The sequence below is a fragment of the Larkinella sp. genome (assembly GCF_965227735.1).
GTDB lineage: Bacteria > Bacteroidota > Bacteroidia > Cytophagales > Spirosomataceae > Larkinella.
The window spans coordinates 6,218,568-6,333,910 of record NZ_OZ245776.1; the positions used below are offsets into that span (position 1 = coordinate 6,218,568).

Sequence of the window (115,343 nt, forward strand, 5' to 3'; positions counted from 1 at the left end):
CCGGGGGCAGGGCGTTGACCATGACGGTGGTCGTCACCGTTTGCGCCGTTCCACCGGAAGGCGTCACCGTCAGCGAGTACGTCCCGGAAGCGGCTGTCCCGGCATTGGGGAGGGTCGGATTTGCCACCGTTGCGGTAAAACCGTTCGGGCCGCTCCACTGGAAAGTGGCCCCCGCTGGCGCGTTGGCCACGGCCAGACTGAGGGTTTGGCCGCTGCAAACCGGGCTATTGCTCGACGCTGAAATCACCGGTGGGGGCGTTGTTCCGCCCGGACTGGTAAAATACGACACCAGAAATGTGTACCCCGCCTGGTTGTAAATGGCCGGTTCCGTGATTTCCCACGAGGGTTCCGGGTAGCTGGTGTTCCAGTTGCGGTATGCCTTCATGGCCGGTTGGTTTTTCGGAGGAGCCGACGAACCGCCGTAATACACGTTGGGGCCACCCACCAGAAAACCGGGTGGTGGTCCGAACTGCGACGATGCACCGTCGTAGCGCGCCGAACCATCTCGAAACCAACTGTGGTAAAACTCATCGACGCTGTTTTCGGCCCCGGCATTCGCGCCCCGGCTGCCCATGTTGCTGAGGTAGGTCCAGGAGAGCGGGTTGCGTCCGTGGAAATAATGCAGATACTCTTCCGCAATTTCCTGGTAGAGCGCATTTTTAGCCGGATTGACGTTCAGATCGACCGCCAGAATGGGAAGAATCGCCCATAGCGCCTTCTGCAAATTGGAGCCCCAGGAGTAGTGGCCGGTCCACATGAAACCCAGGTACGGGTCGCTTTTCTGCATGTGGTACGTTTCAAGGGGCCAGTCCATCGTACTTTTGAACTTGTCCCTGATCGCCGTGACGACGGCGGGCGTCGCGCCGGAAGCCTTGGCGTAGACGTAGTAGGCCCGGTTGAGTTCCCAGCAGAGCGACGCATCCAGATTGCCGTTTGAGAACGGATGAAAACCGTTTTCACTTGTGCCGTTCACGTCATTGTAATGGGCATCGAAATACGATTTATATTTGGCGGTTCCGGTGGTGGCAAACAACTCGGCCGCTGCCGCAACCCGCCGACGTTTGTCGTCGTTGGCGTTGGAACCCGCATCGGCAGCCGCCGTTGAAGCACCGTCGGTCCCCGAAGCGGGTAGCATCGTCGGGTTGGCTTCCAGGTAGGTCCAGGCTTTTTCGGAAGCCGCGCGCAGGGTGTTGACGTAGCCCGGATACTGACCGCCGTAATTCCCGTAAAGCCGGGCCGCATGGGCAGTAATGGCGGCAAAAGTGGCTGTCGACCAGGTGGTTATCGCCGTATAATACCGGGGTTGAACGTCCGTCGCCGGATCGTCGGAACCGTTGTCGTAGCTCGTCACCGTAACCCGGCTGTGAACCCCGCCGTTGTCGGCCTGCATCCGCAGCATCCAGTCCAGTTCCCACTTCAGCTCGTCCAGCAGGTCCGGAACGCCGTTGCCCGACTCCGGAATGTTGGTGTTGTCGGGAAAAGCCGCGGGCCGGAGTTCATAACCGACCATGAGATTCCACATCGTGCTGCTCAGAAAGGGGATGTACTTGTTGTAATCACCGGCATCGTACCAGCCCCCGGTCACGTTCCGTTGCGTTCCGGCCTGGGCCGAGGTGGTGTACAAAAGCGCGCTGGCATCCTGCGTGTGGGCCGGGCCGTGGGTCCAGTTGCCACCGTGCTGTGCCGGGATGGCCGTGCCGGATCGCTGGTAGTAAAACGTCCGGGTTGATGCCTTCAGGGCGGCTGCGTAAATGTCATCGCGCACCTCAAATTCATACGAACGCAAGTTGTTCGCCGGGTCGTAGACGTAATACAGGCCGGGCGTGGTGAGGCTCGAAAAATCGCCGTGCCACGCTTTGTCGCCCGAGTCGGTGTGGAGATTTCCGTTGTTCCAGATGGTTACGTTTCCCGTCAATACCGTTGAATTGTCAGACGAGCGACGAATCTGAAACTGACTGCCCGGTGTGTAGGGCGAGCCGTTGTTCTGGCCATTAACCGGGTTGGCAAACACGACGATTTTCTTCGCCGACGGTCGCCAGCCGAACTGGTCGACGATGATCTGTTTGCTGATGGACTGGGCTCCGGCCCCCGAAATGGCCAGCCATCCGGCAAAAAACCAGTGCAATGAATGCAGGAATCCGGTTCGAAAACGCTGATTTAGTTTCCTCATGCTTTTGTTGTTTGGTGAATAAAAAGATTGAATCTGTAAAGTAGATTCCAAAACAACCAGCACTATAGAGGAAGCACGCTGAAGTGCATAATTCAGGCATTCAATTGTCTATTTTACCGGCTCAGATCAATGGGGTGATTTTTAAATTGCCGGACAGAAAGGTTTGGACTGTGTATAATTGTTTCGCAGAGTTGAACGGAGGAAATCAGAGTTTATCAGAGAAAAAAGCTCTGCTTAACTCCTTGTTCCTCCGCTCAACTCTGCGAAACAACCTTTTTTCTTCTAAACTTAATCCACCGGCTTCACATTGTCGTCCGACACCCGGTCGATCAGCTTGTTGTACGGATCGATACCGGCTTTGGCGGGTTTGCCTTTCACGACGAATTCGAGTTTATGAACCCCCGGTGCCAACCACTGCTTTTTCAGGTAGAGCGGCACTTTTTCCGTCATGCCCTTCTTGTTTTTCGCATCAGCCGCAAAAATTCCGATCTCGATCAGGTCTTTGGCTTTGCCCACGCCGGTTTCCTTCCCCGCCTTGTCGTAATACAGTTTTTTGGTCTGCACGGTCATCGTCACTTTATACTGGTCGTTTTTCAATGGCTCGGCTTTGGCTTCCGTGATGCGGTTTTCGTAAAGAGAGATTTTTTCGAAATTATCGGTAAGGAAGTAGTGCAGGGAATCGGGCGTTGCGGCTTTGATGTAGCTATACCAGTCGCGGCTGGTCGTAAAAGGCGCTTTTTGCTGGAAGGCATCTTTTTCCACATAGTCCCGGAAAGCCCGGTTGAGCCGTTCTTCGCCGATGTAATCCTGCAGGGCAAACAGCACCACCGAGCCTTTGTCGTACCAGACGTAGGCCCGCGTATCGTTGTCGAGCAGCGTTTCCTCAAACTTGTCTTCCGACGACCGCCCGCGCAAATACCGGTCAAGGCTGTATTTCAGTCGCGACTGCATGATGTTGTCGCCGTAGGTCTTTTTCAGCACCATCAACGAGGCATATTCCGCCATCGACTCCGAAATCTGGTTGGCGCCCCGCGTGTTGCTCGGCATCACCTGATGGCCCCACCACTGGTGCGCCACTTCGTGCGCGGTCACGTAATAGGCATAGTCGGTTTTGTCGGGATCGCGGAAATCACCCACCCAGCCGAAACTCTCGGCATACGGCACGGTATTCGGAAACGACTGCGCAAAACTGGCGTAGCGCGGAAACTCCATGATCCGCATTTGCCGGAACTGATACGGGCTGAAATACTGGTTGTAATAATCCATCGATGCCTTCACCGAATTGACATACCGGTCGATGTTGCGGCCATGCGCCGGGTGGTGATACACTTCAATGTTGACGGTTTTTCCATCCGGACTTTTCCAGACATCGCGTTTGACGGCGTAGCGGGCCGAACTGACGTTCATGAAATAGGCGATGGGCGCATCCATTTTGTACTGGTAATACTTGCGTCCGTTGGCCGACCATTCCTTTTGCAGATACCCCGGCATGATCGCAATCTGGTCGGGCGCGGTGCTAACGGTGCCCTCAAACGTAATCCAGTCGCCGTCCTGCGTAAACAGAAAATTGCTGCGGCCCCAGGCGTCGGTGTAGGGCGGCTGCTGGTATTGCTTGATGGGCAAACCGAATTTTTTGCGGTATTTGTCGCTGGTCAGTTCGCCGTTGGGGTTGTAGCCAAAGGTTGGAAAAATGCCCGTATCGAAAAATGTGCCGTTGTAGACCAGTTCCCGGTTTAAACCGCTGTTGGTAAAGCCTTTGGGTTGTGCTGTAATCGTGATTTCCATGCGGGCTGTATCGCCGGGCTGGAGGGTTCGGGGCAGTTGGTAGATGTAATACCGAAAAACCGTGTCTTTCAGCAGGATTTTCGGGTCTTTGCCGTCGATCAGCAGCGTTTTGGTTCTCGGATGATTGTATTCCGGCGAACTGAACAGCAGGTGCAGCGAATCGAGCGGGCGGGCGGTTTTGTTGACGATCGTGAAAATACCGTTGGCCGTCACGCGCCTTTCTTCCGGCACGAGGTCGATTTTTACTTTTAAATCCGTGATTTTCGGGTGCGCGACGCGTTCGTAGCGGCTGTATTTTTTCTCGTAATCAGCCTGTAGTTTCCGGGTTTCGTCGGCGGTCTGGTACTTGTTCAGGACGCTCACGTTGTAGTAAATCCAGATGCCGGAGCCCACAAAGATGAGCAGGCAAACGGCCAGCGCCGTCAGCGGCAAGCGCGTGAACCGCAGTTTGGCTAATCGCCAGCGGGTTTTCAGGTCGCCTTCCGAACCCCGGTTCCAGAACAGATTGCCGACGATCAACAGCGCAAAACCAAACGCCAGCCAATAGAGGTTGAACCAGAGCAGCGGTTTCAGAAAATGCCCGAAACCGTTCATGTCCGAAATCCGGTAGCCGGGCGTGTAACTGTAAAAAAACAGGTTATAGTCCAGTTCCGCAAAATTCCGCAGCGCGATCAGCACCACCCAGATTCCGATCGTGATGATGTGGCCCGTAAACTTGCTGTTGACCATAATGTGGACGAAAAAAGCCAGCATCAGCAGTTGCAGGTATTCGGGAAATTCGATCAGGTAGAGATCGGTAAAGTACTGGGTAAAGTCATACTCGAAATACCCTTTAACGGTTTGGTTCAACACGCCACTGACAATCACCAGATTGACCAGCAGAAAACAGATGCCGGCCAGGGCCAGAAACTTCGATCCGTAGGTCACCCAGTTCGGGACGGGCAGCGCATCGGCAATGTTGTCGAAATGGACGGCTTTGTCGCGGTGGACGCTCTCGCCGGTGTAGAAAATGATGAGGATAAAGACAAACAGAATGTAATCGAAATCTTTTACCTCAATCATGTAATAGGTCGTCGGTAGCGAGCGCGTTCCCATAATCTGGTCGGCAAACCAGCCATCCAGAAACAGAAACAACACACCACCCATCAGAATGACCAGAAAATAAACGTCTTTGATGATGTTGCCGAATTCCAGTTTCGTCAACCGGAACAGGTGCGTGAGATAGGCATTGGTGGAATAGATTTTCTCGGCCACGGGCAGCGTAGCCAGCGGTTTTGCTTTTTCCGTAACCACGTCGGCTTTCGATTTCTTCCCCAGTTTGATGGCTAGAAACCGCTGAAAATCAAACCGAAAAACCGTATACAGCAGCGTCATCAGGCCAATTCCGCCCCACAGCAATCGGTTCAGCAGCACATTGCCTTCCAGCCCGGCGTGGAGTTCGTTCTGTTCGGCGGGTGTCCAGTATTTGGTTGCGTTTGTGAACGTATTGAGCGCAAACGGATCGAGCAGATCGACGATGTCCTTGTTTTCCAGATCCGACGCCAGCGTAATGCCCAGCAGATACCCGATGAACAGCAGCAGACTCCCGGCATAGGTCACAAACACATTGCGGGTCAGCGCCACCAGGCTGAAAAACAGACTTCCCGTGAAAAATACCGTCGGAATCACGAAAACCAGCATCGGCTGCACGTAATCCCACAGCCGGATCGGGCCGTAGCGTTCCACGTTGTCGGCCAGGTTCAATACCGGCCCCAGCAGCGACCCCAGCACAATACCGACGCAGGCACAGCTCATGATGGCAATCAGGATGAGAAATGAACCCAGATACCGCCCCAACAGGTAGCCGCGTTCGCTGATGGGGTAGGAGAAGAAGTAGGAGCGGGTGTTGTGTTCGATGTCGCGGTACACCGGCACGCCCATCACCGCCGAACTCATCATGGTGGCGAAAACACTCATGAGAATCAGCAGGTACGAAATGGCGTAGGGCGAGTTGACGTTCGCTTTTTCGGAAGCCGGGCCGTTGCCGTAAATCAGAATCAGAAAGGCGTATAAAAACAGGAGCAGGCCGTATAAATACGTGGCCGGACGCTTCAGCCGATAGGTCAGTTCAAACGTAAAGATATTCCAAAACATAAAGAGCAGTTTAGGGGGTTGTAGTTTACGGTTTACGGTTTACAGTTTACGGTGGCTGACGCATTCATGGTAGCTTGCGTCAGCCACCGTAAACTGTATACCGGTCAACTCATTACTGGCTGATGGCTGGTGATTTTGGAGAAGTAGACGTCTTCGAGGTCGGCTTCGACGGGTTCAAAACCGAGTTGCGGACTGTCGCTGTAAATGTGAATCTGGGTTCTGCCGCCTTTGAGTTGCGTCGAAATGACCTGGTGGTTGGCCTTGTAATTGTCCAGTTCGGGTTTTTCGATGATTTTGCGCCAGATTTTTCCCTGAATGGCCGCCACGAGGTCGGCGGGGTGGCCCTGGGCGATCACGTTGCCGAGGCTGATAATGGCCATGTCGGAGCAGAGGTTGGTGACGTCTTCCACGATGTGGGTGGAGAGAATGACGACGGTATTTTCACCGATTTCCGACAGCAGGTTGTGGAAGCGGTTGCGTTCGGCGGGGTCCAGACCAGCGGTGGGTTCATCGACAATGATCAGGCTGGGGTTGCCAATCAGGGCCTGGGCAATGCCAAACCGCTGTTTCATGCCGCCCGAAAACGTGCCTAAATTTTTCTTTTTGACGTGCGCCAGATTCACTTTTTCGAGCAGGGCTTCGACGATCAGTTTGCGTTCCCGGCTGTTGCTGATGCCCTTCAGGCTGGCGATGTGGTCGAGCATGGTTTCGGCCGACACTTTCGGATAGACGCCAAATTCCTGCGGCAGATACCCCAGCACCCGCCGGATGCTGTCTTTCTGGCGCAGCACATCGATAGTGCCCCCGGCGGTGTCTTCCAGCAGAATCTGGCCGCTGTCGGCTTCCTGCAGGGTGGCGATGGTGCGCATCAGCGAGGATTTGCCCGCGCCGTTGGGTCCTAACAGCCCAAACATGCCCTGCGGGATGGTCAGCGTAACGCCGTGCAGGGCTTTGACACCATTTGAATAGGTCTTATTCAAATCCTGAATCGTAAGTTTCATTCCGGAAAATTTTAGGTTGTGTAGCTGAAAACCGGGTCGGTGGATAGGCTTTTTGAGTAGGCGGTAAGTATATCAAATATTCGGCATTTTTCTGACTGCGGTACTAAATCTTTCTACGCACTTTTTTGGGGAAACTACGCATTTCAAGGTCCAAATAACCGATCTGCCAGAAGTTTGAAAATGAACTAAATTATGATGATTTTATAATTTTTATGTTAAAATAAGTTTGTTTTTGAAGTGGTTGATAGGAATAATTATAAAAAGAATATAAATCTACTTTCATTCAGAAAGCATTTTAGAAATTTTGACTATTTTTGAAATGACAAAATTGGATTTGGCTTTATTCGGAAATAATAAAATCTTATCGTAGTTTAGTACAAAAACTTACCAACTCTACGAAATCATGAATCACCCCATCACGCGCAGGAATTTGTTACGCACCGGTGCGCTGTTTACCGCCGGATTATCCCTGAGCCGGACCGCACTGGCGCGGGAGGTATGGAACCCGGTTGCTGCCAATGCCCTGCATGAACAAACCCTCATTGATGAGTTTGCTCAACTGGGCCGGGAAATGCCGAAATTGAAGGCCCGCATTGCGTTCAACGAAAACCCGCACGGGATTTCATCAAAAGCCAAAGAGGCCATTCTGAAGGCTGTCGAAAGCAGCAACCGGTATGCGATGTTCGAAGGTCAGGAATTGAAGCAACTGATTGCCGCCCGCGAAGGGGTTAAACCCGAAAACATCATGCTCTCGGCCGGTTCGTCGGAATTGTTGACGGCGATGGCGGTTTATTTTACCGGCAGCGCGGCCAAAGGCGCAGGCGGAACCATCCTGACCAGCCAGTTTACCTACGACGATTTTCTGGGATGCGCCAGGAAGTTCGGTGCCAAAATTGAAGCCGTTCCGCTGACGAAAGAATACCGCTACGACCTGGCGTCGATGAAGGCTAAAATTACGCCGGATACGAAGCTGGTCTACATCTGCAACCCCAATAATCCGACCGGCACGGTGGTTCCTGCGGCCGAACTGGTGGCTTTCTGCAAGGAGGTTTCGCCGAAACTTCCGGTCTTCATCGACGAAGCCTACATCGACTTTCTGAAGCCCGAAGACCGCCCGGCCCTGCCGAAACTCGTGGCCGAGGGACACAACGTATTCCTGACCCGGACGTTCTCCAAAATCCACGGTTTTGCCGGTTTGCGGTTGGGCTACGCCATCGGTCCCGAAAAATTCCTGACCGACCTCCAGAATTATTCCCGGGGCGAATGGAACCCGAGTGTCACCACCCTGAAAGCCGGTATTGCCAGCTACCAGGACCTGGAATGGCAGAACTTCTGCCGCACCGAAAACGACAAAGCCCGCGAATTGCTCTATAAAGGCCTGAAAGAGAAGGGCTACGAATACGTTCCCTCGTACGCCAATTTCGTGTTGTTCCCGATTCGGATGAAAACCAAAACCTTCGAAAAGGAGATGTTTGGCAACGGTATTCTGACCTCGACCCGCGAACACAACGCCCAGCCCTACTGCCGCGTCAGCATCGGCACGGTCGACGAAATGGGGATGTTTATGGATGTCTTCAAGAAAATTGCTTAGTTAATTATGAATGATGGACGATGAACGATGAATGGAATACCGTCAAGCATTCATCATCCATCGTTTATCATTCATCATTCATCAACTATGACCCGACGTAATTTTATTGAATCAACCGGAGCTACGTATGCCACCTTGCTGGCCTGGGGACTGCTGAAACCGGCCCCCGCCGAAGCTTTTAATTTGCCAGCCAATGGCTTGAAAGACGGAAAAGCCCGCAAAGTGGTCATTCTGGGGGCGGGCTTGGCGGGCCTCACCACAGCTTACGAACTCGGCAAACTGGGCTACGACTGCACGGTGCTCGAAGCCCGCAGCCGTTCCGGTGGCCGGGTCTGGACGGTACGCGGAGGAACAAAGGAGACGGAAATTGGTGGAGCCGAACAGATTTGTAAGTTTGTTGATGGTCAGTACTTTAACGGCGGAGCCGCCCGGATACCCCATAACCACCAACTGACGTTACACTATTGCCGCGAACTGGGTGTGCCGCTCGAAATCTTCAATGGCTCCAACGAATCGGCCTGGCTCTACAACGAGGGTGGAACGGGCGCGCTGGCCAACAAACGGATGCGCATCCGGGAATACCACAGTGATCTGCGCGGCTACACCAGCGAGTTGCTCGCAAAAGCCCTGGATCAATCGTCGCTCGACCAGCAGTTGACGAAAGAAGACGTTGAAAAGCTGATCGATTTTCTGAAAAATGAAGGCGATTTGAATACCGGTAAGCTCTACAAAGGCACCAACCGCCGGGGCTACAAAACGATGCCCGGCGCGGGTTCGATGCCCGGTGATCTCGAAGATCCGTACGGCCTGACGGAGTACCTGCGTTCGGGCTACATGCAGCCGGTTTTTTATAACAACGGCGATTACACCTTCGAGCAACACTCGACGCTGCTGCAACCCGTGGGCGGTATGGATGCTATTCCGAAGGCACTGGAGAAAAAGCTGGCCGGAAAAATCCAGTTCAATGCGCCGGTGAAAGAGTTACGAAAAACGGAGAACGGCGTTCGGGTGGTCTACAAGAAAGACGGCAAACCGACCGAACTGACGGCGGAGTTCTGCGTCTGTACGCTGCCACTGCCCATTCTGAAAAAGATTGAGTCCGATCTGTCACCGATGGTCAAACGGTCGGCGGATTTTATTCCCTATATGAAAACCGGCAAAATCGGCCTGCAATTCAAACGGCGGTTTTGGGAGGAAGACGACGCCATCTACGGCGGAATTTCCCGTACCAATATGGATATCAACCAGATCTGGTATCCGTCGTTCGGTCTGATGGGCAAGAAAGGCGTATTGATCGGGTATTATAATTTCTACAACCGGGCGGGTGCCGTAGGGGATATGTCGCTGGCCGCCCGCGAAAAAATGGCGCTGGAGCAGGGCTATAAACTTCATCCGCAGTACCCGCAGGAGTTTGAAAATTCGTTTTCACTGGCCTGGCAGAAAATCCCGTACAACGAAGGTGGCTGGGCGTTGTATGACGATGCCGTGCGGAAAAAATACTATCCGTCGCTGCTCGAACCGGATGGAAATATTTACTTTGCCGGGGAGCATACGACCTATCTGACGGCCTGGATGGCGGGAGCATTCACCTCCGCCCGGCGCGTGGTGGATTCACTGCACGCCCGCGTTGGCGAATACACGAAGAAATAACCTACACCTTCTGCCCCTAAATCCCCTGAAGGGGACTTGGACGCGGAATCCTTCGGATGCTAAAAGTCCGGCAGCGGCCGACCGTCCTTTAGGGGATTTAGGGGCAGAGGTCCTGAGAAATTAAGCAATATTGAATATCGAATAACGATCAACCATGAAAACTAACTTACTTCGTACCTGTCTGCTTGTCTGTTGTGTGATCGTCGCGCAACTGGTTTCTGCCCGCGTTTGGGCGCAAACCGCTTCCATGTCGCTGGACCAACTGAAAGCCGTCAAAGCCATTAAAATCGGGAATCTGGAAAAAGATACCTATTTCAAATCCGGCGATTTCATCCTGGATCGCTACGAAGAACGCCCCGCCTACGTCTTCAATTACAGCGACGGGATTCCCCGGAAAATCTATCTGTACAAGGTGTTTACGGCTGCCGATACCAAAGAACTGGGGTTACTGGCAATCTATGAAAATGGAAAAACCAAAGAAACCAAACCGTTTGTGATTCCCGGTGCCAGTGCCGACCGCAAGGCCTGGGATGCCTACATCGACGATCTGAAGTATGTGGGTGAAAAAGAAGCCGGACTGATGTCGGCCCTCGGTTTTGTACTCTCCCGCGAGATGTCGCTGCTCATGGGTGGCGGGTCGAAGGAAGAAGGCGGTGACAAGAAGAAGGAAGAATACAATTTCTGCTTCCCCGCCGACGCCGTGGTGACCCTGGCCGACCGCCAGACGAAAGCCATCGCGGAAGTAAAAGCCGGTGATGAAGTGGTGGCTTACGATGCCAAAACCCGTCTGCTGGTTCCGGCGCGGGTGCAGGAAGTGACCATCCATGCAAAACCCAATCTGGCCGTTGCAGGGGTTTGGCTGACGCCGGTTCAGGACCTTTCGGCCAGTAACACGGCCGCATTGACCAAGCCGGTTTTGCTGGAAGCCACCGCCAACCACCCCGTTCAAACCGCAACCGGGGCAAAAAAACTGGGTGACCTGCGCAACGGCGATGTGCTGTACCGCTTCGATGGCGCCACCCGCTCGGTGTCGGCCTGGAAAGTTGCCGCCGTTCAGAATGCGGTTCGCACGGTCGACAAAGTCTACAACCTGACGACGGACAAAGGAAGCTACCTCATCAACGACGTCGTTGTTCTGGATAAATAAAGTTTAGGGTCGTTTGTCCGGAAAGCGCGAAACCGGGCTACGTTACTTTGATGACAACCTTGCCCCTGGCCCGTCCGCTTTCGACGTAGGCCAGGGCTTCATTGGCCTCATCAAACGGAAATACCTTGTCCATCACCGGGCGTATGATCTGATCATCGATCAGCCTGGTGATTTTGGCAAGCTGGCTTCCCTCGGCTCGCATAAACAGGAATGAATAGGTCACGCCGAGGGCTTTTGCTTTGCGTTTGGTGGCGTAACTCAGGAAAAACATCACCGTTTTCAGCAGCCAGTTCAGGCCGATTTCTTTGGCAAATGCAGGATCGGGCGGGCCGGCGATGGAGATGAGTTTGCCGCCGGGCCGTAACACCCGCAGTGATTTCTCCAGTGTGGCGGCATCCTGGCTGTTGAGCACCAAATCATACTGGCTGAGGATGCTCTCGAAATCCTGTGTTTTATAGTCGATTACCACATCGGCCCCCAGGCTCTTTACCAGTTCAATGTTGGCTGCGCTGGTGGTGGTGGCTACGGTTGCGCCCAGGTGTTTGGCCAGTTGGATCGCAAAAGTGCCCACTCCTCCCGAACCGGCCTGAATGAACACCTTTTGACCTTTTTTCAGGTTCCCTTTTTCAACCAGGGCCTGCCAGGCTGTCAAGCCCACCAGTGGAATCGACGCAGCTTCTTCCATCGACAGCGATGTGGGCATGATGGCGATGTCGGCTTCGTTTATGGCGACGAATTCGGCAAACGTACCAATGCGGTAATCGGCGGGGCGGGCGTAGATTTTGTCGCCAACCTTGAAATTTTTCACCTGCACACCCACTTCGACAACCACACCTGCCACGTCATGGCCCATGATGAGCGGTAATTGGTAGGGGAGCAGGGCTTTGAACTCGCCCGCTTTGATTTTGGAATCCAGCAAATTGACTCCGGCGGCATGGATTTTAACCAATACGTCATTTTCCCGCAGTTTCGGCTCCGGCATCTCACCGAAGCGCATGGGCTCTTTTTTGTTATATCGATCAATGAAGAAGGCTTTCATGCTGTAGTAGGTTTTAGTATTGAAATGAGACGGCTTCTGGTTTACAGTTAATTCTGATTCTTTTTAGACTTTTTGGTCTATTTTACGGCAAATTTTTTTAGGAAGCATATCGCTCCAGTTCTGCTTTCAAACTTTTGATAAGACCGATCATCGGCTGAGCGGTATTCATTGCCCTGCACATGACAACCCCGCCTTCGACAGCAGCCACCATATTGAACGCATAAACAACCGGATCAAGCTGAGTCGAAAACTCCCCATTCTCAATGCCCTGTTTCAGGAAAGCAACCGCCAGCTCCTGCCCCCTGGTGATAACCGTCGCAACCTTTTTTTTAATAACCGGATGTGTATCATCCGACTCTACTGCCATGTTGAAAATGGGGCAACCGCCACGAATGTACGTATTCAGGGGGTCGGTGTACAAGTCAAGAAAAGCGAAGATTTTGGCCTTGGCGGTATCAGCTTGCCCAATCGTAGCCGCAATTTTTTCCGTCATTTTTGAGAGCAACAGGTCAATGACCTGAACTGAAAGGTCTTCCTTGTTCTCAAAATGGCCATACAAACACCCTTTGGCTACTTTGGTGGCAGCAAGCACGTCGTCAATGTGAACCCCGGCGACACCTCGTTCATTGAACAGTGGCGCTGCGGTTTCCAGAATAAATTGCTTGGTTCGTTCCGCTTTCGTAAGCATGGTGCAAAAATAGACTTTTTAGTCTATTTTTGCACCATGCTGGTATTGATTTATTTACTTCCCATCACTACATTCCCCAGACCGTCATTCCGCCATCCACCGCGATCGTCTGGCCGGTGATGTAGCCCGCTGCGGGCAGGCACAGGAAGGCGACGGTGGCGGCTACTTCTTCAACTTTTCCGACGCGACCCATTGGCGTCCGTTGCAGAATGCCTGCCAGTTTTTCGGGATTGTCCAGCACCGGTGCCGCCAGGGGCGTATAGATGTACCAGGGCGCGACCACGTTGGTTCGAATGCCGTCCGTGGCCCACTCGACGGCCAGGTTTTTTGCCAGTTGGTGTAGTGCCGCTTTGGTCATGCCGTAAATGGACCCGCTGCTGGTGTGCGTCAGGCCCGACACCGACGAAACAAACACAATGCTGCCTTTTCCGGACGACTTCAACAGCGGATAAACCGCCTTGCAGAGTTCGTAACTGGCCCGCAGGTTGGTGTTCAGCAGAAGATCGAATTCATCCGTTGTGTAGTCGATGGTGGGTTTTCGGATGTTCGTACCGGCATTGTTGATCAGAATATCCAGGCTTCCCCAGCGGTTTTGGACGGTTTCGGCCACCTGCTGAACCGCCCCCGGCTGGCTGATGTCGGCGGCCAGACCATCGACCAAAAAACCGTTTTGCCGGTATTCAGCCAGTTTTTGCTGCAATACATCATTGTCGCGGGCCACGATAAACACCTCTGCGCCCAGTTCCAGCAGTTGATTTACGATCGCTTCACCGATGCCTTTGGTGCCACCGGTCACCAGGGCGCGGGAGCCGGTAAGTTTCCAGAAAGAATTCATATTGCGTGTTTGATTACAGGTTGGTAGTCGTCCCTCTCCATTTGCAAGAAAAGGAACCTTCGCCGGTTTTTCCAGGGATGGGCCCTATTCTTTTCTACGTAACCCAAACAGAAAGTCATTGTAGTTTTCATTCATGAAGTAGCTGCGCCGTTTTTCGCCCCGTCAGGGGCACAACAGCGCAGCGTCGGTAGAAATAATGGTAGCATCCGCGTCGGCGTGCCGTGAGGTACGCGACCGAACGGTACCAGGAATCGTTGCGTACCTATCGGCACGCTGGAAAAACAACCATTACGGCGGGGGCTACCGACGCTGCGCTGTTGGGCCCCTGACGGGGCGAAAAACGGCGGGATTGTTGATGAAAACCCGATTGGATTTTTCCCGTGTACCATCCCCGAAACCGGGACAAAACGATTTTAAAATAAATTTTGCACAATCCTGAGTATTAGTTGAATTTTACCCCCTATTAACCACCAGTCGTATCCTTCGACCGCATACATGCTCTGACTGCCCATTCTGAATCCGGTAAATCGTAAGGACCATGCTGAAACCCGATATCCATGACAAACGTCAAAATGCCTGGGAAAAAACCGACGAAACGCTGCTGTGGCAGCAATTCCGGGAAGGGCCGCAGGAGGCTTTTCAGGCGTTGGTGCAGCATTTTTACCGGGAACTCCATTTTTACGGTGGCCGGTTTACCCGCGACTCCGACCTGCTGAAAGATTGTATGCAGGATCTGTTTCTGGATTTGTGGACGTACCGGGCCAAAATCGTGCAGACGCAATACATCCGGCCATACCTCTACAAGTCGCTCCGGCGTAAAATCCACCGGGAAATGATGCGCCATATGTCGGTGACCGGCGGAGACGGCTTTGTGTTCGACGACCTCAGTTCGGAAGACATTACGGCGGAACAGGCCCTGATCCGGACGGAATTGTCGGACTATCAGACGGCCCGGCTGAATGCTTTGCTGGAGCAACTTTCGGATCGCCAGCGGGAAGCGATTCACCTGAAATTTTACGGAGAACTGTCGAACGAGGAGATTGCCGACATTCTGGCCGTGAACAAGCAGTCGGTTGCGAACCTGCTTCACCGGGGTTTGCGACGGCTGCGGGAAAGCTGGCCTTCGCTGCTGTCGTTGATCGGCTGCGGGTTGCTGGAGTCTTGGCACAAATAAACCGGACGCCCTGAGTATGCCGCGCCAAAGCCTTCCTATTAACGACCGAAGCCCTTCCACAACACCATGATGAAAGCGTATCAACACTATACCGTCGAAGATTTCCTGCTGGATGCCCGGTTTCGGGCCTGGGTCAAACACGGCCAGCCCGAAGCCCGGCAGTTCTGGGAGCAGTGGCAACGGGACAATCCGCACCAGCGCGCGACGCTGCTGCTGGCGAAAGACATGGCCGAAGCGCTGAAAAACCGCCCGCATACCCTGGCTCCCGAGCAGGAACACCTGGAGGTGGAGCGCATTGTGAAACTGGCCCGCTACACTCCGGAGCCGTCGCGCTGGCAGAAGGTTCAGCGGTCGTTCAGCAACCGGTTTTGGCAGACAGCGGCTGCCCTTGTTGTGCTGGTCGGTGTGGGCTGGGGTGTGTATCAGTGGCAGGATAAGATAACGCCCGATTCAGAAACCGCAGCCTTTGCCGATTCGGAAAAACCGTCGGATGCGCCGTGGATCAATCAGGTCAATGGCACGTCACAACCCGTCCGGCTGACGTTGCCCGACGGTAGTAAAATGACGCTGATGCCCAACAGCGAAGCGCGGTATCCCCGCACGTTCGACGCCGGTCAGCGCGAAATCCAACTGAAAGGCGAGGCCACGTTTGCCGTGGTTCACGAAGGAAAACGACCGTTTCTGGTCTACAGCGGCCCGCTGGTGACCCGCGTACTGGGAACCCGGTTTCGGGTACAGGCCCGAACGGGCGACAAGCAAATGAAAGTGTCGGTGTTGTCGGGCAAGGTGTCGGTGATGGACCGGCGCGACTGGATGGCGTCCCGGCGACCGGACAAACGCGAAGTGCCGGGTGTGGTTTTGACTGCCAATCAGCAGGTTACGTACGATGCCAGCCAGAATCATTACCAGAAAGAACTCGTCACTCAACCGGCCTTGCTAGCGCCTGCGGAAAACCGGGAAAGCTTCAGCTTTGAGGATACTCACGCATCCGAAGTGTTTGAGCGACTGAAAAAAGCGTATGGTGTCGAAATTATCTATGATCCGACGGTGCTGCGGAACTGCACCCTGACGGCGTCGATGGCGGGTGTTCCGCTCCACGATCAACTCCGGCTGCTGTGTGCCTCCATCGGTGCCTCCTACGAGGTGGTCGATGCCCGGATCATTGTTTCCAGCCGGGGCTGTCCGTAAATCATCCAAAAAAAAAGCCCGCTATGGTGCGAACATAGCGGGGGAATTTGACCGATCCGGCGGCACTTTTCGGGCCACCGCGGACCGGTGTAGCTACTCCTTTGCCCGGAATAACTAAACCACCCCCAATTTATGTACAAGTTTACAAACCACGAAACGATTCGGATGCTTATGCGACTTTCGTTCCTCCAGGTAGTATTGACGGCGCTGCTGATCAACGGCGCGCTGGCCGCCCGGGCGCAGGAATTACTCGACCAGCGGGTGAGCGTTCGGCTGGACAACTATACCGTCCGGCAGGCCTTGCTGACGCTGGAAAAAACGGCGCACGTCAAGTTCGTATACAGCCGTCAGGTGGTTCAGATTGACCGGAAAGTGTCGCTGGCCGCTACCGACGAACGGCTGGTGGACATTCTCGACCGGTTGCTGAAACCGCTGCAATTGAGCTATGTCGTCACCGGAAGCCAGATCGCGCTCGTCCGTTCAACGATTCCCGACGGCATGGGAAGTGTTCAGCCGACGCTCAAATTCGAAGAAACGGCCCTGATTGCCGACCGGTCGGTGGGCGGAAAAGTAACCGACGAAAAAGGGGAGGGGTTGCCGGGCGTGAGTGTGGTGGTGAAGAATACGACCCGCGGCACCACCACCGACGGCACCGGCGCGTTTCGGCTGAGTGTTCCCGACGAAACCGCCGTGCTGATTTTTTCCTTTGTGGGTTATGTCAATCAGGAAGTTAGCGTTGGGAGTCGGACGGTTTTCGACATTCGGCTTGCCCCCGATCAGAAGGCGCTGGACGAGGTAGTAGTGGTGGGGTATGGAACCGTCAAAAAGAGTGATTTAACGGGTTCACTGTCGCAGGTCAAATCAAAAGACATTAATTCGTATCCGGCAACCAACGTGTTGCAGGCCCTGTCGGGCCGGGCGGCTGGTGTGCAGGTGTTGCAGAATACCGGAGCACCGGGCGGCAGCGTCAGCGTCCGGATCCGGGGCACCAACTCGATTCAGGGCAGCAACGAGCCGCTGTATGTGGTAGACGGTTTTCCGATGTCGGGCAGCAATCCGACGGTGTTGAACAACGCCGATATTGAAAACATCGAGATTTTGAAAGACGCTTCGGCCACGGCAATTTACGGGTCGCGGGGAGCGAATGGCGTGGTGCTGATTACGACAAAACGCGGGAAAGCCGGTAAAACCAGCGTCGACGTGGAGACCAGTTATAGCAGCCAGACGCTGCGGAAAAAACTGGATCTGATGAACGCGAAGGAATACGCAACGTTCTACAACGAACAGGCAACCAACGACGGCCTGAAACCGTATTTTTCGCAGGCCCAAATCGACGGGTTTGGGAACGGGTCCGACTGGCAGGATCTGGTGTTTCAGAAGGCTCCCATGAAAACGGTTGCGCTAAACATCAGTGGCGGCAACGAAAAAACGCAGTTTTCGCTGTCGGGCAGTACATTTAATCAGGACGGCATCATCCGGGGCAGCGACTACAACCGGTATTCGCTGCGGGCCAACATCAACCACGCCATCAGCCGGAAGCTCAGTGTCAACGTGGCCAGCACCCTCACCCGGATCAAATCGAGCGCCCAGAACAGCCAGGGGAGCAACCGGGGCGGTTCGCTGATTGCGGGGGCGGTTTCGGCCCCGCCGGTTCTGGGACCCTACAAGGCCGATGGAACCTACGAAATGTTCGGAACCACCTACGCGTTCATCAACACGCAACTGCGGAATCCGATCAACACCCTCAACGAACAAAGCAACGCCACCCGGGGAAACCGGGTCATGACGAATGCCGCCTTTGTGTACAACCCCATTCCGGAACTAACGATCAAGATTTCGGGCGGTATTGAAAATTCCGACGACCGGACGGATTCCTATACCACCAACAATTTTTTTGGTTCACAGGGCGGGGCCAGCGTCAGCACCAGCCAGTTTACGAGTCTGCTGAACGAGAACACGATCAGTTACGCCAAAACCATCCGGCAAAAGCACAGCGTTTCGGCGGTGGCCGGGTTCACCTACCAGGATTTTGTCAGCACGTCGTTGAGCGGCAGCGGCCAGGGCTACATCAGCAACACCAGCCAAACCTACGATCTGGCTGCGGCCAGTACACCGGGCATTCCCAGTTCGGGTTACTCCAAATCGTCGCTTCTGTCGTATCTGGGACGTATCAATTACGCTTTTGACAGCAAATACCTGGCGACGTTCAGCTTTCGGGCCGATGGCTCTTCCAAATACAGCGAAGGTGATAAATGGGGCTATTTTCCGTCCGGGGCGCTGGCCTGGCGGATTTCCAACGAGGATTTTCTGAAAAACAGCCGACTGGTTTCCGACCTGAAACTGCGGGTAAGCTGGGGACTGACGGGTAGCCAGGCGATTGGAGCCTACGCGACCCTGAATCAGCTTGTTTCGGCGAAAACCATTTTTGGCGACGCGCTTTATACGGCTTATGCGCCCGGCACCAACCTGCCCGGAAACCTGAAATGGGAAACCACCGAACAGAAAGACATCGGGATCGATTTCGGTGTTTTGGGAAACCGGATTCTGGTGACGGCCGATTATTACATCAAAAACACCCGCGATTTGCTCAATACCGTCCAACTGCCGTCCTCGCTGGGCTTTGTCACCACCATCCAGAACATCGGGGAAGTGCAGAACAAAGGGCTTGAACTGGGCATCAACGCCAATGTGCTGACCGGCGCTTTCAAATGGAACGTCAACACCAACGTGGCTTTCAACCGCAACAAGGTCATCAAACTACACGGCGGACAGGATATTCTGGGCGGTTTTGTCGATCTGTCGGCGATTACCGACACCCGGAACATCCTGCGGGAAGGCCAGCCGATGGGCCGTTTCTGGGGCTACCTCGAAGACGGTTACGACGAAAAAGGGAAGATCAAATACCGGGATCTGGACGGCGATAAGGCCATCACGGTGCGGGATAAAACCTACATCGGCGACCCGAACCCGAACTTTATCTACGGTTTTAATTCCAACATGTCGTACCGCAATTTCGACCTGACGATCTTTTTGCAGGGCACTCAGGGCAACGACATCTTCAACAGCAGCGCCATCAACAACACGGTCGATTACGGCTACGGCCTGAACATGCCCCGCGAGGTGCTGCGGGATCACTGGACCCCCACCAACACGACGGCCAAATACCCGGTCATCAGCAGCACCACGCGGACCAACGTCTCCGACCGGTTTGTGGAAGACGGTTCTTACCTGCGGTTGAAAAACATTGTGCTGGCCTATAACCTGCCGGTTCAGAAGTGGGGTGTCAACTGGATTCGCTCGGCGCAGTTCTACGCCAGCGGCCAGAACCTGCTGACGTTCACCAACTATTCCTGGTGGGACCCGGAAGTGAACTCCAACGGCGGTGCCAACTCCACCGCCCAGGGTTTCGACCAATATAGCTATCCAACTGCCAAATCGATCACCATCGGCCTGCGGGCGGGATTTTAAATTGAGTGATTGAGTGAATGAGCGATTGAGTGAAATACACCAATACTAAAACCTGTAAGTTCACTCAATTGCATCATCGCTCTTCGCTCAATTGCTCATTCACTCAATCACTCATTAGAAAGATGAAAACAATACGATTTCTTCTCCCCCTGCTCTTCCTGATGTCCTGCGAGGATGTTTTGAAAGAGGAGCCGAAAACGCTGGCGGTTGAAACCTTCTACAACACGAAAGTAGAGGTAGAAGCGGCTACCAACGCCATTTACACCCCATTGCGCAGTAGTTCGACCAACGGTATGGGCGTCTACATCGCCGTACTGGAAGGCCACATCGATTATGCCTATGGCCGGGGTAGTTATGCGGTTCTGAACAATTTTCAGGGGCTCGATAACGTCAACATCAGCCGGGTGGCTGGTGCCTGGGAAGCCTATTACCTGAGCATCCGGAATGCCAATCTGGTGATTAAAAATGCGCCCAACGGCAACGCGATCAGCAAGGCCGATGTCAGCGGTTTTGTGGCCGAAGCCAAATTCCTGCGGGCGTTCAGCTATTTTCACCTGGTGCGCAACTGGGGCGGTGTGCCGATCCGGACGGAAGCCAACATGACCGAAATCGATGCTAAACGGAATACCGTCGATGAAGTCTACGCCCTGATTCTGGCCGATCTGAAAGAAGCCGAAACCAACCTGCCCGACCAGGTGACGCAACCGGGACGGCCCACCCGCTGGGCTGCCAAAACCATGCTGGCGGATGTCTATTTGCAGTTGGCAAGATTCGCCGAAGCCCGTGACAAGGCCGATGAGGTAATCAAGTCGGGGAAGTTTTCGCTAATTCCGGTTGCCACGTCCGACGACTTTCAGAAGGTTTTTGGCCCGGATCTGATTTCTACGCCGGAAGAGATTTTCTACCTGAAATTCTCCCGACAGCCCGCGCAGGGCAACCTCTTTCCGACCTTGACCAACCACCCCGGAACCAAATTTCTGGGCGGTGGCGGTGGGGTTTTCGGGCTTCACGGCGACAGCACCAACCCGGTGTACAAAGCCTGGGATAACGCCGATTTGCGCAAAGGAATCTGGTATTCCTGGAACATCGGTATCGGGGCCACCTCCTTGTTGAGCAAGAAATTCATTGACCCCAATTCGCTCGAATTTGCCGGTGCCGGGAATGATGTGCCCTGGTATCGCTACGCTGATTTGCTCCTGATTTATGCCGAAGCTACGGGCCGGGCCGGAAGTGCGCCAACGGCAGCCGCGCTGGAAGCCCTCAATCAGGTTCACCGCCGGGCGTATGGCAAAAACCCAACCGCAGCTTCTCCGGTCGATTTCAAACTGGAAGACTATCCCACCACGGCGGCTTTCCTGAATCTGGTCGTCAAAGAGCGCGGTTACGAATTTCAGTACGAAGGCAAGCGGTGGCTGGAGCTGAAACGGACGGGAAAAGCCCAGGAGATTATTCTGGCGGCCAAAGGGAAGACCATCGCTGACAAACATTTCCTGTGGCCCATCCCGGTTTCCGAACTGAACTACAACAAGGCGATCGATCCGGTGAAAGACCAGAATCCGGGGTATTAGCCAACCCCTAAATCGCCGAATTACGCGTTTGGCTTATCAGCCCACTGCTTTAGCTGTGGGTGAAGCGAAAAGTAACCCCCTGCTAGCAAAACCGTTTTAACGGTTTAGTCGTCCAGCAAACCGTTAAAACGGTTTCGAAATGATTCGGTTTCGTTTCAATTTCCCACAGCTAAAGCAGTGGGCTGATAAGCCAAACGCGTGATTCGGCGATTTAGGGGCGAAGAGCGAAAATCTGAAATAGGAAAAAAATATTTTAATCAGTTAATCAGAAGCAAGACATGGATTCTAACCCTATCAATACTGATATTTCATCAATGTTTAACCTGAACCGCCGGAAATTCCTGCGGTCTGCGGCCCTGGGCACCACGGCTCTTTCCGGCCTTGGTCTGACCGAAAGTGCTGCCGAAGCAAAAGACGCGACCAAATTTTCGGAACCTTCCCGCGATCTGCTTATCAAAGGCGATGTCGATGTGATCGTTTGCGGGGGAGGGCCAGCCGGAATTGCGGCCGCCATCGCTGCCGCCCGCGCCGGGGCCCGAACGCAGTTGCTCGAAATCCACGGCTGTCTGGGGGGCGTCTGGACGGCGGGTTTATTGACTTATATCTTCGATTTCAACAAACCGGGTTTGACGAAAGAGATCATCCAAAAACTCGACGAACGCGACGCCCGGCGCAACAAAGTTCCGGATCAGTTTGTCTATGCGCCGGACGACATGAAGGTGCTGCTCGAAGAAATGTGCGCCGAAGCGGGCGTAAAATTCCTGCTGCACACCCGCGTGGCGGCCGCTTACAAAGACAAAAACCAGGTGACGACCGTCATCACCGAATCGAAATCGGGGCGGCAGGCGTGGAAAGCAAAAGTATTTATCGACGCCACCGGCGACGGTGACCTGGGCGCTCAGGCCGGCAATAGCTGGGAAATCGGCAGGGGCGGAGATACCTGCCCGTGTCAGCCGTTGACCCTCAATACGTTGGCGGTTGTGAAAGATGCCGCTGCGCTGAAACCGTACATTTCGTTTTACCAGGACGACAACGGCAAAGCCAACATGGACTGGCACGTCAAGGCGACGAAGGAGTTTATGAAAGAGATCAACCGCGCCGGAATTACGCCTTCGTACGGGATGCCCACGCTGTTCCTGATTCGCGACAATCTGGTGATGGTGATGGTTAATCACGAATACAACATCAAAGCCTTCGATGCCGATGAAATTACCGAAGCCACCGTCCGGGCGCGGGCGGAGGTGTACAGCATTGTCCGCGGACTGAACAAACTCGGCGGGCCGTGGGAGGGGATTCAGATTGTGGCAACGCCGGAGCAGATCGGGATTCGGGATGGTCGCCGGATTCACGGTCGGTATACGGTTACCAAAGAGGATCTGGCGATGGGTGCCCGGCACCAGGACGCCGTCGTTCGGCCCACGTTCGGCGTCGATATTCACGCTGCCGACCGCAAAACCAACGAGACCGAAACCATCTCGCGGGGCGGTATTAAAATGATTCCGTACGACATTCCGCTGCGGGCGTTGATTGCCAAAGATGTCGACGGACTGATGATGGCCGGTCGCTGCATCAGCGGTGATTTTACGGCCCACGCCAGCTACCGTGTCACCGGCAATGCCGTAGCGATGGGCGAAGCCGCCGGGGTGGTGGCCGCCCTGGCCGCCAAAAGCAAGCGGTTGCCCCACGAGGTGCAATGGAGCGAGGCCGTGGCGGTTTTGACCAAACTCGGCATGCGGAGCTGATGAAAACCGCCCTGCTGTTGTGGCTATTGCTCTTTTCGCGTGTGCAGGCCGAGGTGGTTTTACCTTCGATTCTGGCGTCGGACATGGTGTTGCAACAGGAAACCGACGTAGCAATCTGGGGTTGGGCGAATCCGACCGAAAAAATAACCGTCACGGCCAGTTGGGATACCCGGCCGGTGAGCGTCACCGGTGCGGCCGATGCGACCTGGAAAATCCGCCTGCGAACGCCGAAAAGCGGAGGGCCGTATGCCATTACGATCAAAGGAAACAATACGGTTTTGCTGACCAATATTCTGATCGGTGAAGTCTGGCTGTGTTCGGGGCAGTCGAACATGGCGTTGACTGCGGCTGGAGGGGTGAAGGATGCTCAGGCTGAATTGCCGACGGCATACAACCCCAACATCCGGTTTTTTAAGATGAACCGTCGGACAGCTCCTTCGCCCCAAACCGACGTGGGCGGAAACTGGTCGATTTGTGATTCGGTCAGTTTGAAGCGATTCAGTGCCGTCGGTTACTTTTTTGGGAAGAAACTGCAAGCTCAACTTGGCGTTCCGATTGGCCTGATTGATCTGTCGTGGGGCGGTTCCAAGATGGACACCTGGCTGCCCGAATCGCTCGTCAATCTGTATCCTGAAACTCGTTATTCCGGCCAGACGATGGTGAAAACGCCCTGGGCACCGAACGTTCCGGGTGTTTTGTTCAACGGCATGGTCGCGCCCATTACCTCTTTTGCCATGGCCGGGGTGATCTGGTACCAGGGCGAGTCGAACCGGCATTATGCGCCAGCCTATTACCAATTGACGCGTTTGCTCGTGGAAAGCTGGCGCGGATGCTGGCAGACCGATTTTCCGTTTTATTTCGTCCAACTGGCTCCGTACCGCTACGGCGGAACGTTTGAAACCGCGTTGATTCGGGAAAATCAGACGAGGGCGATGGCTATTCCGAAAACCGGCATGGTGGTCACGACCGATCTGGTCGATAATCTGGACGACATTCATCCGGCTTACAAAAAAGAAGTTGGGAATCGACTGGCGAACTGGGCGCTGGCCGAAACCTACCATCAAAGAATCGATTCGTACAAAAGTCCGCAATACCGCTCCCTCCGCATCCACGGAAACCGCATTGGGCTTTCCTTCGACCACGCGCCCAACGGCCTGATTGCCAGAAGCGGTGCGATAACGGAATTCGAGATCGCCGGAGCCGATCGGGTTTTCAGGAAAGCCCAGGCGCGGATTCAACACCACACCGTTGAAGTCTGGGCCGACGGTGTCGAGAATCCCGTCGCCGTCCGGTTTGCGTTTCGGGACGCACCCGAACCCACGTTATTCAGCGCCGAAGGCTTACCGGTCATTCCGTTTCGGACGGATGATTGGGATCTGGGGCTGGTTAAAAAGGAATGATAAATGTAAAATGATGAACGCCAAATGTAAATGTGCAAGCTGAGGACACTTTTACATTTGGCGTTCATCATTTTACATTTATCATTCCTTTTTCTTTTCTTCCTTTTTTGCAAAATTTTTTCTAAAAAAATCCCAACCGCCACTACGTATACTCGGCTTTGCTCCATTAGGGGTTCCACAGCGAAGCGTCGGTAGCCACAATCCGATTAGTCCGTACCCCGGCGTGCCGTTAGGCACGCGACCGAATATGATCACGAATTGTTGTGTGCCTGACGGCACACGGATTCATTGGTGTATTCGGCATTTCTACCGCTCCGGCGGCCCGGCGACGCTGCGCTGTGGAGCCCCTGACGGGGCTTCTGCTTTTCGCCAAACTTTTTCTAAAAAAATCCCAACCGCCACTACGTATATTCGGCTTTGAATTTGTCTTTCTTCCAAAGAGACTAAAAAACTCGGAAAACAGAAGTTTAAATCGTCGTGTATGCGGGCTGCTTTTACGCAAGAATCTTCGGAAGACACCGGTCGGAAAGACGGCAGTGAATCGATGGCAAACCGGCCCGGCGAGTCGGATGGGGCCGAAGCGGTGACCACGCTGGATTCCGAATTGTTCATTCGCCGGACGTTCGGAACCGACCCGAAAAAAGGCTGCGAATTGCTTTTTCGACTGTATTACAAACCGATGTGTACGCACGCCACCCGGTTTGTATATTCCCGCGAAATTGCGGAAGATCTGGTGGCCGATATTTTCTACAACTTCTGGAACACCCAGGCATTCAGTCAGGTACAGCACTCGTACCGGGCGTATCTGTTCCGCTCGGTACGCAACCGGGCCTACAATTACCTGATGAACGAGCTGAAAAAAAGCGACCCGCTGGAGTCGGCCCTGCAGCAGGAATCGGCGTCCTCCGATGCGCCGGAGCGCATGATGCAATTCGAGGAATTGTACCGGAAGGTGGACGAACTGGTGGGAACCTTGCCCCCGCAATGCCAGAAAGTGTTCATCATGAACCGGTTTGAGGGGAAGAAAAACCGGGAAATCGCCGACGAACTCCACCTGTCGATCCGTACCGTAGAAACGCACATCGGAAAAGCGCTGGCGACTTTGCGCAGTGGCCTGAAAGACAGTTGGATGTGGATGGTTTTGCTGGCAGGCATAACCGACTGGTTAATTTGAAATCCATCTTTTTGGCCCTTCCACTACGTGTAGACCCCGCCCTTTTTGTCTAGCTAGAAACGGCGTCAAAACAACAACTGCTTCCGACGAGCCAACCCATGAATCCAATGATTACGAAAGAACTGGTATTCGACCATTTTGCCGGGAAGACCACCCCCTTGCAGAAGCGGCAGATCGAACAGTGGCTGCACGACGAAACCAACCAGGAATCGTTCTACCAGTGGCTGGTGGAATGGGAACGCCAGGCGCCCCCGTATGTGCCGGAACTGGATCAGGCTCTGGAGCGGTATGTGCAACACATGCAGACCCATCCGTCGGTGGCAACCGTCGGCAGCGTGGAAACCTTGCAGGCAACCGGTCGGAGCCTCCGGTTTCCGATCCGCTGGCTGGCTGCCGCAGCCGTCCTGATCGGGCTGGTTTTTGCGGGCTGGCTGGGTCGGAACCGAATGTATAACCAGACTTACCGGACAGATTTCGGCCAAACCCGCTCACTGACGCTGTCGGATGGCAGCAAGGTGACGCTAAACGCCAATTCGGAATTGCAGGTCCCCCGGTTTGGGTTCGGAGCCGAAACCCGCGAGGTCGTGCTGTCCGGGGAAGCCTTCTTTTCGGTTACGCACCAGACTGGCCATCAGAAGTTTCTGGTGAAAACCCAAGGCGATTTCAACGTAACCGTTCTCGGAACCGAGTTCACCGTCTACTCCCGGACGCGGGGTGGCAAGGTGATGCTTCGCCGGGGAAAAGTGGAACTGAGTTACACCGAAAACCGCCAGCGTCGGCAGGTAATGCTGAAACCGGGCGATCTGGCGACCTTTAGCCGACACAACCAACTGCAACTGCGGAGTCAGGTGGAGCCCGAAAAATTCACGGCTTTTACGGAAAAACGCTTCGTTTTTGAAGACATGTCCCTGCGTGAGTTTGGCGATATGCTCACGGAAAATTACGGCTTGCAGGTCGAAATCAGCAGCGACCAGCTCGCCCGGCGCACGCTGGTGGGATCGTTCCGCGCCGACAATGTAGACGATTTGCTTGAAATCATTTCCGAAGTCTTTGGCATCCGGGTTGTCCGGCACGACGACACCGTCCGCTTTGTCGAAGATCACTAACCATTCCTAAACCCTTTTGTTGCCATGAAAAGACCCTTACGAAAAACGCTCTGGGGCGGCTGTTTGTTTGCCTTGTTTTGCCTGACGAGCTTCCCAAACCGGGCCCAGACATTGGCCCGCGCCCAGCAACCCACTGCCCGGCAGGAAAGCAACCCGGAAGTCCGCAAATTGCGCGACGTGCTGAAGGATTTGAAAAACCACTACGGCGTGGACATTCTCTTCGAAGGCGGTTTGCTGGAAGGCGTTACCGTTCCGGCGGGGCGGCTGAATTACAACCGGAAGCTGGAGGTCAATCTGGATAAACTGTTGAATGCGACCGGCTTGTATTACAAAAAAGCACAGAATGGCGCTTACCTGATTCTCGACAAAAAACAGGATCGCCGGAATGCCGACTCGCCGGAAGTGCTGCAACGCGTGAATGAAACCGCACCCGGTTTTTCCGCACCCTTGACGGCCACGATTCCGGCGGTTCAGGAACTGGTGGCATCCAGCCAGGCGAAAAATGCGAGCGATCAGACGATTGGCGGAACCGTCACCAGTGAAACCGGCGAGGGGCTGCCGGGCGTCAGCATCGTCATCAAAAACACGACGCGGGGAACCACGACGGATGCCGACGGAAAATTTAAACTCAGCATTCCAACCGGCGATGTGATTTTGATTTTTTCGTTCGTCGGGTATCTGAATCAGGAAGTTGCGGTCGGGAGCCGGACGGTTTTTGACGTTCAACTCGCTCCCGATACCAAGGCGTTGGGCGAAGTGGTCGTCGTCGGCTACGGCACCCGAACCAAAAGTTCGCTGACCGGGGCCATTGCTTCCGTCAAAGCCGAGGAGTTGAAAGCGACGCCGGTGGCCAATCTGGCGCAGGGGCTTCAGGGGCGCGTGAGCGGGCTGGACATGCGGCAAAATTCGGGAACGCCCGGCGGCAACATCAGCGTCCGCATCCGGGGGACGAACTCCATCAACGGCACATCGGAACCGCTGTATGTGATCGACGGGATTCAGATTTCGGCGTCGTCGGGCGTCAATGCGGCCAATCCGCTTTCCCAAATCAATCCCTCCGACATTGAATCGGTAGAAGTGTTGAAAGATGCGGCAGCCACGGCGATTTATGGAGCCAGAGCGGCCAATGGCGTGGTGTTGATTACGACCAAACGGGGCAAAGACGGGGTGACGAACGTTTCGTACGACGGCTACATCGGTCAGCAGGAAACCACCCGGAAGCTGGGCATTCTGAATGCGACGCAGTTTGCCCAGTTGGAAAATGCCACCTACAGCCCCACCGTCGTGTATCCCAATCCGGATGCCGTGGGTGCCGGAACCAATTACCTGGATTTGATTTTTCGCCAGGCGATGATTCAGAACCACCAACTCTCGGTGAACACCGGTACGAACAAAACCCAGATTGCGCTCGGAGCGAATTATTTCAGTCAGGAAGGCATCATCAAAAAGACGGATTATGAGCGGTATGCGCTCCGGGCCAACATCGACCACCGGATCAGTGAGCGGGTGAAGGTCGGCACCAGTCTGTATTACACCGCAACGGGCGAAAACCGGGTGAATGCGGGCGGAACGGGCGTAAACGTGACGAGTGCCCGCGAAGGCATTCTGGGCCGGGCGGTGGCGGCTCCGCCCACCTTGCGGCCCTTCCGACCCGATGGCAGCGTGTATTCCTTTGCCGATCAGTTTAGCGGACGCTACCGGGAAACCGTCAATCCGATGGGCGAACTGGCGAAGAAAAATTACACCAGCGGCAACCGGTTTCTGGGGAATCTGTATCTGGAAGTGACGCTCCTCAAAGGGTTGACCTACCGCGCCAGCCTCAACGCCGATCTGTCGTCCAGTTTGCAGGAACAGTATTCGCCCCGCTCCATTGTCGATTCGATTTCGCTGAACAATCCCAACGCCGTGAACGGGTCGGCCAGCAACAACAGCAGCTACGCCCGAACCTTGCTGCACGAAAGCATCCTGACCTACAAAACCCAGTTCGGTCAGAATCACACCCTTAACGCCACCGTGGTGTATGCGACGCAGTCGGATATTTTGCAGAATAATAACCAAACGGCATCCGGTTTTGGCAACGACTTCACCGAGAACTGGTCGACAGCGAATGCTACCGTGTATGCGCTGTCGAGCTTCCGGAATAAAAGCAGCCTAAGCTCGTGGCTGGGCCGGGTGGGATACGGTTTTAAGGACCGGTATTTTCTGGATCTGACGGGTCGGGTGGATGGCTCCAGCAAGTTTGGTGCGAACAACAAGTACGGTTTTTTCCCGGCGGTGTCGGCGGCTTGGCGGATCATCGAGGAGGAATTTATGAAACCCGTCAAGTTTGTCAGTGACCTGAAACTGCGGGCCAGTTACGGCGTTACCGGAAATGCGGGAGCCATCGGGCCGTACCAGTCGCTGGCGACGGTGAGCGGGCAGGGCTACAACTACAATTTCAACAACCTGACCCAAACCGGCATCAACCCGAGCGGGATTGCGAACCCGGATTTGAAGTGGGAGCAAGCCACCCAGCTCGACATTGGTCTGGATGCGTCTTTTCTGAATAACCGCCTGACTGTCGTGGCCGATTATTACCACAAACGGACGGATAATCTGCTATTTACCAAGGCGTTGCCGATGTCGTCGGGCTATACGACGATTACCGGAAACTACGGTTCGATCCAGAACAAGGGGCTGGAACTGGGCCTGAGCGGCAAGATTCTGACGGGCGCGGTCAAGTGGGAAGCGTCGGGGAACATTACGTTCAACAAAAACAAAGTGCTGGCGCTGGATGGCATCCAGAACGAAATTGCCCTGTCGAGCTACTCCATTTTGAAAGTCGGGCAACCGCTGGGTATCTACCGGACGTATATGCTGGACGGCATCAACCAAACCGGCGAAACATTTCTCCCCGGTTATGATGCCCGGACGGGCGGTTTTAAAATCAAGGACGTCAACGGCGACGGCAAAATCAGCACAGACGATCAGGTGATCGTCGGCAATGCGCAGCCCAAGTACTTTTTCGGATTTTCCTCGCTGGTGAAATACAAGAATTTTGAACTGAGCGGTTTTGTGCAGGGCGTGCAGGGAAGTCGCCTGTTCAATGGGTTCCGGTTTACGTTCGAAACGCCATCCGGGCAGGTGAATTTGCTCGAAGGAACGGCGAACCGCTGGTCGGCCACCAATCCCAACAACGAGTATGTCAAACCGGCGCAGGGCACGAACCTGCCGGTGGGCGATCGCTGGGTGGAAGATAATTCGTACATCCGGGTCAAAAATCTGACGCTGGCCTACAACCTTCCCCGCGTCAAGTTTACCAAAGGCATTCGGGCGTATGTGGCTGGTAACAACCTCTTTACGCTGACCAAATACCAGGGCTGGGACCCCGAATCCAATAATTACGGGAGTGCCAACGCGCTGTTTTACGACAACGGGACGTACCCGGCGGCCAAATCCTACGTAGTGGGTCTTCAGTGTACGTTCTGATCCTTAACTCCCTGACTTCCATGAAACGATCTTTTTCAACATCCATTCTGGTGGCGGTTTTGGCGGGCTTCTGCTCCAGTGCCTGCCAGGAATTAGACGAAACCGTGTATTCGTCGGTCATCACGACCAATTTTTACAAAAGTGCGCAGGACGCCGAAGCGGCTTTAACGGCGGCTTACGGGTCGATCAACGACCTGTTCGACCAGGCTCCCATTGTCTTTGCCGGTGATTTTGCCGGGGATCAGCTCTGGGTGAAACCGGTGGTTGGGCGCAACGTCTTTGCGGTTTATAGTTACGATACCGATTATTCGGGACCGAAAAGCTTTGGCCGAACCGCCGAAAGTCCCTACGGTTTGTGGCAATTCTGTTACAAAGGCATTGAAAACGCCAACTGGGTGATCGACCGGGTGCCGGCCATCGCGATGGAAACCAACCGCCGGAATGCCATTGTGGGCGAAGCCCTGTTCCTGCGGGCGTTCTATCATTTTACCCTGGCAAAAAACTTCGGAGACGTCGTCATCCGGACTGCATCCAGCCAGAGTGAATCGGACGCGCTGGTGGCCAAAAGTTCGAAAGCCGAGGTCTATAAACAGATTTTCAAGGACCTGGATGAAGCCATTGCCAGACTGCCGTCGTATGTGGCTTCCACCGTTAAAGGGCGGGCTTCCAAAGAAGTGGCCATCGGGCTGTACGCCAAAGCGGCTCTATATGCCGAAGACTGGACAACCGCCAAAACAAAATCAATCGAGGTCATTAGTTCCGGGAAATACACCCTGATGCCGAATGTCCTGGATGTGTTCGACGTCGAAAAAGAAGATGCGGCCCGGCAGGAAAACATGTTTGCCTTTGAAGGCGATAACGCCACCCGGGCGCGTGGTACGACGTTGATGGGATTCTGCGGACCTGCCAACAGCGCCAGCCGGGACTATGGAAACACGACGTTTGGCTCCATTTTTGCCTTCCAGGCGTTTTTCGATTCGTTTAGTCCCACCGACAAACGGCGGCAATTGCTGGACACCAGCTTCGTCAGCGTCGCGGGGAAAGTGGTTCCGCAGAAGGAAATTACGCCCTACACCGTGAAAGGTGTGCTGATCAAAAAATACATGGATCGAAACTCGGTCGGCGCAAAAGGCCGGAACAACGTACCGATGCTGCGGCTGGCGGATATGTACCTGATTGCGTCGGAAGCGGAAGCCCGGCTGAATGGCCCGACGGCAACGGCCTACCAATACCTCAACGCGATTCGAAACCGGGCGGGGCTAGCCAATCTCCAGCCTGGCCTGAGCAAAGATGACTTTATCAAGGCGGTTTTGCAGGAACGAAGCTGGGAGTTTTTTGCCGAAGGCGACCGCTGGTATGACCTGACCCGCACCAATACGTTTCTGACGGTGATTCCGAAAGCGGTCAACGAAGTGTATCCGACCCGCGCCCCCCAACCCAAACACCGGTATTACCCGATTCCGCTGGATGAAATCCGGGCGAATCCCAAACTGGAACAAAACCCGGACTGGAAATGAGGCAATTCCGGCAAAAAACGGTTTTTAGCTTTACGGGATTGATCCTGCTGGTATTCAGTTTATTTCAGCCAAAAACCGGTACGCTTTCCGAAGTAGAAAACCGACACTTGGAAGCGAACGACAGCCTGAACGTTGAAAAAGCGCACCAGGAAATCTGGCGACGGTTTATCGACGAACATGCCATTCTGATCGATTTTGCGGATTTCAACGGACACTTCGACCGTCCGACGGCGGCCGAGTTTCGGGCGAACAAACCCAATGCGCTGGGCTGGTGGACACCGACTGAAAACGGTTCGATGTTTAATGGCTTGTATCTGGACGGCATTTGCCAGCGCTGGATGCACCGGCGGAATGAAGCCGACCGGCAAAAGGCGAAACGACTGGCGCAGGGGCTTCTGTTTCTGGCTTCGATTGGCGACACCCCCGGTTTTATCGGACGCGGGGTTGCCACGGACGGCAAAACACCCCCGGCGATGGGATCGAACGACCAGACGTCACCCTGGTTTTACGGCCTCTGGCGTTACCTCGACACCGGTATGCCCGACCCGCCCGAACGCCGTCAGATCATTGCCAAAATGACGGAAGTCGCCAACGCTTTGGAAGTCAACAACTGGCGGTTGCCGACAATGTCGTATTCGCCGTCGAAATACCGCAACTCGTTTGCGACCTTCAATTGGGAAGGCGCGCCCCGCTTGTTGTTCATTCTGAAAGCGATGCATCAGTTGACCGGCGACGCCAAATGGGACCAGCTTTATCAGAAAGCAGCCCGTGAAGTGGGCGGTGACGCCCAACGCAGCCGACTCCAGATCTGTGCGGAAGGCATGAAATTCGACGTTCCCAAACAGTTTCGCTGGACGGGCGTGTCGAGCACCGTGGACGTTCGGGCGCTCTGGGAAATGGAACGCGACCCGGTTCTGCGAAAGGCCTACGAAGACGGGCTGAATGCCAGTGCGCGCAGTGCCGCCAGCGGAATCACACTTTGGCATCAGTTTGATCACAACGATCCGAAAACGTTCCTGCACGACTGGCGGACGCTGAACCGATGGTGGAAACCGCAACACAGCGAACAGGATGCGCTGGACGTTTCCCAAACGGAGTTAAATGAGCTGGTGAAATTGTCTCCGCGCCGGAATCAGGAACTCGGCTTCGTCCGCGAACCGCTGTGGATGGCGTGGATTGTCACGATGGCCCCCGACCGGAAGCTGGTGGAACAGCATCGGGCCGAAATCCGGGGTGCCCTGGCAAATGTCCGGGCTGACAAGCTCTATTATTCGCAATTTTTTCCTGCCGAAGCCGTCTGGTTTCGGCTTCAGCATCCCTAAACGGTTTATGATGAAAAATGGCATTCCGTCTTTTCAAATGGGTTTTACGACGGTTTTATCGGTGATCGGTATCTTGCTTTTCCGCCCCGCCTGTGCCCAAAATCGGTCGGTTTCGCCGTCCGATGATTCCCTCAGGCACCAGATTGAACGGGCGGGTCAGGAAATTGAAAAGCGGTTCATGAGTCCGCAAACCGGTATTTTGTACGATTACGCTGGTCGCGATGGAAACAATTTTATTCCAACACCGGAAGAATGTCAGTCTGATAAACCCAATGGGTTGTCGTGGTGGTCGCCCATCGAAAACGGAGCATTTTTCAATGGAATTTACCTCGACGGATTGTGCAACCGCTGGAAAATAACCCGAAAAAAAGAGGACGCTTTGGCAGCCCGCAAGGTGGCCGATGGCCTGGTTTTGCTGGCCACCGTTGGAAGCGTCCCCGGTTTCATTGCGCGGGGCATTTCGACCGACGGAAAGAGTCACCACGTCGCCGGTTCCGACGACCAGACCGGGCCGTGGTTCTACGGCATCTGGCGATACATCAAAAGTGGCATCCCCGACGCGACGGAACAAAAACGCCTGATCAATCGGATGGAAACGGTGGGCAATGCCCTGGAAAAGACAAACTGGCAGTTGCCATGCGACCGGGAGGGGTACGGTTTTCGTGGCAACCTGACTGATAAAGGCTGTCGGATTTCGGTCCGGCTGGTGTTTATTTACCGGGCGTTGTACGATGTGACGAAGAACAAGCACTGGCTGGACGGCTACCACCAGCGGTTGAACGAAATTCCCGAAGGCGATGTGATGAACCGGCTGGAATTGTGCGCCTTAGGTATTCCGTACGAAACCGTCAATCCGGAAAAAGGTAATAAAACCGAAAATGAATTCTGGATCACCGGGATTTCACAAGCCATGCTGAAGGCGTTGGTCGAGATGGAAGACAACTCAGAACGGCGCGAAAAATTCCGGCAAGGACTGAACGCGACTGCCGAACGGGCCGCTCTGCATTTGTCGCGCTACAAAAACTTCGACAACGCTCACGACCTGACCTTTACCGAAAACTGGCGGGTTTTGAATACGCTATGGAAACCGCAGCCCGACATTGCCACGACGCTCGACGTAGCGCTCAGGCAGGTTCGGGAGTGGAATACGCTGTCACCCGCCCGTGGCTACGAAGACAAACACATGCGCGAACCGTTGTTCGCCTGCTGGGTAGTGCTTTTGTCCGGCAATAAAGAATTAATTGAGCGCTATCGGCCGGAATTGAAAAGTGCGCTGATGCATTATGATTGGCAGCGGTTGTACACGTCCCGGTTTTTTGTGGTCCTTCCGGCGTATTACGAAGCGAAACTGAATCGGCTTTTTTAGTACATGTGCAATTGATTCGTTGCTTTTGATGAAGTAGCGACCCGGTTTTGAAAAATTAAAAACAGGCCGCGTTTTGAAATATTTGGAGATTTGTTACAACTTTGGTAATAAATCTCCAGCTCGATGTCCTGCCAAGCCCTGACCGATAGCGAATTGTTAGCCCTGCTCCGCGACGATGACGAGCAGGCTTTCAGGGCGTTGTATGAGCGGTATTGGTATAAAATGTACGTCGTGGCGCACCGAAAACTCCGGCGAAAGGAAGTAGCGGAAGAACTGGCGCAGGAATTGTTCGTGATGCTCTGGCAGAAGCGCGACTCCCTCCGCATCCTGAACTTGCCGGCTTTTCTGGGTATCACCCTCAAAAACCTGATGGTGGATTACATCCGCCGAAATATCCTGGAAGAACACTACCTCGACCAGCTCCGGTTGTTTTTTCCGGTCGAAACATTTACGACCACCGACACCGTCCAATTGAACGAGTTGACGGAAGCCATTCAGAATACGCTGGCGCAGCTTCCCGAGAAAACCCGCGAGGTCTTCATCCTTCGGCGGTTTGAACAACTGTCGATTCGTGAAATTGCCCAGCGGCTGGAACTGTCCGAAAAAGCCATCGAATACCACCTTTCCCGTTCCACGTCCTTCCTCCGCCAGAACCTGCGCGATTTCGTCGCGGTTTGGGTGGTGTTTTTTCTTTGCTCCTAAATCCCGAAACGTCGGCCCTGCTACAAAATGGGTCATCCCTACGGGATTGTTTTTGGTTTTTTGCGGGTGCGGTTTCTACAAAATGGACCATCCCTACGGGATTGTTTTTGGTTTTCCTGTGGATGTGGTTTCTACAAAATGGACCATTCCTACGGGATTGTTTTTGGTTTTTCGCGAGTGCGGTTTCTACAAAATGGGCCATCCCTACGGGATTTTTTTTGGTTTTTCGCGGGTGCGGATTCTACAAAATGGACCATCCCTGCGGGATTGTTTTTGGTTTTTCGCGGGTGCGGTTTCTACAAAATGGACCATCCCTACGGGATTGTTTTTGGTTTTTTGCGGGTGCGGTTTCTACAAAATGGACCATCCCTACGGGATTGTTTTTGGTTTTTCGCGGGTGCGGTTTCTACAAACTGGACCATCCCCACGGGATTGTTTTTGGTTTTTTGTGGGTGCCGGTTTCTACAAAATGGGTCATCCCTACGGGATTGTTTTTGGTTTTTTGTGGGTGCCGGTTTCTACAAAATGGACCATCCCTACGGGATTGTTTTTGGTTTTTTGTGGGTGCCGGTTTCTACAAAATGGACCATCCCTACGGGATTGTTTTTGGTTTTTCGCGGGTGCGGTTTCTACAAAATGGGTCATCTCTACGGGATTGTTTTGTTTTTTCTGCGGGTGCCGGTTTCTACAAAATGGGTCATCCCTACGGGATTGTTTTGGTTTTTTGTGGATGTGCTTGCGCCATCCGTCCCGTAGGGATGGTTCATTTTGTAGCAAAGGCGTCCGTTTGTAAAGCAATGAGTCCCGTAGGGACGGTTTATTTTGTAGAAACCATGTCCCTTCATAGGGAAATGAGTCCCGTAGGGATGACCCATTTTGTAGGGGCATTCCGGTTAACCCAAACCGCTTTTTAAGGGTATCAAAATTAAATCCTGCAAAAAAATCTAAAAAAATCGCGTTTGACCTTAGGGATTTTCCGGTGGTATCCGTCTATGCCTTTTGAACGAACCCCTCAGCCCGATGGATAGCGCAAAATACCAGGAATTGCTGGCCAAATACCTGAACGGCGACTGCTCCGACGAGGAGCGGGCGCTGATCGACCAGTGGTATGCGTCGCTGGATACGGAGGTGGAATTGCCCGCCACGGCTGATGAGAAGAAACAACTGCTGGCCCGAAACTGGCAGGGCCTGAGCCAGCGCACGCTGAAAACAAAACCGGTAAAGCAGATCAATTTCAGGCCATACTGGGCAGCCGCTGCGGTTCTGGCGGTAGTGATGGGCCTCGGCTGGTATTTCCGGGTTTGGAAAACCGCTACCGTACCGACACAACCGTTCGGAATTTCGGAGGCAAAACCGGCCTTTCTTGAAAAGACCAACACCTCGGCCCGTCCCGAGCGAATCACCCTGAGCGATCAGAGTATCGTGACACTGGAACCGGGCAGCAAAATCCGGTACCCGGCCACGTTCACCGGCCAAAACCGGGAGGTCACCCTAACGGGCGAAGCATTTTTCGAGGTACAGAAAAATCCGCATCAGCCGTTTCTGGTGTATTCAAACGATCTGATTACCAAAGTATTAGGGACAAGTTTTCGCGTCAAGGCCAACGCGGCCAATCGTAACATTACGGTTTCCGTTCGAACGGGGCGCGTATCGGTCTATTCTCCAACGCTGGCGACGACGGCCCGGCCCAAATCCGACCCCGAAACCATTGGCGTAGTTCTGACGCCCAATCAGCAGGTGACCTACCTCGATCTGGAGCACCGGCTGGTGAAAACGCTGGTGGAAAAACCAGCCGTGCTGGTTCAGAAAACCGAACTCCCCACCTTCACGTTTCAGAACGCGCCGATCTCGGTGCTGATGACGGCCATTGAAAAAACATACGGCGTCGATGTGGTGTATGATGAAGAGGTGATGGGCAACTGTTTCATTACGACCTCGCTGGAGCAGGAAGACCTGTACGACAAATTAAACATCATTTGTAAACTGCTGGGAGCCAGCTACAAAGTGATTGACGCCCAGATTGTCATTTCCGGGCCGGGTTGCCCCTAAATCCCCTAAAGGGGACTTGGACACAGCTTAAACCGGATGCTAAAAGTCCGGAAGCGGCCGACCGTCCTTTAGGGAATTTAGGGGCAAAAGCACAAGTCAATGAAATTTAATACAAGCCATTAGGCCTAACGATCATCCCAAAACGCTAAACCATAAACCCAAAACCGTAAACTAAAAACCAAAAAAGAAGGTCGGCGATGGGTCCAAGCATCACCGACCGGATCAAGCCCCAGCCGCCGGATCGTGTTCCGTCGCATCTTTTCAGATGTGCAGGGCTTCGTTGTCTTTGCCTAAATCCTCAAACAAAAACATCCAAAGGTATGAAATTACCTCGAATCTCTCACGCATTCGTCCTTACCCTTATGCGTATCACGTTTACCCAACTGATTTGCACGTTTCTGGTCGTGGGGGTTACCTACGCCAAAACCGTCAGCGCGCAGGCGTTGCTGGAACAACCCGTTACGCTGTCGATTGAGAATAAAGAAATTAGCGTTGTTTTATCCAGAATCGAAAAGGTGGCGAAGGTGACGTTTTCGTACATCCCGCAGCAGATTCAGGCCGACCGCCGGGTGTCGCTCAACGTCACCAACCAGCCTTTGTCCGCTGTGCTGGATCAGCTTTTCCGCAACGCAGCCGTTAGTTACGAAGTCGTGGGGCAGAAGCAGATTCTGCTCAGCAAACCGCCGGTTTCGCCCGCCATCAATCCCGGGTTTTCACCAAAAAGCACCCAGACCGAAATTGAAAAACCGCTGGATCGCGCCATTACCGGAAAAGTGACGGACGAAAAAGGTGAGGGCTTGCCGGGCGTAAGTGTGGTGGTCAAAAACACGACGCGCGGCACCAGCACCGACGCCGACGGTCGGTTTAAACTCAATGTCCCGGATGAGGCCACAACCCTGGTTTTTTCCTTTGTCGGTTATTTGAGCCAGGAAGTGGCGATTGGAAACCGCTCGGATCTGGCGGTTGATCTGAAAGTCGATACCAAAAGCCTGGAGGAAGTGGTTGTGGTGGGCTACGGAACCGTCAAAAAAAGCGATCTGACCGGTTCGTTATCGCAGGTCAAATCCAAAGAACTGAACGCTTTTCCAAACAGCAATGTGTTGCAGGCGTTGTCGGGCCGGGCGGCTGGCGTGCAGGTTTTACAAAATACCGGGGCACCCGGGGCCGGTGTCAGCGTTCGGATTCGGGGCACCAACTCCATTCAGGGCAGCAACGAACCGCTGTATGTCGTGGACGGTTTTCCGATTTCGGGCAGCAACCCGACGGCCCTCAACAACTCGGATATTGAAAGCATCGAGATTCTGAAAGATGCTTCAGCCACGGCCATTTACGGTTCGCGGGGCGCCAACGGCGTCGTGATCATCACCACCAAACGCGGAAAAACCGGCAAAACCAATGTCGATTTCGAGACCAGTTACACCAGCCAGAAGCTGATCAAAAAACTGGATCTGATGAACGCGAAAGAATACGCAACGTTTTACAACGAACAGGCGGTCAACGACAAACTTACACCCTATTTCACGCAGGCGCAGATCGACGGTTTTGGCGAGGGGTTCGACTGGCAGGATCTGGTGTTTCAGAAAGCACCCATGACCACGTCGGCCCTGAACATCAGCGGGGGCAATGAGAAAACCCAGTTTTCGGTGTCGGGGAGTGTGTTCAATCAGGCCGGTATTGTCAAAGGCAGTGACTACAAACGGTATTCACTGCGGGCCAATGTCAATCACGAAATCAGTAAGAAGTTCAGTGTCAACCTCTCCAGCACGCTGACCCGCCTGAACACGGGCCGCAAAGACAGTGGGGGAGGGAGCCGGGGAAACTCGATGATCTCAGCCGCGATTTCGGCCCCGCCGACGCTGACGCCCTTCAAAGATGACGGCACGTATCGCGTGTTGGCCACTTCGTATCCCTTTGTGGCGACGGATTTGATCAATCCGCTGAATTTTATCAACGAACAATCCGACCAGATCCGGGCAAATCTGGCACTGGTGAATGCGGCCCTGATTTTTCGCCCCATTCCCGATCTGACCATCAAGATTGCGGGCGGGATCGAAAACCGCGATGACCGCACGGATTCGTACCGCACCCGTAATTTTGTAAACTCGGCGGGTGTGGCCAGTGTTAGCACCAATCAGATTACCAGCCTGTTGAGCGAAAATACGATCAGCTATACCAAAAGCTTTCAGAAACATTCGGTGTCGGCCGTCGCCGGTTTTACCTACCAGGATTTTGTAAATACCTCCCTGTCTGCGGGCGGGAATGGTTTCCTGAGCGACATCTTTGGCACCTATGACCTGAGTGCTTCCATTACGCCGGGCATTCCCAATTCCGGTTATTCCAAGTCGGTTTTGCTCTCGTATCTGGCGCGCGTCAATTACGGTTTCGATGGAAAATATTTACTGACCGCGAGTTTTCGGCGCGATGGTTCGTCCAAATACAGCGAAGGCAACAAGTGGGGCTTTTTCCCGTCGGCGGCTTTTGCCTGGCGCGTCTCCAACGAAGATTTCCTGAAAGAAAACACTGTCATCTCGGACCTGAAATTCCGGGCGAGCTGGGGGCTGACGGGCAGCCAGGCCATTGGCGCGTATGCGACCTTGAACCAGCTTTCGTCGGGCAAAACCGTGTACGACAATGCGTTATACAATACGTTTGCGCCCGGAACGCGCCTGCCCGGCAATCTGAAATGGGAAACCACGGAACAGAAGGACGTCGGAATTGATCTGGGAATTCTGAAAAACCGGGTGACGTTTACGCTCGATTACTACATCAAAAATACCCGCGATCTGCTCAATACCGTTGTTCTGCCGTCGTCGCTGGGCTTTACGAGCACGATTCAGAACGTGGGACAGGTTCAGAATAAAGGCTTCGAACTGGGTGTCGATGCCCGGGTTTTTACCGGCGCTTTCAGGTGGGATCTGAATGCGAACCTCTCCCTGAACCGCAACAAAGTGGTGAAGTTGCAGGGGGGTGAGGACATTCTGGGTGGAACCGTAAGTGTCGTTGCGATCAACGATGTGACGAATATTCTGCGCGAAGGACAGCCCATCGGGCGGTATTGGGGCTATGTCGAAGACGGCTATGACGATAAAGGGAAAATTAAATTCAAGGATATCGATGGCGACGGTGCCATCAGCATCAAGGACAAAACCTACATTGGCGATCCGAATCCCACGTTTACGTTCGGCGTGAATTCGGCCATGAGCTACAAAAACTTCGACCTGACCATTTTCCTGCAAGGCGTTCAGGGCAACGACCTGTTCAACGCCAGTTCGATTGTCAACACGATGGACTACGGTTTTGGTCTGAACATGCCGAAGGAGGTTTTTTACAACCACTGGTCGCCCACCAATCCGAACGCGAAATATCCGATTATCAGTAATTCCAGCCGGACGAGTGTGTCGAACCGCTACATCGAAGACGGCTCCTACCTGCGGCTGAAGACCATTCAACTGGCCTACAACCTGCCGCTGCAAACCTGGGGTGTCAACTGGATTCGGAACGCACAAGTTTATGCCAGCGGCCAGAACCTGCTGACGCTGACCAACTACTCGTGGTGGGACCCCGAAGTGAACTCCAACGGCGGAGCCAACTCGACCAATCAGGGCTTTGATTTCAACAGTTATCCATCCTCCAAATCCGTCACCGTCGGCGTGCGGGTGGGATTTTAATTTTGAATGATAGAATGAGTGAATGATAGAATGGGGAAACGCTGCTTATGGATTTATTCACTCATTCAATCATTCACTCATTCAAAATTGAAACAGCTATGAAAAAGATACTCCTTCTCCTCTCGATACCCCTGCTTCTGACGGCCTGCGAAGACGCGCTGGTGGAAGCGCCGAAATCCATTGTGGTAGAAACGTTTTTTAACACGGCCAGCGATGTTGAAACGGCGGTGAATGCCGTTTTTTCACCCCTGCGCAGCACCATGTATTCCAATTACGAAGCCACGCTCGAATGCCAGGCCGAGTATGCCTCCGGGCGCGGAAGCTGGGCTCCTTTGCACGAGTTTCAGGGCTTCAACGACGCCAATATTTCGCGGGTATCCGGTTTCTGGAATTCGTTTTACCTCAGCATTCGAAACGCGAATCTGGTGATTAAAAATGCACCCACCGGCACGGCGATCAGCAAAGCCGATGTGGATCGGTACGTCGCCGAAGCGAAGTTTCTGCGGGCGTTCAACTACTTCCAACTGGTGCGCAACTGGGGCGGTGTTCCGATCCGGACGGAAAGCAACATGACCGATATCAACCTGAAACGAAGCACCGCCGATGAGGTGTATGCCTTGATTCTGAGTGATTTGAAAGAGGCTGAGACTAACCTGCCGGAAAAACCGGCTCAGGTGGGCCGACCGACCAAATGGGCCGCCAAAACCATGCTGGCAGACGTCAATCTGCAACTGGGGAAATTTGCCGAAGCCCGCGACAAAGCCGAAGAAGTGATGAAATCCAACCTGTTTTCGCTGGTGCCGGTGGCCACCAAAAACGACATTCAAACCAAGGTGTTTGGGCCGGATCTGGTGTCGACATCGGAGGAGATTTTTTACCTGAAATACATGCGTCAGGTCGGCCAGGGTAATTATATGCTCTGGATCAGCAACCACCCGGATACCAAACTTTTCAACTTCGGGGGCGCGTATGTGATTTACGTCGATGTGACCAGTGCCTATTACAAATCCTGGGATGCCGGTGATCTCCGCAAGAGTATGTGGGATCTGATCAACTTTGGACTGGGGGCCAACACGCTTGTGAGTTCGAAGTTTATCGACCAGGCCGCCGTTGGGCAAAACGGCGCGGGCAACGATGACCCGGTTTACGGTTATTCGGATGTGTTGCTGATTTATGCCGAGGCATCGGCCAAAGCCGGAAACGGCCCCACGGCTGCCGGAATGGAAGCGCTGAATCAGGTGCATCGCCGGGCGTTCGGCAAAGCCCCCGCCGTGGCGTCGACGGTGGATTTCAAACTGGCCGATTACAACGCTGCGACGTTCGTTGATCTGGTATTACGAGAGCGGAGTTATGAATTTCAACTGGAAGGAAAACGCTGGCTGGACCTGAAACGAACCGGAACCGCCAAAGCCGTGATTCTGGCGGCCAAAGGCAAAGTCGTCGCCGACAAACACCTCCTGTGGCCCATCCCGGTTTCTGAAATGAACTATAACAAAGCCCTGAACCCGGCGACGGATCAGAATTTAGGATATTGACCTTAGTTTACGGTATTCAGTTTACGGTTTTCGGTGGCTGACGCGTTCTTTTACGCTTCTTATTTCGGGCGTCAGCAAGCATGCGTCAGCCACCGAAAACCGAAAACTGTGAACCGAAAACCTGAAAAACATGGAAAAAATAAAAAGAAGATCGGCATTAACCTCGCTCGGCGCACTCTCCTTCGGGATGGCCGTACCGACCTTGTCCAAAGGCGAACGGCTGAGTGAGCCTTACAAACTGGTTCAGCAAACGCTGAAAACCGACATTCTGGTGATCGGGGGCGGCACGGCGGGCGTGGTGGCGGCCATTCAGGCGGCCCGGGCCGGACGCAAAACGATATTGGTCGAAAACGGCAGTCAGCTCGGCGGCACGACTACGACCGGCGGAGTGAATTATCCGGGCATCTTTTTTGCCTGGGGCAAACAGGTCATCGGCGGCATCGGCTGGGAAATGGTGCAGGAAGCCGTTGCCCTGAACGACGATACCTTGCCGGATTTTTCGATTCCCCACGGCAAAAACCACCCCCGCCATCAGGTGCGGCTAAACGGGCAGTTGTACGCCATGCTGATCGAGGAAAAAGCTATTGCCGCGGGCGTTCAAATCCGGTTTTATGAAACACCTACCAGCGCAACGTTTCAGAAAGGAAACTGGACCGTTCAAACCGTGGGGAAAGGAACCAGCACGCAGATTGTCTGCAACCAGTTGATCGATTGTACCGGAAACGCCTACGCGGCTTCGCTGGCCGGTTTTCCACTGCTGCGGGAATCGGTCACGCAACCCGGAACACTGATGTTCCGGCTGGAAGGCTACGATTTTAAATCGCTTGATTTAAAGCTCATTAAGGGGCGGTATGAAGAAGCGATCCAGAAGGGCGAACTCGTCAAAACCGACTTTCGGAACAACATTGTGGGCCTGTTGAAAAGCGCCGGTGACAACATCCAGCACGTGATGGGAGCCGATTCGACAACCTCCGAGACCCATACGGTGGCGAATTTGAAAGGGCGGTCGTCGCTGTTAACGACGCTGCGGTTTCTGCGAACGCTGCCCGGTTGTGAGAAAATCCGGCTGGCGGACGTGCAGAACGAAACCGCCGTTCGGGAAACGTACCGCATCGACGGCCATTACAAAATTACCCACGAAGATTACGTCACCGGGAAAGTATTCGACGATGCGGTTTCGTATTCGTATTATCCCATCGACGTCCACGACGAAAATGGCGTCATTCCCGACCATCTGAAAGAAGGCGTAGTGCCGACGGTGCCGCTGCGGGCGCTTGTGCCAAAAAACAGCCGGAATTTTCTGGTGGCCGGGCGGATGGTCAGCAGCGACCGGCTGGCGAATTCGGCGCTCCGGGTGCAGGCATCCTGCATGGGCATGGGTCAGGCCGCCGGAGCCGCTGCGGTTTTAGCCAATTTGCAGAACAAAACACCGCTGGAGGTGTCGATGAAAGACCTCCGGAAACTGATTGAAGAACACGGCGGAATCGTGCCGGTTTCGGCTCAAAAAGGGTGATTTTTAGTATGCGAAATTGGTTCAAAGTTGGTTTACTCAACGCGGTTATCATAGTGGCAATCCTTTTTTTGGCTTGTTCAAGAATGTCGCTAGCTGCCCCTAAAGTCGAACGCGACCCCGGCCCTAAAGGGGACTTTTTGCATCCTATCAATTCGGTGTCCAAGTCCCCTTTAGGGCCGGGGTCGCGTTCGACTTTAGGGGCGCACAGTCGTGAGCGGATTCGCTATTTCCACTCCCAAACGATTCAGCTAAAACCGGATACGATTCAGGCATTTGTGAGCCAGTTTAAAGACGATGCGGGCAACGATACCTTGTTTCAGATTCGGTCGAAAGAAGGCTACCCGGTTTCGTATTTCCGGAAAATCAAAACGAGTGTCTGCTTCGATAACAAATGCCGGTTGCTGGATATTGTGCTCTACTGGAACGTCACCGGGCGGTATCTGGGGTATGAACTCCCGGAAGGAGAATTTCTGAGCAAGACGGAACACGAACCGTTCAAACCAGCCGAATACGCCCGACTGAACGACCTGCTGGCCGATCCGTTTTCGCCACTCGCCAACTTTTCGTACGAAGAACTGGTGCCGAAAGCGGATGCGGTTGCGTCAGGACTGGATGCGGTGTCGTCGGCGACTTCGAAAAATGTGCTGGATTACGTGGTCGAAGGGGCGGTGTATACAACCTACAAAATGTGGCATTTTGTGTACGGTGCCGCGCAAAAGGAAGTGATCAAATTGACCGAAAAACGGTTGTCACCCGGTTTTCTGCTAAAGGTGCTGGAAAGCCCCGATTCCGGCGATAAAATCTGGGCGCTGAACCACATTCGCGGGCAGGTCGGGTTGACGCCCGCGCTGCGAACTACCGTCCTGAGTTTCATCGACAACAACCGGTTTAACCTCGCCGAACGAGCCATCCACGCCTTGAGTCCCGCCGAACTGAAATCTGATTCGTTGCAGCAATTGCTGTTCGAAAAATACCCCAGGGCGAATTACAGCCTGAAAAATCTGATCGTTGCCAAACTGAAAGAAGCCCCTCATCTCAACGGTTCTGTGAAAACCGCTCTGGCTAATGCGTTGAAGTCGGCCAATGGCGAACTCCTGACCAATATTCTGGATTTGTTCAGACAACACCGCGTTTCTGATCGCGAAACCGGTCGGATCATTGCCGGTCTGCTGCAAAGTGACAATAATTTCCTGGCTCAAAAAGCGTTTATCTACCTGAAAAGTGCGAATATTGACGATCAACGCGTGACAGAGCAACTGAATGCCTACAAAACGAAGCACCATTTATAGTCGAAACAACGCATGAAAGGACTGGTATGGCTGATCGTGCTGGTCCCGTTTTGGGGCAAGCCGCCTGCTTTTCAGCGGTCGGCGGAGGTTCCAATGGTCAGTCTGGCGGGCGAAGCGCAGGGCACAACCTACCACATCAAATACCGCGACGAACGCCAGCGGAATTTTAAAAAAACGGTCGATTCGCTGCTCACCGAAATCGATCTTTGCCTCTCCACCTACCGCCCCGATTCGGAGATTTCGAAGTTCAATCAATCCGAGTCGCACCGGTTTCAACGCCCTTATTTTTTCCCCGTTCTCAAAAAATCCGAAGAAGTATATCGGATTACCAACGGGGCCTTCGATCCGACGGTAAAACCGCTGGTCGAAGCCTATGAACAAGGCAAGAAATCTCGCGAACCCTGGCTGCCCAATGCGGATTCATTGCTGGAATACGTTGGTTTTCAGTATATAAATTACAATGCGGTTTCTGTAAAAAAACTTAAAAAGAACGTCCGGCTGGATTTCAACGCGCTGGCACAGGGCTACACCGTCGACGTGCTGGCGGTTTTTCTGGAGTCAAACGGCATCGATCACTACATGGTGGAAGTGGGCGGGGAGGTTCGTTGCCGGGGTGAGCGCAGCCCCGGGCAGTGGTGGAATGTCGGGATCGAAAGCCCGGTGCGACCCGGTGGGCTACAGTCGTCGGTTCGGATGGCGAACCGGGCGATGGCGACGTCTGGTAATTACCGCAACTTTTACCGGCAAACCGGCGAAACGTACGGCCACATCATCAACCCCAAAACCGGCTTCTCCAAACCCGATGCGTTGCTGAGTGCCACGGTTTTTGCCAACGACGCCATGACCGCCGATGCTTTTGCGACGGCTTTTCTGGTGATGGGCCTGGCCGAAACCCGGCGGTTTCTGTCCCAACACCGTGAACTGGATGCCTATCTCATTTACAAAGACGATGCGGGAAACCTGAAAACCGTTGCCACGGACGGGATCAGGGAGTTTATCAAGTAATAGTTGGGTTTTATTGCTACATTTACACGTTTTATTCCAACCCCTACAAACCTTACGGGTCGTTTATGAACTCAACTCGTTACTCTTCTTTTTTCCGGCTGTCACGGCGGGCTTTGGCCTGGTCTACGGCCGGGCTGATCGTCGGGGGCGTCCTGGTCGGCGCCTGGCAAAACGACAACCTCAATCAGGCTTCCAGCGAATACCTCGACCGCTTATTTGCCGGTTTATCAGACGACGATAAACACGATCCGAAATACGCGGTGGGGAGTCTCAACGTAGCGCCGGGTCTGGAAGCCAAGCTCTTTGCTGCCGAGCCGATGCTCACGAATCCGACCAATATTGATGTCGATGCCCGGGGCCGCGTCTGGGTTTGCGAAGCGTATAATTACCGCGCCAACATCAGCGGAAACCCCACCCGCCCCGAAGGCGACCGGATTCTGATTCTGGAAGATACCAACGGCGACGGGCAGGCCGATGTCACCAAAACGTTTTACCATGGGCCGGAACTGGTTTCTCCGCTGGGCGTCTGGGTGCAGGGCAACAAGGTCATTGTGTCGGATAGCCCGAATGTGTTTGTGTTTACGGACGAAAACGGCGACGATAAAGCCGATAAAAAAGAACTGCTGTTTACCGGACTGAGTGGTGCCGACCACGACCACGGAATGCACTCCTTCGTATTTGGACCCGATGGCAAATGGTATTTCAATTTCGGGAACGAAGGCAAGCAAATCCGTGACAAAGACGGCAAAGCCATCTTCGACCGCACGACCGGCAAGGAAATCGATACCAAAAACTACCGCCAGGGCATGGTTTTCCGGTGTAACCCGGACGGCAGTGACATGGAAGTGCTGGGCCAGAATTTCCGGAACAACTTCGAAGTCGCGCTGGATTCGTACGGAACCATGTGGCAGTCGGACAACGACGACGACGGCAACAAGGGCGTTCGGATCAATTATGTGATGGAATATGGCAATTACGGCTATACCGACGAAATGACCGGCGCGGGCTGGCGCGTAAACCGCACCAACCTGGAGGCCACCATCCCGCTGCAACACTGGCACCTCAACGACCCCGGCGTGGTGCCAAATTTGCTGCAAACCGGCGCGGGTTCGCCCACCGGCATTATCCTATACGAAGGGAAACTGCTGCCGGAAGTGTTTCAGGGTCAGATGATTCACTGCGACGCGGGGCCGAATATCGTTCGGTCGTATCCGGTCACGAAAGACGGCGCGGGCTACAAAGCCACCATCGTGCCGCTGCTGGAAGGCGTGCGCGACCAGTGGTTCCGGCCTTCGGATGTGTGCGTGGCCCCCGATGGTTCGCTGCTCATTTCCGACTGGTACGATCCCGGTGTGGGTGGTCACCAGGCGGGGGATCAAAACCGGGGGCGGGTCTATCGCGTGGCCCCACCGAATACGCCGTACAAAATACCGAAAGTCGATCTGGCTACGACGGCCGGAGCCGTTGAAGCGCTGCAAAGCCCGAACATGGCGATTCGCTATGCCGCCTGGAACAAACTCCACGACTTGGGTGTGAAAGCCGAAAAAGACCTGGCGAAACTCTACAAAACGTCACCCGACCCACGCATGAAAGCCCGCGCCCTCTGGTTGCTGAGCAAGCTGGACGGTAAAGGCAAAAAATACATCGAAACCGCGCTGAAAGAAAGTGATCCGAATCTGCGCATCACCGGTTTGCGGGCGGCTCGTGAATTGAAAACCGACATTGTTCCGTACATAAAGCAGTTGGTGAACGATCAGGACCCACAGGTTCGGCGGGAATGTGCCATTGCCCTGCGACGCAACCCATCGCCCGAAGCACCGGATTTGTGGGCGCAACTGGCGGCCAAACACGATGGCAAAGACCGCTGGTATCTGGAAGCGCTCGGCATTGGGGCTGATGGCCAATGGGATACGTATTATGCCGCCTGGCTGAAACGCTCAGGCGCGAATCCGGTGGCTACCGATGCTGGCAAAGACATTGTCTGGCGGGCCCGTACCAAAGAGTCGGTGCCCTTGCTGGCCAGTCTGGCGGGTGATTCGAAAACCGACCTGACGAGCCGCCTGCGGTATTTCCGGGCCTTCGATTTCAATCCGGGGGCAACCGAAAAATCGACCGCTTTGCTGAGTATTCTGAAAACCAACCCGAACGACGTACAGATCACTAAACTGGCGTTGCGCCATCTCGACCAGAACTTCGTCAAAAATTCGCCGGAAGCGATGGCGTCGTTGACCAAACTGCTGGACGAAACCTACGGCAAGCCCGAATACATGGAGATGGTGAGCCGGTATGAACCCGCAGCCGAAAATCCGCGCTTGCTGGCCCTGAGTCAGAAGCAGTTCAACGACATTGTGGGCCGCGACGCCACCCGTCAATTGCTGAAGCAGGGTGGTGGGAAGCAGGTCTGGGAAATCCTGAATGGAAGCAACCCGGAAGCCGCCATCAACATGGTGTCGGCTCTGCGCTGGGTGGGAACCAAAGAGTCGCTCGAAATGCTGAAAACCATTGCACTGGACGAAAAACGCCCGACACTGCTGCGGAAAGAAGCCACCCGTGCCATTGGCGGCAGCAACGACGGGGAAGAAATGATTCTGTCGCTGCTGCGTTCCGGCCAGATTAAACCGGAATACAAAACGGCGGCTGTTCAGGGTGTTAGCAACACCTGGCGGAAGAAAGTCCGGACGGAAGCCGCCAGTTACCTCGACGGTGCCAAAGGCGCAGAAGGCAAGAAACTGCCCGCTATTCCGGACCTGCTCGCCATGACCGGTGACGCCAGCAAAGGGTTGAATGTCTTCAAGACGAACTGTTCGATTTGCCACCAGATCAACGGCGAAGGCATGGATTTTGGCCCGAAATTGTCCGAAATTGGGAGCAAGCTGCCGAAAGAAGGACAATACCTTTCTATTTTGTATCCCGATGCGGGGGTTAGCTTCGGCTACGAAGGATTTGAGGTCAAGTTCAAAGATGGCAGCACGGTTTCCGGGATCATTTCCAGCAAAACCGAAACCGACCTGCAAATGAAGTTTCCGGGTGGCGTGGTGAGCGATTACAAAATGAGCGACGTTGTTTCCATGAAACAAATGGATGCCTCGATGATGCCGGCCGGTTTGCAGGAAAACATGTCTACGCAGGAACTGGTCGATTTGGTGGATTACTTATCAAGTTTAAAGAAAAAATAGAACCTTCCTTTATCATGATTCAACGACGCGATTTTGTGAAATCAACGTTAGGCTTTGTCGGTGCAACGCTTGCCGGAACTGCTCTGGCGGGTACGAACGCTGTACAACCGCAGACGGTGGTGAAAAATAAGTTCAAATTACAATACGCTCCCCACTTCGGGATGTTTACGAACAGTGCCGGGAAAGACGTGATCGACCAGCTCAAGTTCATGGCCGACAACGGTTTTACCGCCCTGGAAGACAACGGCATGATGGGTCGTCCGGTGGAAGAGCAGGAGAAAATCGCGAAGGAAATGACCCGGCTGGGTATGAAAATGGGCGTTTTTGTGGTCGATAAAGGCGGGAACGGACAAAATACGCTTGCCGCTGGCAAACAGGAGTTCATCGACATTTTCCTGAGCGGCTGCAAAAAAGCCGTCGAGGTGGCCAAACGCGTGAATGCGAAATTCATGACGGTGGTTCCCGGCGATTTCCAGCGCAATCTGCCCATCGGTATCCAAACCGGCCATGTGATCGACGCGCTGCGCCGGGGATCTGACATTCTGGCCCCCAACGGGTTGACGATGGTGCTGGAACCGCTGAGCGACACGCCAAATCTGTTTTTACGCACTTCCGACCAGACCTACGAGATTTGCCGCGCCGTCAACAGTCCGGCCTGCAAAATCCTGTTCGATGTGTACCACATGCAGAAAAACGAAGGGCATATCATTCCGCATATCGACTGGTGCTGGAGCGAAATCGGCTATTTTCAGATCGGCGACAATCCGGGCCGGAAGGAGCCAACAACGGGCGAAATCAATTACAAAAACGTTTTCAAGCACGTATACGAAAAAGGCAAGGCCGAAAACAAGGATTTTATCTGGGGTATGGAACACGGCAATGCCTATCCGGGCAAGGAAGGCGAAACCGCTTTGATCAAAGCCTACGTCGAGTCGGACAGTTTTACGGTTTAGTAGCCGTACCCACGGGCTTATTGGTTTAAACTAAATAACCGCTGAAGTATATGTTTATCAGCCCACAGCTAAACGGGGCCGCCCGTGCGGCAGTGGGCTGATAAGCCAAAATGTGAATCCGGCGGTTATTTAGTTTAAATCAATAAGTTCAGGGTACGTAAAAAGCCCGGCCATACTACGGTCGGGCTTCTTTTTTGTAGTGTTTTTCTCTGCTGTTTCCGAAAAACCGGTTACAAAGCAACTACCGAATTCTCGTCAGACGAAACACCGCTGCTAATGTACTTATCGGCCTCCGAATCGTTCAACCAGGTTTCACCATCGATCAGATAGCGGAACTGCGTTTCCTGACCTACCGGAAGTTCAACCGTTGTTTTGTATGAACCGTCTTTTTGTTTCTTCAGAGCCGTAGCCGACGCATCCCAGCCGTTAAAATCACCAACCAAAGCAACCGCTTTCGCACCATTAACGGCGTCAGCAGGCAGCGTAAACGTTACTTTGCAAATTGTAGGCTTGCTTTTTACATACTGTTTTGCAAGTGCCATATAGAGTAGAGTGTTTGGTTTACGGTTGTAAATTTATATGGAAAAATGAGTAATGCAATGGTTATCAAATCATTAAAGCTCAGCTTTCTTGGTATTGTTCTATTATTCGATACAATAATTTAAAAAGCCAATGATTGAAATAGAATTTTTCCAATAAACGATCCGGTCCATCAAATTGTTTGAACCGCTTGGGTTCAGTGGTAGGGACAGGATCAAACCGTCGATCGTTGCACCGCGCAGCCGTCCTTAGCGCACCGTGTAGCGGATGCCCAGAAAACCGCGGATGCCCTGATTGGGAGCAAAAACGTAGTTTGGGTCGAAGGTCAGCCGGTATGGATTGTCGGGCGTTGCCACCACCTGCCCGTTCCGATCGAATACGACGCGCTTGTCGAACGGGTCGTTGGCGCGGGCGATGCTGTTGGCCGGGGGCGTGAAATTCAGCAGGTTTTTGATCCCGCCGTAAATCTCAAAACCGCTGTTGAATTTTTTGGTCAACTGGATGTTCTGAATGCTCCAGGTGGGGGAATATTCGGCCCGTGGATCGTCGGAACTCAGCAGCGGCAGCCGCATCGGGCCGTACAGATTGCCCGTGTAGTCCGCCGAAAAACCACGCCCAAAATCATACGAAACCGTCCAGGTACCGGTGATGCGTTCGGTCAGCAACTGTCGGGTTTTAACGGCCTGGCCGTCGGCATCGTCTTCCACTTTATACACATCCATGAGCGTAAAACCGGCGTTGATCTTCAGCGGGAACGCAAAATTAGCATCCAGATTTACACTGACGCCCTTGGATGTCGAATGGCCGTTCAGGTTGTCGAAGAAAATCTTGTTGGGGTCGGTGTCGTAGTCGGCAATGATCCGGTTGGTGAAATAGGTGTAAAATAGCGAGGCATCAATGCCCAGAAAACCGCTTCCGAACACAATCTGTTTGGTATAGTTCAGGTTCACATTCCAGCTTCGTTCGGGTTTCAGTTCATCCTGCACCACCACCTGCCGGGCGCCGGTCAGGGCTGCGTGGTCTTCGGTGAAGAGGTTGACAACCCGGTACCCCGTTCCGGCATTCAGCCGGATGACGTTGTCGCGGTTGGGCGCCCATTTATACGAAAACCGGGGCGTCAGGATGTTGCCGTGCCGCGAATTGTAGTCGTAGCGCAAACCCAGCAACAGTTTATGTTTTTCGTTGAACGTAAACTCGGGCTGCACGAAAACGCCGGGCAAAACCGTGCGGTCGGGCTGGTTGGTGGGTCGCAGCGAATCGGCCGATTGCGTAGCCGGGGTATTGTCGTCGTAAAACGTGTAGCGGAAGGGCGTTCCGACCAGCAGGCTAACCCGGCTGTTGAATTCCTTCGTCCACAGCAACTGCGCAAAAAAGATTCGCTGCGTGGCGTTAAAGGAGGTCGTGCCGTAATACGAATTCTGGTTGTGGCTGTTGAACGACGACTGGAGCGTGATGTTTTCGGTCGTCGGGAGCTGGTAAGACCCAATCAGTTCCAGCCGTTTCGTGTAGATGCTTTCGGCATACAGGCTGTCGGTACCGCGGAGTTCGGGCGTCCAGTTGGTTTGTCCACCCCAGCGGTTTTCGTAGAAATACCGTCCGGCAATGCTGGCCTGGCGGTTTTCTTTTCGCTCGAACTGCCATTTGTTGAACACCGAAATCCGGTGTTGCAGCGTCACGTCCGTAAAACCGTCGTTGTTTTTGTCGTACGGATTCTGGTAGTTGTAATAGTTCAGACCGATCAGCGAATTGGCTTTTCCGACCCGGTATTTCACGCCCAGATCGGCGTTGTATTCCTGCCAGCTCGTGCCGAACACATCCGCAGTCACGGTTGGCGCTTTCAACGGATTTTTTGTGATGATGTTGATCAAACCGGCCACGGCTTCCGAACCGTAGAGCGTCGACGCCGGGCCTTTCACCACCTCGACCCGCTCCACCAGCGAATTCGGAATCCCGGATAAACCGTACACGGTCGACAGCGAACTCACAATCGGCATCCCGTCGAGCAACACCATCGTATACGGCCCTTCCAGCCCGTTGATGTGAATATCGCCCGTGTTGCAGACGTTGCAATTCAACTGGGGCCGAACGCCATTGATGGTTTGCAGGGCATCGTAAATGTTGGGCGTAGGGTTTTTCTGGAAAAATTTCGGCGTGTAAATTTCCACCGGCACGGGGCTTTCCAGCTTGGAAACTTCCTTCATCGTTCCCGTAATCACCACCTCGCCCAGCGTGTTGGCGGCTTCGCGCAGATCGACCGTCTGGCGAAGGGTCTGGCCCGCCGTAACGTTGACGGTTTTCTGAAAGCTGTCAAACCCCACCAGCGAAACCACCAGTTGGTAGCGCCCCGCCGGAATGCCGGTCAGGCGGAAAACCCCCGATGTGTCGGTCAGAACGCCGAACCGGGTGCCTTTGAGTGCCACCGTAGCCAGTTCGACCGGTTTTTGCTTGGAAATCACTTTGCCTTCAACGGTAGCCGTCGACTGGGCATGAGCAAGGAAGGTACTGCCTAAAAGAAACAGAACCGATAGGTATATCGTTTTTAACATGGTTGTACGGGATCGATTGGAAGGAAGAAAGGCCCGAATACCGGCAACACGCGATGATTCAACCGATTACAAACCGGCACACACCGAAGCTACAGGCAGCAGGGAATTAAGAACGAATCGCTTCCGGCGATTCATCAGGAAACGATCATCCGACAACCGGCGGGCCCCGGTGGGAGAAGTAGGGGAAGAGGTACGCACTCTGAAACGAATAAACCAACCCAAACCGCCGGATGACCGGTGCGCTCAGAACGACGCAGGTAAATACGAACGGCATCAGGCCGTCATACAGTAGGTTGGTAAAGTTTTCGAGCCAGACTAACTCGTTGGTAGTGTGCGTATTGGGCTGGTAGGGACTGTCGCCAACGGGTTTGAAAGGGTGGGCGTGAACGACAATCCGCCCACTGGCCAGTTTGTGCGCGTGCCGGAACACCACCGAATTGACCATCATCAGGCTGAAGAGAATCAGCAGGACGCGGGCAATTTTTCGTCGATAAACCGGCAACCAGTACATGGCTCTTTATAATAAGTTGTAGATTGCGTCTGTAACCATTTTAACAAATATAGAGAATAGATTTAGACTTGTCTAAATTTTTTACAGGATTGAATTTATTCGCTTAAAATTCCTTCGACACATGCGAAAAATTGCCATGCTGGGTTCCGGCTTCATTGGCCGGTTTTATGCCGAATCGATCCACGGTCAACGCGGACGTGACCGGGTGGTTGCCATCTACGCCCGCCGGGAAGAAAGTGCTAAAAAGTTTGCCAACGACTACGGCTGTTCCATCTGGGGGACGGATATGGAGGAAGTAATTGCCAATCCGGAGGTCGATATGGTGTGCATTGCGTTGCCCAACAACCTCCACGAAGCCGCCGTCATGCTGTGTGCCAAACACAAAAAAGCGGTGGTGAGCACCAAACCGCTGGGGCGTAATGCCGACGAAGCCTTGCGAATGATGAAGGCCGTGGAGGAAGCCGGTATTTTTGCCGGGTATCTGGAAGACCTCTGTTACACGCCTAAATTCCTGAAAGCGCTGGAAAGTGTAAAGAATGGAGCTTTGGGCCGGATTCTCTGGGCCAAATCCCGCGAAACGCATCCGGGACCGCACAGCGACTGGTTCTGGGACAAAGAGCAGGCCGGTGGCGGTTGTATGCTCGACCTCGGTTGCCATTGCGTCGAAATTGCCCGGAATTTTATCGGCAAGGACGTCCGGCCCGTTGAGGTGATGTGCTGGGCGGCCACGCAGGTGAAACCCATCGACGCCGAAGACCACGCGATTGCGCTGGTGAAATACGAAAACGGTGCCATTGGACAGTTTGAAGTAAGCTGGACGTTCCGGGGCGGCATGGACCTGCGCGACGAAGTGATGGGCACCGAAGGCACCATCTGGATCAACAACTTCCTGCGCACCGGTTTTGAAATGTTCACCACCGGAAAAGGCGCGGATTACGTGGCCGAAAAAGCCGAAAGCACCACTGGCTGGCTGTTCCCGGTCGGCGATGAAGTGAATGATCTGGGCTACAACCACATGTTCACCGACATGTTCAATGCGGCCGACCAGGGGCGCGAACCGGCCGAAACGTTTTACGACGGCTACGTGGTGAATGCTATTCTGGATGCCGCGTACCGATCCGCCGAAACCAAGCAGTGGGAGCCGGTGAAGTTGCCGGTTTGGCGCGGCCGTGAAGGACTGACGCAGGAATCGACCCTGGTGGATTACGACGAAGAATTTTACCTCATCAAAGAAGAGGTTACGCACGACGGTCGGCACAAGGTAATCCTGAAGGACAAGCAAACCGGACGGATTTCGGAGCGGGATTTGACCTAGAATTACAAATAGACGCAGGTCAGGCCGGTGAATCAGCCGGGTTTTCAAAAATCCGGCTGATTCACCGGCTTCTCCTTATTTACGGGTAAAACGTTGGATCAGTCTCAGAACCGCCCGTGCAAAATATACCGATCCGTCCGGGCGTACAACGAGGAATAGAAACTGAAATCAGGTCGGTTGGTGTCGAGCCGCTTGTCGAGCCGCAAAACCGGGTTGCCGATTGGAACGCTTAACAACCGCGCCAGATCGCCGTCAGCCGCCACGGCCAGCACTTTCTGCTCTCCGCCTTTCACCAGCAAACCATACTTGGTCCGTAGCAAATCGAACAGCGAGCGGTTTTCCAGCCGCTGGCGCGAAAAACCGGGCAGATAGCGGTTTGGCAAGATGATCTTCTCAAAAAAGACCGGCTCTTCTTCCACCGCCCGCAGTCGTTCCAGAAAATAAAAACCGGCTTTCGTATCGTCTTCGGTGGGCGTAAACAGAAAGTCCTCGGGGAAAGGATGCAGTTTCGGTTTGGTTAAAATGGCGGTAGTCATCCGCTCGGTGCGGCTCGCGTTGGCCGTATTGGCCAGCCGACCAACAATCGACATCACGCCCAAACCGATGGGCAGGGGCTGCACAATGCTGCCTTTGCCCTGGTGCTTGCGGATGTAGCCATCCTGCACCAGCAGCCCCAGTGCCTGCCGGATGGTGGGCTGGGTCAGGCGAAACTGGTTCTGGAGTTCTTTTTCAGAAGGCAACAGATCCCCCGATTTGAAATCGCCCCGGATAATCTGCTGGCGTAACGATTCATAGAGATACTGATATTGGGGAATGCGGGTAGGCCGATCGTTCATAGAGAAAGGTTGTTGACGAACAAGTATACGAAAATCTGCTTAATCTGAAACTTATTATAATAAGTTGTTGCAATACTAAAATTGCCTTTATACCTTCGTCGTTCGTAGTTGGATTTTTCGTGTTAACGCCCCGTTCCCCTGAAGGGGACTTTTTGCATCGGGGTGCTGCCGTGTCCAAGTCCCCTTCAGGGGAACGGGGCGTTACAGGATTTTAACCGTTTATTTTTTCAGGATGGATCAACTCTGGCTGGCCAACAAACGGATTGTGGTCATTGGTGGAACAACGGGTTTGGGGCTGTCGGCGGCCCATGCTTTTGTAGGACAGGGCGCACGGGTCGTTGTGGTGGGCCGGAATGAGGAAAGCTGCAAAGCAGCCGAAGCCCAGTTGGGCGGTTACGGGTTTGCGCTGAACGGCGATGCTACCGATCCAGCTACGGCCCTTTCGGCCATCGCACTTTGTCAGGGCGAGTTTGGCGGTTTCGACGGGCTTTACCACGTGGCCGGAGGCAGTGGCCGAAGGTTTGGCGACGGTCCGCTGCACCAGCTAACGCTCGAAGGCTGGAACAAAACCTTCGAACTGAATCTGACCTCGCTGATGCTGTCGAATCAGGCCGCTATCCGCGCTTTTCAGGAACAGAATACCGGCGGAACGATCCTGAACATGGGGTCAGTGCTGGGCTATTCGCCGTCGCCGAAATACTTTTCGACGCACGCGTATGCCGCCACCAAAGCCGCGATTATCGGTTTTACGAAATCCATTGCCGCCTATTACGCGCCCCACGACATCCGCGTGAACGTGTTGGCACCCGGTTTGGTCGAAACGCCGATGGCGCAGCGAGCCGCCACCGACGAAACCATTCTGAAGTTTGTCGCCACCAAGCAACCCCTGGACGGCGGTCGCATCGGTCAACCCACGGATTTAGACGGAGCGGCCATTTATTTCATGTCGGATTATTCCCGCTACACAACCGGTCAGGTGCTGTCTGTCGACGGCGGCTGGAGTGTCAGCGAGGGTCAATACTGAGGACGGTTTACGGTTTACAGTATTCGGTTTACGGTGGCTGACGCGAGAATATGGATGCGCCAGCCACCGTAAACCTTAAACCGTAAACCGAATACCGTAAACCGAATCACCGAATACCGTAAAAAAATGAATGCAATCGGCATCGACATTGGCGGAACCCGCATCAAAGGCGTCTTGATCGACGTCGAAACCGGCGCGGTGTTGCACCGCGTGGTTTGCCCGACCAACGACGGGCAGGACGGACAATGGAAACAGGCGGTTGCCGATACGTATCACCAACTGAAAACCGCAACAAGCGAACCGGTGACGGCAGTGGGATTGTCGGCACCCGGCTTGCCCACGTCTGCCAACGACGCCATTGCCTGCATGCCGGGCCGACTGCCGGGGCTGGAAGGCTTCGTCTGGTCGGCGTTTCTAGGCGTTCCGGTGCGGGTGTTGAACGACGCCCACGCGGCCCTGATGGCGGAAGCCCGGTATGGGGCTGCGAAAGGTATCCGGAATGCCCTGATGCTCACCCTGGGAACGGGCGTTGGGGGCGGGTTGCTCATCGACGGGAATTTGTACCAGGGCTACTACCAGATGGCGGGCCATTTGGGTCACGTTTCAGTCAATGCCGACAGCAACCAGTTGGATATTACGCAGATACCGGCCAGTCTGGAAGATGCCATCGGCAACGCGACGGTTTTCCGCCGGTCCTACGGAAAGTACCAGACCACGCAGGAACTGGTCGATGCCTATCGGGAGCAGGAACCGCTGGCCACGCTGGTCTGGCTGACATCCGTTCGGCAACTGGCCGTTACCCTTGCCGGTTTTGCGAATGCTTTTTCGCCGGAAGTGGTCGTGTTGGGCGGTGGAATCACGCAGGCCGGGGAGGCTTTGTTCAATCCGTTGGAAGCCTTTCTGGCGGTGTTTGAATGGCGACCGGCCGGGAAGAAAACCGCCATCCGTAAAGCGCATTTTGAAGATTGGGCCGGGGCCATCGGGGCTGCCGGTTTTGTAATATAATAAGTTCGGAGATCCATCAAAAGCTTGTATGATAGCAACGTATTTAGAAAAATGCCGCCAACTGATCGATACAGTCGAGCAGCAAAAAACACAACTCCAACAGGCCGCCCAGTGGTTTGCCGATACGATTCTGGCGGGCCGCATGGTGCATGTTTTTGGCTCAGGACACAGCCGGATCATGGTTGAGGAAATGTGGCCGCGCTACGGTTCTTTTCCGGGTTTCAATCCCATTGTCGAATTGTCGCTCACGTTTCACAACCTGGTGGTGGGGGCCAACGGTCAGCGGCAGGCGATGTTTCTGGAGAATGTTTCCGGGCTGGCCGAGCGGATTCTGCGCAATTACGATCTTTCAGAACAGGATACGGCGTTGATCATTTCGTCGAGCGGCTGTAACGTCGTTCCGATCGAAATGGCGGAGGAGTTTCAGAAACGGGGTGTAAAAGTGGTGGCACTCATCACCAAAGAACATTCAGACCAGAGCACCAGCAAACGCAAAGACGGCCTGAAACTGAGCGATTTCGCCGACCTGATTCTGGATACCGGCGCCCCCGTTGGCGATGCGATGGTGACGGTTCCGGGACTGGAAACGCCGGTTGCGCCGGGCAGCACGGTTGGTGGCGCGTTGATCGTAAACAGCATCAAAGCCGAACTGGCCCGCTTGCTGACTGAAGCCGGTCAACCACCCAAAGTGCTGACGGCCACCGCGCTGGTTGGTGCTCAACGGGCGACGGAACTGTTTGAATCCGCCTATGACGAACACGCGCACCGGCTGGCGAAGCTGTATGCCGAGGTTGGCAAACCGACCGTTGTTCGCTAAAAAGTAAATCAAAAACCTTGAATGGAGCCCTATGAACCGTCGTGACTTTCTTGCTTCCAGCACGCTGGCGCTGGCTATACCGGATGTTTTTTCCGCCGTCGATCGCAAACCTGTCGTTGGACTGCACGTCTGGATTTATTCATCGGACAAGCCTGCTTACGATTGCTTTCCTGTTTTGGATCAGGTGTTCTCGGACGCGAAATATGCCGGAATTGGAGCTGTCGAGTTGATGGAAGTCAACTTGCGGCACGATGACGCCGTCGACCGGATTGGCGATAGTTCCCGGAAGAGCGGGGTTGCCGTCATCGGGGCTTCGTATAGCCAGCCGATGTGGGATAAAAGCAAACAGACGGAGATTCTGGAGGATGCCGAAAAGGTGGTCGGGCGTCTGGGTAAACTGGGTGGCCGAACGCTGGGCATCTCGGTCGGTAGTACACCGAAAAAGAAAACGCCGGAGCAGTTCGATGTTCAGGCCGAAACCCTGAAACAAATTCAGATAATTTGTCGCAAAAATAAGGTTGTTCCCAATCTGCACAACCACATTTACGAAGTAGCCGATGATTTATATGACCTGCAAAACACCTTGCAGCGCGTCCCCGACATTGCTCTGGGTCCCGACCTGGACTGGCTGTTTCAGGCCAAAGTGGACGTGCTGACTTTCCTGCAAAAATTTTCTGATAAAATCGTTTATCTCCACCTGCGGGACCACCTTTGGACGGGAACCCGGTCGGAGGCTCTTGGCGAAGGCATCGCCGACTGGGGCGCCGTGGCCCGGCAATTGAAGAAAAACCGGTTTGCGGGCGATATCACCGTTGAGCTGGCTTTTCCCCCCGGTTTTAAACCAACCCGGCCCATTCGGGAAAGCCTGAAAATGAGCCGTGACGTCATCCGTCAGAAATTTGGAGTCTAAATTCAAAAACCGGACTATTCCAACTGCGGATTTGCCATCCGTGCCCGTCACATGCAACCCTTCTTTAACCATACCCAACTACCGCTTCGGGCCGAAACCGACATCCTCGTCATTGGGGCCGGGTCGGCGGGTTGCGTGGCGGCTTTGGCGGCCGCCGAAGAAAGTCGGTTTTCGGTGATGCTGGTGGAACGCTACGGTTTTCCGGGCGGAACTTCCACGCAGATGCTGGACACGTTTTACGGTTTTTTTACGCCCGGTTCCACCCCCCGCAAAGTCGTGGGAGGCTGGCCCGACCGCGTTGTGAATGAACTCGATAAGGTCGGTGCGGTTTTTCTGCGCCCCAATACCTACGGAGCCGGAACGGGCGTCAACTACAACCCGGAACGGTTGAAACTCGTATGGGATCAGTTGATTCTGCAAAGCGGCATCCGGTATTGGCTGCACACGACGCTGGTCGATGTGAGTCTGGAAGGAGAGCGTTATGCCTGTATTTTCTGGAACAAATCCGGTTTTGGTAAGGTGCTGGCAAAACGGGTCATCGATGCGTCGGGCGATGCCGATTTCTGTCATCTGGCGGGTTTTGCCTACGAAACGGCGGGTGAACACGAACCGGCGCAGAGCATGACCACCACCTTTCGGATGAGCAACGTCGATCTGGATCGCTACGAGCGGGAAGGCGGCAAGAAAATGCTGGCGGAGCAAATGCGGATGGCCGTCGAAACCGGTCAGCATCGTTTACCCCGTAAGGAAGGTTCGGCGCACGAAATGAATGCGAAAGGCTGCATTTCGACGGTGGCCGTGAAAGTGACCGGTTTATCAGCCCTGAAAACAGACGAACTGACGCAGGCCGAGGTGGAAGGGCGACGGCAGGCGTTTGTATACGAAGATTTTTTTCGGGATGTTGTACCCGGTTTTGAGCAGTCGAACCTCATCGGGTTGTCGCACCAGATTGGCGTTCGTGAAACCCGGCGCGTCTACGGCGAACACCGCCTGACGAAAGAGGAATGTTTGTCGGGCAAGCTGCCATCTGACCGGATTTTTCTCTGCGGAGCGCCCATCGAGGACCACCGGCAGGGACTCAACGGAGAAGATGAAACCTACTGGGAGTACATCCCCGGCGATGGCGTTTACGGGGTTCCTTACGGTACGATTGTGCCGAAAAACAGCCAGTCGGTCTGGGCGGTGGGGCGGTGTTTTTCGGCCACGCACGATGCCCACGCGTCGTGTCGGTCGATGGCCCAGACCATGTCGATGGGCCAGGCTGCGGGGCTGGCGGCTGTGCAGTCACTGGCGCGCGACGAAGCTGCTAATCAACTTTCTGTCAGTTCGTTGCAGGAAAAATTATACGCTGTTGGGGCGGTTTTGGAACTGCCGGATGCGGTGGCCGATATAACAAGAAATGGCTGGAAACGATGAGCTTTGTCAGAACGGTTTTGGGGGATATTGATCCGGAACAACTGGGAATCACGTATTCGCACGAGCATGTGGTGATCGACGAAAGCTTTCCGACGCGCGGCAATCCGGATTTTTTACTGAACGACATCGGTAAAATTTCGGAGGAGGTGCAGCGGGTGTATGACGCCGGAGGACGAACGATGGTCGACGCGATGCCCGCCAACTGTGGCCGCAATGTGCTGAAACTGGCGGAAGTTTCACGCTTAACCAATATGCAGATTCTGGCGCCGACGGGGCTTCATCTGGAGATGTATTACCCGCCCGATCATTGGCGCTACCGGTATTCGGAAGATCAGTTGACGCGTCTGTTTATTGCTGATATTGAAGACGGAATCGACGCCTTTGACTACAGCGGACCGGTCATCGAACGAACTCCGCACAAAGCCGGTTTGATCAAACTGGCCACGGGGGACGAACCGTTTACGAAGCACCAGGAGACGGTTTTTCGGGCGGTAGTCAATGCGCATCGGGAAACCGGTATTCCCATTTTGACCCATACGAACGAAGGCAGACATGCACTCGCTCAGGCCGAATTGTTTGCCAAACTGGGAGCGGATTTGCGGCATGTGGTACTCTCGCATGTTGATCGGTACAAAGACATTGCCTACAATCGGGCGGTTTTGCAAACCGGCGTTCGGGTGGAATACGACAGCGGTTTTCGCTGGAAACCGCATCAGCAAAACTGGACGTACACGCTGTTGCAAACGCTGTTGCCCGAATTTCCGAATCAGATCACCGTGGGCATGGATGCCGCCCGAAACACCTACTGGCAGTCGTACGGCGGAAAACCGGGCCTGACGTGGCTCCTGACCACCTTTAGCGATGACCTTCGCCGACTGGATTTAGCCGACTATTTTCAACATTTATTCATCGATACGCCTAAACAGCTTTTTTCATGCAACCCAACCCCATCCGCACCACCGTCATCGGCAGCTACCCGTTTCCGGGCTGGTTAGAATTTGCGTCCCAGAACCTCGACCAGTTTGGTCAGGCCGACATTGAGGAAATGATCGAAGATGCCGTGGTGGCGGCTGTCCACGACCAGACCACGGCGGGTTTGGACGTGATTACCGACGGCGAGCAAACCCGGCTGGACTTCAATCTGTCGTTTTACGGCTACATCAAAGGCCTGCAACCCAACCATTCGGAGACCCGTAAATTTGGCCCGCCCGCCCACGACCAGCGCGGCAAGCATTCCATCGTGGAAGAATTGACCGCGCCGAAAGGACTGGGTGCCGTCCGGGAATTCGAACGCCTGAAGAAACTGGCTCCGGCTGGCCCTACGCTAAAGGCTTCCATTCCAGGGCCGTATACGCTCAGTGGCCGGATGTTGCCGAATGACCGCTACAAAGACCGCTACGACATCACGGAAGCGCTGTTGCCGTTTGTACGGAAGGAACTGGAAGATCTGGTGGCGGCTGGCTGTACGGAAATCACCGTCGATGAACCATCGATGTCGTGTTATGCCTACAAGGAAGATACGAAGCGGTTTGTCGATATTTTCAACCGGACGGTGGCACCGGTCGTCGGGAAATGTCGGCTGTCGACGCACCTCTGTTTCGGGAATTTCAAAGGGCGGCCGGTGGGCTACCGGAAAATTCACCCGATGCTGCCGGATTTTCTGGATCTGGCCGTTGATGAAGTGCACGTTGAAATGGCCAACCGCGAGTTTGACGAAATTGAACTGATTGCGGAATTTGCGCAAAAAATGGACGTGGCCGTCGGCATTATCGACGTGAAGAATTACTACATCGAAACCGTCAAAGACGTAATTGAGCGCATCGAGCGGTGTTTGAAATACATTCCCGCCGAAAAACTGGCCGTCGCCCCCGATTGCGGTCTGAGCCAGACCGCCCGCTGGGCCGCCCGCCAGAAACTAACGAATATGGTGGCGGGGGCGAAAAAAGTGCGGTTAGGGTAAGAATTAAAAAGTAGGACGTTCAATGAATCGCCCCCTGCCCTAAGGGGACTTGAACGCAGTTTAATTTGGTTACTAAAAGTCCGGCAGTGGCCGACCGACCGTTCTTTAGGGAACGGAGCAAAAAGCTAGAGTTTTACCATTCTATGAACGATTTAATCCCTGCTTTCCAAAAAGACCAAACCTTTCTTTCGGATCTGGAAACCGCCCGTTCCCAACCCGATCAGCTCCATATCTGGTGGTTGGGGCAGAGTGGTTTTTTGCTGCAATGGCAGGGGCAACGGTTGTTATTTGATCCGTATTTGTCCGATTCGCTGTCGGTTAAATACGCCCAGACCGACAAGCCGCACGTTCGGATGTCGGAACGCGTCGTTGATCCGGGGCAACTCACCGGGATCGATGTCGTCACGTCGAGCCATAACCATACCGACCACCTGGACGCGGAAACCTTGCTTCCGTTGTTTGGTGCCAACCCGGGCATTCAGTTCGTCATTCCGGAAGCCAACCGGTTTTTTGTAGCCGACCGAATCAAGCGTGATCCCGGTTTTTCCATCGGTTTGAACGACGGCGAAACCGCCGAAGTGGCTGGTTTTTCGTTCCACGGCGTTCCGGCGGCTCATAACAGCCTGGAACGTGACGATCAGGGACGTTGCAAATTTATGGGGTTTGTGGTGCAGGCCGGACCGTGGACGGTGTATCACAGCGGGGATACCCTTTGGTATGACGGGCTGGTGGAAACGCTGAAACCGTTTCAAATCGACGTGGCTTTTTTGCCCATCAATGGCAACAAACCCGAACGGCGCGTGGCCGGAAACCTGAATCCGGAAGAAGCCGCCCGCCTGGGAAAAGCGATTGGTGCCGGTCTGGTTATTCCGCATCATTACCACCTGTTTGAATTCAATACTGAAGATCCCGCCCAGTTTGTTCGCGAAGCAGAGCGGCAGCAGACGCCTTATAAAGTGCTGCAATTGGGTGAGCGCTGGAGCGGAAAAAAGGAATAGGCCGGAACTGTTGATTATTGCCGGGTGAATGCCGAATATTGGAGAAAGGTCTATCTACGAACCCTGCCTTTCTTCCCATGAAAAAAATAGCCGCATTTTTTCTGCTTGCCGGGCCGCTCTACGCCCAGAATCCTAATTTCAAGATACAGGTTGTTGATAATCAGATTGATATTGGCTACGGATTAGCCATCGGTGACGTCGACGGTGACAAAAAACCGGATATTCTGATGGCCGACCAGAAAGAAATTGTCTGGTACCGCAATCCGGGAAAATCGTCTGACGCGTGGCAGCGGCACGTGATGGCGCAGAATCTGACCCCGCAGGATAACGTCTGCATTGCCGCCCGCGACATCGACGGCGATGGCAAGGTAGAAGTGGCGGTCGGAGCGGGCTGGAACCCGTCCGAAACCAGCGATTCCACCAAATCCGGGGCGGTTTTTTACCTGATTCGCCCGAAAGACCCCACCCAAATCTGGGAAGCCGTTCGGCTGCACCACGAAGTGACGACCCACCGGATGCGTTGGGCAAAAGTGGGACCAAACCTGTATCAACTGATTGTGGTGCCGCTGCACGGTTTGGGGAATAAAAACGGCGAGGGGCGGGGTGTGCGGATTCTGGGTTACGAAAAACCGATGAATCCCCGCGATCCGTGGCGGATGCAACTGGTCGATTCAACGATGCACATGACCCACAATTTCGAGATTTGGGAGGATGGTGCCGAAACCCGGATGCTGATCGGCAGCAAGGAAGGCGGAAAGACGGTGGCCTATCGCAATGGGAAATGGACGCCCGTGGATCGCTGGATTGGGGCCGGAAACGGCATGGGAGAGGTGCGCCGTGGTTTTCAAACTGCTAAAATGCCCTTTGTGGCCGCCGTTGAACCCATGCACGGGAACAAACTCGTGGTATACAAAAATGGCCCGATTGCCGATGCGCCCGACAAGCTGATGTACGGTGTTCAACAGACGCTGACCGAAAAACTCAGCCAGGGACACGCGCTGGCCTGCGGGGATTTTCTGAAACTTGGCGTTGACCAGATTGCCGTCGGCTGGCGCAACCCGAATGCCGAGAAGAAAGTGGGCGTACGGCTTTTTGTGCCCGATAAAACGCTGCATACCTGGCAGGAACACGTCCTGGACGACAGCGTGATGATGGCGGCTGAAGACCTGCAAGCCGCCGATCTCGATGGTGACGGCGACCTGGATCTGATTGCATCCGGTCGGGCCACGCTGAATCTGCTGATCTACTGGAATTTAAGATAGGAACACTGATTGGACGGATGCAACGGATTTAAACTGATATGATCCGCGAAAATCTGTTGCATCCGTCCAATCAGTGTTCCTGTCATTTATCCTCAAACACCACCGATCAATGAATTAAAAAATATCAAACTAATTAACAACCAGCGTCATAACCTCATTTTCGCAATGGAAGAAACAATGAAACAGCTCGACGAAGTGGAAATCATTGATTTCGATCCGGCCTATCGCCAACAGTTCAAGCAGTTGAATCTGGCTTGGATTGAGAAGTATTTCAAAGTGGAAGAACCCGATATTCGTGCCTTGAGCAACCCCGAAGAATACGTGATTGCCAAAGGGGGACGGGTATTTTTTGCCCGGTATCGGAGTGATATTGTGGGAACCTGTGCGCTGCTTAAAAACAGCAGCGAAATCTATGAACTGGGCAAAATGGCCGTGGCACCGGAAGCCCAGGGCAAACAGATTGGGAAAAAACTTTGTCTGCACGCCTTGGAAGTGGCCCGGCAAATGGGGGCCAAACAGATCTATCTGGAATCCAACACCAGCCTGACTCCCGCCCTGGAGTTGTATAAAAAAGTAGGTTTTTATAAGGTCGAATCCGGGCCGTCTCCCTACCAACGGTCGAACATCAAGATGCAGATCGACCTCTAAAACCGCCTTACGAGAGCTGAATCGCCAGGTTGCGCAAAGCCGCTGCGACGCCTTCCAATTGGGAGGGTAGCTCGCCTTCGGGGCCTACTTCGGTTGCGTATTCAGTCGTGGCGTCGGCAATTTCATTCAGGAGACGCTGGGTTGTGGCCTGATCAGGTGCTTTAGTGGTCAGGGCGTCGCTCAGTTCCGAGAGTTTTTCGCTCAGGGGCTGCGTGTTTTCGGTCTGTTTCAGGATGTCGATCCATTTTTGAAGTAGGCTGGTATCGGCTTTGCCGGTTTCCAGATCAATGCCGTTGGTCAGGGTATCGATCGTATTATCAAGCAGTTCGCTTGTGTTGGGAAGGTTGTCTAAAAAATCGTTTTGGGGCTCCATTTTGCTCGAATGCTCTATCGTATTCCTGAAAACTGAACCGCTGGTGTCGGGGATTGTTTGTAGCTTTGTCAAGTTTTTGCAGAACATGGACCCAACCCGATTATTCCCCGAATTACAATTCCAGTTTGCCCGCAGTGGGGGCAAAGGCGGTCAGAACGTGAACAAGGTAGCGACAAAAGCCGAATTATACTTCGACATTCCCAACTCAGCGGTGTTGACGGAGGAAGAGAAAGCGGTTTTGCTCGAAAAACTCGTCAACAAGATCACCACCGAAGGCGTGTTGGTGCTTTATCACCAGACCGAACGGACCCAACTGGGCAACCGCGACAAGGTTACCGAGAAATTCTACCAGCTTATCCGCAAGGCGTTTGAGAGAGAAAAGCCCCGGAAAGCCACCCGGCCGACGAAGGCATCGCGGGAGGAGAAACTGGTGGCGAAGAAAAAACGGGGCGAAGTCAAAGAACGCAGAAAAAAAGTTGATTTTGACTAAAACTGCATGGACGATCTTCTCAAACAAACCGTTTCGGCGGAACTACGGAATCTTTTTGGTGACCGGGTTTCCGAAAGCACCGAAATCAGAAACGAACACGGCGTTGGATTCAGCTATCACACCTGTATGCCACCGGATTGGGTCGTTTTCCCGCGTTCGACGGAAGAAATTGCAGCCCTCGTTGTCATTTGTGGCATGCATCAGATTCCGGTTATTCCATTCGGTGCAGGCACTTCGCTGGAAGGCCACATTCTGGCCCTGAAGGGCGGTGTCTGCGTTGATCTTCGGTTGATGAATCAGATTCTGGAAATCGACCCTGCCAATATGTGTGCCACCGTTCAGGCGGGGGTAACTCGCAATCAACTGGACGAAAGACTGGAAGGGAGCGGATTCTTTTTTCCGATCGGTCCCGGCGTCAATGCCACCCTGGGCGGTATGGCCAGCACCCGGGCGTCGGGTACGAATGCGGTTCGCTACGGGACGATGAAAGACAATGTGTTGTCGCTGAAGGTGGTATTGCCGGACGGAAAGATGATTAAAACCGCCAGCAAAGCCCGCAAATCATCGTCCGGCTATGACCTTACCCGTTTGTTCGTTGGTTCGGAGGGGACACTCGGGATTCTGGCCGAACTCACGATCCGATTACACAGCTATCCGGAAACGATTTATGCCGCCGTTTGCTCTTTTCCGGACGTGGAAGCTGCAGTGAATACCGCTATTAAAACGATTCAGGCGGGTGTGGCGATTGCAAAAATTGAGTTGCTGGATGCCTTGCTGATGCACGCCGTCAATCGTTTTTCCGGACTCGATTATCCGGAAAAACCAACTTTATTACTGGAATTTCATGGTTCACCGGCGGAAATAGAAGCACAAATCACGACCGTTCAGGCGTTTGCCCGCTCGTTTGGTGCCACCGATTTTATTTGGGAAAAAGATGAAGCGGCCCGCTTGAAACTGTGGCGAGCCCGGACTGATGCCGCTCCATCGGCCATGGCGATGGTTCCCGGTTCTAAACTGATGTCGACTGATGTTTGTGTGCCGATTTCGCGGCTGGCAAAATGCATTGTCGATACCCAGGCCGACATTGCTGCAACCGGACTGTTTGCCCCCATTCTCGGACACGTCGGCGACGGCAATTTTCACTTGTCGATTCCCATCGACCCCACAGTACCCGGTCAGTTCGAAAAAGCAAAAGCGTTGAACGAGCGCCTGGTTCAGCGGGCGCTGGAACTGGAAGGAACCTGTTCGGGTGAGCACGGAATCGGCATTGGAAAACTGGCGTATCTAGCTCAGGAACACGGCGAAGCCCTCGACGTAATGCGGGCAATCAAACAGGCCCTCGACCCCAACAACCTTATGAACCCCGGAAAATTGCTGCCACCGGTTTCGTAATTCCCCGAATCATGGATAAAATAAGCGGCAAGTGGCTGACTTACAGTGAAATCCCGTAGGGATGACTGATTTTGTAGAAAAACAAGCTAAGAAATAGTGCCAGTAAGTCCCGTAGGGACGACCGATTGACTAGTCTATGGGCCATCCCTACGGGACTTACTGGCTTTGGTTGTCAATCGACAGGCTACAACATTGACCATCCCTACGGGATTATTCGCGTTACCTTTACAGTCGATTCCTTACTTATGCTGCGATTTGTAATGTTCCGCCAGCACATCTTCGCCAAAATCACTGGTTAAATCCCGCACTACGGTGTGGGTGTGGTTCGCCTGATTCTGCGCATTGTCGTACTCAATCAGGAGCGTAGGGCCGTGAATACGGTAATATTGCCCTTTGCCGGGACCAAAACCGGGTTGCCGGTCACCCGCCCAGGCAAACACCAGTTTGTCCAGCCCGATTTTTTTCAGTTTGTCCATCTGCTGGTTCTTCAGCGTCACGTGGTAGTTGTTCAGGTAGGTATCCAGCAAGGTCAGAAAGGTTTTCTGCTGGCTTTCCGTCAGTTTCGGAAACGGAATGCCCTCCATTTTTTCGATGGATACTTTCCGAACGTTGGTGGAGAAAATTTCCTGCGGAGACGTTTCGCTCATGAGGGCCATCTTTAACTGGTCGCTGTTCAGTGAGTTGACCAGCGCCAGCCCCAACTCGGCTTCCTGTTTCAGAATTTGCTTGCCTTTCTGCGGCACATCGACCCGGACGATGTCGGGATTGCTGCCGAGGAAGGTGGGCGTCATGCCCGATATTTTGCCCGTCAGCGACGAAAATTGCCACAGCAAATGGTGCCCATTGAGCCGCCAGCCCCAGGGTTCCTTGCTGTTCGGTTCGCCAAAAAACGTGAAAAAGTAGTTGATCGGATCACGGTGGGTGTCGTTCGGCGGGCGGTTTTCCTGAACGCGCAGCACATTTTCCATGTCCATAATGGCGGTTGTCTTCTCAAATCCCTGCTCGCTCATGGCCAGTTTCACCAGGGCCATGGCGGCTTTCTGCTGTTCGGGCGTCATTTTTTTCATCGACAGCCCTTTGCGCGGAACCGGCGTGTAAAACCACACAAACCGTTCGTCGTCGTTGAACGGAAATAGCGCCACTTTGCGCTGTTCTTCATCGAGGGTTTTCAGGAAGGAGGTCACGGCGGCTGCCATTTCCTTGCCGATAGGTTCGCGGGAAGGGGGCGTAAAGGCCAGCAAAAAACCGGTCAGGAAGATAAAGTACTTTTTCATGAAGGCTTAGGAATTTTGGGGGGAAGATACGGAATTTTACGGTTTGTAGTAGCACAATTTGTTTTCCGGAACCGGGCTGAGTACCCAAGCCGCATCCTGCCTTCTTTTCATCCGCTGCAAACCCCCGTTTGAATAATAGAAAATCCAGTTCAGCCATTTGTGCTTAATTCCGGGATTTCAGATGTCGTATTTTGTCTGATAAATAACCGGATCAATCCCCTTTTTACCCTTCGTTCGGGCGTTCAGTATAACAACAAAACAAGTCCACTATTCACTTATCATTTACCACCGTGCCACAACCTGTAAACAACAACCGGTTTCGGAGCTTCCGGCTTACGAAGCCAAGCCTTTTCTGGAAGTTCCCCCTGTTAGGCTTCATGCTCATTCTGTTGAGTCGCTACGCCTACAGCCAGACCCGCGTCAATTTTAGCATCAATCCACAAAATTCCCGCAAGCCGATCAGCCAGCTGATTTACGGCACCAACGATCAGTATCCCCACGCGACCGCCAAACGGCTGGGCGGCAACCGCATTACGAACTACAACTGGGAGAATAATGCATCGAACGCCGGTTTTGACTGGTTTCACGAAAGCGATAATTACGTCCCCGGACAGCAGAATGTGCCTGATAATCAATACGATGTTCCGGGAGCCGCCCTGTCGACATTTCATCAGCGGTCGTTGAATCAGAACGCCTACTCGCTGGTGACGCTTCCCATGGCGAAATACGTGACGAAGGATAAAAACGGGGCCGTTACGCCGGAGCAGGCGGCTCCATCAAGCCGTTGGGCGGCTGTCAAATACCGCAAACCCAGCCCGTTTACCCTGCTGCCTGATGTCAACGATGGCGAGGTGTACGTGGACGAGGAACTGAATTATCTGCAACACCACTTTGGCCGGAGCAACACCGCGCGGGGTGTTCGGGGCTATGCGCTGGACAACGAACCGGGTTTGTGGGCCAGTTCCCACAGCCGGATGTGGGGCACAACGCCGGTCAGCGTTCGCTACCTGATGGACAACTCCTTTGAACTGGCCCAGCGCATCAAGGAAATGGACCCCACGGCCGAAGTTTTCGGCCCCGCGTCGTTTGGGATCTCTGAGTTTGAAAACCTGCAATTTGCACCCGACTGGGACCAGGAAAAGGGCAATTATCCCATTTTTCTGGATTTGTACCTGGGGAAGATGCGGGAAAAAGAACAACAGGGCGGAAAGCGGTTGCTCGACGTACTGGACGTACACTGGTATCCGGAACGGAGAAATGACGGCCTTCGTCCGACCGACAACCGGACCGACTACGCCAACAATGCCGCCCGCATGGCCATGACCCGTTCGTTGTGGGACCCGACGTATAGTGAAGGGACGTTCGTGAGCGATGATCCGGTCAAACGGCAACTGTTTTTGCCCTTTCTGCCCAAAATGCACCAGCACATCGGGCAGTATTATCCGGGAACGAAACTGGCCATTACCGAATACAGCTACATGGGTCTGACGCACGCTTCCGGCGGGATTGCCCAGGCCGACGCGCTGGGAATCTTTGGAAAGCAGGGCGTTTACCTGGCTACGTACTGGGGTGGCGTCGTGGATTTTATCAAATCTGGGTTTGACCTGTACCGCAACTATGATGGTCAGGGTGGTCACTTTGGTGATACTTCGGTGGAGTCAGGCACGAATGATCTGGTCAATACCTCGGTTTTTGCGTCCATCAACGGCAGTGACGATGCGAAACTGCACGTCGTGGCCCTCAGCAAAAACCAGGATGGCCCCATCACCGCCACTTTTACCATCGGCGGCAGTCGGTCATACAAAAGTGCCACGGTTTGGGCGTTCGACAATTCCAGCCCGGTCCTGAAACAATTGAAAAGCGTTCGAACTATCAACAACAATACCTTCGAATACGTACTGCCAGCGTTGACGGCCTGCCATTTCGTTTTGTCGGAAGAAAATATTGCCATTTATCCCGACATTACCGAAACGACGATCAATCCGTCGGCGGGCTATTCCGACGGGACGGCAACGTTTGAGATAATGGCCAAAGTAGCCGATAGTGACAATGATCTCGCGGGTGTAATGGCCGATCTGAGTCCGCTGGGCGGGGCTGCTGCTGTGGCGTTTACGGCCAGTTCGACGGAAGCGGGGCTGTATCGCCTGTCGGTTCAGGTGCCTGTTGGAACCGCGGCCGGATCGAAATCCATTAAAATTACCGCGAAGGATGCGACCAACCACACCGCCGAAGCCGCCGTTTCGTACCGGGTCATCAGGCGGACGGCGGAAACCGTGATCTGGGATGGCGACGAAATCAAGCGGGGCACCGGCGGTTCCTATTACGATCCGAGTGATACGCAGGCGCGAAATGCAAAAATAGAACGGCGCGAAACCGGTGGACAGCACCAGCCGGGCAGTCTGTTCATGCACTTCGAACACGCCAATAACCGCTACAACACCATGACCTGGCGGCTGACGGACAATGACAACCCCGCCGATGCCCGGGACATCCGGGATTTCGGCGCCCTGGAGTTTTACCTCAAATCCAATGCGCCCGAAAATTCCGATATCGAAGTGAGTCTGCGGGATGCTACGGCGCAAATGCACACCTCCAACACCGTATGGCTGAAGCAGGGCGGCTACCTCGGTTCGCTGAGTTCCAGTGGCTACACGCGGGTTAAAATTCCGCTGTCGGCCTTCACGACCGACTCGCAAATTGATCTCGGACAGATCTGGCAGTTGAATTTTAACTGCAACACGGCTCAGAAACCGTTCGATGTGTGGATCGACGACGTGCGGGTGCTGCCGTATTCCAACCCGGTTTTGCAACCCGTTATCCGCGAAACGGGGGTTACACCGACCGCCGGATATGCCGATGGAAAAACGACCGTTACGGTTTTTGCGCAGGTAGATGACCCGGACAACAACCTGCGGGCGGTAACCGTCGATCTGGCTCCGCTGGGGCTTACCAATAAACAGGCCATGACGCTCGAAAACGGCCGGTATTCGGCAACGGCAACGGTTCCGTCGGGCGTTGTCAAAGGCACAAAGCAACTCAATATTGCGGCTGTGGATGCCGAGGGGAACTCCGCCGATGCGTCCGTTCAGTTCACGGTGAATGAGCCCGCCAGTTCGGTGGTGCTGTGGGATGGCGATGTGGTGAATACCGGGAAACCGACTACGCTCAACACCGTGACGACCTGCGTAGTCGATGAAGCCAACGGCAACAAGGCTCCCAAAAGCATGAAAATGCATTTCGATATGGCCGACAACGGTTTTGCCGCTATGGTTTGGGACTGGAACGAAAACACCAACGACGAAGCTATCAAAGACCTGAGTACCAAGGGCTACGTAACGTTTTACGTGAAAGTCAGCAATCCCGGAGAAAACTTCGATTTTCAGGTGTTTTTGAAAGATCGTTCAGCCGCAAGCACCTCGCCCGTGCCGGTGCGCGGAGGGGGCTATGTGACGAGTTTTAGCGGTGATTACCAGCGTGTTCGGGTTCCAATGAGCGCGCTGCTGGCGGGTGACAAAATTGATACGAAGCAGGTGACGCGGATCGGTTTTCTGTCGACCGGACTGGACAAGGCCTACGATTTCTGGGTCGATGACATCGAAGCGGGGGGCAGCAATGTCGCCGATGTCAAACTGACGGCGCAAAATGCCGCCTGCGGTTCTACCGGAGCCATTCGGGTGGTTTCCATCAACGGCAGCGAAGCGGTTTCGGGGTATACCTTTTACCTGAACAACGTGGTCAATCCGGCCGGGGAGCATGTGGCGGTTTTCAGCAATCTGGCCCCCGGAAAATACGATTTGCGGATCGAAGGGAACGACGGTTTTCTGTATTACGAAAATGTACCCATCGGTGGAGGCACCAATCCGCTATCGGCGGCCATTGTGCAGAATCAGACGACGCTGGATTTAACCGTTTCGGGCGGCAGCGGTTCGTACAACTATCGCTGGTCGAATGGTAGCAACACAGAAGATCTAGCTAACGTAACACCTGGTTCGTATCGCGTCACGGTGACGGATCAGGTGAGCGGGTGTACCATCGAAGCGTCCATCATCGCAACAGGCGGAACCGCTGGCGCGGACTTTGTGGTGACCGACGCGACGTGTAAACCCAATGGCCGGATCGAGGTACAAAATGTTACTGGCTCGGGAGGTAACACGAAGTATACCATCAATGGAAAACCGAATCCGGCGGGGGCCGACCAGCCCGTGTTCAGCGACCTGGCTGCGGGCGATTACGAGATTGTTATTACGGGGGATGGCGATTTCCGGTTCGCCAAAACCGTTTCCGTGCAGGACAAGGGCGAAAAACCGGTCGTTCAGGCGGAGATCAGTATCGAAAATGAAAAAGCGTACATCAATCTGACGGTTACCGGTGGCAGCGGAATTTACCTCTACAAATGGTCGGAAGGTTCGGAATCCCAAAATTTGTGGGAAGTTCTCGACGGCACCTACCAGGTGGAGGTGATCGATGCGGCTACGGGCTGTAGCACCACGTCTTCCTTCACCATCGTCATTCCCGGAATCGAGCTGACCCCTGAGAACCCCAGTTGTGCGCCCAATGGAAAGATCCGGGTAACCGCCGTGAAGGGTTCGGGTGGTAACAATAAATTCTTTATCAATGGCGAGCCCAATCCGGCCGGGATCAACAACCCCGAATTTGGGGGACTGGTGCCGGGGACCTTCCGCATCAAAGTAGAAGGCGACGGCGGTTTTCAGATTGAAAAAGAGGTGACGCTGGAAGGCTCCGGCTCGGCACCGGACGTCACGGCCAACGTCAGCTACCTGAACGGCAAGGGCTACATCAACCTGAACGTTACGGGCGGAAGTGGCATCTATACCTACGACTGGTCCAATGGCGCCACCACCCTGAACATCTGGGAAGTTCCGGCGGGTACGTATTCCGTCGTGGTCACCGACCTCGTCAGCCAATGCAAAACGACTTATTCGGCGACGCTGAGTGATGCCAGTGAAAGCATCATGATTTATCCCAACCCGGCGGTGGGTCAGGAACAGGTGCTGGTTCGCTATAATTTTGTAGATACCCAGATTCGGAAAGTGATGCTGAAAGATCACGTCGGCGTGGTGGTGTATACCGCCGACGTGGCCGAACATGCCACTGAAATAACCGTGCCGGTTCGGAATCTGCGAAGTGGAACGTATCTGGTGATTCTTGAGGGGAAAGTGCTGATAACGAAACACTTGATTGTTCAGTAGGGTAGGTGTCCTACCCGGTTTTACACGGCAGTCCGCGCGGGCTGCCGTGTATTTGTTTGGAAGAAAGGGAGGAGTGGAAGAAAAATTGCTTTGTCATTGGAGAGAGTCGCCGGAACCCGGTTATCGTCGTTCTGTTCACACATGAAATCCGCCATCGATCGCTTGTTGCAGACTTCGGGTCTGCCGCTGACCGTCCGCCAGTTCTGGTGGTACAGTTTTTTCTACTGGAGTTTTTTTTCGCTGATCTGGTATGGTCAGGCCGTTATGGTCTGGTTGCTCACGCCCAACGCCCGGCTGTATTTCACCGATACGCTCTACTGGCTGATCGAGCTGTTGTACTGGTGGGCTGCAACGCCCCTGGTCATTTTCTGCGCCCAGCGGTTTTCGCTGCTGAAAACCCAGCGTGCCAACCGGTTTATCACCCAGGTGCTGACGCATCTGCTGGTTGCTGCGGTGTTGTATGGGGTCGAACTGGTGGTGGAACATCTGTTGCTGGGAGCCGCCATTGCCCACGAGCAGGGGAAGGTGATCACCGTCCGGCGGGTGATGACGGTTTTTTTTCTGAGTTTTGGCAATGCGTTTGCCCAGTATATGTTGCTGGTGGTTTGCTACACCGTGTTGACGCACGTTTACCAACTGCAATCGTTGAAACAGCAACATTTGCAGGCCGAACTGGTCAACGAACAGCTCAAGAGCCAGTTGGCCAATGCGCAGTTGCAGGCATTGAAAATGCAGTTGAATCCTCATTTTCTGTTCAATACGCTCCATACGGTGGTCAGTTTGATGTTGCGAAACCAGACCCGCCGGGCCGCCCTAATGGTGACGACGCTGAGCGACCTGCTCCGGAGTGTGCTGGTTCGTCAGCAGGCCAACTTTATTTCGGTGCGCGACGAGATGACGCTGACCCGGCAGTACCTGTCGATCCAGCAAATTCGTTTCGAAGACCGCTTGATGGTCGAGTACGAAATTGCGCCCGAAGCCGAAGAATGCTTGTTGCCGCAGTTGATTCTGCAACCCATCGTCGAAAACGCCATCACCCACGGCATTGCCGACCTCACCGAAGGGGCGCTGATTCGCATCACAGCGCAACGGCTTGGCGATACCGTCGTGATTCAGGTGTTCGACAATGGGTTGGGTCAGGAACAATTGCACGATACGTCCGGGATGGGCCTGGGCCTGTCCAACACCCTTTCGCGGCTGGAAAAAGCGTACGGCGAACAGGCGACGATGCAGTTCGATCAGCCGCCGGGCGGCACCACCACCGTCAGCCTGCGGATTCCCTGCCAGTGTTCTTTGTTAAATTCAACGGTAACCCATGAATCCGTATCACACGCTCATCATTGACGACGAACTGGCCGCCCGCGAGGTGATCCGTACGTTGCTGGCCGACACGCCCATGCTCCGGGTGGTCGACGAAGCGGCCAATGGACTGGAGGCTGTGCAGAAAATTCTGCTTCACCGCCCGCACCTGATTTTTCTCGACATTCAGATGCCCCGGCTCGACGGCTTCAGCGTGCTGCGGAAAGTCTGGCCCGACCACCAGCCGACGGTGGTGTTCACGACGGCCTACGATCAGTATGCCCTCCAGGCTTTCGAAGTCAACGCCATCGATTATTTGCTCAAGCCTTTCGATGAAATCCGCTTCGGACAGGCACTGGGCCGGGCCATCGAGCGGCTCAACAACCAGAACCAGCCCAAAATCGAGGCTCTGCTGGCCCAACTGCTGAGTGCGCACACGCCCGCACCCCCGCGCGAATACCTGTCGCGGGTGCTGGTGAAGGAGCAGGGCCGGATGTATTTCGTGAATCTGAACGACGTGCAGTTTTTGGATGCGGACGGCAATTACATCACCCTGCACACGGCCACCGGCAAGCACATCGTGTACGACAGCCTGACGAAGCTCGAAACCCGGCTCGATCCGAACCAGTTTGTCCGGATGCACCGCTCACACATTGTCAATCTGGCCTACGTTCAGGAGGTGGAAACCCATTTCAACGGCGATTACATCGTTCACCTCAAGCTGGGGCAGACGCTGAAATGGACCCGCAATTACCGGGACAAAATTCAGGCGTTTCTGGGGTGAACGCGCTTTTCGTACTATAAAAACGGGGTGTTTCCGGACGGTTTCAAAAACCGTCCGGAAACACCCCGTTAAAAAAACTGTCTACTATCCTACAACTCCCGAATCCGGATGTTTTTATACCAGACCACTTCTTTCGGGCTGTGGTTTTGCAGCGCGATTTTGCCTTTGGTGTGGGCTTTGGCATAATTCCAGTCTTTGAACTTGCTGCCGGCCACCATCTTCTGCCATTCGTCCCCGCCGTAGTGGTATTCCACCACTTTCTTGCCGTTCAGGTAATGCTCGACGTGGTTGTTGTTCACCACAATCCGGCCTTTGTTCCACTGCCCGGCGGGTTTGTTGATCGTCAGGTCGCTGGGCGCAATCATGTCGTAGTTGGCCCCCGTCAACTGGCTGCCTTTCAGCTTGGCACCGTCGCCCAACTGGTAACCGGTATCGTCGATCACCTGGTATTCGGGGCCGGACCAGTACGTGGCCTTGTTCGCCGGATCTTCGATCACTTTATAAACCACCCCGCTGTTGCTCTTGGGCGGCAGTTTAAACTCAAATTCCAGCTCGAAATTTTCGTATTCCTTGTCCGTCACGAGGTCACCGCCGGTGCCGTCGGGCGTCAGTGTTCCGTCTTCGATGTTCCAGCCAATGGCCTTGTCTTTCAGGTAACTGTGCCAGCCTTTCGTGGATTTTCCGTCGAACAGCGACACCCATTTGCCGGGTTTCGAGCCTGCATTCGAAAGGCTCATGAGGGTCATAACGCCCGCCAGCAGGGCCAGGGCGAAGGTTGCTTTTTTCATGGTTTTGTAGGGTTTGTTTTTCCTTCGTTATTCAATATTCGCTATTTATGATTCGATATTAAGTAGGACTTTCGCTTTTGCCCCTAAATCCCCTAAAGGGGACTTGGACGCAGCTTAATCCGGATGCTAAAAGTCCCCTTTAGGGGATTTAGGGGCAAAAGGAAGTACAACAGAATTATCAGACGTAAGTCCTAATTAAGAAGTAGCTTTTAAATATCGAATCATGAATAACGAATATTGAATAGCGAAGGGTGATTATGAAAAGGGGAACCTATACAGCATTCATAATTTTCATGGCATTCGGATCCCAGTTGACGATCTGCTTTTTGAACAGACTGATGTTGCCACACTGCGTCGGTCCACAGGCCCGAAGCCCGAAGGTTGCATCTTCGGCCACCGGTTTCTGGTTGCGAACCGAATCGAAGAAGTTGACAAAGTGTTCGTAGCGGTCGCCTTTGTAATCTTTCGGCGTCTTGTAGACCATTTCGCGCGGGCCTTCCATTTCGGGGCGCTCGGGATACATTTTTTTGTATTCCTTCAGGTACGCTTCCTGCTGGTCTTTCGGAAAATTGCTGATCGACAGACCGGGCGCTTTGGGCAGTTTGTGGTGCCGAACCGTCAGGCTATCCCAGCCAACCGACAGATCGCCTTCCGTCCCCACCAGCCGAACCAGATAACCGCCACCGCCACCATCGACGAAATTGCTCCGCGTCGTCAGGTTGAATTCCGGATGCTCGGCGGTTTTTGGATAATCGAAAATGGCAAGGTGAATATCCGGCACATCACGACCGTCTTTCCAGAACCGCAGCCCACCGCTGGCATACACCCGGTTGGGGCCTTTGGAACCCGTGATGGTATGGAGCGTCGTCAGCAGGTGAACGTAGAGGTCACCGGCCACCCCCGTTCCGTAGTCCTGGTAGTTTCTCCATCTGAAAAACCGCTTCGGGTCCCACTCACGCTTCTTGGCGGTTCCCAGATAGGTGTCCCAGTCCACGGTTTGGGGCGAAGCATCCGGCGGAATGGAATATTGCCAGGCCCCCATCGCGCTGTGGCGGTCGTATTGGGCTTCGGCAAAAACCAGCTCGCCAATGTCGCCGGTTTTCAGCAATTCTTTGGCTTTGGCGATGATGATGGAACTGGCAAACTGGCTGCCAACCTGAAACACTTTACCGGTTTCTTTCTGAACTTTGATCAGTGTATGGCCATCTTCGACCTTCTGCACCATCGGCTTTTCACAGTAGACGTGTTTGCCTTTGCGCATGGCGTCGGTCGAGATTTTTTCGTGCCAGTGGTCGGTCGTTCCGTTGATAATCACGTCGACGTCCGACCGTTCGAGCACCTGACGGTAGTCGCGGGTGGTGAACAACCCATCGCCCCACAGTTCTTTGGCCCGGCGCAGACGGCCGTCGTAGAGGTCACAGGCGGCAATGATTTCGGTGCCTTCGACCATCAGCGCGGTCTCCGTATCCCCAATGCCCATGCCGCCCGTTCCGATCAGTCCGATGCGGACTTTATCATTAGCGGCTGTGCTGCTGTGACTTTTCACTAAATTAAGGTACATCGGAGCCGTACCGGCCTGGGCGAGCGAAGACGGAACGGCCGCGGCTGCGGTTCCGGCCAGTCCCAATGTTTTTAGAAAGGACCGACGAGAAGGAACCTGTTCAGGGTTTTCCATAGAATTAAATTAGGCGTTTACAGGAAGCCGTAATTTACGACTTTTTAGTTTACGTCCGGAAAAACACCCCGCGAAATGAGGTGATTGGGCGGGTGATGGTCTTATTAAGGGGAAAAGTAGTAGTATTGTAGATCAACCCCAAAATGCAGATTTAGGAAGTATTTTTCATTCCCTTCGTTATTCGGTATCCAGTGTTCAATATTCGTTATTTAGTGTTTGTTATTTGGTTCTGAAAAATACAAATATTGAATATTGAACACTGAATAACGAATACTGAATACCGAAGGGGACTGGCTATAACAAACTGACGAGATGGCAGTAAAAAAAATCCCTTCAAGACGTACCTTTCTCAAAAACTCGCTGGGAACCCTGGCGGCTTTTACCATTGTTCCGCGCCATGTGCTGGGCAAAGGCTATCTGGCGCCCAGCGACCAGCTTTCCAAAGGCATCATCGGCATTGGCGGCATGGGCCGGGGACACATTCCCTACGCCGGAACGCGCGTGGCGGCCATTTGCGATGTCGATACGCGGCACCTGGAACTGGCCAAAGGGATCATCAAAGACCCCGCGCTCAAAACCTTCAGGGATTTCCGGGAACTGATTCAACTGCCCGAAGTCGATATTGTCCACATTGCCACCCCGCCCCACTGGCACGGCATCATGGCGGCCGAAGCAGCCCGCGCCGGAAAAGACATCTGGTGCGAAAAACCGATGACCACCACCATCGGCGAAGGCAAACGGGTGATGGAAGCGGTGCAGCAACACGGCCGGATTTTTCGGCTCAACACCTGGTTTCGGTTCGAATCCAATTTCTACGGCATGGGAACGCCCGTCAAACCGATCAAAAAGCTGGTCGACAGCGGTTTGCTGGGCTGGCCGTTGAAGGTAACCGTGAGCAAACACACCGGTTTCGACTGGAAATTTTACTGGGTCGGAAAAACCGACCTGGAGCCCATGCCCGTGCCGCCCGAACTGGATTACGAGACCTGGTTGGGTCCGGCTCCCTACAAACCGTATAACGAACACCGGGTTCACAACACCTTTAGGGGCTATTGGGACTACGACGGGGGCGGGTTGGGCGATATGGGACAACATTATTTAGACCCCATTCAGTATTTTCTGGGGAAAGACGACACCAGCCCCATTTCGGTGGAAATCGACGCGCCCCAGCAACATCCCGACGCTGTTGGCACCTGGCGACGCATCGAATACACCTACGCCGATGGCTGTAAAATCATTCTGGATGGCGAGGGCAAGGATGTCAATATGCCCTATATCGAAGGGCCGAAAGGGAAATTGTATCAGGGCTTCAAGTCCGACATTCCGGATTTGCAGAAAAAACTGGCCGCTTTTCCCGAGCCATTGCCGCAGCAAACTGACTTCGTGGATGCCGTTCGGGGCCGCAAGCGGTTTGCGCTTAACGAAGCAAATGGCTACCGTTCCTGCACTCTGATCAACATGGGAAAGATCGCTCTGCAACTGGGTCGCTCGCTGAAATTTGATCCGGTCAATCAGGTATTTGTCAACGACGAGGGCGCCAATCGGCTGATTGACCAACCCATGCGCGCACCCTGGATTCTGTAATAACTGCCGTTGGCCCTTTTAACCTCGTTATTCTGTTATGAAATTTCCTCAGATGGCCTTTGCGGGCCTGTTTTTACTCACTTCAACCAGTTGGGCGCAACCCAAACCCGACCCGCGCCCCCTCGAAAACCGGGTCGCTGATGAGCTGGCGCAACTACCTGCGTTAGACAGTAAGCAGTTGATCACCAGCATGGACGCGATGGCGGCTTTGGGGTCGGCCGGCCTTCAGGAAATGGTGTCACGGCTGGCGGCACCCGGCAAAGGCGACAACACGGCTCTGGAATACGCACTGGGCGGTTTTTCCTATTACGTTACCAAACCGGGCAAGGAAGCACAGCGGGCGGTGGCGGTGCGGGCCTACGGGCAGTCGCTGGAAAAACTAACCGACCCGGAAAGTAAGGCATTTATCCTCAGTCAATTGCAGATCGTGGGGAAAGATGATGCCGTTGTTTTTCTGAAACCGTATCTAACCGACGAGCGGCTTTGCGCCCCGGCGGTTCGGGCGTTGGTCAAGATCAACACGCCCCCGGCTCAGAAAGCGGTGTTACAAGCTTTGGCCGAATCGCAGGGAGCCAGCCGTCTGTCCCTGGTAAAAGCTCTGGGCGACACGCGCTACCAGCCCGCAGCCCCGGCGCTGATGCCGTTGGTGGAGCAGGGCGATCCGAAACTGAGCAAAGTGACGCTGTATGCCCTGGCCCGACTGGCGGCTCCAACTGCCGGTGCGGTTCTGGCCAAAGCCGCCGAACAAAGCGGTTTTACGTATGACGTAACGGAAGCCACCGCCAGCTACCTCGATTATCTCAAACAACTCTCGGTGTCGGGCAAAAAACCGCAGGCCGACGTGCTGGCCCGGAAACTGCTGGAACAATGTACGGATGCGAAACAGGTTCATACGCGCTCGGCCGCGCTGAAAGTTCTGGTCGATAACAACCGGGAAAAAAGTCTGCCCCTGCTCACCACAGCGGTGCAGGACCCATCGGGCGAATACCGGGTTGCGGCTTTGAAACTGGCGACGGGTTTGAAGAATAAACCGCTCAATCTGCAATTGGCGAAACTGATTGCCAAAACCACCGGTGACGTGCAGAAAGACCTGGTCACGCAACTGGGACTGACCGGCGATGCCGCTCTGACACGGGTTTTGGTTCCGGGTCTGAAAAGCGACGATCAGGCGGTTCGGCTGGCGACTATTTCGGCCCTGGCCCACACCGGTCAGCAAAAGGCCTTGCCCGATTTGCTGGCGTTGCTGAAACGGGGTACGTCGCCGGAAATAATGGCGATCCGGGAAGCGGTGTTGACCCTCAAAGGACCTGACGTTTTGACCCAAATCACGCACGCGTTGCCGAGCATGCCCGCCGAGGCCCGGGCGGCTTTGCTGACGGTGCTGGGAGCCCGCGCTGCCGGATCGAGTGTGCAGCAGGTGCTGGCACAGGCGCAGGACAGCGATACCACCATTAGTCAGGCGGCCGCGGCCGCGTTGCCTTTTCTGGTTAGTCAGGAGCAGCTTCCGCAACTGGTGACTTTATTAACCAGCACAACGCAGCCGAAAGCCATTCGCTCGTTGCAACAAGCCCTGGCGGCTGCGACGGTTTCGGTGGGTGACTCGCTTCAACGGACGGATTTGTTACTCAGCACGATGCAACAGGCTCCGATGGCCGCGCAACCGCGTTTTCTGGGAGCTTTTGCCGGCATTGGCGGGCCAAAAGCGTTACAAATCGTGCAGGAATCTTTTGGAAAAGGCGACGGTATTGCCCAGCCTGCCGCCGTAGCGGCTTTGTCGGAGTGGTCGACGCCCGAAGCAGCTACGGCTTTGCTGGCGATTGCGCGGCAAAACAGCGTGGTTTCCGAATCGGCCCTGAGCGGTTATCTCAAACTCATCGACCGGTCAACTTTTCCGACCGATCAGCGGTTGCTTCTTCTGCGGGATGCGATGGATGTGGCCCGAACCCCGCAGCAGAAAATTGAAATCCTGAAATCGGTCAGCCGGTGCCGGACGTTCCTGGCGCTGGTTTTTGCCGGAAATTACCTGGACGATCCAGCGGTGCAGCAACAGGCGGCCGCGACGGTTTGGTCGGTTGCTGCATCCAGCCGGGATTTTATGGGGGAGGTGGTCCGGAAGTTGCTGGAAAAAGCCAGCCAGGTCATCACCGGTCCCGACAGCGAAACCCAGCGGCAGGCCATCCAGCGACGCCTGCAAACCCTGCCCGCTGGCGACGGTTTTGTGGCTTTATTCAACGGCAAAGATCTTTCGGGCTGGAAAGGGCTGGTGGAAAATCCGGTAAAACGAAGCAAGATGAGTGCCGATTCGCTGGCTCTGAAACAGCAGAAAGCCGATGAAATCATGCGGGCGGGCTGGTCGGTGAAAGACGGCTTACTGGTTTTTAACGGCCACGGTAACAACATCTGCACCACAAAACCGTACCAGGATTTTGAGATGCTGGTTGACTGGAAAATTACCAAAGAAGGCGACGCCGGTATTTACCTGCGCGGTACTCCGCAGGTGCAGATCTGGGACCCGGCGCGGACGAATGTGGGCGCGCAGGTCGGGTCGGGCGGATTGTATAACAACCAGAAGTTTGCCAGCAAACCGCTGAAACGGGTCGACAATCCGGTGGGCGAATGGAATACGTTCCGGATCATCATGAAAGGCGAACGCGTGACGGTTTATCTGAATGGCGAATTGGTGACGGACAACACGGTGCTGGAAAATTACTGGGATCGCAGCCAACCCATTTTTCCGTCGGAACAGATTGAACTTCAGGCGCATGGCACGTACGTGGCCTACCGGAATATCTACATTAAAGAATTGCCCCAACCCAAACCGTATCAATTGACCGAAGCCGAAAAACAGGACGGTTTTCAGGCGTTGTTCAACGGCAGCGACTTCAGTCAGTGGACCGGAAACACGAAGGATTATGTGGCCGAAGATGGCGACATTGTCTGGTACAACAACGGTGGGAAAGGCAATTTGTATACGAAAAAAGAATACGCGGATTTTGTGTTCCGGTTTGAATTTCAGCTAACGCCCGGTGCCAACAACGGTCTTGGCATCCGCGCTCCGCTGGAGGGCGATGCGGCCTACGTGGGCATGGAACTCCAGATTCTGGATAATGACGCCGATATCTACAAAAAACTGGAGGTGTACCAATACCACGGTTCGGTGTACGGCGTGATTCCGGCGAAACGCGGGGCGCTCAAACCGCTGGGCGAATGGAATGAGCAGGAAGTAACCGTGAAAGGTACTCAGGTGAAAGTGGTGTTGAACGGGATTCAGATTCTGAACGGCGACATTGCCGAAGCCAGCAAAAATGGCACGCTGGATCACAAGGAACACCCCGGTTTGCAACGTACCAAAGGCCACATCGGTTTTCTGGGCCACGGCTCCGTGTTGCGGTTTCGGAATATTCGGGTGAAGGAACTGTGAAATGAAATTTCAAATTATAAATGTAAAATGCTAAATGTAAAAGTACCCGCTTGGGGAACACTTTTACATTTAGCATTTTACATTTATAATTCTTTTCACTAAACCACATCTTCCCGGGCCGCAGCCGGATCATTGTATTTTTGATCCAGTTGATCGGTCGATTTCATCTCTGATGCCGCCTGAGCGGTGGATTCCTGCATCGGCTGCTTTTTAACCGCACTTTCATCCAGCGTCTCTTTCGGTTGGTCCAGCATCTGGGCGGTTTCTTCCGGTCGTTCGGCGGATTGATACGGTTCCTGGTCTTTCTCGTTGACGTCGTAAGGATGTTCGGATGTGCCGGTATCCGGGTTTTCCGTCATGCCTTCATCCGTTTTGGGCTTGATATAATTGGCCGGGCCGGGACCATCGTTGGCGTCGATCAAATCCGGGGCTTTCTCCTTTTCTCCGGGATGCTGGCTTTGCGTGGGCACATCCGCGCCGGGCATCGTATCGGCCAGCCCGCTGGTGGGCGTATCTTTCGTGTTGCCCTCATTGGAAACCTGGCTATCAGAATTCCCGGTATTGTTCACTTCGTGCGATCGTCCGGGTTCGCTGGGTTCCGTAATTTCGGGCTTGTCCGGCTTGGGTGTCGACGGCAAATCCGGGATTTCGGGGCCGGGCGTGTGGGGCGTCGGTGGATTGGGTGAATCGGGCGACGGCGGAATCGGATTACTAGGATCGGGGGTTGACGGAAGTTCCGGAATCATGTCCGCCTGGGGATGATCCGATTTGATGTCGACCACATCGAAAGTCCGTTGGTTGGGCGAGTTCAGACCGCGCTCCACGTCATCCGTATACCGATCGCTCAGGTCGTCGGTTACTTCTGTTTCGAGGTGAGCCGTCGGCACTAATTTCCCATCGACCAATTTAACCATATTCGTATCGGCCTGATCCTGACCGTATTTTGTATCAGCGTTTTCGTTGGATACGAGGTCCGCCTGTTGCGAATCATGAAACACATTCGATTCCATACCGTTTGTTACGAGTTAGTGAATAGAAATTCTTCGAAAACTACGGTTTTCAAAAACCGTAGTGATGTCCTTATAACTTCCGGTATAGCAAAAGGTTTTTGATTAAATCAGATAAAAAAAAACCGCAAGGATTCTACTGGTTTCACCGGTAAAAGCGGCTGGAAGGAGTGGAAGCTACGCGCAGCCAGAAGTTGCAGAGGTCCTCGACCACGGATTTGTAATCATTGAAAGAATCCGGTTTTTTGACGTACGAGTTGGCTCCCAGTTCATACGCCCGGTCGATGTCGGGCTGGGCATTCGACGTACTGAAAATCAGAACCGGCATGAGGTTGTAGCGCGGATCGGCGCGCAGTTTTCCCAGTACCTCAAAACCGCTCATCAAGGGCATGTTGAGGTCGAGCAACAAAAAAGAAGGCAAAATCTTTACGGTTTCCAGCCGTGACAACAGATCCATTCCACTGGTCGCAATCAGTACTCTTTCCTCGTTCAAACACACTTTAAATGCTTCCTGTATCAAAAATAGATCATCATCGTCGTCGTCTACGACGGCTATAATCTGTTTGTTTTTCATACGGTATTGACCAAAAAAACGCCAGCTATCGACAACCCCGGTCGGGAGCCTCAGGCCCAACGCCCGCGGTTATGCTGATTCGAGTTTTGGGTTGATGATAAATAATCTTCAGCCTTGATGGTGGGCAGGGCAACGCGTTTTTTCCAGTAGGAACAAAAATGCGCCATCGAGGCATCCCAGTTTTCCGGCCTGGGCATATAACAGGTTGCGCCCCACCGGTAGGCCAGCCTGACCTGTTCGGGATCGTTGCCGCTCCCGTAAATGATCACCGGAATCCGCCGAAGCACCGGATGATGTTTCAACAGTTCCAGTATTTTCTCCGGTTTGCCGGTGTCCCGATCCAGCATAATCAGGGTCGGAACAAACAGCGCATCCGCCAAACCCTTCTGAAAATAGGCATTCAGCGTGGCGTCTTCCTGGGCCGACAAATGGCGGTGTGGTACGCCAAAACTCCGGAAAGCGTCTCCCAGCGCCTGGCAGTCAGGGGTGTCGGAGCCGATGAGTAAGATGGATAAGGGGCCGGTCATAGTTTTAAAAAATGAGATGTAATCCAGGTCATTAATCAAAAATAAAACGAGCCAACGGAAAAAAAGTTAGCCTAAACCGCCTAAAATCCAATACTTAAAGCATTAATGACTAGCCTAATCTTCTAATAATTAAACTATTGACGAGGTCGAAAAACGCGGCTGGCTTCAGGGTTCGCCAGTTGTCGATCTCATCCAGCGTACCGCCAAAATTCATGTAATAATCGAGTCGGAAGCGTTTCCATTCGCTCTCGACAAAGTCCCGGAAGTTGACGGCGGCAATCCAGCCGTCCTCCACGTCCTCAAACCACTCTTCGTAATAACTATCGTCGGAACCGTGGAAATTCAGGATGTTTTCGCCCACCAGAATGAATTTGTTGATCTGTTCATTCACCAGCGGGTCGATCACCTGCCGTTTCAAATACATGATGTCGTTGTGCAGCGTGTCGTTCCATTCGCCGAAGAGTTCGATCACCACAAACCGGCGGTCGTAATCGGCAAAGAGGATTTTGCAGTACAGCGTCTCCGACCCAATTTCGTCCCAAAGCGGGTGAATATAATACCCATAAATTGTATTGGTGTATTGGGTCATGTTGTAGACGCGGCCAAAAAACGGCGAGTTCGGATCTTCCGACGCGTTATACCACTTCTCCCAATTATAGAAAGGCTCAATCTCGTGCATAGAAAACCGGCGGATTACGGGAAAACCGGCTATAACAAAGATAACAAAAGTATTTCGCACGTAGGGTTAGAAAAATCGACCGTCCGTCAACGAAAAAGTCCAGTAGCTGAGCCTCTGGACTTTCTGTCGGAAACGTGTATGGCTGATGAAGCGCGCTACCTCCATAGTGCTCTTCATCGCGTGTCCCATACCTACGAACGACCCCGGGTTTTAGATTGTGGAAATTTGAAAAAAGTTAAAAAAAATTATTCTATGTGATTTTTTATTAGCTAACCAACTGATAATCAGAGAGATTTAAAGTAAAACTTTTTTTACTTGTACTGAAAAAAAGCCGTAGCCTCGCAATCTTTATTGCTTTTGAACCGAATCCAGCGCGCCTGAAAGCCTTTTGGAAAGGCGTGGCTGAACGTCTGACCGGGTTTGACCGTCACTTCCTGGTACGTCATCCAGGGACCATTGCCGACCGGATCGACTTCAATAGTGAACGTAACGGGGGACGTTGCTTTGTGGGAAAGTTGCAGACTCCGCTGGTCGTAAAAACCGATAAGGTACGGGTCTGAGGATTCATTGGCTTTCACGGTGGCGTTTTTCCAGGGGCCGCCGTGGCCGGTCGGTTTTCCCAGTTTCCACAGATCGTCGATGGCACCGGCCCAGACGGCGGCTTTTTTGTCATCCGACACCACAATGTGGTCGTTCTGTGCGGCCAGTTTGGGGTCTAAACCGGTCATAATCAATAGCCCCCGGTACGATGCGTAGTCGTTGATGCGGAGGTTGTGCGACGAAACCGGGCGGATTTTGGCGTAACCATCGGCATTTTCGGCGGGCAGTTCGTAGAAGGTGCCGTGTGCATTGAACAAATCACGCTCCGTGGCCACTTCCCGGCAAATCCGCAGAGCCGCCTGGTTGGTTAGGCCGGTGTAGGCTTCGTTGCCGAGCGGGAGCCGCCAGCGTCGGCCTTTGTCGTCGACCACCAGTATCGAAGACTCATCCACCGTTACGGCCTGTTGCGGAATGGCGAATTTGCTTTTGATGAACGATACGGCTTTTTCATCTTCCTTACGAACCAGTTTCATATCGCCGTCCAGTTCGTAATAGCCCACTTCGGTGGCTTTTCCACCCGTGTAATCCAGAGCCGCCATGCCCAGCACGCGCCGGTTGTCGCCCAACCCGTAGATCAAACCGCCGGAGGTTTTTGCCGAAGAAACTCCGCTTAGACCGGTAAAAATGGCATTTTGGCTGGTCGAACGGGTATCGCTCGCCGAATAGAAAAAGTGGGCCGTTGCGCGCGTCGCCTGGCCCGGTTTGATCCGAATCCATTCGCCAGCGTCATTGGTGGCAAATTCCACGTTGACAGCTTTTTTAGCACCAATCGCTACGGTTTTCAAGGTCGTCCAGGAACCGTTGCCGGTTTTGTCCACTTCAAACGTAAAGCTCACGTCAGCGTCGCCGTGGTTCTGAATCCAGGCCGAGCGATTGGGCCAGCCCGCAAACAGAAATGGCTCCGAGGTCTCTCCGGTTTTGACGGCTTCGTTCAGCCAAACGGCCCCTTCGGCGGTATTCGGGCCGAGTTGATCGGGCAGACTGGTGGACGTAAACCACAGGTTGGAATTCGACTGGCCGGGGCCTTCGATGTCACCTTTCGCTTTTCGTTTGTTCAAAAACTCCTTCTGCGCCGAGTCATCGCAGCCAAAAACGAGCTGGTCGTTCCAGCGGGTGTAATCGCCGATGACTTTCAGATAGGCCGACCGGGGCCGGATGCCGGCGGTGTTTTGGGAGGTGAAGTTGCCGGGAAACCGCCAGAACAAACCGTGCATCGTCATGAGGTAATCCGGTTTCTGAGCGGTTCCAACATCCCGGATGCGGGGCCATTCGGTGTTCCAGCCGTGGGCGCCGTCGTAGCTGTGGCTCGCTTTCGGCAGCCGGAAAAAACTCCATTTGCCAGCATCGCGAACGCCCATCAGAACTGATTTATGATCCCAGCCCGTGGCCCAGATCGGATCGGTGGCCGGGTTTTTGTTGCCGTAAATACCGCCCGGGCCGGTTACTTCCACAAACTGATTCCGACGCACTACTTTCCAGTCATTACCATCCCACTCCGACAGTGAACCGGCTTCAATGTCGAATTGCTTGAGTGCCTGCGGGCCGGGTTCGCCGTTGTTGGAATACACTAGTACCCCCTGGCCGGAATACAGTCCTTTGCCGTGTGCGCCGGGTAGCAACGCTCCCGCGTGGTTGTTCGACTCGTCGGCGCCCTTTTTGGTTTTGACATTGCCATCTTCGTAGAGCAGGGTGGGAGCCAGGGTTTTGACGTCGACTTCATAAAACCCTTCCTCCATCGTGCCATAATAGATTTTGCCTTTCGGGTCGGTCAGGTGACGGGCGTTACCGGTATGGCGACCGGGCATGGCGGTGTATGGAATGACCCGCAATTTCCCCTGGGCGTCGATGGCGTAGGGTCCGATGAAAAGCTGGTTGCTTTCCGGGTGGATCATCCGGTTGGCCGGGGTGCCGCCTGTGCTTTCGGCGTAGACAATTTGTTTCAGATCCGGCGTTATTTCGTAGAGTTTATCCGATGAGCCAAACGGAAGGTGAGGCCCGTAGGTGACAGCCCAGAGCTTGCCCGCCCAGGGCACCACTGCACCGGTGCCACACTCGCCCTCGTTGTTATACATGGCCAGATGCGGATAAATGCCACTGTAGGATTTTCCGGTTTTGGATTGGGCGTTTGCCTGATTAATATTGACCGTTCCGGCGATTAATGTGCCGATGAGGCAAGCGGAAAGAATGTTTTTTTTCATCCTTGAAGGAATAATTGTTGTAATCTTTAAGCTGTTTATAGGAACACGGATCAGACGGATTGAACGGATCAAAACGGATTTTAATCGGTGTAAATCCGCTCAATCCGTTCAATCCGCGTTCCCATTAATAACCGGGATTTTGAACCAAGCCGCTGGTCAGGACTTCCTTTGACGGAATGGGCCAGAGGTATTGCCGGGTGGCGTCGAACTTCCGGATGGTCAATTGCTTGATCAGTCCTGCACTGAACATGGGCGAGAAATCTGCCACACCGTCGTCGTCGATTTCCGGTTTTTGCGGAAAAAACCACAGCCCCGGTTTTACCACTTTCGTCCGCAAATCGGCTGGGTCGAGCAGGCCGTAGTTGAGCTTGTTCAGCACTTTTTCGGCGAGTTTCCAGCGAATGATGTCCATGTAGCGAATGCCTTCCAGAGCCAATTCCATCCGCCGTTCAGTGCGCAATGTTTTGCGTAGTGCCGCCTGCGTGCCGGTTTTGACCGCCGGATAGGTCGTGGCCGTTGCACTGACGCCGTACGCCCGCGCCCGAACGGTATTGATCGCATCCAATACCGACTGGTCAATTTCGTTGAGTTCAATTTTCGCTTCGGCATACATCAGCAACACATCCGCATAACGAATAATGATTTTGTCAGGCTCGGCAGTCCAGGAGTTCAGCAGCCAATCGGCATCGACGCCTTTCTTCCAGATCAGCCCGTTGAACGACGCAAACTGCGCAATCGACCGGGTATCGTTGTTGTTGACCAGCGTGTTGTTGCTGGTCCGCAGCACTTTGACCGAATCCGGGTGCGGCTGAAAGATAAAGCCCAGGTGGGGCGTCTGGAATTCAACGATGGTGGCCGTACAGCGCGGATCACGGTTCAGGAACGGTTTTCGCGGATCGAACAGCGGAGATTCGTCGATGGGCAAACCGTCTTTGCAGAGGAATGCGCAGAATAGATCCCAGGAAGGATCCTTGGCCGCGTAGCCGCCCGCGTTCCGGGGAACGTAATCCTGGAGTCCGCCCAGCGTCACTTTCAGCGTTACGGAGCGGGGCAGGGCGAAGATGGTTTCCGGCGAATTTTTGGTTTTCGACAGAAACAGGTTGTCGAAACTGTCGTGGAGCCTGTACACCTTCAGGTCCATGCAGGCTTTGGCCGCATCACGCGCGGTTTTCCAGTCGCTCATCTGCAACGCAATACGGGCTTTCATGGCGAAGGCGGCTCCGGCCGTTGCCCGTTTGAGTTCCGAGGTGCTGTAGGTGGTTTTCAATTTGGCGGCCGCAAAATCGAAGTCGGCGTAGATTTTCTGCAAAACCGTCTCTTTGGGCGTCTGTTTCAGCGCCAGGGCTTCGTCAATGGTCAGCGTGCTTTCCGTATACACGATGTTGCCGTAATGCGAAAGCAGCCGCGAGTACTGACAGGCCCGAATAAACCGGGCTTCGGCGGCATAACGGTCGATTTGTTCCTTCGACAAAACGGCGCCTGCCCGGTCAACGCTCTGAATCACGAGGTTGGCTCTGGCAATGGCCTTGTAGGTATTGGTCCACCAGGTGCCGACAAAGTCGGTTTCGCCGTTGATGGTGGCGCCGGTAATGGCCGTGGTAGCATCCCGGTACGTCCAGTCGTCGGTCCAGTCGTCGAGGTCCTGCATCCAGAACGCATCTTTGTATAAACCGTTCAACGACATTTCAATTTCTTCGGCGTTGGCATTCCAGGTTTCGCCGGAGCCGTCGGACAGCGGATTCAGGTCCAGACTATCGCAGGCAGTCATGAACAGCAAGCTCAAAAAGAAGATAGATAACTTTAGTTTCATGGCGGATCGGGTTAGAATTTGACAGAAGCTCCAAAGACAAAGGACGTTGTGATGGGGTAGCCCAGCGACGTCATTTCGGGGTCCCAGCCTTTGGGAAACTTGCTGATCGACAGCAGGTCAGTCACGGAACTGTAGACGCGGATGCTCTGCATTTTCAGTTTCTGCGTAAAACCTTTCGGAATGTTGTAGCCCAGGCTGATGTTTTTGAGCCGGAAATACCCGCCGTTGATCAGCCAGTAGTCGGACAGAGCGTAGTTGTTGCCAGCCGAGGTGTTCGAATACCGGGGGTATTGCGCCTGTAGATTCTGGTCCGCCGTGTTGTACGTGCTCCAGGTGTTGCCGTCCAGGATGGCGGGGAAGGTGCCGAAATTTTCGCGCAGGGGCTGCACGATGTCCACGCCCAGCCGGGAGTTTTGCTTGGCAACGCCCTGAAGAACCAGCGCGAAATCCCAGTTTTTGTAGCCTACATTGAAGTTGGCTCCGTAGGTGAGCCGGGGCAGCGAACCGCCCAGCAACACGCGGTCATACTCGGGTGAAATCTTCCCGTCGGGTACGCCGTTCGGGCCGCTGATGTCGCGGTAGCGTACATCGCCCGGTTTGACATTGGCGTTCAGTTTGGGCGAGTTGGCCACCTCGTCGGCGGTTTGAAACAGACCGTCGGAGACATAGCCGTACCACTCTCTGAACTGGCTGCCCTCCCGGATAATCTGGTCGCCGGTGAAGACGGTTCCGCCCAGGTCGCCCATAACGGATTTGAAATCAGAGAGGTTGGCCGACGCACTGTAGGTCAGATCACCGGCCCGGTCGTTCCAACTTACCTGCATATCCCAGCCCGTCGTATGCATTTTTCCGGTATTCTGAAACGGGTTATCGAATCCGACGTAATCGGGGATTTCCAGTTCCAACAGCATATCCCGGGTGGTTTTTTTGAAATAATCCGCCGTAACCCGCAACCGGTCGCGGAAGAAATTGACGTCCAGACCGAGGTTGTAGGACGAGGTCGTTTCCCAGGTAATATCCCGGATTGCATACTGAAACTGAGCCGCCGACTGCGCCGAAACCACCGTGTTGCCCTGGTAGAACAGGGAGGTGTTTTCAAAATTCAGAATGGCCTGGTACGGATAGAAGTTACTGGCGATCCGTTCGTTCCCCAGCGTTCCCCACGAGGCCCGGAATTTCAGGAACGACAGCCAGGAGGCACTGGTTTTCAGAAACGGTTCCTCCGAAATCACCCAACCCGCCGAAACCGAGGGGAAGGAACCCCAGCGATAAGCCGAAGCAAACCGCGACGAGGCATCGTATCGGATGTTGGCCTGGAGCAGATACTTGTCTTTGTAGCCGTACATGACCCGCCCGAACCACGAGCGATACGCATTTTCGTTGGCACTGCCGCTGTTGTCGCGGAAGTCGAGAGGTCCGAGGTTTAAGTAGGGGTAGGAATTCAGAATGTATTGCCCGCGCGACGCGCCCAGGGATTCATTGAACGCGTAGAAATATTCGTAACCGCCCAGCAGATTCAGGCTGTGATCACCAAACTGCCGGGTGTAGTTGGCCAGTGCCTGGGTGGTGTAGCGGTAACTATCGTTACGGCTTTCGTCCAGCCGGGTTTGCGATTGGCCTTCAATGTACCCGGCAATGGTGTTGGGGCTGTTCCAGAGCGTATACGGCACCTTCTTCGTAAAGACTTTAATCTTGTCAAAATTGAAGAAAGGCGACAGCACACCGGTGATTTTCAGTCCTTTGATCGGCGTAAAATCCAGGCTGATCTTGCCACCGACCTGGTTATACCAGGCATTGTTGAAACCGCCGTTTTTCAATCGGGCGTAAATGTTGGCTCCGTCTTTCCCGGAACCAATGCGCCCATCCGAGAACGTCGCGGCATACACCGGAGGCATGATGCCCATTTTGTAAAACGGGTAGGAGGGTGGGCTTTGCCGGTCGTCGGTGATGGGCTGGGGTGAAAACGCCCGCCGGAAGTTGAAATCGACGCTGGCCGAGAGGTATTTCGTGATGGTGAGGTCGTTGTTGACCCGGGCCGTAATCCGTTCGTAACTCCGGCCGTCATACAACGCATCGGTTTTGTCATAACCCAGCGAAACCCGCGACCGCAGCGATTTGCCGGAACCGGAAATACTGAGCAGATGCGTGCGCCGGGGCGCATAATCTTTCAGCATCAAACTGCGCCAGTCGGTATTAGGGTACTGGTCGGGGTCCTGTGCGTGGAGGTTGTCGTAGTTATCGATCAGGTCTTTGGGGTAGGTTGGATATTGGTTGGCGTTGTTGCCGTTGTCATTCCACCGAAGCTCGTTGGTGAGCTGCATATAGCGTTTGGCGTTCACGTAGTCCGGCAGTCGCGTCGCTTTTTCAAAACCGTATTCCGCCGTGTAATCCAGGCTGAGCTGACCGGTTTTCGCCCGCTTGGTGGTCACCAGAATCACCCCGGCAGCCGCCCGGGAACCGTAGATGGAAGCCGAAGCCGCATCCCGCAATACCGAAATGTTATCAACATCATTGGGATTGATGGAGTTGATGTCGTCGATCGGCACGCCGTCGAGAATGATCAGCGGATTGGAACCGGCGTCGCTGATTGTCGTGATGCCCCGAACCCGGATGGTTGCCGTGGCACCGGGGGCGCTGTTGCTGCGCGTGACGGTGACGCCCGGAACGGCACCCTGCAAGGCCTGGGAAATCTGGGTGGTTTTGCGGGTGGTGATCGCATCCCCCTGAATCGACGCAACGGCCCCGGTCAGGTCTTTTTTCTGCATGGTGCCATAACCCACGACCACGACTTCTTCCAGCGTTTTCAGATCCGGAACCAGTTGGATCGCGAACGTCGACTGGTTGCCAACCACCACTTCCTGATTCTCATACCCCACAAAGGAAAACACCAGCGTAGCCCCTGCGTCCGGTATCGACAGGCGGAATTTGCCATCCATGTCGGTCGAGGTGCCGCGCGTCGTGTTTTTGATCACCACGCTAACGCCCGGCAGTCCCTCGTCATTTTCGGCGGTGACGGTCCCGGTAATCGTCCGGTCGACTGCTTCCGGAACGCCATCGGCCTGGAGGAACGCGTTCGACTCGGAAGCCGGTGAGGCTGCTGGCGGAAGCTGAATAACGATCTGGCCACTGATGACCTGATAGGTCAGGCCGAGCGGTTTCAGGAGCGATTCGAGCACGGCGGCCAGTTTCTGATTCTGGGCATTCAGCGACACTTTCCGGGCCGCCGGAATGGTGTTGGGGCTATACACAAAATCGACGTTGGCGAGCCGTTCCAGCCGGGTGAGGATGTTCTTCAGGGCCACCTCATCCGCCTTGATCGAGATCGGGCGCTGGAGCATATCCTGAGCCTTGCTGTCGTAGGCCAGAGTCGATCCGGCCAGCAGCAGGCTGAGAAATAGAGGGAATAACGAGATTTTCATGACGGTTAGAAGGGTCAAACCGAGCATTCGACAAAATTTCATACTTTTGTATGTTTTGTTGGGAGAAAAGGAATGAATTCGACAAAACAAATCCCTGTTCATCCTGGCAGATGAATGATGATGCGCATCAAGGGAAAATTCCGGGCCGACTGTGTAGCCGCACTTTCGGCCTTTTTTTGGTAGCTGTTGGTTACTTCATAGGTTTCAGGGGGATTAAAGTGGGTCAAAAGAAGAGGGATCGCAGCCGACACCCGTGATGAGAATGCGGTTTCCCTGCACTTCATACTGCGCATTGATCGCCCGGCACAACAGTTCCAGTTTGCTGTAGAGCGGCTGGTGGGTGATCTTTCCCGTAAACCGGCAATGGGTCAGGGAGTCGTTACCGATCACCATCTCAATACCGTACGTTTTTTCGAGTTGCTTCAGCACGTCTGGCAACGTGCTGTTGTCGAAGGCAAACGTGGCCGGTTCGGGGCGGCTGGCACTCGGGATCGGTTCGGGCTGATCGATCAGGCCACGCGTCAGGCGGTTTTCATCCAGAAAAATGGTTACTTTCTGATTGGGCGTCAACACCACCGACGCTTCCCGGACGTCGGCGTTTTCCGTTTTTGGCGTAGACTGCTGATTCTTTTTAAAGACGGCCACTTTGCCGGTATGCACCGCCACCTCCACGGTCGACGCGTTGGTGGGGGCCGTAATCCAGAAACTCGTTCCCAGTACGCGCGTCACGATGGCACCGCTGTAGACCAGAAACGGACGGCTGGCGTCTTTGTGAACCCGGAAAAAAGCCTTTCCGTTGAGCCAGAGTTCCCGTTTATGGGGCATCGCCTGGGTGGCATACCGGATCGTACTTTGGGGTTGCAGGTGAACGATGCTGCCGTCGTCCAGGGTGATGATCAGAGGTTTAGCGGTTTTATTGGCTTGCTCGACGAAACCATCCCCGGCAGCAACCGGACGGTTTTCGATCGTTCGGGGCGTCGACTGATACCGGTAGAAAACCAGGGAACCAAACCCAATGAGTGCAACAACGGCCGCAGCCGCCACCCACTGCCGGAACCACGGCCACCGGATTACGTTTTCCTCTGCATCCGTAGACGCTGCCACATCGTCAGTCGTTTGTAAATCAATCTGATGCCACAGTTTCTTCTTCAGCTTCTGCCGGTCTTCTTCGCTCAACGTCAGCGTGCTGCCGGTTCCCAATTGATCATACCACCGATCGATCAGCCGGATTTCCGCGTCCGTGCATTGGCCGGCGTTGTATTTCGTAAGCAGTCGGGCGAATTCTTCTTTTTGCATGGGCCGTTGACGCTGTCATGTACTGCCTATGTCGATCAAGGCCCCGGTTTACCCTAAATGTTTTTATAAAATAGGGGATTATTTATAGAAATGAGCCCAATTTGACGATATATTATTTCTTTAGTTCAATTGGCAAGGCGATTGCAAAGCCGTATCCTTGAGGGCGGTTTAACTCCTTTGGCACTATTTTGTAAAAAAATGGTAATTTGGTATTTCTTTAATCGACGCGGGTGCACACATGTCGGCAGAATTACGACTTTCTTCGCTGAAAGAGTGGGATGATGAGCAGATACTGAGGGCGTTAACCGATGGCAATCGGCTGGCACTGGCGGAACTGTATGAGCGGTATTGGTATGCCCTCTACCGGGTTGCTTTTCAAAAAACGAAATCGTCGGAAATGGCGGAAGAACTGGTGCAGGATTTGTTCGTTCAGCTTTGGCAGAAACGGGAATCGCTGGCCGTTCGGCGGGTCGATTATTATTTGTTCGGAGCCTTAAAATATTCTATCATCGACGCCATCAAAAGCCGCATCGTTCACGAGAAATTTCAGGAATACCAGCAGTTTTTTGCTCCACAGGCCGATTTCTCGACCGAAGACCAACTGTCGTACAACGACTTGCTGGGAACGATTGAAACCGAGTTGCTGAAACTCCCGCCCAAAACCCAGGAAGTTTTTCGGTTGAGCCGCTTCGAAGGGCAAACTATCCCGGAAATTTCGCGGAAACTCGCCCTGACCGACAAGGCCGTCGAATACCACCTTTCAAAGGCTCTCAAATTGCTCCGGACGCAATTGCGGGATTATAGTTTTGTGCTTTTTTTGATGATGGTTTGCCGGTAGGGTTGTTTCCCTCTCCCGGCCTATTCCCGGCCTCGCCGGTATATTCGCGTTCACCCCGGCCTATTCCCGGCCTCCCCGATATATTCGCGTTCGTCCCGACCTATTCCCGGCATATTCCCGACCTCGCCGGTATATTCGCGTTCACCCCGGATTTCATCCGGGGCTATTGATTGAAGCCTTTCAGGCTTGGTTTTGGAGGGTCGTCCCGGGAGGGTTTCGGGCTGCTGAGTTGCCGGGGCGACTCAATACGTTTTCGTCATGTCCGCCGGAATGTGCAGGATAAAACTCGCCAGATTCTGGTTGGCTTTGTCGGGTTTTGCCACATCCGGCACTTCGACCGACGCGATGGTCACGATTTTGAGATCCGGCTGTTTTTGGCGCAGATACCAGATAATCCCTTCGAAATTGTTGGAATGGTAGGAACCGTTGAAATGCAGAAAAGTTGAGCCGGGTTTGCGGTTTTGCAGGATAAAATGCGCCATCGTGGCGTCTTTGATGGCCTGCGCACGGGCAAAATTGGCAGCCTGATCGGAGGGGCCTTGGCTGGCGGAGGGCGAAACCGCATCGCCGTGCATCATGTCCAGCATGGCTTTGTAACCGGGCAGGGTCAGATCGACCGTCAGGGGCAGGGGAGCTATCCAGGCTTTTTGAGCAGTCGGAACCGTATCGAGCGATGCCAGACCCTGCCGCGCGACGGCGCTGGCGTATCGGCGCGGAACATTCGTTGCCACCACCATAAGCTTGTTTTCCCGCGCAAAATCGACCAGCGGGCGGTAGTCGGTTTTGTAATTGTTCCAGAGCCGCGCCTGTTTGGAAAATTCCTTGTCCGTCGTTTTGCCGGAAACGTAATCCGATAACGCCGTCTGGTTATCTGCTTCAAACATTTCGGCACCCAGCATCAATTGTTCTTTTTTCTGCGCATATAAATCCTTCGTTAACTGCAATTCCAGCCAATGGCAAATCGGATTGTTGTGCAATTCACCAAAAAAGACGACATCGGCTCCGGCCGCTTCTTTCAGAACTTTCTGATAACTCGTGGATTTCAGGTTGTGGGTGTAAAACCGGTAAGCCGGTTTATCGCTGGTGAAGGCAAAACAGGGCAGGAGGAACAGGAGCAGGTATTTCATCGCAGGTTGGTTATTTAGACGCAATATAAACAAGGATTTTGAGTGCGTCATAAAAAAAGGGGTTATTTCGCAGAGTTGAGCGGAGAGCATCAGAGTTACGCAGAGAAAAACTCTGATAAACTCTGATTTCCTCCGCTCAACTCTGCGAAATAACCCCTTTTCTACCTTAAAAGATTACAGCTCCCGAATCCAGATGTTCCGGTAGCCCACCGGATTGCCGTGATCCTGCAACAGGAGAGGGCCTTTGCCGTGGGGTTGTAGTTTCGGATACCCGATGTATTCCGTCGTGCCTTTGATGTTCGTATTGTTCTGCACCAGAATACCGTTCATCAAAACCGTCACCTTGCCCTGTTCCAGCATCATACCGTCTTTGTTGAACCGGGGTGCAAAATAGATGATGTCGTAGGTCTGCCATTCCCCCGGTTTGCGGCTGGGATTGACGAGCGGAATCGCCTGTTTGTAGATGGAACCCACCATCCCGTTTGAATACGTCGGGTTGTTGTAGCCGTCGAGGACCTGGAGTTCGTAGCGGCCCTGGAGGAAAATACCGCTGTTGCCGCGTCCCTGTCCGCTTCCTTCCACTTTTTCCGGTGTCCGGAATTCGATGTGAAGCTGAAAATCCTGGAACTCCTGTTTGGTTCGCAGGGAAGCCCCTTTGGCCGAATACATGGCCCCATCCCGGATTGGCCAGGGGTTGGACCCTTCCGTGACGCCGTTCCAGTTGCTGGCGCTATACCCATTAACAGACACCCATTTGCTGCCATCCTTGCCATCGAATAAAACAATCGCATCGGAAGGAGCCGTGGTGCCGGAAGCCGTAGCGGGCGACAAAACACCCGGTGTGACCACGCGCGGAACCGGTTCCCAGATTTCAGACGATTCCGGATTTTGTTTGGGTTTCTCCTGAGCTACAGCCCATTGGGCCAGCCCGAGAAGCAGGGCAAAGGCTAAAGTACTTTTTTTCATTCGTAAAAATAGGATTGTGTGAACAATGATTTGCACGAAATACCGCCTTCAAAGATAGCGAAATGTCAGCGCATTGCCCGTTTTACCTCCATAACTTGCTTGCCATTGTCACCGATTTCAGAAGGAGAGTAAATTCGACAACTCATCCCGTGTTCAAAATCAATTCAAGTGTGTTCAAAACCGTAGGAAAGTCATTGCCACGGTTTTAAGAGGAAGGATGATTTACTTATAAAACAAAGTAAACGCCGGATTCATATCTGGCTTATCAGACCACCGCTTTAGCTGTGGGGTATGGAGAAAAGTTCCACCTGCTGTAGAACCGTTTTAACGGTTTTATCGGCCAGAAAACCGTTAAAACGGTTCCGGAATGATTCGGTTTCGTTTCAATTTCACACAGCTAAAGCGGTGGGCTGATAAACATTGGGATTGAAATACTCCCTTCAGGGGGTTAGGGGTTGATTCAGGTAGATTCTTAAAAATTGTGACCGAAATTCGCGGTGCCGGTAATGTAAAATTGTATATTGAAAAAATACTGTTTCACTGGGAAGGGAATCTATTTTTTAAAAAATTTAAAATATGGTAACTTTCCGACTCAAAATAAAACCTAATGAAGTCAACCTCTATGAACACAACGTTCGCCCGTTTGGTGATGGGTGTCGGGTGGGTCTTTAGCGCCGGACTGGTGATGGCCCAGCCGAAAGCCGACCAGCCGACGGCCCTTCCGCTCAACGATTTAAGTGCTTTTCAAAAACCGGGTAACAACTGGCGGATCGTCGGTGATGTAACGGCCGATCTGAACCAGAAGGATGTTCTGAAAAGTACGCCGGGAACCGGCATTCTGGCTAATCTGCCCGCCAAAGACGGGAACATCGATCTGGTGTCGAACTTTCAACACGGCGATGTCGATCTGGATCTGGATTTTCTGATTGCGAAAGGATCGAACTCCGGCATTTATTTGCAGGGTCGCTACGAGATTCAACTGCTCGATAGCTGGGGAACCAAAAATCCCAAAGCGGGAGACAATGGTGGTATTTACGAACGCTGGGACGACGCCAAACCCGACGGCCAGAAAGGCTACGAAGGCCACCCGCCCCGCCAGAACGCCAGCCGCGCACCCGGTTTGTGGCAGCATCTCAAAGTGTCGTTTCAGGCACCGCGTTTTGATGCCAGCGGTAAGAAAATCGAGAACGCCCGCATGTTGCTCGTCGAACTGAACGGCGTGGCGATTCACGAAAACGTGGAACTCTCCGGCCCCACCCGGGGGGCGCTCGGCAAAGACGAAGTGGCCAGCGGACCGCTCCGGATTCAGGGCGATCACGGCCCGGTAGCGATACGGAACATCATTGTGAAGAATTACGACAAACCGCGTCCGGAACTGATGAACCTGAAGTATGCGGTTTACAAAGGAAGGTTTGACAAAGAACCGGATTTTAGCAAACTGCCACCGGAAGCGCAAGGGTCGTCGGTGATGCTGACCGCCAACGTCACCCGGATTCCGAACGACTTTCTGATTCGGTATACCGGTACGCTCCGTGTGAAAGAAGCCGGTGAATATGCCTTCAACCTCGGTGCCGCGGGTGGTGGCGGTATGATGAAAATCAACAACAAAGCCGTCATTACGCCCGGCGACCGCCGACAGCGCGGCAGCGTTACCCTGCCCGCAGGCGATGTTCCGTTTGAGTTGTTGTATGCCAAAATGGAAGACTGGGCCAAACCGTCGATTGGACTGGCCGTAACGGGTCCCGGTATTCGCGAATACGTCATCAGCGACGCCAGCGGAGCCACCAATGGCGATCCAACCGACCCGATTCTGGTCGATGCGTCGTCGAACACGCTTCTGCGGAGTTTCATGGACATGCCCGGTTACAAAAACGCCCAGGGCCGCACCTTGCGGGTCGTTCACGCGGTTTCGGTGGGCAGCCCCGAGCAGGTGCATTACACCTACGACATGGACAATGGCACGCTGGTACAGGTGTGGCGGGGTCAGTTTCTGGATTCGACACCGATGTGGCACGAACGGGGCGATGGCTCGTCGCGCCCGATGGGCATGGTGCAGCGGCTGGGAATGCCAATGCCGGGACTCGCCAAACTGTCGTCGCCGACAGCCGCCTGGGCCGCCGACACAACCGGCAGCGGTTTTCGGACGAGAGGATATGTGCTCGATGAAAGCGACCGTCCGACATTCCGCTACCAATCCTACGGCGCTACAGTGACGGATGCCATTCGCGTGCTTGACAACAGCCAGGGCGTTCGCCGGGAAGTGACCGTCCAAAACCCGTCCGCCGATCTGTATGCCCGGCTGGCCGAGGGCAGCACGATTGCTCCGCTGGAAAACGGGATGTACCTCATTGACGGAAAGGCGTATTACGTACGGATCGACGATGCCGGGGGCGCAACACCCGCCGTCCGGAAGGTGGGCGACCGCCAGGAACTGATTGTTCCGGTGAAGGGGAAATTGACTTATTCGATCTTGTTTTAAATCCTGATGAAACCAATGTATACATCCATTCTTCGCCGGGCGGTGGTTGGCACGATGCTGTCAGCGGCTGCTTTTTCGGTGGGTTGGGCGCAGGAATCGCCCAAGGAAGAAGATTTTTATAAAATCCTGAAGGTGTCAGCACCGGAAGGGACGTTGCTGGAAGTCGGCGGTTTAGCCGTGCTTCCGAACGGTGATCTGGGCGTGGCCACCCGTCGGGGTGACATTTTCATCGTCGAAAACCCGACCAGTCGTCGGCCTTTCTTCCGGAAATTTGCCTCAGGTTTACACGAAGTGCTGGGGCTGGCTTACAAAGACGGTGCGCTGTATTGTGCCCAGCGCGGTGAATTGACCAAACTGGTCGATTCGAACAAAGACGGTAAAGCGGACATCATCGAAACGGTGACCAATATTCCGGTATCGGGCCACTACCACGAGTACACGTTTGGCCCCAAGATTGCCCCCGACGGTTCGTTTTTTATCTCGGGGAACGTCGCGTTTGGTGACGAAAAATGGTGGGCGGGCGAAAGTCGCGTCCCCTGGCGGGGCTGGATCATGCACATCACCAAAGACGGTCAGATCGAGCCCTGGGCAACGGGTGTTCGGTCGCCAGCCGGTTTGGGCATGATCGATGGTGAACTGTTTTACGCGGATAACCAGGGCGACTGGATTGGTTCGGGTGGGGTTTGGCATGTGAAAAAAGGCGCGTTTATGGGCCACCCGGCGGGTTTACGCTGGAGTGCTGACCCCAAATCGCCGGTTAAACTGACGCAGGAGCAACTGTACGCGAAAATTAATCCGCGTGACAACCGCGACGAGCGGGGCCGGGCCATCAAACCAGAGAACGTGGTGGACGAAAAGTACGTCACCCTGTTCGAGATGAAGAAAGAGTTTCCGGAAATTCAGTTGCCCGTCGTCTGGTTGCCTCACGGCGTTCAGGGGATTTCCAACTCGGAAATTGTCCAGATTCCCGAAGGGTCGTTCGGGCCTTTTGCGGGGCAATTGCTGGTGGGCGATCAGGGTCAGAGCAAGATTACGCGCGTGTTCATGGAAAAAGTGAATGGCGAATTTCAGGGGGCATCGATCGATTTTCGCAGTGGTTTTCGCTCGGGCGTGTTGCGGATGGCGTGGGCCAAAGATGGCTCGCTGTTTGTTGGCGAAACCAACCGCGGTTGGGGCTCGGCGGGCGAGGCTGATGAAGGCTTGCAGCGTTTGACCTGGAACAACCAGATGCCGTTCGAGATGCGGGCAGTTCGTGCCATGCCAGACGGTTTCGAGGTGGAATTCACCACGCCCGTCGACCGAAAATCGGCGGAGGACCTGGCTTCGTATTCCGTTGAAAGTTTTATTTACAAATACCACCCGGTTTACGGTAGCCCGACGGTGAATAAGGAAGCCTGCGCGGTGAAAGGGGTGAAAGTGTCGCCCGACGGACTGAAAGCCCGGGTGATTGTCGATAACCTGCGCCAATATTACATCCACAACCTGACGCTCGACGGCGTTCGGGCGGCAGAAGGGTCGTATTCACTGGTTCACCCAACGGCCTATTACACGCTGAACAACATTCCGGAAGGCCAGAAACTGGCGATGACGGGCGTTAGTACGTTCAATTCGGCGGCTTCCAAAGCAGCACCGGCCAAAAAGGGCGTTCTGGCGAAACCGGGCGTAAAAGCGGGGGCGAAAACAACGGCGGTTTCCGGCACAAAAACCGGTACGCTGGTCGCGAAAGCCCCGACATTCGAAGAGGTAAAACCGTTGCTAAACCGCCATACGTGTTCGGCTTGCCACAATGCTGACAAACGGCAGGTAGGCCCGGCTTTTGCCGATGTGGCCAAAAGAGGCTATTCAAACGAGAAAATTGTCGAGTTGATTTATAATCCGAAACCGCAGAACTGGCCGGATTATTCGACCGAAATGCCGCCCATGCCGCAGGTTCCGAAAGCCGACGCGCTGAAGATTGCCGCCTGGATCAACTCGCTATCGGGAGGAAAAACCGCTGCCGCGAAGAACGCGGATCAGCCCTGAAGGAGTGAAGAATTAAGAGTTGGCTGACGCACACATTTTAACTCTTAACTCTTTAAACAGGAAAGCCCGGCCAAGTGGTCGGGCTTTCTGTTTCCGGGGTATTGATCGGTCGTTACAGCGTACGACGGCGAATCGCTCCGGCGGATTTCCTTCAGTTGGTACCACCAACCGGTTTGATGGGGATGGCGATGGAAGCCATGTCCCAGGCAATCGATACCTGCGAATCGGTTGGGGTGATCGTCAGTTTTTCAACCGGCGTTGCATTGGTTTTGGCTGGAACCGTGATCTGGGCAACGTCTTTTTTCTTCAATTCGACGCCTTTTACGGGGTCAATGTAGTCATAGGCACCCCACTGGCCCAGTTTGCTATTCAGAATAACCGTCCACTCTTTTTCATCAGGAATGGTGAAGAGGGTGTAGGTACCGGCTTTCACCATTTTGTCGCCGAACATCACGTCTTTGGTGAACGTAATTTCGGTGGCTTCATCCGCACCCGTACGCCATACTTTACCGTACTTTTCCAATCCATCGGCCCCAAAGATCACCCGGCCCCGCTTGGATGGTTGGCCATAAACGACTTTTACGCTTTTACCGGGACTTTCAACTTTCAAATGTGGACTTTTTGCCTGTGCAAAAACAAGGGTGGAAGTTGCTGTAATCAGCAACGCCAGACATACTAATAATCCCTTTTTCATAGGTAATAGAAAGTTATTGGTGAATGATTTGTCACAAAGAAAACAAATCTTGGACCAAAAAGATACGGCAATGGTTTAATCGGCTGATAAAATACGTTAAATGGTCTGCCGAAATAGTTCAAGTGGGTAAACAAATACTCCAAAAAAAACCGGCTGGCAGAATCTCTTTTGTCTTTCCGAACGTTTGGTTTTCCCTTTGCCGTGGAACCGTTTACCTTTGTGCTTCTTTTGAGAATCGCTATGCCGCTGATTACCCTGTCGGATTACCGCCCGCCCGCGCATTTGTGGAACGGACATTTGCAAACCATCATACCGGCTTTGTTCCGAAAAGTCAGCGCATCGTATACCCGTGAACGGATTGAAACCCCGGATGATGATTTTCTGGATCTGGACTGGAGTTATGCATTCCTGTCAGGTTCTGGACATCCTGGACACCCGTCAGGTTTTCAAAACCTGACGGGTGTCCAGGATGTCCAGAACCTGAGCGATAGAAAGACGCTCATAATCCTTTCCCACGGTCTGGAAGGCGATTCCCGGCGGCAGTATCTGGCCGGAATGGTTCGGCATCTGACGGCCAACGGGTTCGATTGCCTGGCCTGGCATTACCGCAGTTGCAGTGGCGAAATGAACCGGCAGGCCCGGTTTTACCACCTCGGCGAAACCGGTGATTTGCAGTTGGTTATCGATTATGCCCTGCAAAAAGGGTACAAACACATTAACCTGATGGGGTTCAGTGCGGGCGGCAACGTGACGTTGAAATATTTGGGGGAACAAGGGCAAGCGATTCATCCGGCGATTGAAAAAGCCGTGGTTTTTTCGGTGCCGTTGCACCTGACCACCGCATCGCGTCGGCTGGAAGCCTGGGATAGCCAGGTCTATAACCAGCGGTTTAACAAGACGCTGAAGCGCAAAGTTTTTGAAAAAGCCGCCCTGATGCCGGGCGTTATTCCAACGGAGGGATTGCAAAAAGTCCGTACTTTGCGGGAGTTTGACAATCTGTTTACGGCTCGCTTACACGGTTTTCGCGATGCGGAAGATTATTACCAGCAAAGCAGCGCCTTACCCTACCTGACTAAAATTGCGATTCCGACTTTGATTGTTAGTGCCAAAAATGACCCTTTTTTGTCGCGGGAATGTTTCCCGGAAGAACTGGGTCGCCAACTGCCCAACGTCTGGATGGAATTTCCGACTCAGGGCGGCCATTGCGGTTTTACACCCGCGGGCTCCAATAAAACCGTGTACTGGTCGGAAGAGCGGGCGTTGCGGTTTTTGAAAACTACTGACTAATTCGCTTATGATTGCGCAACAGGCCGTTATTCAACAGTTTTTTACCAATCAACCCGTACTCCGGGCGTATGTGTTTGGCTCACAGGCGCGGGGAGAGTCCCGGCCGGAAAGCGATATCGACATTCTGGTCGAACTGGATGATCGGGTCGATATTTTTCAGTTTGCCAATATGAAAATTCAACTGGAAAATCTGTTAAAACAGGAAGTGGATTTGGTTTCAGCAGGAGGTCTTTCGCCTTATATCCAACCCTTTATTGACCGGGATAAATTGCTGATTTATGAAAGGGAACGTTAGCGAAAAAGCCAGGCTTCTTCATATGCTGGATGCGATCAGGTTGATTCAGGAGTTTACCGCCGGATTGACCTACGAGCAATACATGCAGGATATGAAACTGAGATTGGCACTGGTCAAGTTGTTGGAAATTATTGGAGAAGCGGCCAACTTTGTTACGAAAGACACACAAAATACATTTACCGAAGTTGAGTGGAACACCCTCTACGTGGTGAGGAATATTCTGGTTCATGAATACTTCGGAATCAATTATGATATTATTTGGCAGGCAATTATAGACAAAATTCCGACGCTGAAAATCAAAGTAGAAAGCGTTTTACAGCAATTGTCTATTGATAACGGGTAATCCTCAATTATGTTAACCAAAACACTCGAACAGACGTATTTCGTCATTGACTTCGACAGCACCTTTACCAAAGTCGAAGCCCTGGATGTACTGGGAGAAATCTCCCTGGCGGGTCACCGCGACCGGGAAGCGATTCTCGAAAAAATCAAAATCATCACCGACCGGGGTATGTCGGGCGAGATTTCGCTGTCGAAATCCATCGAATTGCGGCTCGAACTGTTGCAGGCGCACCGGGATCATTTGCCCGCGCTGATTGAAACGCTGAAAACCGAAATCTCGGATTCATTTCAGCGGAACCGGGGATTTCTGGCGGAACATGCCGACCAGATTTACATCGTATCGAGCGGTTTCAAAGAATTTATCGTTCCGATCGTGACGTCGCTGGGCATCAAGGAAGAGAATGTATTTGCCAATACGTTCGTCTACGATGCCGTCGGCAATATTGTGAGCTGCGATTGTGAAAATCCGCTTTCGACCGACAAAGGAAAGGTAAAACTGATTCGGGATCTGAAGCTCGAAGGCGACATTTACGTCATTGGCGACGGCTACACCGATTACGAAATCCGGGAATCTGGGTTGGCCAACCGGTTTTACGCCTTTACCGAGAATGTGCTGCGCCCGAAAGTCATTGAAAAAGCCGACCATGTGGCGCCGTCACTCGACGAGTTTTTATACCACAACAAGCTGAGCCGCAGTCAGTCGTATCCCAAAAGCCGGATCAAGGTTCTGTTGCTGGAAAACGTACACCCCGTAGCGGTAAAGCTGTTTGAGGGCGAAGGATTCAATGTGGAAATTCTGAAAGGGGCGCTGGACGAAGACGAACTGATCGAGAAAATCCGGGACGTTTCCATTCTCGGCATCCGTTCCAAAACGCAGGTGACCAGCCGCGTGCTTGAACACGCCAACAAACTGATGTGCGTCGGTGCATTCTGCATCGGTACCAACCAGATCGACCTCAAAACCTGTACCGAAAAAGGGATTGCGGTTTTCAACGCGCCCTACAGCAACACCCGCTCCGTGGTTGAAATGGCCATTGGCGAAATCATCATGCTGGTGCGGAACATTGTCCCGAAAAGCAATAAGATGCATGAAGGCATTTGGGACAAATCGGCCAAAAATAGCTTTGAAGTCCGGGGTAAAAAGCTGGGATTGGTGGGCTACGGCAACATCGGCACCCAGTTGTCGGTGGTGGCCGAAGCGCTGGGCATGGAAGTGTATTTCTACGATATTGTCGATAAACTGGCGCTGGGAAATGCCCGCAAATGCAAAACCCTGGACGAATTGCTGGCCATTTCCGACTTCCTCAGCCTGCACACCGATGGACGCGCCAGCAACAAAAACCTGATTGGCGCCCGGGAGTTTTCGCTGATGAAAGAGGGGGTCATTTTCCTGAATCTGTCGCGCGGACACATTGTCGACATTGCGGCCCTGGTCGATGCGGTGAAGAGTGGCCACGTAGCCGGTGCGGGGATCGACGTGTTTCCGTATGAACCGAAAACCAACAACGAGGAGTTTATCAACGAGTTACGCGGTTTGCCGAACGTCATTCTGAGCCCGCACATTGGCGGCAGCACGGAAGAAGCACAGGAAAATATCGGTAATTTTGTGCCGGGAAAACTGCTGGAATACATCAACAACGGCAGTACCTACGGCAGCGTCAATTTCCCGGAAGTACAATTACCCCTGTTGAAAGACTCGCACCGCTTGTTGCATATTCACGCCAACGTGCCGGGCATTCTGGCGAAAATCAACGCTATTTTTGCCAATTACCACATCAACATTCAGGGGCAATACCTGAAAACAACCGAGCAGGTTGGTTATGTGATTACCGACATTGCCAAGGATTATTCGGACGAAGTGGTCAACGAACTGCGGAATATTGACAATACGATCAAATTCAGGTTGTTATATTAGTGTAAAAGAATGGGAGAGGAGGTAAAGAAAAAGCAAATGGAATGGCCGCCTTCAAAAGCACTTCTGATTGCGTTTATTCCTCTCCTGCTCCTTCTGGCTACCATACCGAAGCTGTATACGATTTACGAACGAAAGCAGATTCAGAAAGACCAGGCATTTACTGTCGGAACCATTTCACGGTTTAAATACGAAAGGAGAAGAAGCAGAGATGTCTACCGGGTGGAAGTCCGGTACAAAGTAGACGGGAAGATGTTTACGGGTAGAAGCCGCGCTTTCTGGTCACTTACGGAATGGCAGCTCCATTCAATACTGGAAAAGCCATTGCCGGTTATTTATGAAAAAAACAATCCGTCGAATGGTGTTGTGCTCTCAACTGAAGAGCAGTTTGGACATTTTGAACTTACATTTCCGGATAGCTTGAATTGGACCAGGCCGTATTTTTATTGATCAACTATGAAACAAACCTACTTCACCGCCGGACCAGCAGAGCTGTATCCCACTGTATCCCAACACCTTCAGACGGCGATGGACGAGCAGATCGGGTCGATTTCGCACCGGAGCGCCAGGTTCCGGAGTATTTATCAGTTTTGTGACGAACAGTTGCGCGAGCTGCTGACGATTCCGGAATCGCACGGGATTTTCTTCACCGGCTCGGCTTCTGAAGTATGGGAACGGATTCTGCTGAACTGCGTCGAGCACGAAAGTTTTCACCTGGTGAACGGGTCCTTTTCGAAGAAATTCTGCGACTACGCGACCGCTTTGCAGAAATACGCCCACAAGCAGGAAAAACCGTTCGGTGAAGGGTTTGATTACAGTGAAATCGAGGTGCCGGAATATGCCGAGCTGATTGCGGTGACGCACAATGAAACCAGCTCGGGCGTGCAGATGCGGCCAGTCGACATTCACAAGCTGAAGCGTAGTCACGCGAAAAAGCTGATTGCGGTCGATATGGTATCGTCGGCACCGTTTCCCGATCTGGATTTCTCGCTCATCGACACGGCCTTTTTCTCCGTCCAGAAAGCATTTGGTCTGCCCGCCGGTTTGGGGGTGTGGATTGCCAACGAGCGGTGCCTCGAAAAAGCCGAAATCCTGAAACACGGTGATCAGCACATTGGCGCCCACAACAACTTGCCCATGTTGTGGAAAAACTACAAAACGTACGAGACACCGGCCACACCCAACGTGCTTTTGATTTACCTGCTGGGTAAAATTGCCGAAGATTTCAACCGGATCGGTGTTGAAAAACTGCGGACTGAGACGGAAGAAAAAGCGAAAATGCTGTACAAATTTGTGGAGAGCCACGCGCAGTTCTCGCCTTTTGTGAAAAACGACCGGCACCGTTCGCGCACGGTCGTGGTGGCTAATACGCAAAAACCGTCTTCCGAAATCATCAGCAAAGTGAAGGAATCCGGGATGGTCGTGGGCAGTGGCTATGGGCAGTTTAAAGACACCCAGATCCGGATTGCCAACTTCCCGGCCACCGATGTAGAGCAGATCGGCCGGTTGATCGAGGTGTTGGGAAAAATCTAGTTTTATTTAAATACAAACAGCACCGGTTTTGACCAAACCTTCCCGCGCTTTGTGTGGGGGGCTTGGTCAAAACCGGTGCTGTTTGTATTTAAATAAACTTTATGCTCCCGAACTGGTTTTACGTAGACAACTCAGCGTAATTCCATGAAACCGTACTCCAACCGACCTATTCTTTTGATCGCTTTTTGCCTGCTTACAACCGTTGTTGTACAAGCGCAGGAAACTGATACCCTCCGACGGGATGTTCCTACAACACCTTTACCCGACACTACCCTGCGGTCGAAGGAAGTTTTTTCGGACGTAAAACCCACCTATTTCAGACGTCCCGGCTTGCCGTGGTTTCAGCAGGGGGCCTTTATGCTGGGTGCCGCCCTGGGTTTTGCCACCGGAAAAGGGCAGGGATTGTATACAGCATTTAATCCCCGCGCCAGTTTTTTCATTCAACGTGGATTGTCTGTCGGTTTGCGGGGCGCTTTTGAAAGCCGGGCCTCCACCAGCTACCGCGCCAATTCCGGAGGAGCCTTTGTGCGGTATTACCCGGTTCGCAACAACTTCTATGTCTTTGGAGAAGGCGGTTTCAACATCGGAAAATTTCGTTCCAGCGACGTCGGCCCCAACGACCGCCGGGGCTTCAGCAGCCTGAATATTGGCCTGGGCCTGGGTGTGAAAGCGATGGAGAAATTGAGCTTCGAACTCATGATTGAAAATAACTACTACGATAAGGCTCCAGTTTACGCGGGCAACAACCGCGGCCCGCAAATTAAATTGGGTGCCAATCTGCACTTTGGCCGCTGACGGCCTTACCAAACCCGGGTTTGATCCACTTCCGGCTTGTACATACGTTCTCCGGCTTTCACATTGAAGGCCTGGTAGAAGGGCGCAAAATTGCTCAGGGGGCCATTGACCCGGTATTTCGCCGGTGAGTGTGGATCGACCTGAACGTAAGTCCGCTGGGTTTCGTCCCGGATTTTGATGCGCCAGACTTGTGCAAATCCCAGAAAAAACCGCTGCTGGGGCGTAAAACCGTCGATTTTTTCATCACTCTTGCTCTGATCGGTCAGTTTGAAAGCATCGAAGGCAATGGCTAATCCGCCGAGATCGGCCAGGTTCTCGCCCAACGTCAAACGTCCGTTGAGTTTGAGGTTGTCCAGAACCGTGTAGTTGTTGTATTGATCGACCACCTGATTGGCTTTGGCCGTAAACTTATCGGCATCCGACTTTTGCCACCAGTCGCGCAAGTTCCCCTGAACATCATACTGACGGCCCTGATCGTCGAAAAGGTGGGTGAGTTCGTGGCCGATTACCATGCCGATAGCGCCGTAGTTGATGGCATCGTCGGCATCTTTGTCGAAGAACGGAAACTGCAGAATACCGGCCGGGAACACGATTTCGTTGAACGACGGATTGGCGTAGGCATTCACTTCGGGCGGGTTCATCATCCATTCGGTGCGGTCGACAGTTTTGTCAACTTTGGCAAAACTTTCTTTTGAAGCATGAATGCGGGCTGATTGCACATTTTCAAAATAAGCATCGCGCTTGACGGAAACATCCGAATAATCTTTCCATTTATCCGGGTAGCCGATTTTGTTCATAATGCCGTCCAGTTTGACCAACGCAACTTTTTTGGTTTCCGGCGACATCCAGTCGAGTTTCTCAATCCGGTTCCGGTAGGCTTTCTGAAGGTTGGTGACCAGCGTCAGCATCCGTTCTTTGGCTTCGGGCGTAAAGTGTTTTTTTACCCACAACTGCCCCAGCAATTCTCCCAGATAGGCATCGACATTTTGGGAAATCCGCTTCCAGCGTTCCGACTGAACGGGTTGTCCGTAGAGCGTTTTGTTGTAGAAGTCAAATTTAGCCTGTACAAACGGGCGGCTCAACAAAGACGCATTGAAGTCGATGTAGCCAAAAGCTGCTTTATCTCTGATGACATCGATGGACGTTGCGGGCAGAGCTGCACTCAGGGCCTGGTAATATTCCGGTTGCCCCACCAGAACGGTATCGGTTTTCACCGTCATGGCGGTCAGAAACGATTTCCAGTCGATATTGGGCGTGCGTTGATTCAGTTCGCTGACCGACAGTTTGTGGTAGTTTTTGATCGGGTCGCGGAGGTCGGCTGCGGCTTTGTGGGATTTCGCCAGGGTCGTTTCAAACGCCAGAATACCGTCGGCTTTTTTTCGGGCCGTCGTCGAATCCGTGCCGGTCAGCACAAAAAGTTTGGTGACATAAGTGACAAAAGCTGCCCGGATTTTCTTCGTTTCGTCGTCGGTTTTGAAATAGTATTCCTTCTCCGGCAAACTCAACCCGCTCTGGCCAAAACTCAGCCGGTTGATCGTACTCTGGCGGTCGTCGGGTCCAACGCCCATGCCGAACAAAACGCCACCCCGGTTGATTTCGTCGGAGGCCATGTAAAGCAGGGCTTCTTTGTAGTCTTTCAGTCCTGCAATTTTTGCCAGTTCGGCCTTCAGAGGTTCATAGCCTCGTTTTTCGATGGCAACGGTATCCATACCGCTGGCGTAAAAATCACCCACTTTCTGCTCGACACTGCCATTCGCGGCTCCGCTGGCGGCTGCTTCGTCCAGAATGGACTTCGTTTTTTTCTGATTCTCCTCGTGAAGCTCGTAAAAAGAACCCCAGCCGGTCTGATCCTCCGGAATTTTGGTGTTTTTTACCCAACTTCCATTGGCATACGAAAAGAAGTCATTGCCGGGAACGATGGTGGTATCCATGCCCGATTTGTCGAAAAACACCGTGCGGGCGGTTTCATCTTTTTCAGTTTTGCAGGCCGTTAGCCATACCATTCCGCCGACGGCCAGCAGGAGAGATTTTGGGAAGTTCATATTTTGTTCGTTGACTCTAGCATAAAAGGGTAAAAGTAGCTTTTTCCCATTTTATACCGCTACCATAAAGCGGGTGATATTGACCGTTTATATAAAATTACCGGTTCAGGTATAACGCCACGCCCACCAGATCAGGACGCCCTGCAACGGAAGCCGACCCCAGCGAATCCAGGCTGGTATGGACGAAAATTTGTCGGCCGTCGCCATGTAGAGATTGGCCGGAAAAATGGCGATCAGCAGCAGAATCAACCCCCAGGCCGCCAGCGACCGCGTGACCGGAAACAGCAGGCCAATGCCCAGCGCCAGTTCGGCAATACCGCTCAGAATCACCATCAACGGGTGGTAGGGAATGTAGGGGGGCATGATACGCAGGTAAGGTTCGGGGCGGATGAAGTGCAGGATACCCGACACAATGTAAACGGCGGCAATGGCGTAAAGACTCAGGTTGTTCATGAACGGGGAAAGCGGTTTTGGGGTGAACAACCTGGGTTTTGAATAAATCCTGAACGGTGCATTGACTGAAGGAGTTGGAAAGAATTTGCTGAATTTTCTAACAAAAAGGACAAAGTACAGGTAGATAAGTCAGGAGAAACGTAATCGATTGGCAACATGATGAGTCAAGATAAGGAATTTAGCGGAAAAGTAGCGTTGGTAACGGGTGCCGGTTCGGGAATTGGAAAAGCAACCGCCCTGCTTCTGGCCCGAAACGGCGCAAAACTGGTTGCGCTGGGTCGGACGGAAAGCGAGTTACAGGAAACCGTGCAGGAAATTCGGCAGGAGGGAGGAGAAGCCATCGCTTTGCTCGCCGACATTTCGAAACCGGAGGATATGCAAAAGGCATTTGAAGCCATCAAAAGCCAACTTGGCGGATTGCACATCGTTTTTGCCAATGCAGGGGTCAACGGCGTCTGGGCGCCCATCGAAGACCTGGAGCCGGACGAATGGGACAAAACCATGAACATCAACCTGCGTGGTACGTTTCTGACTGTCAAATATGCCATTCCGATGCTGAAAGAAAAAGGCGGTTCTGTCATCATCACGGCTTCGGTAAACGGCACCCGGATTTTTAGTAATACGGGTGCTACAGCCTATTCAACCACCAAAGCCGGTCAACTGGCTTTCACGAAAATGGCCGCGCTGGAACTCGCCAAACACCGCATCCGGGTGAATGTTGTTTGCCCCGGTGCCATCGAAACGGAAATCGATGACAGCACCGAAAAACGCAAACTGGAGTCGGCCCGGGAACCGGTTGTGTTTCCGGAAGGAGTCATCCCCTTAACCGATGGCGAACCCGGCACCAGCGAGCAGGTGGCCGAAGTGGTCGCTTTTCTGGCTTCTGACCGGGCCAGCCACATTACCGGTACGCCCATCTGGATCGATGGCGGGGAGTCATTGCTCATGGGTTGATCGGTTAGCCGATCAGGTGTCCGACAAACTGCGCGCCGTTGTCCAGAATGGCACCTCCGCGCCGGAAGCCCAGACCGCAGCTTTCGCCGACGTAAAACACCCCGGCCTGATAGCGTTTGCCGGTTCCGTCGGTGGGCAGCTCCACATATTCCTGGTAGATTTTCGGATAATCGTCATAGTCTCCATCGGCTTCGGCCTGCACGCGCCCCTGCTCGTCCAGAATGCGGACGTTGGCTCCTTCACGACCAAACAACACTTTCTCGACGTGCATCCGGTCGTTGAGGGGCTGGATGTCGGTTTTCAGCAGCAGGGGGTGAAAGGGATACAATTCCCACAAAATTTTCAGGATGTATTTCGACTGAAACAAAAGCGAATACGCCGGATTGAGGATCACCACCTGCCGACGGCGTACGGCTTCGGTCAGAATATGAGCCAGGTCGGATTCTTCGTGGCCGATGTATTCCCACGGCACCAGCTTGAACCAGAAATCAAATTTGTCGAATTGCCCATTCTCCGGATTCTGCTTGAAAATGCCTTCATCGACCGAGAATTCTACCTTGTCGATGTACTCGAATTCAACCGTAAAACCGGCTTCCCGGGCCGCTTCGCCCAAAACCGCCAGGTTGCTGTCGTCTTCCGGAAAACCGCGCATGGCGGATAGCAACAGCGTCGGTTGTTTGTCCTCGTTGTGCAGCAAAATGTCACGAAACTGTTCCACCAGCGTTTCGTAAACGGAATTGAACTGCTGTTCTTCGTCCAGCCCGTTGGCGCGCAGGTGTGCATATTGGACCACTGCTGTTTCGGGAATGCAGGTCGCCGTGTCGGCATTGAACTCGATCAGTTTGATGGGCTGGCCGTCGATGCCACCCGCGAAGTCGAAACGGCCGTAGAGCTGAATGTGCCGGTCGTCGCTCCAGGACAGTTTGATCAGGTCGATGAGGCTGTCCGGAATACCCAGTTCGCTAAACCGGTTGGTATCGATGACGTGCTGCCC

The 115,343-nt window shown here is 53.7% G+C and carries 81 protein-coding genes (2 of these 81 cut by a window edge); 53 read left to right on the forward strand and 28 right to left on the reverse strand.

Annotation, left to right across the window (positions count from 1 at the left end):
• The 3 genes from ACO064_RS24340 to ACO064_RS24350 all read right to left on the reverse strand — a co-directional run.
• On the reverse strand, positions 1 to 2,170 hold the 5' portion of the coding sequence (locus ACO064_RS24340; RefSeq protein ID WP_421829804.1) for a glycoside hydrolase family 9 protein. The gene continues 1,424 nt to the left of window position 1, outside the view; 2,170 of the gene's 3,594 nt are visible here — the first part of the coding sequence; its start codon is at positions 2,168 to 2,170; its stop codon lies off the left edge, out of view.
• A 288-nt stretch (positions 2,171 to 2,458) separates the two neighbouring features.
• Positions 2,459 to 6,088, reverse strand: coding sequence for an ABC transporter permease/M1 family aminopeptidase (locus tag ACO064_RS24345; RefSeq protein WP_421829805.1), 3,630 nt, complete (start codon positions 6,086 to 6,088; stop codon positions 2,459 to 2,461).
• A gap of 104 nt (positions 6,089 to 6,192) precedes the next feature.
• Positions 6,193 to 7,089: an ABC transporter ATP-binding protein gene (locus tag ACO064_RS24350; protein WP_421829806.1), complete on the reverse strand. Its 897-nt coding sequence runs from the start codon at positions 7,087 to 7,089 to the stop codon at positions 6,193 to 6,195.
• 403 nt (positions 7,090 to 7,492) lie between these two features.
• On the opposite strand from ACO064_RS24350, the gene ACO064_RS24355 reads away from it, so the two are divergent.
• From ACO064_RS24355 to ACO064_RS24365, 3 genes are all read left to right on the forward strand, one after another.
• On the forward strand, positions 7,493 to 8,680 hold the full coding sequence (locus ACO064_RS24355) for a pyridoxal phosphate-dependent aminotransferase (RefSeq protein ID WP_421829807.1): 1,188 nt from the start codon (positions 7,493 to 7,495) through the stop codon (positions 8,678 to 8,680).
• Between the two features lie 87 nt (positions 8,681 to 8,767).
• Entirely contained in the window at positions 8,768 to 10,330 is a 1,563-nt protein-coding gene (locus tag ACO064_RS24360; protein WP_421829808.1) for a flavin monoamine oxidase family protein, read from the forward strand.
• A 154-nt stretch (positions 10,331 to 10,484) separates the two neighbouring features.
• Positions 10,485 to 11,477 carry a Hint domain-containing protein gene (locus ACO064_RS24365; protein WP_421829809.1) on the forward strand — a complete coding sequence of 331 codons (993 nt, stop codon included), beginning with the start codon at positions 10,485 to 10,487 and terminating at the stop codon, positions 11,475 to 11,477.
• Between the two features lie 37 nt (positions 11,478 to 11,514).
• Here ACO064_RS24365 and ACO064_RS24370 read toward each other — a convergent pair whose 3' ends face one another.
• The 3 genes from ACO064_RS24370 to ACO064_RS24380 all read right to left on the reverse strand — a co-directional run bounded on the left by ACO064_RS24370 (position 11,515) and on the right by ACO064_RS24380 (position 14,039).
• Positions 11,515 to 12,516, reverse strand: coding sequence for an NADP-dependent oxidoreductase (locus tag ACO064_RS24370; RefSeq protein ID WP_421829810.1), 1,002 nt, complete (start codon positions 12,514 to 12,516; stop codon positions 11,515 to 11,517).
• Between the two features lie 97 nt (positions 12,517 to 12,613).
• Positions 12,614 to 13,204, reverse strand: coding sequence for a TetR/AcrR family transcriptional regulator (locus ACO064_RS24375; RefSeq protein ID WP_421829811.1), 591 nt, complete (start codon positions 13,202 to 13,204; stop codon positions 12,614 to 12,616).
• Between the two features lie 67 nt (positions 13,205 to 13,271).
• A complete protein-coding gene (locus ACO064_RS24380) occupies positions 13,272 to 14,039 on the reverse strand; it encodes an SDR family oxidoreductase (RefSeq protein ID WP_421829812.1) in 768 nt (255 codons plus the stop codon).
• A gap of 538 nt (positions 14,040 to 14,577) precedes the next feature.
• Here ACO064_RS24380 and ACO064_RS24385 point away from each other — a divergent pair.
• The 22 genes from ACO064_RS24385 to ACO064_RS24490 all read left to right on the forward strand — a co-directional run bounded on the left by ACO064_RS24385 (position 14,578) and on the right by ACO064_RS24490 (position 50,422).
• Positions 14,578 to 15,213 (forward strand): RNA polymerase sigma factor, encoded by a 636-nt coding sequence (locus ACO064_RS24385; protein WP_421829813.1) that lies wholly within the window; start codon positions 14,578 to 14,580, stop codon positions 15,211 to 15,213.
• 66 nt (positions 15,214 to 15,279) lie between these two features.
• The gene (locus ACO064_RS24390; protein WP_421829814.1) at positions 15,280 to 16,401 is read left to right on the forward strand and encodes a FecR family protein; all 1,122 of its coding nucleotides are present in this window, start codon (positions 15,280 to 15,282) and stop codon (positions 16,399 to 16,401) included.
• A gap of 132 nt (positions 16,402 to 16,533) precedes the next feature.
• Positions 16,534 to 19,869, forward strand: coding sequence for a TonB-dependent receptor (locus tag ACO064_RS24395; RefSeq protein ID WP_421829815.1), 3,336 nt, complete (start codon positions 16,534 to 16,536; stop codon positions 19,867 to 19,869).
• Between the two features lie 122 nt (positions 19,870 to 19,991).
• Positions 19,992 to 21,437, forward strand: a complete 1,446-nt coding sequence (locus ACO064_RS24400) for a RagB/SusD family nutrient uptake outer membrane protein (RefSeq protein WP_421829816.1) — start codon at positions 19,992 to 19,994, stop codon at positions 21,435 to 21,437.
• Between the two features lie 314 nt (positions 21,438 to 21,751).
• Positions 21,752 to 23,179: an FAD-dependent oxidoreductase gene (locus ACO064_RS24405; RefSeq protein WP_421829817.1), complete on the forward strand. Its 1,428-nt coding sequence runs from the start codon at positions 21,752 to 21,754 to the stop codon at positions 23,177 to 23,179.
• Positions 23,179 to 24,579, forward strand: coding sequence for a sialate O-acetylesterase (locus tag ACO064_RS24410; RefSeq protein ID WP_421829819.1), 1,401 nt, complete (start codon positions 23,179 to 23,181; stop codon positions 24,577 to 24,579). Before ACO064_RS24405 ends, ACO064_RS24410 begins: the two co-directional genes overlap by 1 nt.
• A 481-nt stretch (positions 24,580 to 25,060) precedes the next feature.
• Positions 25,061 to 25,753 carry an RNA polymerase sigma-70 factor gene (locus ACO064_RS24415; RefSeq protein ID WP_421829820.1) on the forward strand — a complete coding sequence of 231 codons (693 nt, stop codon included), beginning with the start codon at positions 25,061 to 25,063 and terminating at the stop codon, positions 25,751 to 25,753.
• A gap of 98 nt (positions 25,754 to 25,851) precedes the next feature.
• Complete coding sequence (locus ACO064_RS24420) at positions 25,852 to 26,859, forward strand: FecR family protein (protein ID WP_421829821.1); 1,008 nt, start codon at positions 25,852 to 25,854, stop codon at positions 26,857 to 26,859.
• Positions 26,860 to 26,883: 24 nt separating this feature from the next.
• On the forward strand, positions 26,884 to 30,327 hold the full coding sequence (locus ACO064_RS24425) for a SusC/RagA family TonB-linked outer membrane protein (RefSeq protein WP_421829823.1): 3,444 nt from the start codon (positions 26,884 to 26,886) through the stop codon (positions 30,325 to 30,327).
• 20 nt (positions 30,328 to 30,347) lie between these two features.
• Complete coding sequence (locus ACO064_RS24430) at positions 30,348 to 31,844, forward strand: RagB/SusD family nutrient uptake outer membrane protein (RefSeq protein WP_421829824.1); 1,497 nt, start codon at positions 30,348 to 30,350, stop codon at positions 31,842 to 31,844.
• Complete coding sequence (locus tag ACO064_RS24435) at positions 31,841 to 33,166, forward strand: hypothetical protein (protein WP_421829825.1); 1,326 nt, start codon at positions 31,841 to 31,843, stop codon at positions 33,164 to 33,166. The genes ACO064_RS24430 and ACO064_RS24435 overlap by 4 nt, the downstream gene beginning before the upstream one ends.
• A 7-nt stretch (positions 33,167 to 33,173) precedes the next feature.
• A complete protein-coding gene (locus tag ACO064_RS24440; protein WP_421829826.1) occupies positions 33,174 to 34,532 on the forward strand; it encodes a hypothetical protein in 1,359 nt (452 codons plus the stop codon).
• Positions 34,533 to 34,655: 123 nt separating this feature from the next.
• A complete protein-coding gene (locus ACO064_RS24445) occupies positions 34,656 to 35,234 on the forward strand; it encodes an RNA polymerase sigma factor (RefSeq protein WP_421829827.1) in 579 nt (192 codons plus the stop codon).
• Positions 35,235 to 35,335: 101 nt separating this feature from the next.
• Positions 35,336 to 36,148: a hypothetical protein gene (locus ACO064_RS24450; protein ID WP_421829828.1), complete on the forward strand. Its 813-nt coding sequence runs from the start codon at positions 35,336 to 35,338 to the stop codon at positions 36,146 to 36,148.
• A gap of 106 nt (positions 36,149 to 36,254) precedes the next feature.
• Positions 36,255 to 37,283 (forward strand): FecR family protein, encoded by a 1,029-nt coding sequence (locus ACO064_RS24455; RefSeq protein ID WP_421829829.1) that lies wholly within the window; start codon positions 36,255 to 36,257, stop codon positions 37,281 to 37,283.
• A 362-nt stretch (positions 37,284 to 37,645) separates the two neighbouring features.
• Positions 37,646 to 40,951, forward strand: a complete 3,306-nt coding sequence (locus tag ACO064_RS24460; RefSeq protein WP_421829830.1) for a SusC/RagA family TonB-linked outer membrane protein — start codon at positions 37,646 to 37,648, stop codon at positions 40,949 to 40,951.
• Between the two features lie 98 nt (positions 40,952 to 41,049).
• Entirely contained in the window at positions 41,050 to 42,486 is a 1,437-nt protein-coding gene (locus ACO064_RS24465; protein ID WP_421829831.1) for a RagB/SusD family nutrient uptake outer membrane protein, read from the forward strand.
• Positions 42,487 to 42,616: 130 nt separating this feature from the next.
• Entirely contained in the window at positions 42,617 to 43,999 is a 1,383-nt protein-coding gene (locus tag ACO064_RS24470; RefSeq protein ID WP_421829832.1) for an FAD-dependent oxidoreductase, read from the forward strand.
• An 83-nt stretch (positions 44,000 to 44,082) separates the two neighbouring features.
• Positions 44,083 to 45,288, forward strand: coding sequence for a hypothetical protein (locus tag ACO064_RS24475; RefSeq protein ID WP_421829833.1), 1,206 nt, complete (start codon positions 44,083 to 44,085; stop codon positions 45,286 to 45,288).
• Positions 45,289 to 45,300: 12 nt separating this feature from the next.
• The gene (locus tag ACO064_RS24480; RefSeq protein WP_421829834.1) at positions 45,301 to 46,293 is read left to right on the forward strand and encodes an FAD:protein FMN transferase; all 993 of its coding nucleotides are present in this window, start codon (positions 45,301 to 45,303) and stop codon (positions 46,291 to 46,293) included.
• A gap of 65 nt (positions 46,294 to 46,358) precedes the next feature.
• Entirely contained in the window at positions 46,359 to 49,469 is a 3,111-nt protein-coding gene (locus ACO064_RS24485) for a PVC-type heme-binding CxxCH protein (protein ID WP_421829835.1), read from the forward strand.
• Between the two features lie 17 nt (positions 49,470 to 49,486).
• Positions 49,487 to 50,422 (forward strand): hydroxypyruvate isomerase family protein, encoded by a 936-nt coding sequence (locus ACO064_RS24490; protein ID WP_421831062.1) that lies wholly within the window; start codon positions 49,487 to 49,489, stop codon positions 50,420 to 50,422.
• Positions 50,423 to 50,652: 230 nt separating this feature from the next.
• Here ACO064_RS24490 and ACO064_RS24495 read toward each other — a convergent pair whose 3' ends face one another.
• From ACO064_RS24495 to ACO064_RS24505, 3 genes are all read right to left on the reverse strand, one after another.
• Entirely contained in the window at positions 50,653 to 50,964 is a 312-nt protein-coding gene (locus ACO064_RS24495) for an isoamylase early set domain-containing protein (RefSeq protein WP_114409159.1), read from the reverse strand.
• Positions 50,965 to 51,210: 246 nt separating this feature from the next.
• The gene (locus tag ACO064_RS24500) at positions 51,211 to 53,508 is read right to left on the reverse strand and encodes a TonB-dependent receptor (RefSeq protein WP_421829836.1); all 2,298 of its coding nucleotides are present in this window, start codon (positions 53,506 to 53,508) and stop codon (positions 51,211 to 51,213) included.
• 145 nt (positions 53,509 to 53,653) lie between these two features.
• The gene (locus ACO064_RS24505; RefSeq protein ID WP_421829837.1) at positions 53,654 to 54,019 is read right to left on the reverse strand and encodes a hypothetical protein; all 366 of its coding nucleotides are present in this window, start codon (positions 54,017 to 54,019) and stop codon (positions 53,654 to 53,656) included.
• Positions 54,020 to 54,140: 121 nt separating this feature from the next.
• On the opposite strand from ACO064_RS24505, the gene ACO064_RS24510 reads away from it, so the two are divergent.
• A complete protein-coding gene (locus tag ACO064_RS24510) occupies positions 54,141 to 55,334 on the forward strand; it encodes a Gfo/Idh/MocA family protein (RefSeq protein ID WP_421829838.1) in 1,194 nt (397 codons plus the stop codon).
• A 104-nt stretch (positions 55,335 to 55,438) separates the two neighbouring features.
• On the opposite strand, the gene ACO064_RS24515 is transcribed toward ACO064_RS24510, so the two are convergent.
• Complete coding sequence (locus tag ACO064_RS24515) at positions 55,439 to 56,170, reverse strand: GntR family transcriptional regulator (RefSeq protein ID WP_421829839.1); 732 nt, start codon at positions 56,168 to 56,170, stop codon at positions 55,439 to 55,441.
• Between the two features lie 232 nt (positions 56,171 to 56,402).
• Between ACO064_RS24515 and ACO064_RS24520 the strand changes: the two genes are divergently transcribed.
• The 10 genes from ACO064_RS24520 to ACO064_RS24565 all read left to right on the forward strand — a co-directional run bounded on the left by ACO064_RS24520 (position 56,403) and on the right by ACO064_RS24565 (position 66,210).
• On the forward strand, positions 56,403 to 57,194 hold the full coding sequence (locus ACO064_RS24520; protein WP_421829840.1) for an SDR family NAD(P)-dependent oxidoreductase: 792 nt from the start codon (positions 56,403 to 56,405) through the stop codon (positions 57,192 to 57,194).
• Between the two features lie 126 nt (positions 57,195 to 57,320).
• Positions 57,321 to 58,199, forward strand: coding sequence for an ROK family protein (locus tag ACO064_RS24525; RefSeq protein ID WP_421829841.1), 879 nt, complete (start codon positions 57,321 to 57,323; stop codon positions 58,197 to 58,199).
• 28 nt (positions 58,200 to 58,227) lie between these two features.
• Positions 58,228 to 59,016 carry a sugar isomerase domain-containing protein gene (locus ACO064_RS24530; RefSeq protein WP_421829842.1) on the forward strand — a complete coding sequence of 263 codons (789 nt, stop codon included), beginning with the start codon at positions 58,228 to 58,230 and terminating at the stop codon, positions 59,014 to 59,016.
• Between the two features lie 31 nt (positions 59,017 to 59,047).
• A complete protein-coding gene (locus tag ACO064_RS24535; RefSeq protein WP_421829843.1) occupies positions 59,048 to 59,926 on the forward strand; it encodes a sugar phosphate isomerase/epimerase family protein in 879 nt (292 codons plus the stop codon).
• Between the two features lie 51 nt (positions 59,927 to 59,977).
• Positions 59,978 to 61,342: an FAD-dependent oxidoreductase gene (locus ACO064_RS24540; RefSeq protein ID WP_421829844.1), complete on the forward strand. Its 1,365-nt coding sequence runs from the start codon at positions 59,978 to 59,980 to the stop codon at positions 61,340 to 61,342.
• On the forward strand, positions 61,339 to 62,337 hold the full coding sequence (locus ACO064_RS24545; RefSeq protein WP_421829845.1) for a phosphotriesterase family protein: 999 nt from the start codon (positions 61,339 to 61,341) through the stop codon (positions 62,335 to 62,337). Before ACO064_RS24540 ends, ACO064_RS24545 begins: the two co-directional genes overlap by 4 nt.
• Positions 62,277 to 63,302, forward strand: coding sequence for a methionine synthase (locus ACO064_RS24550; protein ID WP_421829846.1), 1,026 nt, complete (start codon positions 62,277 to 62,279; stop codon positions 63,300 to 63,302). The genes ACO064_RS24545 and ACO064_RS24550 overlap by 61 nt, the downstream gene beginning before the upstream one ends.
• Before the next feature lie 143 nt (positions 63,303 to 63,445).
• Positions 63,446 to 64,300 carry an MBL fold metallo-hydrolase gene (locus ACO064_RS24555; RefSeq protein WP_421829847.1) on the forward strand — a complete coding sequence of 285 codons (855 nt, stop codon included), beginning with the start codon at positions 63,446 to 63,448 and terminating at the stop codon, positions 64,298 to 64,300.
• Between the two features lie 77 nt (positions 64,301 to 64,377).
• Positions 64,378 to 65,562, forward strand: a complete 1,185-nt coding sequence (locus ACO064_RS24560; protein ID WP_421829848.1) for an FG-GAP repeat domain-containing protein — start codon at positions 64,378 to 64,380, stop codon at positions 65,560 to 65,562.
• A gap of 177 nt (positions 65,563 to 65,739) precedes the next feature.
• A complete protein-coding gene (locus tag ACO064_RS24565; RefSeq protein ID WP_421829849.1) occupies positions 65,740 to 66,210 on the forward strand; it encodes a GNAT family N-acetyltransferase in 471 nt (156 codons plus the stop codon).
• A 7-nt stretch (positions 66,211 to 66,217) separates the two neighbouring features.
• Here ACO064_RS24565 and ACO064_RS24570 read toward each other — a convergent pair whose 3' ends face one another.
• Positions 66,218 to 66,655 carry a hypothetical protein gene (locus ACO064_RS24570; RefSeq protein ID WP_421829850.1) on the reverse strand — a complete coding sequence of 146 codons (438 nt, stop codon included), beginning with the start codon at positions 66,653 to 66,655 and terminating at the stop codon, positions 66,218 to 66,220.
• 13 nt (positions 66,656 to 66,668) lie between these two features.
• On the opposite strand from ACO064_RS24570, the gene arfB reads away from it, so the two are divergent.
• A complete protein-coding gene (arfB, locus tag ACO064_RS24575; RefSeq protein WP_421829851.1) occupies positions 66,669 to 67,073 on the forward strand; it encodes an alternative ribosome rescue aminoacyl-tRNA hydrolase ArfB in 405 nt (134 codons plus the stop codon).
• 6 nt (positions 67,074 to 67,079) lie between these two features.
• Entirely contained in the window at positions 67,080 to 68,465 is a 1,386-nt protein-coding gene (locus tag ACO064_RS24580) for an FAD-binding oxidoreductase (RefSeq protein WP_421829852.1), read from the forward strand.
• Between the two features lie 239 nt (positions 68,466 to 68,704).
• On the opposite strand, the gene ACO064_RS24585 is transcribed toward ACO064_RS24580, so the two are convergent.
• Positions 68,705 to 69,739: a DUF3500 domain-containing protein gene (locus ACO064_RS24585; protein WP_421829853.1), complete on the reverse strand. Its 1,035-nt coding sequence runs from the start codon at positions 69,737 to 69,739 to the stop codon at positions 68,705 to 68,707.
• A 290-nt stretch (positions 69,740 to 70,029) separates the two neighbouring features.
• Between ACO064_RS24585 and ACO064_RS24590 the strand changes: the two genes are divergently transcribed.
• The 3 genes from ACO064_RS24590 (at position 70,030) to ACO064_RS24600 (ending at position 77,032) form a co-directional block, all read left to right on the forward strand.
• Positions 70,030 to 74,949, forward strand: coding sequence for a glycoside hydrolase family 44 protein (locus ACO064_RS24590; RefSeq protein WP_421829854.1), 4,920 nt, complete (start codon positions 70,030 to 70,032; stop codon positions 74,947 to 74,949).
• Between the two features lie 141 nt (positions 74,950 to 75,090).
• The gene (locus ACO064_RS24595; protein WP_421829855.1) at positions 75,091 to 76,293 is read left to right on the forward strand and encodes a sensor histidine kinase; all 1,203 of its coding nucleotides are present in this window, start codon (positions 75,091 to 75,093) and stop codon (positions 76,291 to 76,293) included.
• A complete protein-coding gene (locus tag ACO064_RS24600) occupies positions 76,265 to 77,032 on the forward strand; it encodes a LytR/AlgR family response regulator transcription factor (RefSeq protein ID WP_421829856.1) in 768 nt (255 codons plus the stop codon). Before ACO064_RS24595 ends, ACO064_RS24600 begins: the two co-directional genes overlap by 29 nt.
• Before the next feature lie 89 nt (positions 77,033 to 77,121).
• On the opposite strand, the gene ACO064_RS24605 is transcribed toward ACO064_RS24600, so the two are convergent.
• Both ACO064_RS24605 and ACO064_RS24610 read right to left on the reverse strand, forming a co-directional pair.
• A complete protein-coding gene (locus tag ACO064_RS24605) occupies positions 77,122 to 77,778 on the reverse strand; it encodes a 3-keto-disaccharide hydrolase (protein ID WP_421831063.1) in 657 nt (218 codons plus the stop codon).
• Between the two features lie 313 nt (positions 77,779 to 78,091).
• Positions 78,092 to 79,495: a Gfo/Idh/MocA family protein gene (locus ACO064_RS24610; RefSeq protein ID WP_421829857.1), complete on the reverse strand. Its 1,404-nt coding sequence runs from the start codon at positions 79,493 to 79,495 to the stop codon at positions 78,092 to 78,094.
• 312 nt (positions 79,496 to 79,807) lie between these two features.
• Between ACO064_RS24610 and ACO064_RS24615 the strand changes: the two genes are divergently transcribed.
• Together ACO064_RS24615 and ACO064_RS24620 are read left to right on the forward strand one after the other, a co-directional pair.
• Positions 79,808 to 81,079, forward strand: coding sequence for a Gfo/Idh/MocA family oxidoreductase (locus ACO064_RS24615; RefSeq protein ID WP_421829858.1), 1,272 nt, complete (start codon positions 79,808 to 79,810; stop codon positions 81,077 to 81,079).
• A 37-nt stretch (positions 81,080 to 81,116) separates the two neighbouring features.
• Positions 81,117 to 84,500 (forward strand): family 16 glycoside hydrolase, encoded by a 3,384-nt coding sequence (locus tag ACO064_RS24620; RefSeq protein ID WP_421829859.1) that lies wholly within the window; start codon positions 81,117 to 81,119, stop codon positions 84,498 to 84,500.
• 98 nt (positions 84,501 to 84,598) lie between these two features.
• Here the strand turns inward: ACO064_RS24620 and ACO064_RS24625 are convergent, their stop codons facing one another.
• The 8 genes from ACO064_RS24625 to ACO064_RS24660 form a co-directional block, all read right to left on the reverse strand.
• Positions 84,599 to 85,510 carry a hypothetical protein gene (locus tag ACO064_RS24625; protein ID WP_421829860.1) on the reverse strand — a complete coding sequence of 304 codons (912 nt, stop codon included), beginning with the start codon at positions 85,508 to 85,510 and terminating at the stop codon, positions 84,599 to 84,601.
• Between the two features lie 142 nt (positions 85,511 to 85,652).
• A complete protein-coding gene (locus ACO064_RS24630; RefSeq protein ID WP_421829861.1) occupies positions 85,653 to 86,081 on the reverse strand; it encodes a response regulator in 429 nt (142 codons plus the stop codon).
• A gap of 50 nt (positions 86,082 to 86,131) precedes the next feature.
• A complete protein-coding gene (locus ACO064_RS24635) occupies positions 86,132 to 86,608 on the reverse strand; it encodes a hypothetical protein (protein WP_421829862.1) in 477 nt (158 codons plus the stop codon).
• A gap of 109 nt (positions 86,609 to 86,717) precedes the next feature.
• Positions 86,718 to 87,287, reverse strand: coding sequence for a hypothetical protein (locus ACO064_RS24640; RefSeq protein ID WP_114409129.1), 570 nt, complete (start codon positions 87,285 to 87,287; stop codon positions 86,718 to 86,720).
• 311 nt (positions 87,288 to 87,598) lie between these two features.
• Positions 87,599 to 90,085 carry a hypothetical protein gene (locus ACO064_RS24645; RefSeq protein WP_421829863.1) on the reverse strand — a complete coding sequence of 829 codons (2,487 nt, stop codon included), beginning with the start codon at positions 90,083 to 90,085 and terminating at the stop codon, positions 87,599 to 87,601.
• A 124-nt stretch (positions 90,086 to 90,209) separates the two neighbouring features.
• Positions 90,210 to 91,895: a RagB/SusD family nutrient uptake outer membrane protein gene (locus ACO064_RS24650; RefSeq protein WP_421829864.1), complete on the reverse strand. Its 1,686-nt coding sequence runs from the start codon at positions 91,893 to 91,895 to the stop codon at positions 90,210 to 90,212.
• Positions 91,896 to 91,906: 11 nt separating this feature from the next.
• On the reverse strand, positions 91,907 to 95,314 hold the full coding sequence (locus tag ACO064_RS24655; RefSeq protein ID WP_421829865.1) for a TonB-dependent receptor: 3,408 nt from the start codon (positions 95,312 to 95,314) through the stop codon (positions 91,907 to 91,909).
• 213 nt (positions 95,315 to 95,527) lie between these two features.
• A complete protein-coding gene (locus ACO064_RS24660) occupies positions 95,528 to 96,610 on the reverse strand; it encodes a FecR family protein (RefSeq protein ID WP_421829866.1) in 1,083 nt (360 codons plus the stop codon).
• 238 nt (positions 96,611 to 96,848) lie between these two features.
• On the opposite strand from ACO064_RS24660, the gene ACO064_RS24665 reads away from it, so the two are divergent.
• Entirely contained in the window at positions 96,849 to 97,448 is a 600-nt protein-coding gene (locus ACO064_RS24665) for a sigma-70 family RNA polymerase sigma factor (protein ID WP_421829867.1), read from the forward strand.
• 242 nt (positions 97,449 to 97,690) lie between these two features.
• On the opposite strand, the gene ACO064_RS24670 is transcribed toward ACO064_RS24665, so the two are convergent.
• Together ACO064_RS24670 and ACO064_RS24675 are read right to left on the reverse strand one after the other, a co-directional pair.
• The gene (locus ACO064_RS24670; protein WP_421829868.1) at positions 97,691 to 98,575 is read right to left on the reverse strand and encodes a ChaN family lipoprotein; all 885 of its coding nucleotides are present in this window, start codon (positions 98,573 to 98,575) and stop codon (positions 97,691 to 97,693) included.
• Positions 98,576 to 98,749: 174 nt separating this feature from the next.
• Positions 98,750 to 99,541, reverse strand: a complete 792-nt coding sequence (locus tag ACO064_RS24675) for a 3-keto-disaccharide hydrolase (RefSeq protein WP_114409123.1) — start codon at positions 99,539 to 99,541, stop codon at positions 98,750 to 98,752.
• Between the two features lie 622 nt (positions 99,542 to 100,163).
• Here ACO064_RS24675 and ACO064_RS24680 point away from each other — a divergent pair.
• Together ACO064_RS24680 and ACO064_RS24685 are read left to right on the forward strand one after the other, a co-directional pair.
• Positions 100,164 to 102,020: a 3-keto-disaccharide hydrolase gene (locus tag ACO064_RS24680; RefSeq protein ID WP_421829869.1), complete on the forward strand. Its 1,857-nt coding sequence runs from the start codon at positions 100,164 to 100,166 to the stop codon at positions 102,018 to 102,020.
• Between the two features lie 54 nt (positions 102,021 to 102,074).
• Positions 102,075 to 104,042 (forward strand): c-type cytochrome, encoded by a 1,968-nt coding sequence (locus ACO064_RS24685; RefSeq protein WP_421831064.1) that lies wholly within the window; start codon positions 102,075 to 102,077, stop codon positions 104,040 to 104,042.
• A gap of 151 nt (positions 104,043 to 104,193) precedes the next feature.
• On the opposite strand, the gene ACO064_RS24690 is transcribed toward ACO064_RS24685, so the two are convergent.
• Entirely contained in the window at positions 104,194 to 104,736 is a 543-nt protein-coding gene (locus tag ACO064_RS24690; protein ID WP_421829870.1) for a DUF2911 domain-containing protein, read from the reverse strand.
• Positions 104,737 to 104,976: 240 nt separating this feature from the next.
• Between ACO064_RS24690 and ACO064_RS24695 the strand changes: the two genes are divergently transcribed.
• The 6 genes from ACO064_RS24695 to ACO064_RS24720 all read left to right on the forward strand — a co-directional run bounded on the left by ACO064_RS24695 (position 104,977) and on the right by ACO064_RS24720 (position 110,900).
• Entirely contained in the window at positions 104,977 to 106,023 is a 1,047-nt protein-coding gene (locus ACO064_RS24695; protein ID WP_421829871.1) for a YheT family hydrolase, read from the forward strand.
• 7 nt (positions 106,024 to 106,030) lie between these two features.
• Positions 106,031 to 106,318, forward strand: coding sequence for a nucleotidyltransferase family protein (locus ACO064_RS24700; protein WP_421829872.1), 288 nt, complete (start codon positions 106,031 to 106,033; stop codon positions 106,316 to 106,318).
• Positions 106,302 to 106,661: a DUF86 domain-containing protein gene (locus ACO064_RS24705; RefSeq protein WP_421829873.1), complete on the forward strand. Its 360-nt coding sequence runs from the start codon at positions 106,302 to 106,304 to the stop codon at positions 106,659 to 106,661. Before ACO064_RS24700 ends, ACO064_RS24705 begins: the two co-directional genes overlap by 17 nt.
• A 9-nt stretch (positions 106,662 to 106,670) precedes the next feature.
• Positions 106,671 to 108,575, forward strand: coding sequence for a phosphoglycerate dehydrogenase (gene serA, locus ACO064_RS24710; protein WP_421829875.1), 1,905 nt, complete (start codon positions 106,671 to 106,673; stop codon positions 108,573 to 108,575).
• Between the two features lie 453 nt (positions 108,576 to 109,028).
• A complete protein-coding gene (locus tag ACO064_RS24715; RefSeq protein ID WP_421829877.1) occupies positions 109,029 to 110,105 on the forward strand; it encodes an aminotransferase class V-fold PLP-dependent enzyme in 1,077 nt (358 codons plus the stop codon).
• A gap of 144 nt (positions 110,106 to 110,249) precedes the next feature.
• On the forward strand, positions 110,250 to 110,900 hold the full coding sequence (locus ACO064_RS24720) for a hypothetical protein (protein WP_421829878.1): 651 nt from the start codon (positions 110,250 to 110,252) through the stop codon (positions 110,898 to 110,900).
• A gap of 5 nt (positions 110,901 to 110,905) precedes the next feature.
• Here the strand turns inward: ACO064_RS24720 and ACO064_RS24725 are convergent, their stop codons facing one another.
• Both ACO064_RS24725 and ACO064_RS24730 read right to left on the reverse strand, forming a co-directional pair.
• Entirely contained in the window at positions 110,906 to 112,942 is a 2,037-nt protein-coding gene (locus tag ACO064_RS24725) for a M13 family metallopeptidase (protein ID WP_421829879.1), read from the reverse strand.
• A gap of 105 nt (positions 112,943 to 113,047) precedes the next feature.
• A complete protein-coding gene (locus ACO064_RS24730; RefSeq protein ID WP_421829881.1) occupies positions 113,048 to 113,395 on the reverse strand; it encodes a MauE/DoxX family redox-associated membrane protein in 348 nt (115 codons plus the stop codon).
• A 156-nt stretch (positions 113,396 to 113,551) separates the two neighbouring features.
• Between ACO064_RS24730 and ACO064_RS24735 the strand changes: the two genes are divergently transcribed.
• Positions 113,552 to 114,349: an SDR family oxidoreductase gene (locus tag ACO064_RS24735; RefSeq protein ID WP_421829882.1), complete on the forward strand. Its 798-nt coding sequence runs from the start codon at positions 113,552 to 113,554 to the stop codon at positions 114,347 to 114,349.
• Positions 114,350 to 114,353: 4 nt separating this feature from the next.
• Here ACO064_RS24735 and ACO064_RS24740 read toward each other — a convergent pair whose 3' ends face one another.
• On the reverse strand, positions 114,354 to 115,343 hold the 3' portion of the coding sequence (locus ACO064_RS24740; protein WP_421829883.1) for a glutathionylspermidine synthase family protein. Its footprint extends 183 nt past the window's final position; only the last 990 of its 1,173 coding nucleotides appear in the window; its start codon lies beyond the right edge, outside the window; the stop codon is at positions 114,354 to 114,356.

Excerpts from the sequence above, each read along its gene's own strand:
- ACO064_RS24625 (WP_421829860.1), bottom strand. The coding sequence starts at position 85,510 with ATGGAATCGAATGTGTTTCATGATTCGCAACAGGCGGACCTCGTATCC.
- ACO064_RS24585 (WP_421829853.1), bottom strand. The coding sequence starts at position 69,739 with ATGAAAAAGTACTTTATCTTCCTGACCGGTTTTTTGCTGGCCTTTACG.
- ACO064_RS24695 (WP_421829871.1), top strand. The coding sequence starts at position 104,977 with ATGCCGCTGATTACCCTGTCGGATTACCGCCCGCCCGCGCATTTGTGG.
- ACO064_RS24380 (WP_421829812.1), bottom strand. The coding sequence starts at position 14,039 with ATGAATTCTTTCTGGAAACTTACCGGCTCCCGCGCCCTGGTGACCGGT.
- ACO064_RS24675 (WP_114409123.1), bottom strand. The coding sequence starts at position 99,541 with ATGAAAAAAAGTACTTTAGCCTTTGCCCTGCTTCTCGGGCTGGCCCAA.
- ACO064_RS24600 (WP_421829856.1), top strand. The coding sequence starts at position 76,265 with ATGAATCCGTATCACACGCTCATCATTGACGACGAACTGGCCGCCCGC.
- ACO064_RS24500 (WP_421829836.1), bottom strand. The coding sequence starts at position 53,508 with ATGTTAAAAACGATATACCTATCGGTTCTGTTTCTTTTAGGCAGTACC.
- ACO064_RS24400 (WP_421829816.1), top strand. The coding sequence starts at position 19,992 with ATGAAAACAATACGATTTCTTCTCCCCCTGCTCTTCCTGATGTCCTGC.
- ACO064_RS24475 (WP_421829833.1), top strand. The coding sequence starts at position 44,083 with ATGTCGCTAGCTGCCCCTAAAGTCGAACGCGACCCCGGCCCTAAAGGG.
- ACO064_RS24425 (WP_421829823.1), top strand. The coding sequence starts at position 26,884 with ATGAAAAGACCCTTACGAAAAACGCTCTGGGGCGGCTGTTTGTTTGCC.
- ACO064_RS24445 (WP_421829827.1), top strand. The coding sequence starts at position 34,656 with ATGTCCTGCCAAGCCCTGACCGATAGCGAATTGTTAGCCCTGCTCCGC.
- ACO064_RS24375 (WP_421829811.1), bottom strand. The coding sequence starts at position 13,204 with ATGCTTACGAAAGCGGAACGAACCAAGCAATTTATTCTGGAAACCGCA.
- ACO064_RS24645 (WP_421829863.1), bottom strand. The coding sequence starts at position 90,085 with ATGAAAAAAAACATTCTTTCCGCTTGCCTCATCGGCACATTAATCGCC.
- ACO064_RS24670 (WP_421829868.1), bottom strand. The coding sequence starts at position 98,575 with ATGAAATACCTGCTCCTGTTCCTCCTGCCCTGTTTTGCCTTCACCAGC.
- ACO064_RS24390 (WP_421829814.1), top strand. The coding sequence starts at position 15,280 with ATGATGAAAGCGTATCAACACTATACCGTCGAAGATTTCCTGCTGGAT.
- ACO064_RS24615 (WP_421829858.1), top strand. The coding sequence starts at position 79,808 with ATGGCAGTAAAAAAAATCCCTTCAAGACGTACCTTTCTCAAAAACTCG.
- ACO064_RS24655 (WP_421829865.1), bottom strand. The coding sequence starts at position 95,314 with ATGAAAATCTCGTTATTCCCTCTATTTCTCAGCCTGCTGCTGGCCGGA.
- ACO064_RS24355 (WP_421829807.1), top strand. The coding sequence starts at position 7,493 with ATGAATCACCCCATCACGCGCAGGAATTTGTTACGCACCGGTGCGCTG.
- ACO064_RS24635 (WP_421829862.1), bottom strand. The coding sequence starts at position 86,608 with ATGACCGGCCCCTTATCCATCTTACTCATCGGCTCCGACACCCCTGAC.
- ACO064_RS24620 (WP_421829859.1), top strand. The coding sequence starts at position 81,117 with ATGAAATTTCCTCAGATGGCCTTTGCGGGCCTGTTTTTACTCACTTCA.
- ACO064_RS24495 (WP_114409159.1), bottom strand. The coding sequence starts at position 50,964 with ATGGCACTTGCAAAACAGTATGTAAAAAGCAAGCCTACAATTTGCAAA.
- ACO064_RS24535 (WP_421829843.1), top strand. The coding sequence starts at position 59,048 with ATGAACCGTCGTGACTTTCTTGCTTCCAGCACGCTGGCGCTGGCTATA.
- ACO064_RS24485 (WP_421829835.1), top strand. The coding sequence starts at position 46,359 with ATGAACTCAACTCGTTACTCTTCTTTTTTCCGGCTGTCACGGCGGGCT.
- ACO064_RS24545 (WP_421829845.1), top strand. The coding sequence starts at position 61,339 with ATGAGCTTTGTCAGAACGGTTTTGGGGGATATTGATCCGGAACAACTG.
- ACO064_RS24440 (WP_421829826.1), top strand. The coding sequence starts at position 33,174 with ATGATGAAAAATGGCATTCCGTCTTTTCAAATGGGTTTTACGACGGTT.
- ACO064_RS24705 (WP_421829873.1), top strand. The coding sequence starts at position 106,302 with ATGAAAGGGAACGTTAGCGAAAAAGCCAGGCTTCTTCATATGCTGGAT.
- ACO064_RS24715 (WP_421829877.1), top strand. The coding sequence starts at position 109,029 with ATGAAACAAACCTACTTCACCGCCGGACCAGCAGAGCTGTATCCCACT.
- ACO064_RS24435 (WP_421829825.1), top strand. The coding sequence starts at position 31,841 with ATGAGGCAATTCCGGCAAAAAACGGTTTTTAGCTTTACGGGATTGATC.
- ACO064_RS24640 (WP_114409129.1), bottom strand. The coding sequence starts at position 87,287 with ATGCACGAGATTGAGCCTTTCTATAATTGGGAGAAGTGGTATAACGCG.
- ACO064_RS24345 (WP_421829805.1), bottom strand. The coding sequence starts at position 6,088 with ATGTTTTGGAATATCTTTACGTTTGAACTGACCTATCGGCTGAAGCGT.
- ACO064_RS24565 (WP_421829849.1), top strand. The coding sequence starts at position 65,740 with ATGAAACAGCTCGACGAAGTGGAAATCATTGATTTCGATCCGGCCTAT.
- ACO064_RS24430 (WP_421829824.1), top strand. The coding sequence starts at position 30,348 with ATGAAACGATCTTTTTCAACATCCATTCTGGTGGCGGTTTTGGCGGGC.
- ACO064_RS24470 (WP_421829832.1), top strand. The coding sequence starts at position 42,617 with ATGGAAAAAATAAAAAGAAGATCGGCATTAACCTCGCTCGGCGCACTC.
- ACO064_RS24605 (WP_421831063.1), bottom strand. The coding sequence starts at position 77,778 with ATGACCCTCATGAGCCTTTCGAATGCAGGCTCGAAACCCGGCAAATGG.
- serA (WP_421829875.1), top strand. The coding sequence starts at position 106,671 with ATGTTAACCAAAACACTCGAACAGACGTATTTCGTCATTGACTTCGAC.
- ACO064_RS24595 (WP_421829855.1), top strand. The coding sequence starts at position 75,091 with ATGAAATCCGCCATCGATCGCTTGTTGCAGACTTCGGGTCTGCCGCTG.
- ACO064_RS24630 (WP_421829861.1), bottom strand. The coding sequence starts at position 86,081 with ATGAAAAACAAACAGATTATAGCCGTCGTAGACGACGACGATGATGAT.
- ACO064_RS24730 (WP_421829881.1), bottom strand. The coding sequence starts at position 113,395 with ATGAACAACCTGAGTCTTTACGCCATTGCCGCCGTTTACATTGTGTCG.
- ACO064_RS24650 (WP_421829864.1), bottom strand. The coding sequence starts at position 91,895 with ATGAAACTAAAGTTATCTATCTTCTTTTTGAGCTTGCTGTTCATGACT.
- ACO064_RS24680 (WP_421829869.1), top strand. The coding sequence starts at position 100,164 with ATGAACACAACGTTCGCCCGTTTGGTGATGGGTGTCGGGTGGGTCTTT.
- ACO064_RS24685 (WP_421831064.1), top strand. The coding sequence starts at position 102,075 with ATGCTGTCAGCGGCTGCTTTTTCGGTGGGTTGGGCGCAGGAATCGCCC.
- ACO064_RS24580 (WP_421829852.1), top strand. The coding sequence starts at position 67,080 with ATGGACGATCTTCTCAAACAAACCGTTTCGGCGGAACTACGGAATCTT.
- ACO064_RS24515 (WP_421829839.1), bottom strand. The coding sequence starts at position 56,170 with ATGAACGATCGGCCTACCCGCATTCCCCAATATCAGTATCTCTATGAA.
- ACO064_RS24540 (WP_421829844.1), top strand. The coding sequence starts at position 59,978 with ATGCAACCCTTCTTTAACCATACCCAACTACCGCTTCGGGCCGAAACC.
- ACO064_RS24530 (WP_421829842.1), top strand. The coding sequence starts at position 58,228 with ATGATAGCAACGTATTTAGAAAAATGCCGCCAACTGATCGATACAGTC.
- ACO064_RS24690 (WP_421829870.1), bottom strand. The coding sequence starts at position 104,736 with ATGAAAAAGGGATTATTAGTATGTCTGGCGTTGCTGATTACAGCAACT.
- ACO064_RS24455 (WP_421829829.1), top strand. The coding sequence starts at position 36,255 with ATGGATAGCGCAAAATACCAGGAATTGCTGGCCAAATACCTGAACGGC.
- ACO064_RS24460 (WP_421829830.1), top strand. The coding sequence starts at position 37,646 with ATGCGTATCACGTTTACCCAACTGATTTGCACGTTTCTGGTCGTGGGG.
- ACO064_RS24660 (WP_421829866.1), bottom strand. The coding sequence starts at position 96,610 with ATGCAAAAAGAAGAATTCGCCCGACTGCTTACGAAATACAACGCCGGC.
- ACO064_RS24560 (WP_421829848.1), top strand. The coding sequence starts at position 64,378 with ATGAAAAAAATAGCCGCATTTTTTCTGCTTGCCGGGCCGCTCTACGCC.
- ACO064_RS24465 (WP_421829831.1), top strand. The coding sequence starts at position 41,050 with ATGAAAAAGATACTCCTTCTCCTCTCGATACCCCTGCTTCTGACGGCC.
- ACO064_RS24395 (WP_421829815.1), top strand. The coding sequence starts at position 16,534 with ATGTACAAGTTTACAAACCACGAAACGATTCGGATGCTTATGCGACTT.
- ACO064_RS24510 (WP_421829838.1), top strand. The coding sequence starts at position 54,141 with ATGCGAAAAATTGCCATGCTGGGTTCCGGCTTCATTGGCCGGTTTTAT.
- ACO064_RS24520 (WP_421829840.1), top strand. The coding sequence starts at position 56,403 with ATGGATCAACTCTGGCTGGCCAACAAACGGATTGTGGTCATTGGTGGA.
- arfB (WP_421829851.1), top strand. The coding sequence starts at position 66,669 with ATGGACCCAACCCGATTATTCCCCGAATTACAATTCCAGTTTGCCCGC.
- ACO064_RS24415 (WP_421829820.1), top strand. The coding sequence starts at position 25,061 with ATGCGGGCTGCTTTTACGCAAGAATCTTCGGAAGACACCGGTCGGAAA.
- ACO064_RS24420 (WP_421829821.1), top strand. The coding sequence starts at position 25,852 with ATGAATCCAATGATTACGAAAGAACTGGTATTCGACCATTTTGCCGGG.
- ACO064_RS24700 (WP_421829872.1), top strand. The coding sequence starts at position 106,031 with ATGATTGCGCAACAGGCCGTTATTCAACAGTTTTTTACCAATCAACCC.
- ACO064_RS24735 (WP_421829882.1), top strand. The coding sequence starts at position 113,552 with ATGATGAGTCAAGATAAGGAATTTAGCGGAAAAGTAGCGTTGGTAACG.
- ACO064_RS24385 (WP_421829813.1), top strand. The coding sequence starts at position 14,578 with ATGCTGAAACCCGATATCCATGACAAACGTCAAAATGCCTGGGAAAAA.
- ACO064_RS24725 (WP_421829879.1), bottom strand. The coding sequence starts at position 112,942 with ATGAACTTCCCAAAATCTCTCCTGCTGGCCGTCGGCGGAATGGTATGG.
- ACO064_RS24360 (WP_421829808.1), top strand. The coding sequence starts at position 8,768 with ATGACCCGACGTAATTTTATTGAATCAACCGGAGCTACGTATGCCACC.
- ACO064_RS24410 (WP_421829819.1), top strand. The coding sequence starts at position 23,179 with ATGAAAACCGCCCTGCTGTTGTGGCTATTGCTCTTTTCGCGTGTGCAG.
- ACO064_RS24610 (WP_421829857.1), bottom strand. The coding sequence starts at position 79,495 with ATGGAAAACCCTGAACAGGTTCCTTCTCGTCGGTCCTTTCTAAAAACA.
- ACO064_RS24405 (WP_421829817.1), top strand. The coding sequence starts at position 21,752 with ATGTTTAACCTGAACCGCCGGAAATTCCTGCGGTCTGCGGCCCTGGGC.
- ACO064_RS24525 (WP_421829841.1), top strand. The coding sequence starts at position 57,321 with ATGAATGCAATCGGCATCGACATTGGCGGAACCCGCATCAAAGGCGTC.
- ACO064_RS24350 (WP_421829806.1), bottom strand. The coding sequence starts at position 7,089 with ATGAAACTTACGATTCAGGATTTGAATAAGACCTATTCAAATGGTGTC.
- ACO064_RS24365 (WP_421829809.1), top strand. The coding sequence starts at position 10,485 with ATGAAAACTAACTTACTTCGTACCTGTCTGCTTGTCTGTTGTGTGATC.
- ACO064_RS24370 (WP_421829810.1), bottom strand. The coding sequence starts at position 12,516 with ATGAAAGCCTTCTTCATTGATCGATATAACAAAAAAGAGCCCATGCGC.
- ACO064_RS24665 (WP_421829867.1), top strand. The coding sequence starts at position 96,849 with ATGTCGGCAGAATTACGACTTTCTTCGCTGAAAGAGTGGGATGATGAG.
- ACO064_RS24720 (WP_421829878.1), top strand. The coding sequence starts at position 110,250 with ATGAAACCGTACTCCAACCGACCTATTCTTTTGATCGCTTTTTGCCTG.
- ACO064_RS24505 (WP_421829837.1), bottom strand. The coding sequence starts at position 54,019 with ATGTACTGGTTGCCGGTTTATCGACGAAAAATTGCCCGCGTCCTGCTG.
- ACO064_RS24555 (WP_421829847.1), top strand. The coding sequence starts at position 63,446 with ATGAACGATTTAATCCCTGCTTTCCAAAAAGACCAAACCTTTCTTTCG.
- ACO064_RS24550 (WP_421829846.1), top strand. The coding sequence starts at position 62,277 with ATGCAACCCAACCCCATCCGCACCACCGTCATCGGCAGCTACCCGTTT.
- ACO064_RS24480 (WP_421829834.1), top strand. The coding sequence starts at position 45,301 with ATGAAAGGACTGGTATGGCTGATCGTGCTGGTCCCGTTTTGGGGCAAG.